The sequence below is a fragment of the Brevibacterium sp. genome, from assembly GCF_022712115.1.
Taxonomy (GTDB): domain Bacteria; phylum Actinomycetota; class Actinomycetes; order Actinomycetales; family Brevibacteriaceae; genus Brevibacterium; species Brevibacterium salitolerans.
In genome coordinates this window covers 1-85,945 of record NZ_JALAHB010000219.1, presented here as the reverse complement: position 1 = coordinate 85,945, position 85,945 = coordinate 1, and the positions used below count along the sequence as shown (strand labels likewise).

Below are 85,945 nucleotides of genomic sequence, written 5' to 3'. Positions count from 1 at the left end.
GGCCCGATAAGACATCGGCCTCGGCCGACACCTCCGGCTACACCGACTCCTCCGCTTCGTCCGCCGGCTCCGGAGACGCGATCTCGTCGACCACGGAGCCCGCGCCCTTGTCCGCTGCCTGGAGCACGAACGGCACCGATTCGCTCTCCTGATCGCCCAGTTTGACCACCACTTCGTAGTCGCCGGCGGAGAAGTCGTCGCCCACCTGGCGGCAGGAGTCGTCCACCGGGATCCGGTTCCAGGTGAACGTGGTCTTCTTCGACTCCCCGGCGGTGAAGACGATCCGGCTCTCCGCGTCGTCGTCCTCGCTGCGGCAGTACTCGGACGACCAGACGGTGTCCCCGTCGTGCCGGACGACGAACTCCTGCTGGGAGGTGCCCACGTCGATGAGGCAGTCCGCGTCGTGACCGTTCGTGACCTCGATGGTGAACTGCGGCTTCTCCCCCTTGGGGAACTCCTCCGCGTTCACCGCGGCCTTCACTCCCACCTCTCCGGCCGGGCAGTTGCCGGAGGCCGCGTCCCCCTCGGGCCCCGGAGCCGTGGGCTCTGCCACCGCCTCCACGGGCGCGGGCTGCGAGGCCTGCTCGCGCACCTTCCCGATGGCCTTGACCATGAGGGTCACGCCCAGCACCAGCAGCGCCACGACGATGAGGGCGAGGACGAACACGGTGATCCGCCGCCTGCGGTACATCGCACGGCGGGCGGCGTCCCGGGAGGCGGCGGTAGAGTACTGCTGGCTCTGCGGCCGCGCGGCAGGACGACCTGTGCGCCCGCCTGCGGCTCCGGTGGTGGGCCGTGTCCCCGGACCGCGTCTGTCACTGCTCATCGGCATGAGCCTACGCGGCACCGTACGAGAAGGACCACATGACACACCGCTCCACGCACCAGCAGCCTGCGGTCTCCCCCGTGACCGACGTGCCGTCCGCTCTTCCGCCGGTCGACGCGCAGGTGCTCGCGGAGACGCAGCGTGCCGTCGTCGGCTGGTACCGCGCGCATGCCCGGGACCTCCCCTGGCGTGAGAGCGCGGCGACTGCATGGTCGATCCTCGTGTGCGAGGTCATGAGCCAGCAGACGCCGGTGGTGCGGGTACTGCCCCGCTGGGAGGCGTGGATGGCGCGCTGGCCGAGGCCCTCCGACCTCGCCGCCGCCCCGGCCTCGGAGGTGCTCCTGGCCTGGGACAGCCTCGGGTATCCGCGGCGCGCACTGCGGCTCCAGGAGACCGCACGCGCCATCGCCGAGCTGCACGGGGACTCAGTGCCGGACTCCGAGGCCGCCCTGCGCGCGCTCCCCGGAGTGGGCGACTACACGGCCGCCGCCGTGACGAGCTTCGCGCATGGTCAGCGCACCGCGGTGCTGGACGTCAACGTGCGGCGCGTGCTGGCACGCAGCCTCGCGGGGCTCGAGCACCGCCCCTCCTCCGTCTCCCGGAGGGAGAGGGCCTGGGCCGAGGCGCTCGTCCCCGCCGAGGACCACGTGGAGTGGAACGCCGGGCTCATGGAGCTGGGCGCGCTCGTGTGCACCTCGCGTTCGCCGTCCTGCGAGCAGTGCCCGCTCGCCCAGCACTGCGTGTGGCTCGCCGCCGGGAGGCCCGCCCACCCCACGGCGGCCCGGCGCACCCAGGCGTGGGCGGGCACGGACAGGCAGCTGCGCGGCGCGATCATGCGCTGTCTGCGCGAGGCGAGCGCCGCGGAGCAGGAGGGCGTGCCCGTGCGGCTGCTCACCGCTCCGCTCACGGAACTCACCGATGACGAGGCCGAGGCCCTGGCCGCGCTGCCCGCACCGGTGCACTCCGCCGTCATGGCGGTGCGGAACCTGGACGCCGGGGGCGAGCGGACCGCGCGGCTCGTCGCGGACCTGCTGAGCGACGGCCTCGCCCAGCGGACGGACGCAGCACTCCACCTGCCGCACTGAGACCGGGCCGGACCGCGCACCCGCCTGTGGCCTCGGCGGCGGTTCCGCCCGCGGCTCAGCACGGCGGGAACCCCACTAGGATGGGGCGTCGACGTACACGAGGAGCACGGAGGACGATGTGGGAGCTCTGGCCGTTGGAGTGGCAGGCGGATCCGGCAGCGGGAAGACGACGCTGACGCGGGCGCTGCTGGAGGAGTTCGGCAACCGGTCCACCGTCCTCTTCCAGGACAACTACTACAAGCGCAACGACCACCTCGCCTTCGAGGAGCGCACGCAGCTCAACTACGACGCACCGGAGGCCTTCGACATCGACCTCATGGTCGACCAGGTCCGGCAGCTCAAGTCCGGGGTGCCCATCGAGTGCCCCGTCTACGACTTCACGGAGCACAACCGCTCCGCGGAGACGCTCACGGTGGAGCCCGCGCCGGTGATCCTCGTGGAGGGCATCCTGCTGTTCGCGGAGCCGCGGCTGTGCGAACTGCTCGACATCCGTCTGTTCGTGGACACGGATGCGGATGTGCGCATCCTCCGCCGGATCCGGCGGGACGTGGTGGAGCGCGGGCGGTCGCTGGAGTCCGTGGAGGAGCAGTACCTCTCCACCGTCAAGCCCATGCACGAGCTCTACGTGGAGCCGTCCAAGCGCAGGGCCGATCTCATCGTCCCGGAGGGCGGCCACAACACCGTCGCGCTGGACATGATCGTCCACCGCATCCGCCGGGAGTTCTGAGAGGCCCCCGGCTCCGCGGCGCCGGAGCATCGCCGCACCGGTGCCCGGCCGCCCGCGGTGTCCAGCCGCACGGCCGGACGCCTCAGGCCGGCCGGTGGGCGAGTGCCCCCGCCCTGAAGGCCTCCTCCGCCAGAGGACGGAAGTCGACGTCCTCCGGGTCGTACCACCGGTCGAGTTCGGAGAGCTCTCCGCCGTCCTCGTAGCCCAGCTCCGCCGCGCGCTCCATCCAGCGGGCGCCGCTCTCGACGAGGCCGTCCCGGACACTCGCGTCCACGACGCCGTCCGCCACCAGCTGCTCCGCGATCTCGCGCTGGGTGCTGAGGATCACCTCGGCGGCATCGGCGTCCATCTCGCGGAACTCACCGCCGGCCGCGCGCACGTCCGCCACCGCGTCCACGCTGGAGCCCACGACAGCGGCCGTGACCCCGTGCGTCCAGTCGATGCCCGCGGCGTCGAAGAGGATCTGGCGGTAGGCCAGCGGCAGCGCCTCGAAGCTCGATCCCGCCACGTGGCCGGCCGTCACAGCCCCGGTGAACCGCTCGTCTCCCAGCGTCGAGACCTGCGGCGCCGCCTCCAGGAGCCCCGTGGAGCCCGCCACCATCCCCTGGACGAAGATGCAGTCGACGGTGCTGCGCTGCAGCGCCTCGAACGCCTCCCCGTACTCCATCGAGACCGGGCTCGCCCCCAGATTCTGGGCGATGGGGGTCTGCACCGATCCGCCGATCCGGATCTGCCGCCCCTGCCAGTCGTCCAGTGCGGTGCCCTCGTCGCCACAGGCCGTCCAGTAGTTGCCGGACGTCACCATGGGGTTGAGCGGCACCAGCCCCTTGGAGGTGTACTCCTCGAGCAGCTCCGGATCGTTCCAGGCCGCTTCGCTCATCTGCGCCTGCATGGCGGCCTCCCCTGCGAGCGGGCTGCCGGAGACGTACTGGCTCAGCTTGTTGTACGCGTCGATCCGCGGGTATTCGGCGACGAAGTAGACCGGCACGGTGTATGCGAGGTCGAGGCGCCCGTCGGCCAGCGCATCGTCCACCTCCGGATATGCGGCGATGGACTGTCCCCACGCCACGTCGAAGCCGATCTTGCCGCCGGACCGCTCCTCGACGGCGTCCATGAACGACTGCTCCGCCACGGCGGCCGCGGCGTCCGGGGATGCGGCATAGGGCTGGATCGTCAGGGTGACGGGATCCAGGTCCGCCACGGCTGCGTCCACCTCCTCCTGCGCGGCGCCGAACTCGAAGCCGCCGGAGCCTCCGCCTCCGCCATCGCCCTTCCCCACCGCTCCGCCGCACGCGGAGAGCACCATGAGCAGCGGAGCCGCACACACGAGTGCTCTCCTGAACGTCGACACCATCGTCGGCCTTCTCCTTCACAGGTTCGGAACATCCGTTCCCGCGGCAGGCGCGGGCTCGCTCGTCTCTGAGCGGGGCCGCGTCCGGCCGCCGGACCGGCACGGGATCCGTCCGCGCCGTGGCCGTCCGTCTTCGCAGCCCGGAAGACGGCGAGCCTTCAGAGCTGCGGAGTCATGACCTGTCGAACGACCGATCAGCACTGGCCGGTTGTCTCGATCATAGAAGCATCGGGAGACGTGTCAAGGACCGGACGGACGATCTCCGCCGAGGCGCACGCGCCTCACTCCGCCGCGAGTCCGGCCCCGGCCCACGGCACCGCGTAACGCAGCAGCACGCCGCCGGAGTCCAGTGTCTGGCACTCCAGCTGTGTGAGCGGACGCAGCCCTCCGGCGGGCCGGAACAGAGGCGTCCCCTCGCCCAGGAGCACCGGGGCGATGCCCACGAGAAGCTCGTCCACCAGTCCTGCGGCGAGCAGAGAGTCCGTGAGGTCGGCACTGCCGAAGACGTAGATCGGCCTGTCCAGCTCCGCCTTGCGCCGCCGGAGTTCGCCGACGATGTCCGCGGTCACCTCGGTGTTCTCCCACGCGGCGGAGGTGAGCGTGTGCGAGGCGACGAGCTTGGGGGCGGCGTTCATGTAGGCGGCGATCTCCGGGTCGTCCTCGTCCGAGGACCAGTGCGCGGCCATGCCCTCGTACGTCACGCGGCCGAAGACCAGCAGGCCCAGGCTCTCACCGAATCCCAGGCTCAGCTGCCGCAGGTCCTCACCCCAGATGTGCTCGTGGAAGCTCAGGTCCCACTTCTCGGGGCCCTCGAACCGCCCGTCGAGCGACATGACGTTCCAGACGACGAGCTCTCCCATGGCTGGCCCCTTCCGGCCTCGTGCGGCGCTGCCGTCTCAGAGTATGCCCACGGGTTCCGGGGCACAACGGTTCCGGCGCGCGCATCATGACCGGCATCCGCACGCGGCGGTGCCTGGGAACGATGCCGACGACTCGGCCGGAACGATCGCGCCGCGCCGCCCCGGCTAGCGGCGCTCGAGTCCCGGAAGCCGCTCCGCCGCCTCACGCGGATCCTTCGTCAGCACCCGCACCGGCTCACGCGCGGCCCAGCTCGCCCGGGCGAGGGCCTCGCACCCGGCGGCCTGGGCGGCCTGGGCGATCCGTCCCACCACCTCGCGGGGATCGCGGTTCACCCCTGCGACCCAGACCCACCGCTGGTCCACCGTCAGCGGCGGAAGGTCCTGCAGCCTGGCGAATGTCCCTCGGTGACGGCGCGCCTCAGCGGCGCTCGGCCCCACGAGGTACACAGCCCTGTCCGTCCACCACGACGGCCGCACACTGGATCCGGTCAGAGGCAGGCCGAGGTGGCGCGCCGCCCACCTGCCTGCGCGCAACGGTGCCACCCCGCCGGGAGTCATCTGGTCAAAGCGGATCACGTACGGGCGCAAGCCCAGTGCGGTGGCGCCCAGGATCAGCCCGCGCTCGCAGACCACCAGCGTCTCGCTGCCCATCAGAATCAGCGGCAGCCCTGCCATCACTGCGTAGGCGGCGAACAGGGTCACGATCATGACCGGGCTCTCAGGCGGGTTGATGAGGCTCAGCGCGCACACGATCAGGAAGGCCAGCCCGAACGAGACCAGCGTCCGCGGACCCGGAGGATCCCGGTAGACAGCCAGTGCCTCGCCGAGTTCGTCGCGGTGCCGACGGACGGCGCCTCGTACGCTCACAACCGTGCTCCCTCGTCCGCAATCAGCTCAGTCCGTCAGAGCCTGCGGAGCATGCGGGTGTTGCCGAGCGTGTTGGGCTTCACCCGGGAGAGGTCGAGGAATTCCGCCGTGCCCTCGTCGCGGGAGCGCAGGATCTCCCCGTACGCCTCCTGCGACACCGGCGTGCCCTCGATGATCTCGAAGCCCAGGGCCGAGAAGAAGTCCGTCTCGAAGGTGAGGCAGAAGACCTGCCGCACGCCCTGTGCCCGTGCATCCGCGAGCACCTGCTCGACGAGGACCCGGCCCACGCCTCGGCCCCGGTATGCCGGGTCCGTCGCGATGGTGCGGGCCTCCGCCGTGTCCTCCCAGATGACGTGGCAGGCGGCGCAGCCCACGAGTGCCTCCCCGCCCTCGGCCTGCGGGTCCACCACCAGCCAGAACTCGTGGATGGCCTCGTAGTAGTCCACCCGTTCCTTCGCCACGAGGATCCTCTGCTCCACCATGGGCTGCAGCAGCTTCACGAGCGCAGGCACGTCCGTGGCGCGGGCGCGGCGCAGCACGAGACCGTGCGGGAGCTCGTGCGAACGGTACTGAGCGCTGATGAGATCGTCTGCGAAAGGCATTCCCCCATTCTCCCAGACGTCAGCCCTGACTGTTTCGCCTCCCGTCTGCGGATTCGCCGCACAGCACCGCGGAATCTGGCGAATCCGCAGACGGGAACGAAAGTCGAGGCCGCTCTCGTCTGCCGGCCCCCGCACACACGACGAAGCGCCGCCCGCGAGGAGAACCTCGCCGGCGGCGCTTGCGTGCTCAGCCGGGCGCTACCTCACTCAGAGTCCGCGGACTCGGCGACGGCCGCGTGGGCCTCCGCCCCGCCGGGGCCGGCGTCCGGGAGGCTCGCGGAGGAGTTCGCCGCACCGGCCTCGGGGAACGCCCCGGTGCCGGATCCGGTGTCCTCCGCAGCCGCGTCCAGGCGCTCGAGGATCCGCGGATCCTCCTCGCCCCGGAAGGTGAAGGTCTTGTCCAGGCCCTCTCCCTCGACGTCCACGAAGACGCGCTCTCCGGAGTGCAGCTCGTCGAAGAGGATGCGCTCGGAGAGCTGGTCCTCGATCTCCTGCTGGATCGTCCGGCGCAGCGGACGCGCGCCCAGCACCGGATCGTAGCCGCGATCCGCGAGCAGCTCCTTGGCCGCCTGCGTGAGCTCGATGCTCATGCCCTGGTCCGCGAGGCGCTTGTCCAGACGCGTGATGAAGAGATCGACGATCTCGAGGATCTCCTTCTTCTTCAGCTGCGGGAACACGATGGTGTCGTCCACGCGGTTGAGGAACTCCGGGCGGAAGTGCTGCTTGAGCTCCTCGTTCACCCGCTGCTTCATCCGCGTGTAGTCCGTCGTGGGATCGCCCTCGACCTGGAAGCCGATCTGCTGGCCCTGGGAGATGTTCCGGGTGCCCAGGTTCGTGGTCATGATGATGATGGTGTTCTTGAAGTCCACCTCACGACCCTGCGAATCCGTCAGACGGCCGTCCTCGAGGATCTGCAGCAGCGAGTTGAAGATGTCCGAGTGGGCCTTCTCCACCTCGTCGAACAGCACCACGGAGAACGGCTTGCGGCGGACCTTCTCCGTCAGCTGGCCGCCCTCCTCGTAGCCCACGTATCCGGGGGGCGAACCGAAGAGGCGGGAGACCGTGTGCTTCTCCGCGTACTCGGACATGTCCAGGCTGATGAGCGAGTTCTCGTCACCGAACAGGAACTCTGCGAGCGCCTTCGCCAGCTCCGTCTTGCCCACGCCAGTGGGACCGGCGAAGATGAACGAGCCCGAGGGGCGCTTGGGGTCCTTGAGGCCCGCACGGGTGCGGCGCATCGCCTTGGAGACGGACTTGATCGCGTCATCCTGGCCGATGATCCGCTTGTGCAGCTCGTCCTCCATGCGGAGCAGACGGGCGGACTCCTCCTCCGTGAGCTTGAAGACCGGGATGCCCGTGGCGTCGCCGAGAACCTCCGCGATCAGCTCCTCGTCCACGACGGCCGCACCGCGGTCGCCGGACTTCCAGCGGGCCTCCTTCTCCTCCTTCTGCTTGTTCAGCGCCATCTCCGCGTCGCGCTCGGACTGCGCGAGGTTGAAGTCCTGCGCGTCGATCGCGGCCTCCTTGCGGCGGCGCGCGGCGACGATCTGCTCGTCGAGCTCCTTGAGCTCCGGCGGGGCGGACATGCGGCGGATGCGCAGCTTCGCACCCGCTTCGTCGATGAGGTCGATCGCCTTGTCCGGGAGGAAGCGGTCATTCACGTAGCGGTCGGAGAGGTTGACCGCGGCTGCGAGGGCACCGTCCGTGATCGTCACCTTGTGGTGCGACTCGTACTTGTCCCGCAGCCCCTTCATCACGAGGATCGCGTCCGCGAGCGTGGGCTCCGGCACCTGGATGGGCTGGAAGCGACGCTCCAGCGCGGCGTCCTTCTCGATGTTCTTGCGGTACTCGTCCAGCGTGGTCGCACCGATCGTCTGGAGCTCGCCGCGCGCCAGCATGGGCTTGAGAATGCTCGCCGCATCGATCGCGCCCTCTGCTGCACCCGCTCCCACCAGCGTGTGGATCTCGTCGATGAAGAGGATGATGTCGCCCCGGGTGCGGATCTCCTTGAGCACCTTCTTCAGGCGCTCCTCGAAGTCGCCGCGGTACCGGGAGCCGGCCACCAGCGAACCGAGGTCCAGCGTGTAGAGCTGCTTGTCCTGCAGCGTCTCCGGCACATCGCCGTTGACGATGGCCTGTGCCAGCCCCTCGACGACGCTCGTCTTGCCCACACCGGGCTCGCCGATGAGGACGGGGTTGTTCTTGGTGCGGCGTGAGAGGATCTGCATGACGCGCTGCATCTGCAGCTCACGGCCCACCACGGGGTCCAGCTTGCCCTCACGGGCGGCAGCGGTGAGGTTGCGGCCGAACTGGTCGAGGACGAGCGAGCCGGACGGCGTGCCCTCCTCACGGGCGCCGGTGGAGGCCGGCTCCTTGCCCTGGTAGCCGGAGAGCAGCTTGATGACCTCCTGGCGCACGCGCGCCAGATCCGCTCCGAGCTTCACGAGCACCTGCGCCGCGACTCCCTCGCCCTCGCGGATGAGACCGAGAAGGATGTGCTCCGTGCCGATGTAGCTGTGGCCGAGCTGCAGCGCCTCGCGCAGGCTGAGCTCGAGGACCTTCTTGGCGCGCGGGGTGAACGGGATGTGACCCGAGGGGGCCTGCTGGCCCTCGCCGATGATCTCCGTCACCTGGGCGCGCACCTGCTCCAGGGAGATGCCCATGCCCTCGAGCGCCTTGGCCGCGACTCCCTCGCCCTCGTGGATGAGGCCGAGCAGGATGTGCTCCGTGCCGATGTAGTTGTGCTTGAGGAGCTTGGCCTCCTCCTGTGCGAGCACGACGACGCGCCGGGCTCTGTCGGTGAACCTTTCGAACATGTGGCCCTCCTCGTGGTCTGATTCCTAGCACTGTAACCAGGCGCCGGCGGCATGTATTGCGCTGTTCGCCGTGGGCCGAAACGTGTTCGCCACGAGCGAATTCACGCACGGAACGCATCGCGCCCCGGAGGATTCCCTCCGGGGCACGGGCAGGCCGCTCCGCTCAGCGCGCGGCCATGGGACGCTGCTGCGGCTCCGCTCAGGCGTGAGCCTGGTGATAGGAGTCGATCACGCTCTGCGCGATGCGGCCGCGCTCGGAGACCTCGATGCCGTTCTCCTTGGCCCACTCGCGGATCTTCGCGTTGAGGTTGCCGGAGCCCGCTGCCGCACCGCTGCTGCGCCGGGCGCGCGCCGGGCGGGAGGAGGCGGCGACGCGACGGCCCTTGGCGATGTAGGGGGCCAGCACCCCGCGGAGCTTCTCCGCGTTCTCGGAGGAGAGCTCGATCTCGTACGTTCCCTGGTCGATTCCGAAGCGGACGGTCTCGGCCGCCTCGGAGCCGTCGATGTCGTCAGTCAGGACGACCTTCATCTCGCGTGCCATCTGCTGCACCCTCCTGTTCGCTGTGGCCTCCGGAACCGGCGGGCGCATTCTGCAGCTGCCCCTCGACGGCTTCCTCGTGAGCACCGTCCCGGTCGATCTGCTGGTAGTACTTCTCCATCTCCTCACGTTCAGTCGAATCCGAACGGAGAATGCCTCGCATCACATACCAGAACAGAAGTCCGACACCGATGGAGGGCAATAGAACCTTGATGTACTCCACTATCACACTACCTTGTCGTCGAAGGGAAGAGCAATCGAATGACCTTCCGGAAGACCATTCGAGTGATCATTCGGATCACACGGGCTTCACAAGCGGGAAAAGTATGGTCTCGCGGATGCCCAGTCCGGTGAGAGCCATGAGAAGACGATCGATGCCCATTCCCATTCCGCCTGCGGGGGGCATGCCGTATTCCATTGCCGTGAGGAAATCCTCGTCCACACCCATCGCCTCGTCGTCGCCGCGGGCGGCGTCACGGGCCTGCGCCTCGAAGCGCTCACGCTGGACCACGGGATCGTTGAGCTCGGAGTATCCCGTGGCGAGCTCGAAGCCGCGGACGTAGAGGTCCCACTTCTCGACCACCCCGGGCACGGAGCGGTGGCTCTTGGTGAGCGGCGAGGTGTCGACCGGGAAGTCGGTGACGAAGGTGGGCTCGTAGAGGTCGTCCGCGAAGAAGTGCTCCCACATCTCCTCGACGTACTTGCCGTGGCCGGCGAAGACGCCGCCCAGATCGATGCCGTGCTCCTCTGCGAGTGCGGCGAGCTCCTCGACGGAGGTCTCCGGCGTGATCTCCGCACCCAGGCGCTCGGACAGGGAGGAGTACATAGGAATGACGCGCCATTCGCCGCCGAGATCGTACTCCGTCCCGTCCGCCAAAGTCACCACGTGCGAACCGAATGCGTCCATCGCGGCATTCTGCACGAGAGTACGCGTCAGCTCCGCGATGGAATGGCAGTCGCCGTACGCCTCATAGGCCTCGAGCATTGCGAATTCCGGCGAGTGCGTGGAATCCGCGCCCTCATTCCGGAAGTTCCGATTGATCTCGAAGACATTGTCGAGGCCGCCCACCAGCGCCCGCTTGAGGAAGAGCTCCGGGGCGATGCGGAGATAGAGATCGATGTCATAGGCATTGATGTGCGTGACGAATGGCCGCGCAGAGGCTCCCCCGTGCATCGTCTGGAGCATGGGAGTCTCGATCTCCGTGTAGCCGCGCGCATCGAAGGTGCGGCGCAGCGACTTCATGACCTCCGCGCGCACGCGCACGTTCTCCCGCGCCTGCTCACGCGTGATGAGGTCGATGTACCGCTGGCGCATGCGCGTCTCGTCGGTGAGCTCGGTGTGGAGCGTGGGCAGCGGGCGCAGCGCCTTGGCGGCCAGCCGCCACTCGTCGGCCATGACGGAGAGCTCTCCGCGCTTGGACATGATCACGCGTCCGTGCAGGAACAGGTGGTCGCCCAGATCCACGTCGCGCTTGTAGGCGTCGAGGCTCTCCTCACCCACCTCCGCGAGCGAGAGCATGCCCTGGAGCCGCGTGCCGTCGCCGGCCTGGAGGGTGACGAAGCAGAGCTTGCCGGTGTTGCGCTGGAAGACCACACGACCGGCGACGCCCACCACGTCCTCGGTCTCCGCACCCGGCTCCAGGTCCGGATGCGCGCTGCGGACCTGCGCGAGGGTGTGGGTCCGGGGGACTGCCACCGGATACGGCTCACGGCCCTCCGCGAGGAGAGCCGCCCGCTTCTCCTTGCGGATCCGCAGCTGCTCAGGATCGTCGTGGGTCTCAGGTGTGGGAACGTTCTCCGGCATGGGGCCAAGGCTACCGCGCGGACTCCTCCGCACGGTAAACGGCGAGGGGGCACGCAGCCGCGCGGGCTCTCAGTCCCGGGGCCCGCCCTCGCCCAGCACGTCCATGAGCGCGGCCGCACGCGGCTCGTCCACGGTGCCGTTGGCCAGTGCCCGAGCGGTGGTCGCCCTGCCCATCGCCGCGTAGGAGTCCCTCACCTCCGCAGAATCCGCGCTCACGGCGTACTCCGCGAGGGCCTCCATGTGGGCGCGCACCGTGCCGACGTCGCCGCGGCTCACGGGGCCGGTGAGCGCCTGCGGCCCGGACTGCAGGATGTTGGAGGCGCTCGCGTGCACCAGGGAGCTCAGCACGCGGGCCGGGTCCTCGACCCCCACCTCCCGCAGGACGTCCATCGCCTGGGCGACGATCACCGCCGTGTGATTGGCCGCGTGGGCGATCGCGGCGTGGTAGAGGGCGCGGTCCGCCTCCTTGAGCACCACCGGCTCTGCGCCGATCTCCACGACGAGCGCCTGCCCGATGGGCAGCACGTGCCGGGGCGCCGTCACACCGATCGTCGCCTCCCGCAGCCGCGGCAGATCCATGCTCGTCCCGGTGAACGCCAGTGAGGGGTGGAGCGCCAGCGGGATCGCGCCCGCCGCGGCGGCGGGAGCGAGCACGTCGAGTCCGTGCCGTCCGGCACAGTGCATGACGATCTGCCCCGCGCTGAAGCGGCCCAGCGCGGCGAGGCCCTCCACCAGCGGGGCGATCTCGTCGTCCGGGACGGTGAGCAGGATCAGCTCGGACCGGCCCACGAGGGTCTCCACGTCCAGGATCGGCGCACCGGGCAGCAGGGCGTCCGCGCGCTCCCGGCTCGCCTCCGAGCCTGCGCTCACCCCCACGATCTGGTGACCGGCCTCGCGCAGGGCGGCACCCATGACGGCGCCCACCCTGCCCACGCCCACGATCCCCACGCCCAGGCGGGTGCCGTCCTCGTGATTCATCGCTTCCGTCCTTCCAGTTCCGTGTCCAGCTCCTCACGCGCGAGCCGCGTCCGCTGGGCGTGCTCCTCGAACAGCCGGGCGGCGTCCGCGGCTTCCAGGTGGAACAGCTGGGGTGTGATGGGCCCGGGAGAGATGTGGAGCTGGATGCTCGAGAGCCCCAGTCCCCGCTGCAGCGGGCCCTGGTGCAGGCGCATGGACTGCACCCGGGCGTGAGGGACGAACTCCAGCGTCCGCGTCAGTCGCCCGGAGCGGATGAGCGCGAAGGTCCCGGTGAGCGCATGGGCGTTCCGCCTCCAGGTGAACGGGTCCAGCCAGCGGGAGGCCCGCGGCCGTCCGCAGAACTGCGACTCGGCGCCGCCAGGCGCCTCCCCCGCCATCGGCCCCTGCATCCCCGCGAGCACGAGCTCCCGTGCATCCGTACCCGGCGCGGTGCGGGGGTCCGGCATCGCCAGTCCGAGCATGAGCATGACGTCGTCCACGCCTCCCACCGGCAGGAGCACGGACTGCGCCTGGTCGTCGGATCTGCCCTCCGAGGCCAGGGTGAAGGTCGCCCGCCACCAGCCGGGGATCCGCCACAGCACGGGCTGGGTGAGCTTGACGGCCTGGATCCGGTCCAGCGGGATGATCCTGTTGGTCGTCGAGGCCAGCCCGTGGCTCACACGCAGGCCGTCCTGCGTGACGGCCACGGAGAAGTTCGCGAGCGAGGCCTCGCTGCGGAAGACGCTCGCGATCGCGATCACGGCGGGGATGAGACCGCCCAGCGTGGGCCCGCCCGCCTCCGGGCCCACGAACACGAAGAGGAGAATGACGAGCACGGCGAGGAGGACGATGCCCAGCACGCTCATCAGCATCACCGTCGACAGCGCCGCCGAGGCCATGAGCCGGTGGAAGGGCACCCGCACCAGGCGGCCCTCCGCCTCCGCCTGCGGCTGCAGCCGGTAGGGCGCGAGCAGCTCCGCAAGAGTGGCGCTGAGGTCCTCGGCCACCCCTGTGGCCTCGTGCTGCAGACCGTGCTGCAGGTCCTGCAGCCTCCGGCGGCTCACGAGGCGCTGGCCGAGCGGTGCGTCCGCCGCAGCAGCGGCGCGCGCGTCGTCGCCCGGGGTCTGCGCATCCTCGTGCCCCGGTCCCGCGCTCCCGGGGGCGACCGGACCCGTGCCCGGCTGTTCGCCCTCCGTGCCGTCCGCGGCGCCGGGGGCTGCCCCCGCACCGGCTCCGGCCTCGGCAGATCTTCCGGCCCGGGACGAGGCTCCCGGCTGCGAGGTGCCCTGAGGACCGGCGCGCAGTCCGCGGAGATGGGAGAGGATCTCCTCCCGCAGCTCCTCCGCCCGGCTCCGCTTGAGGTAGGAGATCGTCACGTCCGAGTCCGCGCCGCCGGCCACGTCGAAGACCAGCGACGCGAGCCCCAGCAGGCGAGGGAGGAAGGGGAGCGAGATGTCCACGGACTGCACCCGGTCGTGCGAGGCCGACTTCTCCTTCTTGGACAGCACTCCCGTGCGCAGGTGCACTCCGGCGGCGTCGATGCGATACCGCATGGCCCTCCAGCTGAGCCAGAGGCCCAGGCCGATGACCGCCAGGACGAGGAGGAGCACACCGAGGCCGGCGAGCACATAGCCCGGGTGCTCGCGGAAGAACGGGCCGAGCAGGCCGATGCCCTCGAAGAAGCCGGTGTCCTCGGACTCCCCTCCGACGGCGTCCACCACGAGCGACTGGGCGATGTCCTGCAGATTCTGCAGGACGATGTAGAACGCCACACCGAAAGCCGCCACGATGCCGGCTCCGCCCTTGAGGACCGGCGTGAGCGGATGGACGTGCTTCCACTCCCCCTCGCTCTGCGGGGGCCCGGCCGCGGCGCTCACAGCCCCGCCAGCTTCGATGCGCCGCGTTCGGCGAGGGAGTCGCGGAGCGCCTCCGCCTCCGCCCGCGGCAGGCCCGGGAGCGAGGCATCGGTCGAGGCCGAGGCCGTGTGCAGCTCCAGGGAGGCGAGACCGGCGGCGCGCAGGAGCGGTCCGGCGCTCACCTCCACGTACTGGAGACGGCCGTAGGGCACCACCGTCGTCTGACGGAAGAGGATGCCGCGCTGGATGAGGAGGTCGCCGGGCCGCTGCAGGTATCCGATCGCCTTCACCTGGCGCACGGTGACGACGGCCTCGATGACGAAGCCGATCACGAACGCCGCGGCCAGCGCGAAGCCGAGCCAGGTGAGCCACGTCAGAGAGGCGATGATCCCGGCCACTCCGGCCCCTGCCGTGACGAGCACGCAGATCCCCGAGCCGATCGCGGACCCGAGCAGCTTCACCTTCACGTACGCGGGGCTCACCGGGTTCAGCGCACCCGTACCGGCGGGCGTCCGGGGCCGCGATGCCGGCTGCTGTGGTGCCGCCAGCTGCTGTGGTGCCGCGGGCTGCGCGGGTGCCGCGTGCGGCGGCTGCGGTGCGGCGTGCTGCGGCTGCACACCTCCTGCGTGCTGCGCGGCGCTGAACTGCGGTGACTGTCCCAGCGGCGGCTGTGGTGAGCCGTGCTGCGGCTGCGGTGCGCCGTGCGGCGGCGGGTCCTGCTGCTGTGACGGATTCTGCGGTGCGCCGTGCGGCACCGCGCCCTGGTGCGGTCCCTGCTGCGGGAAGGGCTGCGGGGTGCTCATGCCGGAACCTCCGGTGGGTCTGTGTGCGGTCGGTCGTCGGGGCCGCCGGAGCGCGGGCCGCCCGGCGGGAGGGAGCAGAAGGACTCCACGATGAGCCCTGTCATCATGAGGAGGGCCGCCGCGCCCACCGCGGCGAGCATCCCCAGCCCCTCCCCGGCGCGCACCCCGGAGGCCGAGGCGAGGAGATAGACGGAAGCGCCAGCGTACCAACCCGTGAGGACGGCCCCCGCGAGAGCGGCCGCCTTGGCCAGCATCGCCACACGTGCGGCCTTGACGGGATCGATCTCCGTCTCCCGGTCCCCGTCGCGCCACTGCTTGATGGGCCACCCCAGCAGGAGGAGGACCAGCGAGAGCGCGACCATCCCCACGATCGCCGGCCACGGCACCTGCGGCAGCGCAGCTCCGGAGCGCTCCAGGAGGATGTGGACCCCGAGGTCCGCGACGAGGCCCACCGCACCCCAGAGGGCCAGTTGGCTCACGCGCGTGCGGTTCATGTCTCCGCCTGCTCCGTGAACGGCCGGGCGGACGCGAGCACGCTCTCCCCCGTGCGCCGGATCCCTGCCGCGTCCGGAGCCGCGGCGCATGCCTCTGCCACCGTGCGCACGCCGGCCGGCGTCTCCACGACGGCGTCCGGCTGCAGCTCCGCCCACGGTGCCAGCACGAAGGCACGCTCCCCGGCCAGCGGATGCGGCAGGACGAGGACCTCGTCCCGCCAGGTGACCGGTTCCTCCGCGGCACCAGAGGCGGGGAGCGTCCGCGCACTGATGAGATCGAGGTCGAGGGTGCGCGGGCCCCAGCGGATCTCCCGCGTCCGGCCGGCGGCCGCTTCGATGCCCTGGCACACGGAGAGCAGCTCGCGCGGGGGCAGCGCAGTGCGCACGACCACGGCGGCGTTGTGGAAGTCGGGCTGCTCCACTCCGCCCACCGGTGCCGTCACATAGACGGAGGAGCCGGCCCGCAGGTCGATGCGCGGGTGGAGGGAGAGCGCGTGCGCGGCATCCTGCAGTGCGGCGCAGGCATCCCCCAGATTCGCACCCAGGGCCACGACCGCCTCGTAGACGTGCCCGGACGTGCCGCTCGCACTGCGCGCCGGACCGCCGTCCGGGGCAGGCCCGGCCGGTGCCACGCCCTCCGCGGTCGTCTCGCGGGAGCCCGAGGCCGCAGCTCCCGCGCGCATCCCCCGCCGCCGGTGCAGAGACACGGACACATCCGCGAACTCGTGGGCGATGGGCGCCTGCGGCTTGTGGACGGTGACCCGGGCCTCGGGCGCGAATTCGAGGCACCTGTCCACCAGCGCCCCGGCCAGCGCCTCGATGAGGTCGTAGGGCTCCCCCGTGACGATCTCCACGAGGGCGTCGGCCAAGGCACCGTAGTCCGCCGTGTCCGCCAGGTCGTCGCTCGCCGCCGGCGCGGAGAGATCGCCGTGGAGCTCCACGTCCACACGGAAGTCCTGGCCCTCGCGCTTCTCGAACTCGAACACGCCGTGACGGCCGCGGGCGGTCAGGCCCGTGAGGGTGATGACATCGTCGCTCATCGCGCCTCGTCCCCCGGCTGTGCTCCCGGACCCCGCTCTGCCGCAGAACCGCGCGGCGCGGGTCCGGGCTCCGCCTCCGGCACCGTACCCGCCTCCGAGCCGGCCAGGCGTGTGCCGGCTTCCCGCACCCGTGCGCTCGCGGCCGTGCGGGCGTACGCGAGCTGCGCCTGGTGCACGGCGTCCGCGGCGATCCGCGAGGAGCGCGGCTCGTGGACGCGCACCGCCCACGCACCGGCCTGCGCGGCGAGCACCGTGAGCGCGGCGGTGGCCGAGTCCCTGTCCTCCAGCGCAGCCGTCTCGGACGGGTCCGGCGCGACCAGCGCGGACAGGAAGCGCTTGCGGGAGGCGGCGACGAGCAGCGGCATGCCCATGCCTGCGAACACGTCCAGTCTGCTCACCAGGTCCCAGTTGTGCCGGGCGTTCTTGGAGAACCCGAGTCCCGGGTCCAGCACGATCTGCTCACGCGACACGCCCTGGGCCAGCGCCGCGCGCACGCGGTCCTCGAGCTCTCCCGCGACCTCGGCGACGGTGTCCGCGTAGTGCGGCTTCACAGAGGTGTCCCCCAGATGCCCCCGCCAGTGCATGAGGATGATCGGGACCCCGGCCTCGGCCGCGAGCGCGAGCATACCCGGCTCGCTCTGCCCCGCGGAGACGTCGTTGACGATCGCGGCCCCGGCATCCAGCGCTGCCCGCGCCACCGTCTCACGCATCGTGTCGACGCTGATGACGGCGCCGTCGCGGGCGAGTTCGCGGACCACCGGCACCACGCGGCCCAGCTCCTCCTCCTCGGAGACGCGCGCGGCCCCCGGGCGCGTGGACTCGCCGCCCACGTCGATGATGTCAGCGCCCCCGGCCAGCAGGGAGAAGCCGTGGTCCACGGCGTCGGCGTGGTTGTACCAGCGTCCGCCGTCGGAGAACGAATCCGGAGTGACGTTGAGGACGCCCATGATCTGCGTGCGCTCCCCCGGTGCGGGAGCGGCGACGGCTGCCTGCGGCTGGGGCACGGAACTCACCTCCGGAGGATGAGGCTCATCGCCTCGGAACGGGACGCGGCGTCGCGCAGCTGTCCGCGCACCGCGGACGTGATGGTCGAGGAGCCGGGCTTCTTCACCCCGCGCATCGACATGCAGAGGTGCTCCGCCTCCACCACCACGATCACACCGCGCGGGTCCAGGTGCTCCACCAGCGCGTCCGCGATCTGCGTGGTGAGGCGCTCCTGCACCTGCGGGCGCCGCGCGAACACCTCCACGAGACGCGCGAGCTTGGACAGGCCGGTGACCTTGCCCTCCGGACCGGGGATGTAGCCGATGTGGGCCGCGCCGTGGAAGGGCACCAGGTGGTGCTCGCACGTGGAGTACATGGCGATGTCGCGGACCAGGACCATCTCGTCGAAGCCGATGTCGAACTGCGTCCCGAGGACCTCGCCCGCGTCCTGGGCCAGTCCGGAGAAGGCCTCCTCGTAGGCGCGCGCCACCCGCGCGGGGGTGTCCTGGAGGCCGTCCCGGTCCGGGTCCTCGCCCACCGCGGCGAGGATCTCCCGGACGGCGGCCTCGATGCGTGCGTGGTCGACGCTCATGCGCGCGGGCCCTCCTGCTCGTCGTCACGGCCGTCACCGGGGTGCCGGTCGTCCTGGGTCGGCTCCTCGTCCGCATCCTGCGGCTGCTCACCGAAGGTCCGTGTGCTCCCGGTGCCCGCGGTGCCCAGGATCCTGGACCGCCAGTCGTCGTCCGGGGACTCCGCCCCGGAGTCCGGGGCCGTCCCCGGAGCGTCCGCGCCCTGCGCGGGTGCGCCGGCCTCCGCGCCCGGAGCCTGCCCGGGTGCCGCTGCGGTCTCCGCGCCCGGGGTCTGCTCAGCGGCAGTGGAGCGTTCGGCGACCCCGGCGGCTCCCCCGGCCTCGGCCTCGTCGCCGTTGTGCGCACGCGGCGCGGGCGGGTCGATGGGACCGCGCGAGGAGACGGGACGGTCGCCGTGCGCCAGCCACACGTCGCGCGGCGCGCGCTTGACGACGGGGGCGAAGATCGCGGAGAGCTCCGCCTGGTCCAGTGTCTCCTTCTCGAGGAGCTCGTAGGCCAGGGCGTCCAGCACGTCCCTGTTGGCGTTGAGCGCGTTGTAAGCGTCCTCGTGCGCGGCGTCGATGAGCAGGCGGATCTCCTCGTCGATGCTGAAGCGGGTGGCGTCCGCGGCACCGTCTCCCCCGCCCCCGGCACCGCGTCCGGCGAACGGCTCCGAGGTGTCGCCGCCGATCTTCACCATGCCGATCCGGCCGCTCATGCCGTACTGGGTGACCATCTTGCGCGCGATGTCCGTGGCCTTCTCGATGTCGTTGGCCGCGCCCGTGGTGGGATCGTGGAACACGAGCTCCTCCGCCACGCGGCCGCCCATCGCATAGGCCATCTGGTCCAGCAGCTCATTGCGGGTGGTCGAGTACTTGTCCTCACTCGGCAGCACCATGGTGTAGCCGAGCGCGCGCCCGCGCGGCAGGATCGTCACCTTGGTGACGGGATCCGTCTGGTTCATCGCCGCCGCGACGAGGGCGTGGCCGCCCTCGTGATAGGCGGTGACGAGGCGCTCCTTGTCGTTCATGAGGCGCGTGCGCTTCTGCGGTCCCGCGATGACGCGGTCGATCGCCTCGTCCACGATCGCGTTGTCGATGATCGACTTGCCGGCGCGCGCGGTCAGCAGCGCCGCCTCGTTGAGGACGTTGGCGAGATCCGCGCCGGAGAAGCCGGGGGTGCGCTTCGCCACCTGGGCGAGGTCGACCTCGGGGGCCAGGGGCTTGCCCTCGGCATGGACCTCGAGGATGTGCTTGCGGCCCTTCATGTCCGGGGCCTCGACCTGGATCTGCCGATCGAACCGGCCGGGGCGCAGCAGCGCCGGGTCCAGTACGTCCGGGCGGTTGGTCGCGGCGATGAGGATGACGTTGGTGGACGAGTCGAAGCCGTCCATCTCCACGAGCATCTGGTTGAGGGTCTGCTCGCGCTCATCGTGTCCGCCGCCCATGCCGGCGCCGCGCTGCCGGCCCACCGCGTCGATCTCGTCGATGAAGATGATGCAGGGTGAGTTGTCCTTGGCCTGCTTGAAGAGGTCGCGCACGCGGGAGGCGCCCACGCCCACGTACATCTCCACGAAGTCCGAACCGGAGATCGAGTAGAACGGCACTCCGGCCTCGCCGGCGACCGCACGGGCCAGCAGGGTCTTGCCGGTGCCCGGAGGGCCGTACAGGAGCACTCCCTTGGGGATCTTGGCCCCCACCGCCTGGAACTTGTCCGGCTCCGCGAGGAACTCCTTGATCTCCTCGAGCTCCTCCAGCGCCTCGTCCACGCCGGCGACGTCCTTGAAGGTGACGTCCGGATTCTCCTTGTTCACCAGCTTGGCGCGGGACTTGCCCACATTCATGATGCCGCCGCCACCGGCGCTCATGCGGGAGAGGAGGAACCAGAGGACGCCGAAGATGAGCAGGAAGGGGATGAGGTTGATGAGCAGCGAGGTGAACCACGACTGCTGCGGCACGTCGTCCGTGTAGCCCAGCTCCGGCGCGGCCGAGTCGACGGCCTCGACGATCTGCTCACCGCGCTGCTCGACGTAGAAGAACTGGACGCGCTTGCCGTAGTCCTTCTTCTCGAACTCGTAGTCCTCGGTGAGGATGAGGTCCACACGCTGGTCGCGGTCGACGATCTTCGCCTGCTCGACCTTGCCGTCCTCCAGGAGCTGGAGGCCCTGTTCCGTGTCGATGCGCTGGAAGCCGCCGCCACTGGTGAACATGAAGCCGACCGCGATGATCAGCAGCGCAAGCAGCACCCAGGAGAAGGGCCCCCGTGAGGCCTTCTTCAGGTCGGGCTTGCGGTCAGCGGTTTCAGCCATGTGTCCTCTCTGGGGCATGAGGGTGTGGGAAGCCCGGCAAGCCTAGCCGGTGCAGATGTGGGACGGCTGCGCGCGCTCAGCTGTAGACGTGCGGGGCGAGCGTGGCGACGAAGGGGACGTTCCGGTATCGCTCCGCGAAGTCCAGTCCGTAGCCGATCACGAACTCGTTGGGCACGTCGAAGCCGACGTACTTCACGTCGATCTCCACCTTCGCAGCCTCGGGCTTGCGGAGCATGGTGCAGATCTCCACCGAGGCCGCGCCGCGGGACTTGAGGTTGGCCAGCAGCCAGGAGAGCGTGAGGCCGGAGTCGATGATGTCCTCGACGATGAGGACGTGCTGGTCCTTGAGGTCCGTGTCCAGGTCCTTGAGGATGCGCACCACCCCGGAGGACTTGGTGCCGGAGCCGTAGGAGGACACCGCCATCCAGTCCATGCGCACCGGCAGGTGCAGAGCGCGGGCGAGGTCCGCCATCACCATGACCGCGCCCTTGAGCACGCCCACAAGGAGGACGTCCTTACCCCGGTAGTCACGGTCGATGTCCGCGGCCATCTCCGCCAGGCGGTGCTTGATCTGCGCCTCCGTCGCGTGGATGGTCGTGATGTCGTCGCCAAGGTCCTTCTCGTCCACCTGTTACTCCTCATGCGAAGCTGCACACACGTCTCACCTTCGCCAGCCGTCTCAGCGCGTGGCTCGTGCCCGTGTCTGCGTGTATCTGCTCAGATCCTCCCCAACTCTAGTGGACTCCAGACTGGTGGTCTCAGGCCGTGAGGCCCAGATACAGCATGACGCCGAGGAATACCGCACCGGAGGCAAACAGTGTGACGGTCGTGTACCCGAGGATGTCACGGATCTTCAAACCTGCGATCGCCAGGACAGGGATTGCCCAGAAGGGCTGGATCATGTTTGTCCAGGCATCGCCGTAGGCAATCGCCATCACTGGAATCGCAGGGTCAACCCCGAGCTGTCCGGCAGCGTCAAGCAGAACAGGCCCCTGGACTGCGAACTGCCCGCCGCCGGAAGGCACGAAAACGTTCACGATTCCCGCGCTGAGCACCGCAAGCAGTCCGAAGGTTGCCGGCGAGGCTACGGAGACTATCGCATCAGAGAGGATCTGGATGAGCCCAGTTCCGGACATGATGCCCATGATCCCTGCATAGAGCGGGAACTGCAGCAGGATCTCCCCCACGTTCGCCGCCGCATTCCGTACCAGCCGGGACAGCTCGAAGGGCCCTTTGACGAGCAGCAGCAGCAGTGCCAGGAACGTCCAGTTAACCATGTTGATGTCCATCGCCCCACCACGCACGAAGTACACGATGATGAACACGATCACCAGCACGCCGAGCACGGTAGTGAGGATTCGGCTGGCATCGATCCGATCAGCCGGGGTGAGCACCTCGTCGGCTTCCTCGGCAGCGTCCTCACCGGTGTCCGGCATCTGTGCAATCAGATCCTTCTCCCGCGGTGCCACGAGCACGATCGCGAGCGTCACCGCGGCTGCCACGAGCACCACTGCGACGAGGTTCCATCCCGCATAGGTGGTCTCACTCAGCGGGATCGTGCCACCGAACCCGGCAGCCACCGGGTTGTTCGGATCAGTCATGGACAGCGGTGCAGAGCCGGAGTAGCCCATGTGCCACAACACATTGGCGGAGAATCCCGCTGCGACGAGCATGGGGAAATGCAGACGGAGCCCGTTACGGCGCCCATACTTGGCTACCTGTACAGCCAGTAGTGCGCCGACGACGAGGCCCAGCCCCCAGGAGAACAGGTTCGCAACCGCGGCCACACCGAAGACCAGCAGATAGGCCGCCATCGGGGTCTTGGGCAGGCTCGAGACCCACTTGAAGAACCGGGCTGCTGGTCGAGTGTGGGCCAGAGCATGGCCCAGCAGCAGCACCAGTGCGATCTGGGTGATGAAGGCGAGCAGACCGGACAGACCCTGCCCCCACGCGGTGATGATGTCTGGCGGCAGCACCTCGCCGCTCACAACCGCCGCGATAGTCGTATCGCGATCAGCAAACGAGATCAAGGGGGTTCCGGTCAGTACCCATGCAAGCACCATCACCACGAGAGTCAGGACGATCGCGAAGGTCAGCGCCGAGGGAATGATCCGCTCGATGACGGTGTTCAGCGGGCGCATGGCCCGTGAGAGCACCGTGCCCGTGGGTTGGTCCGTGGACGTTGCCTGTGTCATTCTCCGACTCTCCTGCTTTCCGGGGCAACCGGGCAGCCACCGCCCGTGGAGGTCGCCACTGCTCCCACCTGGGGTGCCCGTCACTCTTCATATCCTGTTCCCGTAGTTTACGTATAACGAGCCATGAGTATGACGAGTGCCATGTCTGAGCAGGCGATGATGAATGTACACGTAGACCGTGGCTGCTGGCTCGGAGACCGTGAGTGTGCCCCGAATGCCCAGGCCTCCGGAAGAGGGAATAATGTTCTCCTGCATCGCCACCACCCCGCATACCATCCGAGGAACCCTGTGAGCCACTCCGCGCACTCCACACATCTCCCGGCTGATCCAGCAGCTGAGCCGCACCCGCGCGTAGCTCCGCGACGATGGGCGCTGCTCCCCCTGGACGTGCTCCGCGGCTTCCTCATCGGCATCACCGAACTGGTGCCCGGGGTGTCCGGCTCGACCATCGCCATGATCGTGCGCGTCTACACCCCGCTCATCGCCTCGGCCAACCATGTGGTGCGTGCGGCGAAGGCCCTCGCACGAGGCCGCGGCGGGGTGTTCCGCGAAGAACTGGGGAAGGCCGACTGGCGGCTGGCGATCCCGCTGGTCCTGGGCATGGGTGCTGCTGTGCTGCTGCTCGCGGGTCCCATCCACGACCTCGTGGAGGCGCATCCGCTCAGCGCACTGGGTCTGTTCTTCGGCATCGTCCTGCTGGGAATCGGCGCCCCGCTGCAGCTGGTGAGCTGGAAGGGAAGGCTGCGCGCCATCCACGTGGTGCTCTTCCTCGCCGGCGCCGCGGCGGCCTTCTTCCTCACCGGACTCGCCACCGACGGCGATCAGGAGGACCCGTCCTACGTGGTCGTCTTCCTCGCCGCCGCCGTGGCCATCTGCGCGCTCGTGGTGCCGGGCGTCTCCGGCTCGTTCCTGCTCCTGGCGATGGGCCTCTACGCTCCCACCCTGCAGGCGGTGAGCGAGAGGGACCTCGCGTACATCGGCGTGTTCGGCCTGGGCGCGGTGGTGGGCCTCGCCAGCGTGGTTCAGCTCCTCATGGCCGCACTGGAGAAGGCCCCGCACATCGCGGTGGCCGTCATGGCCGGACTCATGGCCGGATCGCTGCGCGCCCTGTGGCCGTGGCAACCGGGCGGCGGGCCGTACACCGGCGGTGAGATCTCCGGGCCCGTGATCTTCATGGCGGTGGGGGCGCTCTTCGTGGTCCTCACCCTCTTCGTGTCCCACCGCATCACACGCGCGTCGCAGCTGAGCCGCTGAGCCCGCGCCGGCTCCTCGGTTCACACCCGCTTCTCGCCTGGACACCCGCGAATCTCGTGTGAGTTGCGGGCTTCCGGGAGGAGAAGCGGGAGTCATCCACGGGGCGGAACCGCTGCGGCCTCCACGACAAGCCGCCCGCCACGCACCACCGCCGCGAGCGCACCCGGGACGGAGATCCTTCGCCGAGGCCCGCCGCTGGCCCCCACGAGCGCGTCCACCCGGCGCACGTGCTCGGCGGTGAGCTCCTGCGCGCTCGCCCCCGCGTCCAGCAGCCACAGGCGCAGCACCCGGCTCCGCACGGCGGCGGGCAGCTCCGCCAGCGCGGGGACGGGAAGACCCGGGGCGCCCGGTTCCCGGAGCCGTTCGTACGCCTCGGCCGCCTGCGCGTCGAGGCAGTCGGCGTCATCGCGCAGCAGCCGGGCAGTGCGCGCGAGGTTGGGCCGCAGGCCCTGCCCCAGTTCGTCCTCGAACCTCCGGAGCAGCTGCCGGGCGCGCACGCGGGCGAAGCCGGGGTCCTCGTTCATCGGGTCGTCCCAGAACGGCAACCTCTGTGCGGCACAGCTGGCACGCGTCTGTGCACGGGTGATGCCCAGCAGCGGCCGCAGGATCCGCACCGCACCGGCTGAGGTGGCGAGATCCGCGGCCGCGGCCATCCCCGCCAGCGACCGCGGTCCCGATCCCCGCATCAGCCCCAACAGCACGGTCTCCGCCTGGTCGTCCTCCGTGTGTGCGGTGAGGACGAGCGGAAGGCCGTCCGCGCGCAGGCAGCCGTGCGCGCGTGCGATGCGGGCGAGCGCCGCGTACCGTCCGCGACGCGCCCGTGCTTCGACACCCCCGGTTCCGCCGTGCAGCTCGCCGCCGTCGGCTGCAGTGCCTGCCGCTTCGACGCCTCCTGTTCCAGGGCCGCGCCTGTCAGCAGTGCCGCCCACCTCGGTGCCTCCCGCCGCAGAGCCTCCCACCGCAGGTCCTTCCGCCACGGGGTCTGCGGCCGCTCCGCGGTCTGCATCACCCTCGTCGATCCGCACGCTCACTGCGGGCAGGCCCATCTCCTCGAGGATTCCCACCGTCGCACGTGCGACCGCTGCGGAGCCCTCCTGCAGGCCGTGGTCCACCGTGCAGGCGAGGAAGGCCGCCTCTCCCCTGCGGTGGAGGAAGGCCGCCGCCGAGGCCAGCGCGAGCGAATCGGCCCCGCCGGAGACCCCGAGCAGCAGGGGGGCCGGACTCCCCTCGGCAGTCCGCGCGCGCACAGCGCCCCGCCTCTCCTCCGCGGCACTCCGTCCACCGTGCGGACCGGGGCCTCGTCCCAGCTCGCGCAGCGCTTCTCTCAGGGCGGTGCGGATCGCCGCCGAGGCCGCATCCAGCCGGGGCCGAGGGCCGGTCCCCTGGGCCGCGGCGGCCTCGCTGCCCTCGGACCGCCCGTGCATCCCCGCCGCACCGCCCGCGCCCGGTGCCTCCGTCATTCCCCGTGCACCCGCCGGATCCAGAGGCGCGGTGATGCGAGCTCCGCGCCCGTGGGCAGGTTCTGCGGGGAGTCGAAGGCAGCGGCGAGCCCGGCATGTCCCACCCTCCGGACGACGCCGCGGACGAACGTCGCGCCCTCCCGGTACTGCCGCAGCTTCGAGTCGGCGCCCACGAGGCGGCCGAGCACACCGGCCAGCCCGATCCCCGCATCGCGGCGGGCCTCGAAGCGGCGCCGGATCGTCGGCAGCGAGGGGAGGACCGCGGTGCCCACCGCGTCCATGACGACGTCCGCGTGGCCCTCGAGCAGACTCATCACCGAGACCACCTCGTCGAGCGCCGCCCTCTGCGCCGGCCCGGTGAGAAGGTCCATGAGCTCCGCCTCCCCGCGCACCACGGACGGCAGGCGCCTGAGGATCGGGAGCAGACCCCCGGAGCCGGCCTCGGCCGCCTCCGCATCGAGCAGATCCGCGGCCCGCTGCTGCAGATGACCGCGCAGCCACGGTGCCGCCGCGAACTGCATGCGGTGGGTCGATTCGTGCAGGGCCACCCAGAGCCGGAAGTCGCGCGGAGGCACGCGGAGCGAGACCTCCGTCTGCGCCACGGTGGGCGCGACGAGAAGCAGGCGTCCGGCCTCGGGACCGCCCCCGTGCGCAGCGGCTGCCCCGGCAGAGGCGCGCGCGGGCTCACCCGCGTCTCCCCCGAAGGGATCGAACTGCCCCAGCACCCGCGTGGACAGCACCGCGAGCACACCTCCCAGCTCCAGGCTCGAGGCCACCCGTGCACCGGCGAGAGCCTCCCGCACGCGTGGGCTCACCACGGGGTCCAGCATCGCGTCCATCGACTGCGCCGTCGCCTTGGCCCAGGTCGAGCGGTCCACCACGAGCACCTGGTCCGCGGCCGCCCGGGCACGCGCGGCGTCCGCACGGCCCTGTTCGAGGCGCATGACGTCGAGGACGAGGTCCACGGAGGTCTCGGCGGCGGTGCGGAGCTGTACCACCACCTCGGCGATCGCGTCCGGCGACAGCGCCGGACCGGCCGGGGCCAGCTCCGCCGCCGTACGCGCGAGCAGCCGGATGTCCACGAAGCCGCTCATGGGCACCCGCACCCGGCGACGCTCGCCAGCGCCGCGTCGAAGCTCTGCCGGGCGGCACCGGCCGTGCCCTGGTCCATCTCGTCGGCCATGAGCGAGAAGACGAGGAGCCGGCCGTCGGCCGTGAGCACGGTGCCCGCGAGGGAGGAGACGGTGGAGAGCGTGCCAGTCTTCGCGACGACCACTCCCGCACCGGCCCGGGAGGAGTCGTCCCGGAAGCGTTCGGCCAGGGTGCCGGACCACCCGCCCACGGGCATGGCCGGCACCAGGAGGGAGAGGTCGCCGTCGGAGGTGGCGGCCTCCTCGATGATCGCGGTGAGATCGTGCGCGGAGATGCGGTTGGCGTAGTCGAGGCCCGAGGTGTCCGCGAGGCTGATGGACCCTGTGGGGATGCCCTGCGCGCCGAGCGCCTCGATGACGGCCTGCGGCGCGGACTCCGCGGTCGCCTCACGGCCCAGCGCCACCGCCACCTCCCGGCCCAGCACCTCCGCCACGACGTTGTCGCTGTGGCCGAGCATGAAGTCCACGACGGCGGAGACCGGCGCGGAGTCGACGCTGCCCAGCTCCTCCGCACCGTCCGGAGCGGCCGAGGGCTCCGCGGTCTCCACCGTGAGCCCGGCGTCCTCGCCGGCCACTCGGAGCGCCTCCGCGAAGGTGGCGAGCGCGACCGCCGGAGCGTCCTCCTGGCGCGGCGAGTAGCGCTGGCCCGGGGATTCGAAGGCGGACTCCTGCATGAGCGGTGCGATGGGGGTGATGAATCCGCTGCCCACGTCAGCGCGCTCCCAGCCGTCGTGCCACCCGTCGCCCGAGTAGCGGGACAGGTCCGCGGCCACCGTCACCGCGGTGATCCCCCGCTCTGCGAGGGAGGCGGCCGTCTCCTGTGCCAGCGTGGCCAGGCCGGCGTGCCCCATGACCGCGTCCGAGTCGGACTCACCGGCGCCCAGGAGCACATCGCCTCCGCCCACGAGGTGGATGCCGACGGGTGCCTCCGCACCGCCGGCGGCGGTGCCCGCAGCACTGCCAGCATCGCCGGAGGGCGAGAGGACCGCGCGGGTCGTGAAGTGCGCGTTGGCGCCGATCGACCCCAGCGCGGCGGCTCCCGTCAGCACCTTCGTCACCGAGGCGGGGGTGTGGGCCGTGTCGGCGTCCCTGTCGGCGAGCACCTCGCCGGTGAGCATGTCGCGCACGTCATAGCTGTACCGTCCGGTGATCTCCGCATCCTCGAAGGCCGCGGCGAGACGTTCGTCCAGCCGCTGCGGGATGGGGGCGGACTCCGCCAGCGGTGATGCGACGGAGACCTCCGAGGCAGAGGGCTGCGGGTGGGGAAGCGACTGCACCTCGATCTGCGGTTCCGTGGTGAGCACTCCGGGCACGTAGTCATAGGCGTCCAGTGCCGCATAGCCGGCGAGCACCGCTGCCAGCACCGCCGCGCCCCACCTCAGACGCTTCCGCCGGGAACCGGCAGGGGCTGTCGGCACGGGGGCTCCCTCGCGGTCTCCCTCATCGGAGGAGGCGGCGGCAGCGGGCGCCGCGGCAGCGGATTCGGCGTCCGCACCGGCAGCGCCGGCCTCTGCACCGGCGGGTTCGACGTCCGCACCGGCGGATTCGGCGTCTGCGCTGGCAGTGTCGGCGTCCGCGACCACCCTATCGGGCTCACTCTCACCCTCGGGCTCAGGCGCTGTTTCAGGCGCGGGTGAGCCTTCGGAGGATGACGCTGCCGCCGGTTCCCTGCCGGCCTCGGACTCGGGCTCGGGTGCCGGCTCGGGCTCGGGTGCCGGCTCGGGCTCGAACTCGGGTGCTGACTCGGGCTCGGAAGCCAGCTCAGACTCCGGCTCCAGGTCAGGCTCAGATTCCGGGTCAGGCGCAGGCTCCAGGTCAGGCTCAGGTTCCGACTCAGAGGCAGTCTCAGTGGCGGCCTCAGGGGTGACCTCGGACTCGGATGAGCCCTCAGCGGCAGCCTCCTCGTTCGTCTCAAGGCCAGGGGCGGGCACGGGCACCGCATCGGACTCGTGGAGCGCCGTGTCCTCCTCGTCCGTCTCACTGCCGGCCGCAGACGCGGCTTCATCCTCAGCCTCGGGCTCTGTCTCAGTCTCGGGCTCACGCTCCGGCTCGGCTTCGCGTTCGGCCTGCGGCTCAGGCTCGGACGCGACTTCCAGCACGGCCGCCGGCTCAGGTGACTGATCCGGCTCTGTCTCAGCGGCCTGCTCGGACAGCGTTCCGGCCACGGGTTCGCCCTCCGGATCGGGGGCGGGATCAGGAGCGGATTCCTCCTCCGGCCCCGTGTCGGGCGCAGGGACAGCGGCGTCATGCGCCCGCACCTCGGCTTCCGAGAGGTCCGGCTCGGACGCAGTCGCATCGCTCGACTCGGACGCGGCCGTGTCGTCCCGTTCGGATCCTGTCGCATCGGACGCGGCCTCGTCGGTGCCGACTGCTTCGAGGTCTGCCACGGCGCCGGTCACGGCCTCAGACCGGCCCTCCGGAGACTCCGGAACCTCCTCGGGATCGGTGGGAGAGCCCTGGGAGCCGGGCTCAGCGAGGTCCGCCTCCGCCTCGGGGATGTCCCCCGCCTCCGCCTCGGGGATGCCCTCCGCCTCGGCCTCGGGGGCGGCCTCTCCCACGGCCTCGGAAGCGCCCTCCCTCGCAGGATTCCGCCCGGAAACGTCCTCGTGGCCCTTCGCAGGGACGTCCTCGTCGCCCACCTCGTCATGGTCCTCCCCCGGGCCGCCCGCCTCGGGATTCCCTTCGTCCTCCTGACGATCCTGCCCCGTCACCTGCGGAGCCTCCTCGCCTTCGGAGACAGCCATGCTCTGGGCCGAGAGGCCGGAATCGTCCGGCTCATCCTGCGCAGCGTCCTCGGGGCCGCCGTCCTCCAGGGGTTCAGCGCGCTCCCCCGCGTCAGCCGCACCCCCCGAGGAGTCCTCGTGCGCCCGCGTACCGCTCGCCACTTCCTCCTCCGGGGAGTTGTCCGGATCCTCGCCTGTGGCCTCCGACACTCGGCCTCCCTCACAACGGTCTGCGGTGTCCCCACCCTGCTCTCGTCATTATGCTAGGGGAGGCTCGTAACACCATGCCCCGCGCGGCGACTCGCGCGTGCGCACCCAGCATCCCAAGGAGAATCCATGGAACTTCTCGCCACGATCGAGATCCCGGCAGGCTCGCGGAACAAGTACGAGGTCGACCACGAGACCGGCCGCGTGAAGCTCGACCGGTACCTCTTCACCTCGATGCAGTACCCCACGGACTACGGCTTCTTCGAGGACACCCTGGGCGAGGACGGCGATCCGCTGGACGTGCTCGTGCTCCTCCACGAGTCCGTGTTCCCCGGCTGCCTCGTGGACGCCCGCCCCATCGGCGTCTTCAAGATGGAGGACGAGGCCGGCGGTGACGACAAGATCCTCGCGGTGCTGGGCGGCGACTCGCGCTTCGACCACATCCAGGACGTCAGCGATGTGGAGCAGCACCTGCTCGACTCCATCGAGCACTTCTTCACCCGCTACAAGGACCTGGAGAAGGGCAAGTTCGTCAAGGGCTCCGAGTGGGCCGGCCGTGAGGACGCCGAGCGGATCGTCACGGAGTCGATCGAGCGCTTCAAGGCCGAGGGCCACTGAGCGGGCGGCACCTCCGCAGCAGACACAACTGCGCCTCCGTTTCGCACCGCTGCAGCGGTGTGGAGCGGAGGCGCAGTGCATTGACACGAAGGTCAAGGTGCCCTGCGGAGCGCGCCCCGCATTCCGCGGTTGCGCACGCGGTGCCGCGCTCCGGAGGCCGACCGTCGCACCGCTCCGTCACGCCCCCGCACTTCACACTTAGGCTCGCCTCACTGCCCCGTCGCCGCCGAATGTGACACTCTGCACATATGCATCTCGACCACGTCTCCTTCGCAAGCGAACCCGACGGACTCGCGGCCACCGCCGGCAGGCTCGCAGACGCCCTCGGCATCGAGCCCTACGACGGTGGTGTCCACCCGCGGTTCGGCACCCGCAACCTGATCTTTCCGCTGGCGCAGGGGCACTACCTCGAGGTGGTCGAGCCCCTGGAGCATCCCGCCACGCTGTCCACCCCCTTCGGCCAGGCCGTCCGCGCGCGCACGGAGCTGGGCGGCGGTTGGATGGGCTGGGTGATCCGCGTGGACGACCTCGCCGCCGTGGAGGAGCGCCTGGGCCGCAAGGCCGTGGACGGCAACCGCACCCCCGCCGGGGAAGAGGAGGTCGTCTGGAAGCAGATCGGCGTCAAGGGCCTCATCGCGGATCCGCAGCTGCCGTACTTCATCCACTGGCTCTCCCCGCACAGCCAGCACCCCTCCCAGCTGGGACCGGACAACGACGTCTCCATCGCTGAGATCACGATCGCAGGCGACCGCGACCGCGTGCGCGACTGGCTCGGCACGGACGAGAAGAAGCCGATCCCGGAGATCAGCATCGACTGGACGGCGCCGCACGGGGCTCCCGGCCTCATGTCGGTCACGTTCCACACAGCCAAGGGTCTCGTCACACTCTGATGGAGCCGGACACCGCGGCGCAGGCCGCGGACCGGCCCGCTCCCCTCACCGAGAACCCGAGCGCACCCGGGCACGGCGCGACTCCCCCATCGGACACGGGGGAGGCTGTGCTGCGCATCTCCGCCGCAGCCTTCCCGCCCGGCGTTCCGCACCCGTCCACGGCCGAGGCCTCCCCACCCTCAGGGCTCACACGCGCCCGTGCTCTCCCTCGTCGCTCCGTGCTCGTCGCGGCGGCACTGGGCCTCGGGCTCACCGCCGGCGGCACACTCGCCACCCGGAAGCTGCTGCCCACCGCACCGGACACGCTCGCGGAGCGGCCGCTCCACTCCCTCACGGTCGCCTTCACCTCCGCCGACGCCCGCGGACCGGTCTCCGCCCCGGACCAGGTCATCCCCGGCACCAGGGTGCAGGCACACGCGGAGAACGCGCACCTGCTGGTGCGCCGGGAGGAGGACTGGCTGGACTCCCTCGCACCGTGGACGCGCACGAGTCCCCATGCCGATCTCATCCGCAACGCCTATCTGGATCTCTTCGTCCTCACCGAGGGGCTGCCCGCAACAGCGGCCGGATGGACGAGCGCGTGGCGCCACATCTGGCCGCGCGACACCGCCCATGCCGCGGCCGCATTCGCCGCGGCCGGTGATCTGCCCCGCGCGGACGCGCTGCTGGAGCACCTGGCGGCGGCCCCCCGCACGGAGGCGGGCTGGTTCGAGGCCCGGTACGACATCCGCGGCGGCGGCGCACCGGACGACCGCAGCCCGCAGTTCGACGGCCTCGGCTGGGCGGCCTGGGCGCTCGGCTGGATACACGAGAACGCGGTCCTCGACGTCACCGAGCGCGCCTCCTTCGTCCGGCGCCATGCCGCCTTCGCCTCCTCACTGGCGACGTCCATGCTCGCCGCGCTGAACCCGCGCAGCGGAGGCCCGCCCGTCTCCTCGGACTACTGGGAGGTCTTCGAGTGGCGGGTGACGCTGGGGGTCGCGGCGCCCACGCTCGCCGGGCTCCAGCGCCTCCAGCCCGTGCTCGCCGCGGCCGACGACCCTCTCGCCCGGAAGTGCGCCGTCGCCGAGGCCGCGCTCACCGAGTACATCCGGGAGCGGTTCGCGGAGCACGGCTTCCCGCGCCACGCCCACGGCCGCCATGCCGACTCCGCCGTGGGCTTCATGCTGCCGCCCTACCTCGCCTCCTGGCCCGATCCGGAGAATGCGCGCCGCGCGCTCGCGGAGACGGAGGCCCGCCTGCTCCAGCCGGCCGGCGGCATCACCCCGGGCGAGCGCTGGGCGGACGACGGGGTCTCCTGGACGCCCGAGACCGCGGTGTTCGCCCTGGCGAACGCCACCTCGGCGGAGGCCGCGCACCGGGCGCGCGCCGCCCGACAGCTCGAATGGCTGGCCGCGCACCGCACGCCTGCGGGCAGCTTCCCGGAGAAGGTGCTGGCCTCCGGGGAGCCCTCTGCCGTGGCCCCGCTGGCCTGGACCGCGGCATGCGCAGCGCTCGCGGCCCATGCGCTCACACGCGCCGGTGACTCGCGCACCGGTGACGGGATGCGCGCCCGCTCGCAGCGATGACGGGGTGGAGGCACCGGCGTAGTCTCTGACGCATGGCAGGTCAGGCCCAGGATCCCGCAGCGGACGGCATCCGCCCCGCTCCCCGCGGCATGGCGCCGGGTGTGAGCTCGATGGTGGGCTATCGCTCCCCCGCCGCCCCGTCCGCGGTCCATCGCGGCCTGCCGTCCTCACGGCTCACGTTCATCGTCTCCCTCGACCAGGGGGTCGAAGCGGGGGCGACCGAGACCGAGGCCCGCTCCGCCCGCCCCAATCCGCTCCTCCTCGCGGGCCTGCACACCACCGCCAGCCACGTGCGCCGCGAGCGGGCACAGTGCGGCATCCAGCTCGCGGTCCATCCGCTGGCCGCACGGACCCTCTTCGGGGTGCCGGCGGCCGCTCTGCCCGTGAGCGGGTACGACGGCGCCGAGGTGCTGGGGCGCTGGGCGGTGGAGCTGCAGGAGCAGCTGGCCGAGGCCTGGGACAGCGGCGGCGGGAGCGGGACCGCCCGTGACCGGACAGCGGAGGCTGACCCGGCAGGCAGCAGGGCGTGCGGGAGCGGACCGGTCGGACCGGCAGGCCGCACTGAGCCTTCCCCGTGGGCGGACCTGTTCGCGCGCACTGCGCAGGCGCTCCTCGCGAGCCGCACCGCGCACGCGGATTCCGCACCGGCGGTGCGGCCCGAGCTGTGCCGGGCCTGGCACCTGCTCGAACGCAGCGGCGGACGCGCGTCCGTGCGCGAGCTGGCCTCGGACACCGGGCTGAGCACGCGACGGCTGGGCACGCTGTTCGTGCAGGAGGTGGGCCTCTCCCCCAAACGCGTCGCCGGTCTCATCCGCTTCGAAAGGGCCACCCGGCTCATCGCCCGGCAGGTGGCGGAGACCGGCAGGACCGATCTCGCGGCAGCCGCCGCGCAGGCCGGCTTCAGCGACCAGTCCCATCTCAGCCGGGAGTTCCTCCGCCACAGCGGGCTGTCCCCTCGGGCCTGGGCGGCGGAGGAGTTCCGAAACATTCAAGACGGCGGACACGGCGCGGCGGCAGACTGACGGAGCAGATGCACCGGTGGGCCCGCAGCGGCCGCCGGGACGACGAACCGAGGAGGACGACGACCATGCAGGCGACAGACCGCACGAGCCCCGGGCTCTTCCACACTCTGCAGGCGGTGGACGCAGGAGCGCTCATCGACTTCTGCACGGAGGCCTTCGGCTTCGTGCTCACCGCGCGGTACGAGGACGACGGCCGCGTGGCGCACGCGGAGCTGCGCTGGCCGGAAGCACCCGGCGGAGTCATGCTCGGCACCTACGCGCCCGGGCGCGAGTACTCCCAGACGCCCGGCACTGCCGGGGCGTACCTGGTGACGGCGGATGCGGACGCGCTCTGCGCACGCGCCCTCGCACGCGGAGCGGAGATCGTCGTTCCGCTGCGGGACACCGACTACGGCAGCAGGGAGTTCACGGTCCGCGACCCGGAGGGGAACCTCTGGTCGTTCGGCACCTACCCCGGAGCGCCGCTGGAGGAGTGAACGCCCCTGCCTCACAGCAGCTCGACACCCGCCTCTCGTCCCTGGCACCCGGAAGTCTGCGAAGACTACTGGGCGTCCAGGACGAGAAGCGGGTGTCATCCCCGCGCCGGACGGTTGCGGTGAGGCCGGCGCCCGGCGAGCTAGATGAGCGCGGTGGACAGGAACGGCACGAACGTCACGATCGCCAGCGCCAGCAGCAGCACCAGGGCCGAGGGTATCGCGGCCTTGGCCACCTGCAGCACGCTCATCCCGCTCATCCCGGAGGCCACGAACAGGTTGAGGCCGAGCGGCGGGGTGATCATGCCGATCTCCAGGTTCATCACCACGATGATGCCGAAGTGGATCGGATCGATCCCCAGCTCCAGGGCGATCGGCAGCAGGATGGGCGCCAGGATCAGGATCGCCGAGGACGTCTCCATCACACAGCCCACGAACAGCAGCAGGACATTCACGAGGACGAGGAACTGCCAGGGCTCCAGACCCCACTCGCCGATCGCCTCCGAGATGGAGCCGGGGATCCTCTCGCTGGCCAGCACGAAGGTGAAGAGGATGCCGTTGGCGATGATGAACATGACCATCGCGGAGGTCCTCGCCGACTTCAGCAGCACGTCCCACAGCGCGCCGAGCTTGAGCTCCCGATAGATCAGCAGGGAGACGACGAGGGAGTATGCGACGGCGACGGCGCTGGCCTCGGTCGGGGTGAAGAAGCCGCTGTAGATGCCGCCGAGCACGATGACCGGGAGCAGCAGCGCCAGGATCGCATCGCGGAAGAACCGCAGGCGTTCGCGCGGCGAGGCCTTGAATTCCTTGCCTGCCCTGCCGTACCCGCGCTTCCAGGCGACGAACACGACCATGACGATGAGCATGAGGCCCGCCATCAGTCCCGGGAGCACACCGGCGACGAACAGGTTCCCGATGTTCTGCTCCGTGGCGATGCCGTAGACGATGAGCGGGATCGACGGCGGGATGAGGATGCCCAGGGAGCCCGAGGTCGCGATCAGTCCGGTGGAGAACTCCTTCGGGTAGCCGTTGGCGATCATCGCCGGGATGAGGATCGCGCCCACGGCGACGACCGTGGCCGGCGAGGAGCCGGAGACGGCGGCGAAGAACATGCACGCGAGGACGGCGGTGATCGCCAGCCCTCCGCGCAGGTGCCCCACGAGAGAGGCGCCGAAGTCGGTGAGGCGCTTCGAGATGCCGCCGCGGGACATGATGTTGGCGGCCAGCACGAAGAACGGGATCGCCATGAGCGGGAAGGAGTTGAGGGCGTTGAACAGCCGCTCCGAGACCTGCGACATGGGGATCAGCGTGAAGTAGTAGAAGTACATGAGGCTCGTGAGCCCTAGGGCGATGGCGATGGGCGCCGAGCTCAGCAGCGTCAGGAGCAGGACGACGAGGAGGACGAGGGTCGCTTCAGCCATTGCGCTTCTCCCTTCCCTCGGACTCCGCGTCTCCGACGGCATCGTCGGTGCGCCCCTCTGTGCCGGCCCTCAGCCCGCCCACCGTGACGTCCCCGCTGGCGATCGCCCGCTGGCCGGCCTCCACGAGATCGGCGTCGAGACCGGCTGCGGCGGCCTCCTCGGCCAGCACGTCCCTGTCGAGACGCTCCGCCGGAGTGATGATCGCCCGGACCGCCATCTCCACGGCGCGGATGAGGAACAGGGTCATCCCCACCGCGATCGACAGTTCGACGACCCACAGCGGGAGCTTGAGCGCCGGGGTGAGGGTGGTGCGGGAGAAGGGCTCGCCGATCAGCTCCCAGGAGACCCATACGACGAAGAAGGCATAGACCACGGTGCACAGCGCCCCGAGGAGGAGGATGGCCTTCTTGGCCGGACCGTGCAGCAGCACCGCGAGGATGTCGACGTTGACGTGCTCGTTGTGGCGCAGCACCACGACCGCGCCGAAGAAGGTGGAGAAGATGATCGCGTAGATCGTCGCCTCCTCGGCCCAGAAGATGACGCCGGCACCCAGGTTCCGCATGATCACGGAGACGATCTGCAGACCGCAGGCGAAGGCCAGGGCGCCGGCGGCCACGATGTTCTCGATCCATGACAGGCCGCTGTCCAGGGACTTGAGGATCCTCATGACTCCCCCTGCCTCTCCAGGAGCTCGTCGATGATCTCGGGACCGATCACGTCGCGGTACTTCTCGTACTCGCTCGGGACGACCACGTCCTTGAATGCCTCCCGCTCCTCCTCGGTGGGGATCACGATCTCGGTCGTGCCGGCCTCCTCGATGACCCCCTTGGACTCCTCGTTGACCTTCTGGGACTCCTCCCGGTTGTACGCGGAGGAATCGGCGGCGACCTCTTCGAGGACCCGCTGGAGATCGGCGGGCATGGATTCGTACCAGTCGCTGTTGATGACCAGGATGTAGCCGATGTAGCCGTGGTCCAGCTCGGTGATGTACTTCTGCACCGTGTGCATGTTCTGGGACTGGATGTTGGAGTAGGTGTTCTCCCCGCCGTCCAGCAGGCCCTGCTGGAGGCCGTTGTAGACCTCGGCGAAGGCCAGCGGAGTGGGGATGCCGCCCCAGGCCTCGATCTGCGTGCGCAGCACGTCGGAGGGCTGGATGCGGTACTTCTTGCCCCGCATGTCCGCCGGCGCCAGCGTCCTGTTGTTCGAATGGATCTGCTTCATCCCGGAGTCCCACAGACCCAGCACCTTCATGCCGTTGGCCTCGAGATCCTCGTTGGCGTAGATCGCCTTGCCCACCTCGGTCTCCGGGCTGGCGACCTCAGGGATGTCCGCGGCGGTGTCGAAGAGGAAGGGCAGGTCCAGGACCTGCAGGCTGGGCGCCACCGTCGTGAACTTCGCGCTGGCGGGGGCGAGCATCTGCACGGCGCCGGACTGGATGGCCTGCATCTCGTCCTTGTCCCCGTAGAGCTCCGAGTTCGGATAGAGCTCCACCGTGATCCGCCCGCCCGACCTCTCCTCGAGCTCCTTCTTGAAGAACTCGGCGGCTCTGCCCTTGGGCGTCTCCGCGGTGGTGACGTGGGAGAACTTGAGCGTGTAGTTCTCCGCCTCCCCGCTGCGGGCCGGATTGCAGCCGGAGAGCACGAGCAGGACGGCAGCCGCGGCGCAGACCGCACGGAGCGGCCTGCGGCGGGACGACCGGGCTCTTCGCCCCGGAAGAGAGGGGTTCTTCCGCATCGACGACGGACTGGACATCGTTGTCTCCAGGGGTGAAAGGGGTTTCGCGATCGGCTCACCGCTGAGCACGACCGGCAAGGACGACTGTGCCCTCGCCTGCGCCACTATACACAGAGGAAGGGCATATGAGACATGACTCTTCAGATCATGTATGAAAACGACCCAGACGTGCGACGCTCTCACTCGAAGTCACAGACGACCCCCCGGTGGAGACGCCCCTGCGTCCGGTGACGGCCCGGTGGGCCGGCGGGGCCTCAGTCCGCGTCCAGCTCGAACGGATCGGCCACGGCCTCGCCCGCGGCAGCCTCCGCCAGCCGCAGGAAGCCGTTGCGTATGTGGATGCCCAGCAGCTCGCCGGCCCTGTCCGGATCGGCCTCATGCACCGCCGCGACGATCCCCTCGTGCTCGCCGTGGGCCTCGTCGAAGCGCGCCCCGCTGTCCAGCGCAAGGTCCCACGGGAACGCACGCCAGAGATCCTCGATGCGATTGCGCAGGCCCGGCAGCCCGCAGCGGTCGTAGAAGAAGAAGTGGAACTGCTCGTTGAAGGAGTTGCGCGCCGCGGAGTCCCCCGCCGCAGATGCCTCGTCCAGCTCCTCCAGCAGACGCCGCGCCGCACGCAGCTCATGCCGCGATATCCGCGTCGCGGCACGTCTGATCGCAAAGGTCTCCGTGAGCCGGCGGGTGACGTAGAGGGACTTCAGGTTGTCCATGTCCACTCCGGCCACGCGGACGCCGCGATGCGCCTCGGAGGTCACGAGCCCCTCGGCCTCCAGCAGTCGCAGGGCCTCCCTCACAGGCGTGATGGAGGAGGAGAACCATCCGGCGACCTCGTCCTGGCGCAGCCGCGAGCCGCGCTCCAGCTCCCCGGCCAGGATCCGCCGGCGCAGGCCGGAGGCCACGACGTCCCGCTTGGTCTCCACCGGCTTCATCGTCCTGCCCCCGTCGTCCTGCGCGCGCCCGGCTCACCCGCGGGGCAGCTGGGAGGCCACGCTGGAGAACCGCATCCGCCGACATCATATACAAGCGACCGCGAAGAACCCCGCAGTCCTCTGATACGGGCATCGTCGGACGCCCCGCGAGGAGGTGCGATCTTGAATCATGCATCATTTCTGAGACAATGCCTGTGAATGCTCATCGGGAATCCCCACCCAGCAGACACGGAGGCCCAGTGCTCTCGTCCCACACACCACCGCCCGAAGACGCGCCCGTCCCGGAGTCCACGACAGGCTCGCGCGACGCCCACTCTGCGCGCTCGGACGCCCACCCCGCACGGGCGGATGCGCACACCCCGGACGAGGCGCTCCCGCTGTCCGGCATCACGGTCGTGAGCCTCGAGCAGGCGGTGGCGGCGCCGTTCGCCACCCGTCAGCTCGCCGATCTGGGAGCACGGGTGATCAAGGTCGAGCGACCGGGGACGGGCGACTTCGCACGGGGCTACGACACGACGGTGAGAGGTCAGTCCAGCCATTTCGTCTGGATCAACCGCAACAAGGAGAGCCTCACCCTCGATCTCAAGCACCCGGATGCCGCCGCCGTGATGGACGCCCTGCTGGCGGAGGCGGACGTCTTCGTGCAGAACCTCGCGCCGGGCGCCGCCGAACGGCTGGGGCTGGGCGCGGAACGGCTGCGGCACAGGAACCCGCGCCTCATCCACGTCTCCGTCTCCGGGTACGGCGCCGAGGGCCCGTACCGCGACGCCAAGGCCTACGACGCCCTCGTGCAGTCCGAGGCGGGTCTGGTCTCCGTGACCGGCACGGAGGAGTTCCCGGCCAAGACCGGCATCTCCACCGCAGACATCTCCGCCGGCATGTACGCCTACTCCGGGATCCTCACGGCCCTCTTCCGCCGTGAGCGCACGGGCAGCGGCGCCACCCTGGACGTCAACCTCTTCGACTCGCTCGCCGAATGGATGGGGTATCCGCTGTACTACACCCGCTACGGTGGCACGCGGCCCACACGGGCGGGCACCTCCCACGCCGCCATCGCCCCGTACGGCACCTTCACCTGCGGGGACGGCAGGCAGGTCGTGCTGGCGATCCAGAACGAACGGGAGTGGCAGCGCTTCTGCGCGACAGTGCTGGAGGACCCGCAGCTGGCGACGGACCCCCGTTTCGACCGTGCCGCGCATCGCTACGCCCACCGCCCGGAGCTGGAGTCCCTCATCGAAGCGGCCTTCGCGGAGATGGACGTCGCGGAGTGCGAGCGGCGTCTGGGTACGGCGCAGGTGGCCCACGCCCGCCAGCGGGACATGACCGAGGTCGCGGAACATCCGCAGCTCGTCGCTCGCGGCCGCTGGCAGGAGGTAGGCACTCCCGAGGGACCGATCGAGATGCTCCTGCCGCCGGTGGGGATGGACGGCGTCGACTACCGGATGGATCCGGTCCCCGCGGTCGGGCAGCACACGGAGGGCCTGCTGGCGGAGCTGGGCGTCCCGGCCCCGGCCGTCGAGAGGCTCCGTGCGGACGGGGCGGTGTGAGGAGATGACACAGCCTGTGAAGGACACCGCGCACCATGCCGAGCTGCTGCCCGTGGGGCGCAGCACCCGGCCCATGCGCCACCTCGGCAGCGAGGGGGTGCAGGTGCGGCGGACGGAGATCGCCGGACGGGAGCGCACCTTCCTGGAGATCGAGCCGCAGGTGCTCAGCGAGCTCGCGAAGCGCGCGTTCACCGAGGTCTCGCACTTCCTGCGTCCCGACCACCTGGCCTCCCTGCGCAGCATCCTCGACGATCCCGAGGCGAGCGCGAACGATCGCTTCGTCGCCCTGGACCTGCTGAAGAACGCATGCGTGTCCGCGGGAGAGGTGCTGCCGATGTGCCAGGACACCGGGACCGCGATCATCACGGCCAAGCGCGGCGTCGATGTGCTCACGGACGGGGAGGATGCGCGTCATCTTGCTACGGGCGTCGAGGCGGCCTACCGGGAGCTGAATCTGCGCTATTCGCAGCTCGCGCCGCTGGGGGTGTTCGAGGAGGTCAACACCGGCACCAACCTCCCCGCGCAGATCGACATCGCGCTCGACTCCGAGGACGGCTACGAGATCCTGTTCATGGCGAAGGGCGGCGGCAGCGCGAACAAGTCCTTCCTGTACCAGGAGACGAAGGCGATCCTCGACGAGCAGCGGATGCTCGACTTCCTGGCGGAGAAGATCGCGACCCTGGGCACGGCGGCCTGTCCGCCCTACCATCTGGCGGTCGTCATCGGCGGCACCACAGCGGAGCACGCCCTCAAGACGGCCAAGCTGGCCAGTGCGCACCACCTCGACGGGCTGCCGGAGACCGGCGATGCGGAGACCGGCCACGGGATCCGGGATCCCCGGTTCGAGGAGAAGGTCCTGGAGCTCACCCGCCATCTGGGCTTCGGCGCCCAGTTCGGGGGCAAGTACTTCTGCCACGACGTCCGCGTGATCCGCCTGCCGCGGCACAACGGATCGCTGCCCGTGGCCCTGGCGGTGAGCTGCTCCGCCGACCGCCAGATCGTCGCGCGGATCGATCGTGAGGGCGTCTTCCTGGAGGAGCTCGAGCACGATCCGGCCCGCTTCCTGCCCGCCGCGGGCCGGGCGGAGGAGATCGAGTCAGGTCAGGTCACCGCGATCGACCTCGACCTCCCCATGGAGGAGATCCGCGCGCGTCTGAGCGCATGCGCCGTCGGCGACCGGCTGTCCCTCACCGGCACGATGATCGTCGCCCGGGACATCGCCCATGCCCGGCTGCGGGAGCGGCTGGAGGCCGGTGAGGAGCTGCCCGCCTACTTCCGCGACCACCCCGTCTACTACGCCGGACCGGCGAAGACCCCCGAGGGCATGCCCAGCGGGTCGTTCGGCCCCACCACCGCCGCGCGGATGGACACCTACGTCCGGGACTTCCAGGCCGCCGGAGGTTCCCTGGTCATGCTCGCCAAGGGCAACAGATCGGCGGCCGTGACGCAGGCGTGCCGCGAGTTCGGAGGCTTCTACCTGGGCTCCGTGGGAGGCCCGGCCGCACGGCTGGCCGCGGACTGCATCACCGAGGTCTCCGTCCTCGACATGGAGGATCTGGGGATGGAGGCGGTGTGGAGGATCCGGGTGGAGGACTTCCCCGCCTTCGTGGTCGTGGACGACAAGGGCAACGACTTCTTCGCGCAGGCGCGCGACACCGGCCTGCAGCTGGGCCGGACCCGAACGGTGCGAGACGGCACACGCGTGTGACGGCTCCTTGAGTTCAGCCCCATGACACCCGCTTCTCGTCCTGGGCACCCGGCAGTTTCCGGGCGTCCAGGACGAGAAGCGGGTGTCGTCCGTCGAGGGCCTACCCCGCGTCCACCATGTGCAGGACTCCCGGGGCGAGGAAGCCCACGGCGTCGAGCAGAAGGTGTGCCCAGACGAAGGGCATGATCGTGTCGCCCCGCCGGCGCTCCCAGCGCAGCGCGCACCAGCCGAAGACCAGGCCCATCGCCACGTTGCCCACGAACGGCCCCGCGCCCTGGTACAGGTGGTAGCTGCCGCGGAACACCGCGAGCACCACGATCACCGTCCACGGGGAGAGCCCCAGCATGTGCAGCCGGATGCGGAAGTAGCCCATGAGGAGGACCTCCTCCAGCAGGCTGTTCTTCACGGCGGCGAACAGCAGCACCGGCACGGTCCACCAGTGCGCGCCCAGGTTGTCCGTCTGGATCTGCGCCGTCATCCCCAGCGCCCGGCCGGCCGCGTACACACCCAGCGTGCCCGCGCCCATCAGCACGAACAGCAGCACCCCGCGCCCGAGGTCCCGGCCCGGAGCCCGGGTCACCCCCAGCCGCGCGAGCACTCCGGGAGGCGAGTGGGCCTCGGCGGCCTCCGCCCCTCTTCCCGGCTCCTGCTCAGCGCACTGCGCACCCGGGAGCTGCATCTGCGCGCCGGCCCCCGGAGGTTCCGGAAGCGGTGAGGCACACGGCGCGGCGCGCAGGCCGCGCAGCAGCAGGCGGTCGCGCCCCAGCAGCACGAGCACGAGGGCGACGGGGACGAGCGCGAATCCGTTGCCCAGCAGCTGGTAGACGAGGTCGAACCAGGGGCGCTCCGAGGCGGAGGTGTTGAGCTTCGCCTCCTGTTCCGCCAGCGGGGCGCGGGAGAGCATGTCGATGAGCCGGACCACGGCGTAGACCGCGGACTCCCCCAGCGACAGGCCGGCGACCACGAGGGATTCCGCGATCACCTGCCGCCGGCTCAGCGGCAGGCGCCGCTCCGGCAGCGGATCCACCGGCTCAGGCGTCACGGCCTCAGTGCTTCCCCGGCTCGGCGTCGCCGGAGTCACCCTCCGCCTCGGGATCCTCGCCGACGTGGCCGGACTCGCTCTCTGCCGGTGCGTCGTCCGCGAGCAGCGCCTCGTCGCTGAAGGTGCGCTCCACCCGAGCGGGTCGTGCCGGAGCCTCTTCATCCGCGTCCGGACCGCCTGCTTCGAGCGAGGACCGTGCTGTGGCCCCGGCGGCCCCGGCGGACTCGGCACCCGCCTCGGGGACGGCTTCGGCACCGGAGTCCGCCAGCCGGACCTCACCGGTGTCCGATCCGGCTCCCGCAGGATCCGGACCGGCCGGTGAGTCCGCCGCGTCCGGCCGCGCCGGCTCAGCGCCCGCCGAGGGCGCCCCGGGCGCAGTCGAGCTCTCAGCACCCGCAGCAGCACCAGCCCCCGCACCAGCCGCAGCAGCACCTGCCATCGCAGGTTCCGGCCGCCATGCGGCCGCCTGGTCCCGCGTGAAGTCCTTGATCTCACGCTTCTCCGCACGGCGCTCCTTGGCACCCTCCACCAGCTGGTAGAGCACGGGCACGAGGATGAGCGTGAGGATCGTCGAGGAGATGAGTCCGCCGATCACCACGATCGCCAGCGGCTGCGAGATGAACACGCTGCCGCCGGTGACGCCCAGCGCCATGGGCGTGAGGGCGAAGATCGTCGCCGCCGCGGTCATGATGATGGGCCGGTAGCGCAGGCGGGCGCCCTGGACGATCGCCGTGCGCAGATCCGCCCCGTGCCCGCGGAACTGGTTGATGAGGTCGATGAGGACGATCGCGTTCGTCACCACCACGCCGATCAGCATGAGCAGGCCGATGAGCGCCGTCATGCCCAGCGGGGTGTCCGTGAGCAGCAGCAGGCCCACCGAGCCGGTCGCGGCGAACGGGATGGACACCAGCAGGATGAACGGCTGGATGAGCGACTTGAAGGTCGCGACCATGATGACGAACACCAGCAGGATCGCCGCGAGCATCGCGATGCCCATCTGCATGAAGGCCTCGTCCTGCTCCGCCGTGGCGCCGCCGATCTCCGCCTGCACGCCGTCCGGCAGGTCCGCCGAGTCGATCGCCTGCTGCACCGCCGTGCTCACCGCGCCCAGGTCGTCGCCGGCCGGGGTGGCGCTCACGGTGACGGCGCGCAGGCCGTCCACGCGGGTGATCGTCGGAGCCGTCGTGACCTCCTCGACGTCCGCGACCTCGTCCAGCTCCACAGTGGTGGGCTGCTGGACGGACCCGCTGGGCACCTGCGGGGCGGGCGCCGCGCCTTCGCCGCCCTCACCGGCACCGCCGTCGCCGAGGCCGCCGGGACCGGGCGCGGGTGACTCCGGGGCCGGGGCCTCGGGTGCGGGCGCCTCGACCGTCTCGACGCCGGGCAGCTCGAGGCTGCGCAGATCGTCGAGATCCTCGACGGTGCCGTCGTAGAGGAGCACGCTGTGGTCCACGTCGTCGATGATCACCTGGCCCAGCTGCTGACCGCGCATCGCTCGCGAGACGACCTGGCCGATCCCGGCCTCCGTGAGCTGGTACTCCGCAGCGGCCTCGTGGTCGATCCGGACCTCCACCACCGGCTGCACGGCGGAGATGTCGTCGGCGACCGTCTGGATCTCGTCCAGCTCCCGCAGATCCGCGCCCAGGGAGTCCGCGGACTCCTCGAGCAGGCCGGTGTCGTTGGAGGTGAGCTTGACGTCCACCGTGGAGCCGCCGGGCATGGTGCCCGCGCTGAGCACCTCGATCTCGCCGGACGTGTCCAGGGCGTCGACCTCGTCCTGCAGCTGCGCCGCGAACGAGGGGATGTCCACGTCCTCTTCGAGGTTGACGACGTACGTGCCGCTGAGCCCGCCGGAGGCACCCATGCTCATCATGTCCCCGCCGCCGGAGATGGAGACGAGGCTGGAGGTGACGCCGGGCTGGTCCGCGAGCAGGTCCTCGACCTCGCGGGCCTCGTCCGAGGCCTCCTCGAGGTCCGCCTCCGGGCCGAACTCCTGGGTCATCTGGACGACGGCCTCGCCCGTGTCGCCGAACAGCTCGGTCTTCAGCAGCGGCGTCATCGCCATCGTGCCCACGAACACCACGAGTGCGGCGGCGAGGACGATGACGGGATGCCGGGTGGTCCAGCCGACCACCGGCACATAGGTCTTCTGCAGGCGGGTGACCGGGCTGCGCATGGCGTCGAGCTCGTCGATCCGTGCGGCCGCCTCGGGCTCCGCCGGCTCTGCGTGCTGACCCACGACCGGCAGCTCCGAGGTGGCGCGGCGGCCGGAGGGGTGCGCGGCGTCGACGGGGCGCCTGCGCGCGGCCTTCCGCTCCGCCTTCCACTCGCGCAGGAGACCGGAGCGCTCGGTCTTCCACCGGCGCTTCTGCTCCGCGGAGAGCTTGGCGAGCTTGCCCCTCCGGGAGAGGAACCAGTAGGCGAGCACGGGCACGATCGTGAGCGCCACGAACAGGGAGGCCAGGAGTGCGAGCGAGGCGGTGAGCGCGAACGGACGGAACAGCTCGCCGGCCTGCCCGCCCACGAAGGCGATGGGCAGGAACACGGCCACGGTGGTGAGGGTGGAGGCCGTGATGGCGCCGGCGACCTCCGCGACCGCGGCGCGGATGTTCTCCAGCTTGTCCCCGCCCAGGGAGTGCCTGCGGCGGATCGCCTCGATGACGACGATCGAATCGTCCACCACCCGGCCCACGCTGATGGTGAGTGCGCCCAGGGTGAGCATGTTGAGGGTGTACCCGCTCATCCACAGGCCGATCATGGTGATGAGCAGGGAGACCGGGATGGAGATCGCCGTGATGATCGTGGCACGGACGCTGAGGAGGAAGACGAGGATGACGAGCACCGCGAACGCCAGGCCGAGCAGGCCCTCCACCAGCAGGTCCTCGATTGACTGCTCCACGAACGGAGCCTGGTCGAAGACGGTGGTGAACTGCACGTCGGAGCCCAGGGAGGTGGCGATCTCGTCGAGCTTCTCGTTCACGCCGTGGGAGATGTCGACGGTGTTGCCGTCCGGCTTCTTCATGATCATGACGCTGAGCGCGTCCTTGCCGTCCGCGCGGGAGACGGAGGTGGCCGCCTCCTCCGTGAGCTCCACGTCCGCGACGTCACTCACCTTCACCGGGCCGTCCGCGCCGGTGAGGATGAGGTCGCGGATCTGGTCGACGGACTCCAGCCGGCTGCCCACCTGCACAGGCGCGGAGCCCTCCGAGGTGCGCAGCTGGCCGGGTGCCGAGGGGATGCCGTTGGCCTGGAGCAGACCGGAGAGCGCGTCGATGCTCACGCCCTCGTCCTCGAGGTCGTCCTCACGCGCGGTGATGGAGACCTGCATGGGCTGATCACCGGTGACGTCCACGCTCCGGACGCCGTCCACGTCCTGCAGCTCCGGCACGCCCACGTCGCGCATGTCCGCGGCGAGGGCGGAGACGTCCTCGCCACCGGTGACGGTGAGCATCATGACCGGGAAGTCCGCGAGGCCGCCGGCGAGCACCTGGGGCTCCACCCCGTCCGGCAGCGAGCCCTCCACCTGGGAGACGGCGCGCTGGAGGGAGCGGACCACGTCATCGGAGTTGGTGCCGTACTCCGTCTCGACGACGAGCTGTGCGGACCCCGCCGCCGAGGTCGACTGAACGGACTCGACCTCCGCCACTCCCGTGAGTGCAGACTCGAGGGGCTCCGTCACCTCGCTCTCCACGGCCTCGGGCGTGGCGCCCTCGTACTGCGCGGAGATGAAGGCCTGCGGCAGCTCGAACTCCGGGAACAGCTCCTGCTTGAGGCTGGACGTCCCGATGACGCCGAACACTGCGGCGCACACGGTCACCAGGGCGATGAGGGCACGGTTCTTCAGACTGAGTCCGGTGAGGGAATGCACACGGCTCCTTGAGCACAGGGGCGGACGGCGGCCAAGAGCATTCTACGCGGCGTAGCACACGCGGCTGGCGTGTGCGGCGGAGCTACCGCTCCGGGCGGCCGCGGAGGGCGCTCACCAGGGCCAGCACGCCGAGGCCGGCCACCGCGGCAGCGCTCCACACCGCCAGCCCCGTCAGGGTGGGAGGGCTTTCGAAGAGGCGCACGCCCATGAGCATGAAGAGGAAGATCTCTCCCAGGAACGCCAGCACCGGCAGCCCCGCCAGGATCACGCCCCAGAATGCCCCAGCCACGATCGCCCGCGGCGTCACGGTGAGCATCATGAGGATCGTGACGGCGAACCATGCGGTCGCCGCAAGGACGAAGACGAGAACCACGAGGATGCTCGCGAAGTTGGAGCTCAGCTCTGCGGCATTGGTCCCGGGCACGGCGCGGGCACCGAGGATGAGCGGCCACGTCATCATCAGTGCGGTGTGGATCAGAGAGGCCGCAACCGTCCCGAGCAGCATGAGCGACGCCAGGCCTCGGCTCCGGAAGCCGAGGTCGGGACGGTCCGTGTCGAGGACGAGGAACCCGAACATGAGCGCGGGGAACACAGCGCAGATCCCGGCCCAGACCGGACCGCCTTCGACCGGTTCATGGCTGTTGTCCCGCAGGAGCCCCAGCCGCGCGAGTCCGAGGAGCACGGTTGCGACGAGTGCACCCACCAGCGCCAGGAGCAGCAGCCGCCGCAGGTCGCGCCCCCAGCTGGGCACCGGGTCCTGTCCCCGCGGCTTCGTCTGCTTCCGCCCCGGCACGTCCGGGGATGACCGGGGCAGCACTCGCTCCGGCCGCGGCGGTGGGATGCGGTGCGGCCGCGGCGGTGGCACTCTCTCCGGCTTCGGCGGTGGAGTGCGGTCCGCGCCGGGCGGCGGGAACGGTGCCGCGCCGGGCGGTGGGAATGGCGCCGCTCCGTGGGGCGGGTGCTGCGCCGCGCCGGGCGGGTGTCGTTTCCCGCTCCCTGGCGGGAGCTGCGCTCCGTTCCCCGGAGGAGGCTGGCCCGGAGGCGGATACGGCATAGGTCTGCGCGGCCCCGCTGCCTGCCCTCCCGGCAGATCCGGCTGCGTAGGCTGCGGTCGGTTCGCCCCATTCATGGAACCCATCCTGCCGCACCCGCTCGTTCGGCAGGCGAACGCTGCGTATCAGACCCGCGACATGCCGTACGCGCTGCGGGGCGACCCCGTCTCGGCCCGGGAGAGATCAGCCGCACATCGCGGAGTCTGCAGAGCTGGAGTCGAGTGAGGGCTGAGCGCTTCCGTCCGCGCTCCGCTCATCGTCGTCTGTCTCGCCGCCGGCTCCTGCGCCGTCCCCCAGGCCCAGCACGTCGTCCACGTCCGTGCCGAGGACCACGACCACCCCGTCCTGCAGGCCCTCCACGGGAGCCAGGCCGAGGTCGAGTCGTTCCACCAGGGCCTCGGCGGTCTCCCGTGCACGCCGCGAGCCGTCGAAGCGGACGGTGGTCTGCCTCGCGAACCGGGCGGCGGTGGAGGTGCCGGAAACCGCGAACCCCTTCTCCTCCAGTACCTGTGCGAGGTCTCCCGCTCTGCCGTCGAGGGTCGAGGCGTTCTCAACCGCGACCGGCGACTGCGGCGGCGCCGGAAGGTGCTCCTCCGCATCGGTCTCCTTCAGACCGGCATCGCTGTCCGGCTCGGGCTCGGAACCGTCTATCGGCACGTCTTCCCCGATCCGCGCGAACACCTCCGCGGCTCCGCTCCCGGCCACCACCCTGTTGGGATCGTTCTCCTCTGCCTCCCATGGCATGACGGAGAAGGTGATCTGCTCGTTCTCCACACCTGCCGCAGTCCGTGCCAGAGCGGCGAGCGCCGTCAGGGAGTCGAGCTCAGGATCGACCGTGATCGACGAGGTGACCGCGTCGAGGAATCCGTAGAGACGATCCGGTCGAGTGAGCACATCGGTGCTCTTCGCACGCTGCACGATCGCAGACATCACCTGCTGCTGGTGCCCCATGCGCGCGATGTCGCTGCCGTCCCCCACCGCGTGGCGGGTGCGCGCCAGGGCCAGTGCGTCCTCTCCGCTGACGACTTGTTCTCCCGCGGGCAGGTCCAGGTTCGCCCTGGGGTCTTCGAGCGGCTCCGGCAGACACACCGGCAGGCCGTCCATCGCATCAACCATCGACTGGAAGCCCTCGAAGTTCATCTCGATGAAGTGATCGATGTGCACTCCGGAGAGGGCTTCGATCGCGGCGACCGAACAGCTGGGACCGAAGTTCAGCGCGGCATTCACCACCCCGTAGTGCGCCTCGGAGGCACCGGCTCCGGTGTCCGGGCAGGCAGGAAGCTCCATCATCGTGTCGCGGGGGATCTGCACAGCATCGATCCGCCTCTCGTTCGCGGACAGATGAGCCAGCACCATCGCGTCACTGCGCGCACCGGCCGCGTCCCCGTATGAGTCACCGTCCAGATCGCGGGTGTCGGAACCGAGGATCAGGAGGTTGGTGCCCTGTTCGTCGCCGAATGCGATCCCCGTGCCTTCCTCCCGGATGGGTGCCGAGGAGAGGTTGGACTGCAGCTTCCCCGCTGCGACGATTCCCACCGTCGCCGTCATGACCACGGCGAGGGCCGCCCCACCCACTGCGACACGCCTGCGCCTGTACTTCGCCTCGAGCCTGCGACGGCGGTAACGGGGACGGGGATCGAGGACCGGCGGGTACTGCGTGAACGCACCCGAAGCGGGAGCACCCTGGTCCTCAGCGCTCTGGGTGGAAGAGCCCGGCACGACCGAGGCCGTCTTCGGCTCACCGACTGCGGGATGGTCCATCTCTCCTCCTCGACACGAAGTGCGGCATCGCGGCGGCGGCCGCTGGGGGCCCGCGTCGCCCGCTGGGGCCGGCGGCGGCCGCTGCCCACACTGTTGCCCTGATGCAGAATCGTCAACCCTATCGCACCGTCGGACAGCACCGCACACCCGCATGTGCGGTGGGCAGGAGGTGCACGTTCATGAGCCGGGCAGGAACGCCGCCCCGCACCGCCTGCTGATCCGCCCGTTTGTACGTGGGCGGGAGAGCCCATCACCGGGCCCTGCTGGACATGTCACCCCGCGAAGTCACCGTCCCACCCACATATGCGTGGGCGGCTGAGTCACTTCCCGGACCCTAAGCGGGGCGGGTGCCCAGCGTCTCGCGGGCGCACAGCCAGCCGAGGGCGGCCAGCAGCGCCACGGCACCGGTGACGGTGAACGCCAGTCCGTAGCCCAAGGCGTCGACGAGCATGCCGGAGACGATGGGCCCCGCGATCGCGCCCAGGTCCTGCGCCATCTGGAACCGGGAGAGCACGGTGCCGCCCTTGCGGTCCGGCCCGATGATGTCCCCCAGAGCAGCCTGCTGCGCCGGATTGATGAGACCGCCGCCCAGTCCCGCCAGCAGGCTGAGCACGAAGAACACCCAGATGGAGTCGACGAGGCCCACGGCCATCGTCGCCGCACCCAGCACGCCCAGTCCCACGATGAGGAACGGCCGCCGGCCCCACGTGTCCGTGAACCGCCCGGCCATCGAGACGGAGACCGCCATGCCCACGGAGAACACCGTGAGCGCCACGCCGGAGACCGCCGGTTCCGCGCCCAGCACCGCGACGACGAACAGCGGGTACATCGCGATCCGCGCACCCATCGCCGCCCAGCCCACTGCGAGCCCGGAACCCAAAGCCGCCTTGTAGGCGGAGTCCTGCCAGGCGTCGCGGAAGCGCATCCGTTCCCGCTCCGCCGGGGCCGCGGCCGCCTCACCGGAGCCGACCTCGGCCCCGGTGCCTTCCGGGCCGGGCCGGTTCCCCGTGACGGGCTGGGAGTCCAGCTGCGGCTGGCGCTCCAGCCGGACCCACACCACGAGCGCGGCGACGACGAGGCCCGCGGCGTAGATGATGAAGGGCAGGCGCATGCCCAGGCCCGCGAGCAGACCGCCCGCTACGGGCCCCAGGATGTTGCCGAACACGAAGCTGGAGGCGTAGAGGCCGCTCGCCCGGCCGCGCGCGTGAGGTGGGGCGAGGCGGACGATGAGCGCCATCGCGGAGACGGTGAACATGGTGGAGCCGATGCCGCCCAGGCCGCGGAACAGCAGCAGCTGCCAGTAGTCCTGCGCGGCGGCGACCGCGCCGGTCGAAGCCGCGACGATGAGCAGGCCGGTGACGTAGACGCGGCGCTCCCCCAGGCGGTCGACCAGCCGGCCGCCGGCCGGGGCGAACACGAGGCGGAAGAACGCGAAGGAGCTCACGACGACGCTCGCCGCCGTCACTCCCAGATCGAAGCTGGCGGCGAACTGCGGGAGGATCGGCGCGATGAGACCGTAGCCCAGCGCCACGATGAAGGCGGCGGAGACGAGGACCCAGATGTCCGCGGGGATGGGTGTGCGAGCAGTGCGCTCCGGCTCGTCGCTGCCGGCCCGCCCGCTCACTCCACCCACTCGTGGAAGTACGCGCGGGCGTGTGCGAGCTTGGGCTCGATGATGAAGTGGCAGTACCCGTTGTAGGGGTTCTGGGTGTAGAAATCCTGGTGGACGGCCTCGGCCTCCCAGAAGGTGCCGAGCGGCTCCAGGGTGGTGACGACCGGCGCGTCCAGCTGCGCCTGCACCTGGTCGAGCGCCTGCCGGAAGCGCTCCCGCTCCGCCTCGTCGCGGTAGAACATGGCCGAACGGTACTGGGTGCCCACGTCATTGCCCTGCCGGTTGAGGCTGGTGGGGTCATGCCCGGTGAAGAAGAGGCCGAGGATCACGGATTCCGGCACCACGGCCTCGTCGAAGGTCACCTGCAGCGCCTCGGCGTGACCGGTGGTGCCCGTGCACACCTGCTCGTAGGTGGGGTGGTCAACATGGCCGCCGGTGTATCCGCTGATCACGCTGCTCACACCGCGAGTGCGCTGATAGACGGCGTCGAGGCACCAGAAGCACCCTGCGCCCAGGGTCAGAGTCGTCATACCCGTCCTGACATGCACCGGTGCTGTTTTATTCCGCCGCTCCCGGTGAGACGGAGCACGGTGCTGCGCGGAACTCAGGGCGCAGCTGCTCAGAACACCGTCGTGGCCGGGATCTCGAAGCCCAGAGCGGCTGCGGCCTCGCGCACGTCCGCCCGGCCCCACCACTGGGCCACCGCCTCGTCCGAGGCGAGCGAGCGCATCTGCGCGGAGTCCAGGTAGAGGATGCCGTCCAGGTGATCGGACTCGTGCGCGACGATGCGCGCCGGCCAGCCGGTGAGTTCCTCCTCCGCCGCGGTGCCGTCGAGCGCCTGCGAGGTGAGCGCCACGCTCCGCGGCCGGTCCACCACGGCCTGGTAGCCGGGGACGGAGAGGCAGCCCTCGTAGAAGGAGGCGGTCTCACCGGTCGTCGCCGCGTACCGCGGGTTGAGCACCGTCCGCGGTGCGAACGGCACCCGTTCGCGCTGCCGGAGGCGGGCGGCGGCCTCAGGGTCCGAGGCGGCCAGCTCGTCCGCGTCCGGTGCCGGGTCCTGCGCCACGAACATGCGCAGCGGCACCCCCACCTGCGGAGCCGCGAGGCCCACTCCCGGTGCCGCGGCCATGGTGGCGTGCATGGCCGCGGCGAACTCGCGCAGCTCCGCGTCCTCGAGCTGACCGTCCACCGGCTCGCAGACCGTGCGCAGCACCGGGTCGCCGGCCTTCACGATGGGCAGCAGACCGTCACCGTCCCGCGCCAGGTCGAGGAGCCCGAGGACGGTGTCGCGGATGCAGGGCGAGGACAGCGCGCTCACCCCTGAGCCGCAGCGGCCCGCGCCTGGATGTTGCGCGCGTGCGCCAGCAGCGGCGCGTCGATCATGGAGCCCTCGTAGCTGAAGGCGCCCTTGGCCCCCTCCGCCGCGGCGAGCACTCCGGCGGCCCACGCCGCCTGCTCCTGCGTGGGCGCGTAGGCCTGCCGCACCACCGGAACGTGCTTGGGGTGGATGGAGACCTTGCCGTCGAACCCGCTCTCCACGGCGTCCGTCGCCTCGGCCAGGAGGCCGTCGAGATCGTCGATCGCGGCCCAGATGGAGTCCAGCGCCCACTTGCCGTGCGTCTTCGCCGCGAGCAGGGTCGTGGAGCGGACGTGCCGGGCGACCTCCCGGTACGTGCCGTCGGCCTTGCGGGAGGAGCCGCCGCCCAGGGAGGCGATGAGGTCCTCGGAGCCCCACATGAGGCCGCGGACGTTGGGGACGGAGGCGATCTCCGCGGCATTCACCGCGCCCGCAGGCGTCTCGATGAGGGCGATGACGCCGTAGTCCGCCAGCGGCGCCGCACTCTGCGCGCTCTCCGCCTTGGGCAGCATCACCATCGTGAAGGGCAGGGAGGCGAGGAGCTCGAGGTCGGCCGCGAAGTGCGGGGTGTCCGCCCCATTCACCCGCACCACCGTGCGGGCCGGGTCCAGGGTGCCGGCGGCCTCGGCGACGGCCTTCCGCGCGGCGTCCTTGTCGCCCTCGGCCACCGCGTCCTCGAGGTCCAGGATCACGATGTCGGAGCGGTCCGCGGCCTTGGCGAAGCGGTCCGGGCGGTCGCCGGGGACGAACAGCCATGCCGGACGGAGGGAGAAGGTCGAGGTCATGAGACAGCCTTTCTGCAGTTGAGATCCCTCACAATCCTAGAGCCGCGCCCTCTTCCCCGCCTCGGCGAGGTTCGCCTTATCTGAGCGGCGTCCGTGGGCACGACTACAGTGAGAGCATCGCGGCGGCCGCCGATCTGCAGGCGGTCCGAAGAAGGAGGACGCCCATGCGGATCGCACTGTTCGCCACCTGCATCGTGGATGCGATGTACCCGGAAGTCGCCAAGGACACCGTCACCGTGCTGGAGAGACTGGGACACGAGGTGGTCTTCCCGGAGCGACAGGCGTGCTGCGGCCAGATGCACATCAACTCCGGCGACTTCTCCGGCGCCTACCCCGTGGTGGCCGGCCATGTGCGGGCCTTCGAGGAGGAGCCCGGCTGGGACGTGGCCGTCGCCCCCTCCGGCTCCTGCGTCGCCTCGCTGGGGCACCAGCAGCCGATGATCGCCCGCCGCGCCGGTGACGAGGACCTCGCCTCCCGCGCCGAGGACATCGCCGGCCGCACCTACGAGCTCTCCCAGCTCCTCACGGACGTCCTCGGGGTGACGGACGCGGCCGCACAGCTGGGCTCCTACTTCCCCCACCCCGTCACGTACCACCCGTCCTGTCACGGCATGCGCCTGCTGGGCCTCGGCGACCGGCAGCGGAGTCTGCTGAGCACCGTCGAGGGCATCGACCTCCGCGAGCTCCCGCAGGCGGACCAGTGCTGCGGGTTCGGCGGCACGTTCTCCATGAAGAACCACCAGGTCTCGTCCGCCATGCTGGAGGACAAGGCCGCCCACATCGTGAGCACCGGTGCGAGCCTGTGCTCCGGCGGGGACGCGAGCTGCCTCATGCACATCGGCGGCGGCCTCTCCCGGACCGGTGCCAAGAACCCGCGCGGAGGGGACGTGGGCACCGTCCACCTCGCCCGCATCCTCGCATCCACCCGGGAGAGACCGCTGCTGCCGCCCCGGTCCGAACCCGTTCTCTCCGGAGGGAGCCTGCGATGACCACGTTCCTCGGCATGCCGGCGCTGGGCACGCCCAGCCGCCACATCGACCACGCACGCGTGCCCGCCTCGATCCCCGGGGCCCAGGGCAACGTCTTCGAGTTCGAGGACTTCCCGGACTACGCGGAGCGGGAGCTCGGCAACGACCAGCTCCGCCGCAATCTGGGCCACGCCACCTCCACCATCCGCACCAAGCGCGCCAACGTGGTGGGCGAGCTGCCGGACTGGGAGGAGCTGCGCAGCGCGGGCTCCGCCGTGAAGCAGACCGTCATGGCGCACCTGCCGGAGCTGCTGGACCAGTTCGCGGAGGCGTTCGAGGCCGCCGGCGGGCACGTCCACTGGGCGCGTGACGCGGCGGAGGCCAACAACATCGTGGAGGGTCTCATCGAGGCCAACGCCCCCATCCTGGACAACGGCCGGCGCGAGGTCGTGAAGGTCAAGTCGATGGCCACACAGGAGATCGGCCTCAACGAGTACCTGGAGCCCCGCGGCATCGACGCCTTCGAGACGGACCTCGCGGAACTCATCGTCCAGCTGGGCCACGACAAGCCCAGCCACATCCTGGTGCCCGCAATCCACAAGAACCGCACGGAGATCCGCGACATCTTCCTCGCCGAGATGCCGGAGGTGGACCCCGCCCTCACGGATGAGCCGGCCAAGCTCGCCGAGGCCGCCCGCACGCACCTGCGCCACAAGTTCCTCACCACCAAGGTGGCGATCTCCGGCGCGAACTTCGGCATCGCCTCGAACGGCACGCTGGGCGTGGTGGAGTCCGAGGGCAACGGCCGCATGTGCCTCACGCTGCCGGAGACGCTCATCACCGTCATGGGCATCGAGAAGCTGCTGCCCGCCCCGGAGGACCTCGAGGTGTTCCTGCAGCTCCTCCCCCGCTCCTCCACCGGTGAGCGCATGAACCCGTACACGAGCTTCTGGACCGGCGTCACCCCCGGCGACGGCCCCCAGAACGTCCACGTGGTGCTGCTGGACAACGGCCGCTCCCGTGCGCTGGCGGACGAGTACGGCCGGTCCGCACTGCACTGCATCCGCTGCTCCGCCTGCATGAACGTGTGCCCCGTCTACGAACGCACGGGCGGGCACGCGTACGGCTCCACCTACCCCGGCCCCATCGGGGCGATCCTCTCGCCGCTGCTCACCGGCGTGCAGGCGGAGGAGAACGACTCGCTGCCGTACGCCTCCAGCCTGTGCGGGGCCTGCTATTCCGCCTGCCCCGTGAAGATCGACATCCCCTCGATCCTCGTGCACCTGCGCGGGGAGGACCACGAGGCGAAGGAGCAGGCCGCCGCCGAGGCCGGCCCCGTGCAGCGGGCCAAGGATCTCGCCGGCCCCGCGGGTCAGCTGAACGCGGGCCTGAAGGCGGCCTCCTGGGCGATGGCCGACGGCCGCCGCATCGCGCTCGCGGAGCGTGCGCTGCCGCTGGCCTCCCTGCTCGGCGCCCGCTCCGGCAGGATCCGGCGCATGCCCGGCGTGGTGGGCACGTGGACCTCCAGCCGCGACGTGCCGCGCCTGCCGGACCAGTCGTTCCGCACCTGGTGGCGGAAGAACCGGGGAACGGCCTCGGGCGCGGGGCACGACCGCGATACGGCTGCGAAGGAAGGTGACCGCTGATGGCGAGTGCACGAGAAGAGATCATGACCCGCCTGCACGAGGCGCTGGGCCGTGAGGACGGGGTGACCACCCGCCCGGGCATCGTGCCGTCCACGGGGAAGCCCGTGGACCTGAGCGCCGAGGTGCCGCGGGACTACCTGCGCACCGGCTCGCTCGACCACGAGGCCGTCATCGCCCAGCTGGTCGACCGGCTCGTCGACTACAGGGCCGGCGTGGTCGAGGCGCAGCCCGCGGAGGTGCCGGGCGTCGTGGCGGAGAAGCTCGCACACGCACGCTCCGTCGTGGTGCCGCCGGCGCTGGAGAGCGGCGTGCTCGCGGGACTGGAGCGGCCCGTGCTCGCAGAGCTCGACGATTCTGTGGCGGTGACGCGGGAGGACGCGGACACCGTGCTCAGCGTCGACGAACTGGACCGGACGAGTGCCGTGGTCACCTCCTCGCGCGTGTCCTGCGCACAGACGGGTACCATCTTCCTCGACGGAGCGTCCGACTGCGGCCGCCGCGCCATCTCCCTGGTCCCGGACCACCACGTGTGCCTGGTGCCGGAGTCCTCCATCGTGGAGATCATCCCGGAGGCGGTGGCCCGCATCGACTCCACCCGCACGATCACCATGATCTCCGGGCCGTCAGCCACCAGTGACATCGAGCTCGAGCGCGTCGAAGGCGTGCACGGCCCCCGCACGCTCGATGTCGTCATCGTCCGCGGGGTGTGAGAACCCATTGACTGACTCCACCGGCCTCACCCGGAAGCGGGCGGCTGCTCCCCACGGGGCAGCCGCCGCTCTGCGTTTCCTCGTCCCCTCCCTGCTGGGGCTCGTCATCTTCGTGATGCCGGTGCCCGACGGCGAGGGGGGCGCGACCATCCCGGTGGCGTTCCTGGCCTCGGCCCTCGAGGCAGCTCTCGCCTCCGTCATCCATCCCCTCGTCGTCCTGCTCATGGGGATCTCCGCAGCGGGCTCCCTGCTCGCACTGCTGGTGCGCCCGGCCTGGATGCGCACCGGCGTGCCCAAGCTCCTGTTCGCCGTGACCCCGGTGTGGTGCGCCGTGCGCGTGGTGGGATTCCTCCTCGGCCTGGCCACACTGCTGCAGCTGGGACCGGAGGGGCTGTGGGGTGAGGACACCGGACTCCTCATCCTCGACCTCTGCGTCCTCATGTTCACGGTGTTCCTGTTCGCGGGCTTCCTGCTGCCGCTGCTGCTGGACTTCGGTCTGCTGGAGTTCGCCGGTGCGCTCATGAACAGGGTCATGCGCCCGGTCTTCACGGTGCCCGGCCGCTCCTCCGTGGATGCGCTCGCCTCCTGGTTCGGCGATGCGACGATCGGCGTCCTCATGACGAACCAGCAGTACGAGAAGGGCTTCTACACCAAGCGCGAGTCAGCGGTGCTGGGCACCACCTTCAACGTCGTCTCCCTCACGTTCACCGTGGTGATCATCGGGCTCCTGGGACTGCAGCACATGACCCTGCCGTTCTACGGGACCATCGTGGTGGCCGGCCTCATCGCCGCCGTCGTCATGCCGCGCATCCCGCCGCTGTCCCTGATCCCGGACGAGTACATCGACGGGACCCGGCCGCGCGAGGCACAGGCCGCTCCGGCCGGTCCCGGGACTGCGGGTGGAGATGGAGACGGCTCCGCGCTGCGCCGTGCCTGGGCGAGCGCGCTGACGAAGGCCTCGGAGATGCGCACCGGCTTCCTGCTGCGCCGCGGAGCCTCCAACGTCCTCGAGATGTGGGTGGGGATCGTCCCCGTCATCATGGCCGTGGGCACCGTCGCCGTGCTCATCGCGGAGCACACGCCGCTGTTCGCCTGGCTGGGCACGCCCTTCGTGCCGCTCCTCGAGCTCATGCAGGTGCCGGAGGCGAAGGCCGCCTCGGAGACCGTCCTCGTGGGCTTCGCGGACATGCTGCTGCCCACCGTCATCGGAGCGAACATCGCCTCGGAGATGACGCGGTTCATCATCGGCGCCCTCTCCATCACGCAGCTGATCTTCATGTCCGAGGTGGGCGGACTGCTGCTCGCGTCGAAGATCCCGGTGAAGTTCCACCACCTGGTGCTGATCTTCCTCATCCGCACGCTGCTGACCCTGCCGATCATCGTCGCGGCGGCGCATCTGTTCTACTGAGCGCGGCGGAGCTGCACAGCTACACGCGAGGGCCCGGGAAGTTGCTTTGCCACCCACATACAGGTGGGTGGCAAAGCAACTTCCCGGGCCCTCCGCTGCGCCCTCAGCCCTTGGCGTGATCCTGCGTGAACACCATGGTCTTGCGAACGGCCTTGGCGACGATGTCGCCGTGCTGGTTGCGGCCGATGTGCTCGAGGCTGATGATCCCCTCGCCCGGACGGGAGCGCGAGAGGCGCTTGTCGAGGATCTTCGTCTCCGCGTAGAGCGTGTCCCCGTGGAACATGGGCTTGGGGAAGGAGACCTCGGAGAAGCCCAGATTGCCCACGATGGTGCCCTGCGTGAGCTGCTGGACGGAGAGGCCCACCAGCGTGGCCAGCGTGAACATGGAGTTCACCAGCCGCTGGCCGAAGGGCTCCGTGGAGGCGAAGTGCGCGTCCAGGTGCAGCGCCTGCGCATTCATCGAGATGGCGGTGAACCACGTGTTGTCGGCCTCGGTCATGGTCCGGCCGGGAGCGTGCCGGTAGACGGCCCCCACCTGGAACTCCTCGAACCAGAGGCCGCGCTGGTCGATGACCGGGGCCTCGGCCGCGGGGTCCGCCTGGCCCGAGGCCGGCCCCTGCCCCGCTGCCGCCTGCTGCCCTGCAGCCGCCTCCGGTGCTGTCTGCCCTGACTTCTCGTCGCTCACCTGCGAGCTCCTTCTCGATACGGGATCCCGTGACCTCTGCCACGGCCGGTCGGCTCCCAGGCTAGCGCCTCGGGCGCCGGCGGCAGGGCGGCGCCTGCGAGAGGCATGCGCGCACCAGCCGGGTGAGCCCTCACTGCAGGGCGGATGTCAGGCGCATCGCGGAGTCCAGCCAGCGCCGGCCCCAGGACCGCTGCGCCCATTCCTCCGGGGTGAGCTCGCGGCTGATGTCCCGGTACTCGTCCATGATCTCGTGGAGGCGCTCCGTGATGTCGCCGCCGTAGGCCAGCAGGCTCACCTCGTAGTTGAGGCCGAACGAGCGCATGTCCATGTTGGAGGACCCCATCACCGAGCACAGCCCGTCGACCGTGAAGCACTTGGTGTGCAGCACGGCGGGCGCCGGGTACAGGTAGATGCGCACGCCGGCCTCCAGCAGCGCCTCGTAGTAGGAGCTCTGCGCATGGTCGACCATGAACTGATCCGCCTGCTCGCTCACGTACAGGTCCACGCCCACTCCACGGTGTGCGGCGGTGACGATGGCGGCGAGCATGGACTCGTCCGGCACGAAGTAGGGACTGACGATGCGCAGCCGCTTGCGCGCCAGGTACACGAGGGAGACGAAGAGCCGGAGGCTCGGTTCGGTGCGGAATCCCGGGCCCGAGGGGACCACCTGGACCGCGTTGACCTCCGAGTCCTTGCGCACCTTCTCGCGGTGACGGCCCTGGACGAGGCGCTCACCGATGGCGCTCTCCCGCTCCGCCATGCGGTCGCCGAACTCGTAGGCGCGGATGGTGAGGTCCTCACCGGTCTCCGAGAACCAGTCGGTGGCGAAGACCGCCTCCAGCGAGGCGACGATGGGACCGGTGAGTTCCACCATGATGTCGTTCCAGCGGCGACCGGACCGCGCGTTGGAGGCCTTGCCGTAGGCGGAGTCGATCATGTTCTGGGAGCCCATGAAGGCCCGGGTTCCGTCGATGACGACGAGCTTGCGGTGGTTGCGCAGGTCCACACGCCGCATCCGGCCCTGCAGCGGCAGGAACGGGAGCATGAGGCTCCACTGGATCCCCGCCGCGTCCAGCCGCCGCTTGAGGCTGCGGAATCCCGCGTACTTGCGGGAGCCGATGTGGTCGAAGAGGACCCGGACGGTGACGCCCCGCGCCGAGGCCCGCTCCAGGGCGGAGAGGAAGACCTCCGTCGTGGGATCTGCGGTCATGATGTAGATGCAGACGTCCACGTACTCCTGCGCCTCATCGACGGCCTCGGCCATCCGGCGGATGTTCGCCTCGTAGTCGTGGCGGATGCCGTGGTCCGTGCCGGTGACCATGGGCAGGGAGGTGAGGTTGCGGCTGAGCGTGACGAGGCTGCCGAGGTCGCGAGGCACGTCGATGGCCTCCGGCCAGTCCGGGATGCCCGCCGTGCCCTGTACCAGGCGCTTGTTCGCCTCCTGCTGGATCCGGCTCCGCCGGCCCGTGATGTAGGGGCTCCCGAGGAACAGGAAGAGCGGGATGCCCACGATGGGGAGGAAGAGGATGAGCAGCAGCCAGGCGCTCGAGGAGGACGGCCGCCTGTTCTCCGGCACCACGCCCACAGCCACGATCTTGATCGCGTAGTCGAGGATGATCAGGATCGTCGACCAGAGGGGCGGCAGACCCCAGGTCGTCACGTCGAATGCGCTCATGTCCACAGCCCAAGACTACGTGGGAGATCCGTGTGGCCTCGGCGTGCGTCCCGACCCGGCCTCCGGCCCAGTGGGCAGACAGCGGCCTCCGGCTCGGCCCGCGGTCAGCGCCGGCACTCGGATCGAGCATCCACTGTCACACCTACTCGAACGACTTCTTTAGAGTAGACGTGACAGCTGGAACGGAAGAACGCCGCGGAGCACGGTCTTCGCCCTTCTGACCAGGCATTTCGCCTCACTCACGGCCCCGCTGGCGCTACTGTAAAAATGTTAGAGTACGTGAGAGCAGCAGGGCAGGAGGAGGGCACGCCATGACGATCGGTGAAGTGACTGATGCCGCCGGCCTGCCTGAGGACGAAACCCTGCACGCTCTCCTCGCTCTGCCGGAGAGCCAATGGCATGACAGGAAGTCGGCCCGCATCCAGCCCAGGAAGCTGGCCGAGACCCTTGTCGCGATGGGCAATGCGGAAGGCGGGACCGTCGTCGTGGGCCTGAGCAGCGGCCGCGCTGAACATGTGGACGATGCACGGGCCAATGCCTTGAGGCAGGCCGCCGTCGACTTCACGCAGCCACCCGTGCGGATCCGCACGGAGGAGACGTGGGCCCTTGCAGACGGCGAGCGCCGCAGACTCCTCCTCATCCGCGTCCTCCCCGGCGAGTCCCTCCATGAGATGACGAACGGCGACTGCTTCCTGCGGATAGGCGATGAGACCCGACTGCTGAGTCACGCACAACGGCAGGAACTCTTCTACGACCGGAGCGACAGCTCCTATGACAGCGGCACACTGAGGCACATCTCCTTCAGCGAACTCGACACCACCGCGATCGAGCAGTTCAGATCCGCCCTGGGTGCCGAGTCGGAGGCTGTCCACCTGCTCAGGTCCCGCGGCCTGCTCGACCGTCAGGGTGCGCCCACCATCGCAGCCGCGCTTCTGTTCCACCCGCACCCGCAGATCGCACTCCCCCACGCACAGGTCCGCATCCTCCGCTACCTGTCCGATGAGAGAGGGAGCGGCACCTCCCTGAGTCTGGCCGAGGACGGCGACACACGCATCGAGGGCCCTCTGCCCTCACTCATCGACCGCGCCGCGCAGACGATCGATGCCCAGATCCCCCGTCGTCGCGCACTGGGACCGAGCGGCAAGTTCGAAGCAGTGCCGACAGTCCCCCGCGATGCGTGGCTGGAGGCCCTCGTGAACGCCGTCGTCCACCGGTCCTACAGCATGGCCGGGGATCACATCCGGGTGGAGATCTTCCCCACCCGGATCGAGGTCACCAGCCCGGGACGCTTCCCGGGAATCGTCGATGTCGACAACCCGCACTCCATCACCCGGTACGCGAGGAACCCGCTCATCGCCCGTGTCTGTGCGGACCTGCGCATCGGCCAGGAGCTCGGAGAGGGCATCCGGCGCATGGTCGACGTCATGGAGCGCTCCGGCCTCGAGGCCCCCGTGTTCCGGCAGAGCGCCTCACACGTGATCGTCACGCTCTCTGCGCACTCCCTCCTGGATCGCGCAACCGTCGAGCGACTCCCCAAGGGTGCGATTGCCACGCTCGCCGTCCTGCAACACGCCGGCAGACCGCTGGGCACGGGCGAGATCGTGGAGATGCTGGATGTGGCCCGGCCCACCGCGCTGCGACGCCTCAGAGCGCTCGAAGCAGAGGGGATGATCGTCAGGGACGCGCAGTCGCCGCAGGATCCACGCGCTACGTGGCGGCTGGCCTGAGGGCAAAGAGGCGACACCCCCGGCCTCCGGCCCGCCCTGCGGTCAGCACGGGCACTCGAATCCAGCATCTACTGTCACACCTACTCGAACGACTTCTTTAGAGTAGACGTGACAGCTGGAACGGAAGAACGCCGCGGAGCACGGTCTTCGCCCTTCTGACCAGGCATTTCACCTCACTCACGGCCCCTCTGGCGCTACTGTAAAAATGTTAGAGTACGTGAGAGCAGCGCCTCCCCGTCCCCGTAGGCAGCCAGCGGCCTTCATCCCGGCCCGCGGTCAGCGCCAGCGGGCGAAGCCGCCCTCCGAGGCGATCACCTGTCCCGTGATCCAGCGCGCCTCGTCCGTGAGCAGCCAGGTGAGGAGCCGCGCGGGGTCATCCGGTTCTCCCCACCGCCCCGCTGGGAACTGCGCCTTCGTCAGCTCCCGCATCTCCTGAGTCACGTAGCCGGTGTCCACGGGCCCCGGGTTCACGGTGTTCACCCTGATCCCCGCGTCGCTGAGCTGATCCGCAAGCGTCACGGTGAGTCCGGCCAGCGCGGCCTTCGCCGCCGCGTAGGCGACCTCCCCCGGCATGGGGCCCTCACCCTGGCCGGAGGTGAGGAAGACGATCGCGGCCTCGGCGTCACTCGGACTCAGCGAGGGCTCGAGACCCGCTCTCCCCGCCGTGCCCGCAGGCGCACAGCCACCTGCCGCCTCCCACAGCCGCGCGAACTCCTGTGCCAGCATGATCGAAGCGCGCGCGTTCACGGCCCAGTGACGGTCCAGCATGGCAGTGGTGAGCTCCCCCAGCGCACCGTCGGAACCGGAGAGTGCCTGGTTGCAGACGAGCCCGTCGAGTCCGCCCAGTGCCGCCGAGGCCGCCTGCACCAGCCGCTCCGGCTCCCCTTCCCGGGAGAGGTCCGCATGCGCGTGCGCCACCACCGCGCCTTCCCGCGCATGGGCGCGGACCCCTTCGATCACCGCCTCAATGCTGTCCTCGCCCCACGGCTGCTGCGCGTCATGGGGTGCGAAGTGGTGGCAGAAGACGCTCGCACCGTACGCCGCCGCACGGCAGGCCGTGGCGTAACCGATCCCCGCACGGCGGCTCACCCCGGTGATGAGCACCGCGCGGCCGCGCAGCGGAAGCGGATCCCGGGCGAGCGGACTCACACTCACAGACACATCACTGACCTCCCAGCCCTAAGGACTCCGAACGACGAGTTCACGAAGCCGCTCTGCGATTGCAGGGACTCCGGAGAGCGCCCCCTCAGCGATATCCATCACCAGCTGATAGCGAGCATCATCGGGCCCTCCGATGATGATCCCATTCAGCCCAAGGAAAAGTGCGGTCGCCACGAAGCCGGTCCGCTTGTTGCCGTCGACAAGCGCGGGATTGTTGACGACCGAGTCAAGGAGCGCCGCCGCCTTCGTCGGCAGATCGGGGTAGACGTCTTCCCCGAACACAGAAGCACGCGGCCGAGCGAGCGAAGATTCGAGAAGGCCCCAGTCACGGACCTCCGGAGCGTGGCCCAGGGCCGCAGCCGAGGCGGCGAGAAGATCATCCAGGTCAAGGTAGTCGTACTCGTCCGTCATGAATCACGAAGACGCTCGAGGACTTCCCGGTTCTCCTCGACGATGCGTGCGAGCAGCTCAGAGCGGCCGCGCGCCCGCTTCTGGGTGTACTCGTCGACAGCGCGCAGAGCAGCCGCCTGCATCGAAATGCCTTCACGTTCTGCCGCCATCCTGAGCGACTCCGTCTGCTGCGCGGACAGCCTCAGTGTCATCGCCATAGCACAGATGATACCGCTTGATACCACTGAACTCCATGACACTGAGGCCGCCGCTGCCTTCCCACCGACTATTCCTGGTGACTCACGCTGCACGTGTGCGCGGTGAGCGAGGCGCTGCCGACTCACGCAGGGCAGCGCATCCAGAGTCCTTTCACTCGGCGCCGAGTGCTCACAGCCCCAGTTCGCGGGCGATGAGCATGAGCTGCACCTCGGAGGTGCCCTCCCCGATCTCCAGGATCTTCGAATCGCGGTAGTGCCGGGCCACGAGGTATTCGTTCATGAATCCGTAGCCCCCGTGCACCTGCGTGGCATCCCGTGCGTTGTCCATCGCGGCGTCGGAGGCGATGAGCTTGGCGATCGAGGCCTCCTTCTTGAACGGCTCGCCCGCGACCATCTTGGACGCGGCCGCATAGTAGGCCGCACGGGCAGCGGCCACCCGCGCCTCCATCCGCGCGATCTTGAAGCTCACACCCTGGTAGTCGCCGATCGGCTTGCCGAACGCCTTCCGTTCCTTCGCGTACTTCACGCTGGCGTCCACACAGCCCTGCGCTGCGCCCACGGAGAGCGCGGCGATCGCCACACGGCCCTCATCGAGGATCCGCAGGAAGTTCGCGTAGCCGCGCCCGCGCTCGCCCAGCAGATTGGCCTCGGGCACCCTCACGCCGTCGAAGGTGAGGGGATGCGTGTCCGAGGAGTTCCAGCCCAGCTTGTCGTAGGCGGGCTCCGGAGTGAACCCGGGGGTGCCGTTGGGGACGATGATCGTGGAGATCTCCGGCTTCTGCGTGCCGTCGCGCCCCGTGCGGGTGCCCGTGACGGCCGTGGCGGTGACGAACCGGGTGATGTCCGTGCCCGAGTTCGTGATGAACGCCTTGGCCCCGTCGATCACCCACTCCCCGTCCTCCAGCCGCGCCCGGGTCTTCGTGCCCCCGGCATCGGAGCCGGCCTCGGGCTCCGTGAGGCCGAATGCGGCGAGGCCTCGGCCGTCGATGACGGTGGGCAGCAGCTCCCGCTTCTGCTCCTCCGTGCCGAAGAGGTGGATGGGCATCGCGCCGAGCGAGACCCCTGCCTCCAGTGTGATCGCCAGGGACTGGTTCTCCCGGGCGATCTCCTCCAAGGCCAGGCACAGGGCGAAGTAGTCGCCGCCCATCCCGCCGTACTCCTCCGGGAACGGCAGTCCGAAGAGCCCCATGTCCCCCATCTTCGCCACGAGTTCGTAGGGGAACTCGTGCCTGGCGTCGAGCTCCGCGCTCACCGGCGCGACCTCTTCGTCCGTGAATGCCGCCACCGTCCGGCGCAGCGATTCGTACTCCTCCGGCAGCATGCCGGGAACGAATGCCGTAGTCATGTCACTCTCCTTCCGTCTCGTTCGTGCCGGCCGCGCCGGCGGTCTGTCCTGCCGCGGTCGCCTCAGCCGCGGTCTGCTCGGCCGTGGTCTGCTCGCCGGCGCCCTGCGAACTGTCCTGCGGGACGACAACTGCGAGCACCTCGTCGAGTGCCACCTGGGCGCCCTGCACCGTCCTCACCTCGACCGTTCCCGCGGCGGGCGCGGTGAGCACGTGCTCCATCTTCATCGCCTCCACCACGAGCACCGGGTCGCCGGCGGCCACCTGTGCGCCGTCGGCCACCCGGATCTCGATGACGGCACCGGGCATGGGCGCCAGCACCTCCGCACCTCCGGCCGCCGCACCGATCGCGGCGTCCGCGAGCGGCCGGGTGAGCTGAAAGATCCCCCGCGCTGTCCGCACCCAGAGCGTGCGCCCGTCCGCGGATGCCCACACCCGTCCGTGATGCTGCTCGCCGTCCAGCGTGAGTACGTACCCCGTTCCGGCCGATCCGCCGGCACTGCTCCCAGCAGCACCTCCGCCGCCGGTGCCTCCCTCAGCCCCGCCGCCGAGGCGCACGAGGGGCGGGTGCAGGAACTCGGCTTCGTGCCGCTCACCGCGGTGCACGAACGGCACGACGGTGCGCGCCGGAGCGAGGCTCCTCCAACCGGAGCCCTGCTGCCATGCAGAGGCTCCGGCGGCACCCACCACATGCGCAGCGGCGAACTGGAGCGCCGGCGGATCGAGGGTCTCGTCCAGCTCGTCCTCGGTCATCCGGTCGATGAGGCCGGTGTCGAGCTCGCCCGCCGCCACCTCGGGCAGGCCCATGAGCGTCTGCAGGAAGCCGATGTTCGTGACGATCCCCGGCACGGCGGAGGCCGCGAGTGCGCGCCGCATGCGGGCGACGGCCTCGGCCCGGTCTGCGCCGGTGACGATGAGCTTGGCGATCATGGGGTCGTAGTCGCTCACGATCCGCTGACCCGGTTCCAGTCCGGCGTCCACCCGCACCCCGGTCCTGTCCACGCCGAGGCTGTGGGCCCCGCGCTGGCCCGCTGTGACGGGCAGCCCGGTGCCGGGTCCGCCGGTGCTGGGCGGGAACGCCACGTCCAGGGCGACTCCGCCGGTGGGCAGGAAGCCGCGGGCGGGGTCCTCGGCGTAGATGCGCGCCTCGATGGAGTGCCCCGTCAGCCGGATGTCCTCCTGCACGAGGCTCAGGCGCTCGCCGGCCCCCACGCGCAGCTGCTGCTCCACGAGGTCCACGCCTGTGACCTGCTCCGTGACGGGGTGCTCCACCTGGAGGCGCGTGTTCATCTCCATGAAGAAGAACTCGTCCGGCCGGTCCGCGGAGCCGATGATCTCCACGGTGCCCGCACCGCGGTAGTCGACGGCCTTGGCCGTGTCCACGGCGGCCTGGCCGATGGCTTCGCGCGTGCCCGCGTCCAGCAGCGCGCTGGGCGCCTCCTCGATGACCTTCTGGTGGCGGCGCTGCAGGGAGCACTCGCGCTCCCCCAGGTGCACCACGGTGCCGTGTGAGTCCGCGAGCACCTGGACCTCGATGTGCCGGGGCCGCAGCACCAGTCGCTCAAGGAAGAGGGTGTCGTCGCCGAAGCTCGAGGCGGCCTCGCGACGGGCCGAGGCCAGCGCGGCCGGCAGCTCGGAGGCCTCGTGCACCTCGCGCATCCCCTTGCCGCCGCCTCCCGCGGAGGGCTTCACGAGGACGGGGAAGCCCACCTCCTCCGCGCGGGCGATGAGCTGCTCGTCCGTGAGCCCGGCCTCGGCGACGCCCGGCACCAGCGGCACTCCGCGCGCGGCGACGGCCTGCTTGGCGGAGATCTTGTCGCCCATCGTCTCGATGGCCGCCGCAGTGGGCCCGAGGAAGACGATGCCCTCCTCCTCGAGCCGGCGGGCGAAGGCCGCGTTCTCGGAGAGGAAGCCGTAGCCGGGGTGCACGGCCTGGGCACCGGTGGCGCGGACGGCCTCGACCACACGGTCGATGTCGAGGTAGGACTGCGCCGCCGAGGCCGGGCCGAGGCGGTGGGCGAGGTCCGCCGCGCGCGTGTGGGCGGCATCGGCGTCCGCGTCCGAGTAGACGGCCACCGTCTCGATGCCGAGCCGGCGGCAGGTGCGGATGACGCGGAGGGCGATCTCTCCGCGGTTGGCGATGAGGATTCTGGAGAACATTGCGGGTTCCTGCCGGTCCGAGTGGGCGGGTGTCTGCATGCCTGTCATGGCGCTCACATCCTGAAGACGCCGTAGCCGGGCGCTCCGTAGGGCCGCTTCAGCGGCGTGTGGCGTGCGGCCTCGAGCGCGAGCGCGAGGACCTGGCGGGTGTCCGCGGGGTCGATGATGCCGTCGTCCCAGAGGCGGGCCGTCGAGTAGTAGGGGTTGCCCTGCGCCTCGTACTGCTGCCGGACGGGGTCCTTGAAGCGCTCCTCGTCCTCTGCGGACCACTCCTCACCGCGGCCCTCCAGCTGATCGCGCTTGACGGTGGCGAGGACGGAAGCCGCCTGCTCACCGCCCATCACGGAGATCCGGGCATTGGGCCACATCCACAGGAAGCGCGGGGAGTAGGCACGGCCGCACATCGAGTAGTTGCCCGCACCGAAGCTGCCGCCGATCACCACGGTGAACTTGGGCACGCGGGCGGTGGCGACGGCATTGACCATCTTGGCGCCGTGCTTGGCGATGCCGCCGGCCTCGTAGTCGCGGCCCACCATGAAGCCGGAGATGTTCTGGAGGAACACCAGCGGCGTGGAGCGCTGGTCGCAGAGCTCGATGAAGTGCGCGCCCTTCATCGCGGATTCGCCGAACAGGATGCCGTTGTTCGCGACGATGCCCACGGGGTGCCCGTCGATCCGCGCGAAGCCGGTGACGAGGCTCGTGCCGTACTCGGCCTTGAACTCGTGGAACTCACTGGCGTCGACGATTCGGGCGATGACCTCGCGCACGTCGTAGGGCACACGGGAGTCCACCGGCACCACGGCGGTGAGCTCGTCCGGGCTGTGGGCGGGCTCGCGCGGTTCGGCGCGCTCCCACGCCGGCGGCAGCTGGGGGCCGAAGGTCGAGGCGATGTCGCGGAGGATCTCCAGCGCGTGATCGTCGTTCGCGGCGAGGTGATCGGTGACGCCCGAGGTGCGGGAGTGGAGCGCTCCCCCGCCCAGCTCCTCCGCAGTCACCTCTTCACCCGTGGCGGCCTTCACCAGCGGCGGTCCGCCCAGGAAGATCGTGCCCTGCTCATTGACGATGACGGACTCGTCCGCCATGGCGGGCACGTAGGCGCCGCCGGCGGTGCAGGAGCCCAGCACCGCGGCGAGCTGCGGGATACCTGCGGCGGACAGCGTGGCCTGGTTGTAGAAGATGCGGCCGAAGTGCTCGCGGTCCGGGAACACCTCGTCCTGGTTGGGCAGATTGGCTCCGCCGGAGTCCACGAGGTAGATGCAGGGCAGGTGGTTGTCCGCTGCGATCTCCTGCGCGCGCAGGTGCTTCTTCACCGTCACGGGGTAGTAGGTGCCGCCCTTGACGGTGGCGTCGTTGGCGACGATGACGCAGAGCCGGCCGGAGACCAGCCCCATGCCGGTGATGATGCCGGCACCGGGCGAGGCGTCGTCGTACATGCCATTGGCGGCGAGCGGCGAGAACTCGAGGAACGGACTGCCCGGATCCAGCAGACGCTCCACACGGTCGCGCGGCAGCAGCTTGCCGCGGCTCAGATGGCGCTGCCGGGACGATTCGGAGCCGCCTCTCGCCGTGGCCGCGATGCGCTCGCGGAGCTCCGCGAGCAGCTCGGCATGAGCCTGGGAGTGGGGTGAGGTGTGCGGATCGACCGGCGAGCCGATGGTGCGCATGCGTTCTCCTCGAGGGCCGCGATGCCCGTAGACGGATTGCCTGTGAACGTCGCCTGTCGCCTGCGGACAGGTTCAGTTAACATTGATTAACTGAGACTATCGTAGCGGCTCGGTCGCCGGGGTGACAAGGCCCACAGGAGGAACCCGGGAGGGGCGGAGGATGACGGCTGCAGAGGAAGAGGAAGGCGCGCGGAGCGCCGCGAGCGGACGCGAGGCGGCGAAGGCCGAGCGCCGCGAGCAGCTGCTCGACGCCGCCAAGCGGCTCTTCGCGAGGTACGGGTTCCGGGCGGTGCGGCTGGGCGACATCGGCAAGGGGGCGGGTGTGTCCGGGCCCGCGGTCTACCGCCACTTCGCCTCGAAGGAGGCAGTGCTCGAGGAGCTGCTCGTGGGCATCTCCGAGTACCTCCATGCGGGAGGGCTCCGGATCATCGCCGAGGCGGAGGGCGCAGCGTCAGGTACGCCCGCGCGCCTCATCGACTTCCACGTGGACTTCGCCATGCGTGAGCCGGAGCTCATCCGCATCCAGGACCGTGACCTCGACTCCCTGCCCGAGGCCGCCCGCCGGCAGGTGCGCAGGCTGCAGCGGCAGTACGTGAATGCCTGGATCGAGGCGGTCCGGGCCGCACGCCCGGAGCTCAGCGAGGACGAGGCCGCCGTGCGCGTGCACTCCGTCTTCGGGATGGTGAACTCCACACCCCACCTGAGCCGCAGCCTTCCCACGGAGACCGTGGCACGCGAGCTCCGCCGCTCCGCCCGCGCAGCGCTGGGCGCGTGAGGCCCGCAGAACCGCACCGGAGGCTCCGGCAAATCGGCAACAGAGACCCCGCGAATCGGCAACAGGAGCCTTGGAGAACTGTTCGTTCACCGCGCCTGACACGCAGAGATCACGGCATCGAGGCTCGCGTCCACTCCGTCCGCGTCGAGGACCGTCACACTGCGCACCACCGCGGCTCCCTCCGTGGAGACAGCCGGGGCCTCCGGCATCACATGGCCGTTGAGTCCGCCCAACAGTGCACCCACGCTGCCGGCTTCGTGCAACGCCGGCTCCTCCCCTATGCCGCCCCAGGTGCCGGCATCTCCACGCTCCTCGCGCACGAACTCAGCGAGTGCACACGCGTAGACGACTCGTCCTTCCGCGGAGGTGTGCTCCTCCGGAGGGCGCTCGGGCACCTCCTGGTCACACGCGGCGTTCATACGCCCCAGTGCGTCCTCCAGCGCCCCGGCATTCATCTGCGACACCCCGCCCACCAGGTCCTTCCCGGCAGCGGAGATCCCGCCGTGACCGGGGATATCGAACGCGGCGATGCCGCCCGCCAGACTGCCCGCCGCCGCCAGCTCGACGGCAGCCGGCTCTGCGCTCTCGCCGATCATCTCCGGCGCCTCCCAGTCGTCAGGGCTCTGCAGGCCTGCCGCGGCCCTGGCCGCGAGCGCGCAGGCATATGCCACCTGTCCTTCAGCGCTGACATCTGGTCCGCCTCCACCTGCACAGCCGCTCACTCCCGCCAGGGCCAGGAGGACAGCAGAGGCCGCGGCACGGCGCCGCATCGTCGTCAGCTTCATCGCAAGCCTCTCGATCGGGTGATCCGAGAATAGCCAAGCAGCTCCGCTTCCCGCCAGAGTTCGCACCCCTGAGCGGCGTCCAGGAGCGACGGCCACGGTGCACGCTCGCGCGGCGAGCCGCGCAGCTCCAGCGGTCCGCCGGGCACGAACATCCGGAACCCTCGGCGCGGGGATTCCACCGCGGCCAGGGCGGTGGAGGCGGCCTCGGCGGGCGTGTTGCCCAGCCGCTCCGCAAGGCGGATCAGACGCTGCGGGAGGCGCGCACGTACGCGCGGAGCGATGGCAGTGCCGAGCACCATGCCCGGGTGGCAGGCCCGGACCCGGACACCCCACCCGCCGGCCGCGCTCCGGCGCGACAGCTCTGCCGCGAAGACGCCCAGGGCCTGCTTGGACGTCCGGTACGCGGCGAACGGGCGGTACGCGTGCGCTGACTGCAGGTCGGCGAGGTCGATGCGCCCCCTCGCCGTCGCGGCGCTGCACTGCACGACGACCTGTCCCCGGCTCTGCCGCAGGAGCGGGACCAGTGCAGTCGTGAGAGCGAAGTGGCCGAGGAAGCTGGTCTGGAGGGTGCGCTCGATCCCGTCCTCGGTGAGCCGGCGGGGCCCTTCGCCCATCGGCACGATCCCGGCGTTGAGCACGAGCGCGTCGAGGGGTGCGTCCGCGCCGAGAAGCTCGACCGCAAGCGTGCGCACCGAGGCCAGGCTCTCCAGATCGAGGTCCATGAGCGTCACTCCGGGCTGCTGCCCGGAGACCCCAGAGACGTCCGAGCGCCGTGCCCGGGACTGCTCGAGGGCCGCGGGAGGCAGAGAACCCAGGAGGTCCGCACGCACGCGCAGTCCCTTCGCACGATCGCGCACCGGCATGAGCACATGAGCGCCGAGGGCCACCAGCCCGCGGACGATCTCGCGCCCCACACCGTCGCTGCCGCCCGTCACCAGGACGGTGCGGCCGCGTATGCGCGAACCGGCACCGGTGCGCCCGCCCACGTCGCGGCGCTCAGTCCTGGGGCTCGCGCTTCCTCAGACGCGGATCCCGGCGATAGGGCACCAGCAGAACGCTGGAGAGGGCGGCGGAGAGGACCGCGGAGCTGGTCCGCCCCAGCTGCGAGGTCATCGCCTCGAACTGCCCCAGGCCCCGCTTACCCATGACGAGGAGGTCCGCCGTCGCCGAGGCCTGGATCAGCAGCGCGGCCGGCTCACCGGGCAGGAACTCGACCTCCGCCTCGAGCCCGGGGAACTCCTCGCGCAGCCAGGCCAGGTCCCCCTGCGCCTTCCGCTCCGCGAGCGTGCGCTCGGAGAGCGCGTCGATGCCCACCAGCAGTCGCAGCGGCAGGCCGTTGCGGACGGCGAACGAGGCCGCGTCGAGCGCGGCGACGCCTGCGTACTCGGAGGTGTCCAGTCCCACCACGACCCCACCGCCCGGCGCAGGGTGCACAGGGTGGGCCGCCGGATCGTCGAACTCGCGGCCGGCTCCCGCCGTGTGGACGAGCACCGCGCTGAGCGCGTGGCCGGGCAGTCCGAAGCTCACGGTGCCGATCCGGCGGCTGTTGACCTGGCCCGCGCCGTGGTGGCCCAGGACCAGGAGCCCGGCGTCGTAGGCGCGATCGCTCAGCACCTCACCGGCGTCGCCCACCACCACCTCCGTGCGGATCTCCGTGCCCGAGGCCCCCTCCGGGTGGGCGGCGTCGAGCTCACTCAGGCGGGAGGACAGGGAGGTGAGCAGCTCCTCGCCCGCCTGCCGGAGCTCCGTCTCGTCGTCGATCTCCAGATGCGCGGGGGTGATCACGTGCACCAGCCTCAGTGCGTGCCCGGTCCCCCGGAGTTCCTTCAGCGCCCAGGCCGCGGCCTCGTCGCTCTGCATGGATCCGTCGATGCCGACGAACACGTCTCCGGTCAGCTCCACAGCGCCTCCTCAGCGGGTCCGGCCTCATGGCCTCTCACCGTCGATCGTAGTGAAGTCGGCGCGGAATTGCCCGCGAGGTCAGTCGGCGATCTCCACGAATGGCTCGAAGCAGGCGTAGTAGGCATCCTGCATCGCACGGAAGGTCTCACGCAGGAACCCTGGGGTCTCCCAGTACTCGTGGAGCCCGCGGTAGTAGAAGGCCTTCTGCGCGTCCAGCACGATGAACGGCATGATGCCGTTCTGCAGGCACTGCTGGAACATGAGCATCCTGCCCACACGGCCATTGCCGTCCTGGAACGGATGGATGGCCTCGAACGCGTGGTGGAAATCGACGATGTCCTCGAACGACATCTGCTCCGGGGTCCGCGTGAGGAGGTCTTCGATCGCCTCCGAAACCTCAGCCGGAGGGGTCGTGCTGCCGCCGCCCACCACGTTCGCCTGACGCTTCCAGTCCCCCACGGCGAAGGCAGGTCTGCGCGCGTCAGCGGTTCCCCGCTTGAAGATCCGGTGGTAGTCCTTCATGGTCGCTGCGGTGATCGGCTCAGCCATCCTGTCGAGCATCTCGTCGAACAGCTCGAAGCTGTTGACGGTCTCCACCACGTCATCCACAGAGACGTTGTCCCCTGCGACGGTGCGCGTCTCGTAGATGTATCTCGTCTGCTCGGCATCCAGCGCACTGCCCTCGATGCGATTGGTGTTGAAAGCCATCTGCACCTGATTCAGGTGGTACAGCCCACCCTTCATCTGCGTCCGGCGCTGCTCGATCAGGGTCCGCGCGAACTGCGCCGCATCGATGGCGTACTCGTCAGGCATCGTGGTGACAGCTCCCCGAAACGTCCATTCACGTTCGGCCTCCCAGTGCCTGCACAGACACCGGCTCCCCTCATCGGGAGGGTGCGCGCTCGTGGGAACGCGAAAGCCCTCCACAGGATGGATCATCTGGTGGAGGGCCGTTGCCGAGCCGCCTGTGGGAATCGAACCCACGACCTTCTCATTACGAGTGAGACGCTCTGCCGACTGAGCTAAGGCGGCAACGCGGACTAGCCTATAGCCAGCGAACCTCGGAGGTCAAAGCAGAGGGCAACGGTCCGCACGTGATGCTGCACACGTCTCGCCCATCGCCGTCACACCGCTCGCAGAGACCCTGCCGCCGCACCTCTCAGCGAGTCCGTGAAGCGGTCGAGCGCGGGCAGCGGAGTGGCCCAGCGGTGCCAGTGCAGCGGCACGTCCACCGGCCCCTCGCCCGGGATCCGCATGATGTCCCCGGTGTCGTCCATCCGCGCCAGCTGCAGCTCCGGCAGGCAGCCCCATCCGAGCCCGGCGCGCACCGCCGCTGCGAATCCCTCCATCGAACCCACCACGTGCAGGGGTGCTCCGGCACCTGCGTCCTGCCGGCGCAGCACCTGATGCTGCAGGTCGTCGTCCCCGTCGAACACGAGCACGGGGCAGGTCGCGAGGCCGCCGTGCCGTTCCCACAGCTCCGCGGAGACGCACGGCCAGTACCGGAGGATGCCCAGCGGCACCGCGGTGCAGCCGGTCTGGGCCTGTGTGCGCGTGCTCAGTGCGCCCATCACCTCGCCGCGGGCCAGCGCCTCGTGCGCCACATCCTGATCCGCCACCCGCAGGCGCAGCACCACGTCCTCCCACCGTCCGGCGTCCGCAAGGACCGGTTCCAGCCAGGTCCCCAGCGCATCCGCACCCACTGCGACCGCGAGTGCGGACCGGGCCGGGGCCTCGGCCGCGGTGATCTCCCCGGCCAGTGCGACGATCTGGCGCGCGTGTCCGAGAATCCTCTCCCCCGCGTCCGTCACCCGCGGAGGCGAGGAGCGGGTGAGGAGCACGCTGCCCAGCGACCGCTCCAGACCGCGCACGCGCTGGGAGACCGCCGAGGTCGTCACACCCAGCGCTGTCGCGGCGGAGTCGAAGGCGCCCTCGTCCACGACGGCGACGAGTGCGGCCAGCTGCGCGAGGCTCGGTTCCATGAAGCCCACCTTAACCGGATACAGGTCATGTCAGTGGACTGCATGCGAGCTCCGGCCCTACCGTCTCACCCATGCAGCCTGATTCCCTCCTCCTCGCGCTCACCGGCTTCCTCACCGGCCTCGGTCTCATCGTCGCGATCGGCGCACAGAACGCCTTCGTCCTGCGGCAGGGCGTCCGCCGCGAGCACGTGGGGGTGGTGGTCGCGGTCTGCTCCCTCGTGGACATCGTGCTCATCTCCCTGGGCACGGCGGGGATCGGCACGGTTCTCGAACACGCGCCGTGGCTGATCACGGCACTGCGCTGGGGCGGCGTCGCCTATCTGCTGTGGTTTGCGGCAGGCAGCGTGCGTTCCGCGTTCTCCGGCTCCGCGCTCGAGGCCGCGGAGCCTCAGGACACGAGTGCTCCGGGTGCCACATCTGCTTCCGGCGGTGCCGCGGCGTCGCCGGCCGTCTCCGGCTCCGCCGCGGCCACCGCTGCCGGCAACACCTCCACAGCCGTGCGCGGTGCCCCCACCGCCCTCCGCGTGGGCCTGATGACGGCTTCGCTCTCGCTGCTCAACCCCCACGTCTACCTCGACACCGTCGTCATGCTGGGCTCCGTCGCCAACCAGCAGACCTCTCCGTGGGTGTTCGCCGGCGGCGCGATCGTCGCCTCGCTCGTCTGGTTCAGCGCTCTGGGCTGGGGTGCGCACCGGCTCGCTCCAGCTCTGCGCAGCCCACGGGCATGGAAGGCCATCGACCTGGGCGTCGCGGCCGTCATGGTGATGATCGCGGCCAAACTCGCCTTCGCGTTCTAGGTGCGCACCCGGACCTGCGCTCCGCACCCGCCCGGGAACTCCGCCTCATCGTGGGCGCGCGCCCGGTCCGCTTCCGCACCTCCGGGCCGGTGACCCGTCCCGGATCACGTAGTCTCTTCCGAGTGGGTCACGCAGGCCCCGCAACGCGTCCGGACGGCAGCGCACCACCGCGCAGGAGGGAAGAGGAGTGAGGAACACGTGATCAGGTTCTCCCAGGAGAGTCTTGCGACGTTCCTCGCGCAGCTCCGCCGCCTCATCGAGTGCGAGTCGCCGTCCTCGGATCCCCGTGCCCTCGCAGCCAGCGCCGCGCTCATCGCGGAGGTGGGCGAGGAGATCACCGGCATCCGTCCTCGCGTCCGCACCCTCGAGGGCTACCCGCACATCCTGTTCGACGTGGGCACCGGCCCCCGCCGCATCCTGCTCATCGGGCACCACGACACGGTCTGGCCGCGCGGCACACTCGCACGCATGCCCTTCTCCGTGGAGGACGGGATCATCCGCGGCCCCGGTGCCGACGACATGAAGGGCGGCGTCCTCATCGCCCTCCACGCCGTCGCCGCGCTCCTCGCCACCGCGGGCGAGGATCTGCTGGACGGGGTCACCGTGCTCATCACCGGCGACGAGGAGCTGGGCTCCCTCACCTCGCGGACGCTCATCGAGGAGCTCTCCGCCGGGGCCGAGGCCGTGCTCGTGTTCGAGTCCGGCGGGGGTTCCGGGGAGGTCAAGATCGCGCGCAAGGGCGTGGCGATCTACGAACTCGAGGCGCTCGGCCGCGCCGCCCACGCCGGCGTCGAGCCGGAGAAGGGCGTGAACGCGACCGTGGAGCTCGCCCATCAGGTGCTCGCCGCATCCGCTCTGGGCGACGCCGAACGCGGAACCACGGTGGTCCCGGCCGTCATGCACTCCGGCACCACCACCAACACGGTGCCGGCACGCGGCACGCTCGCCATCGACTCCCGGGCGGAGACCACCGCGGAGCAGGAACGCGTGGACACCGCACTGCGGGCGCTGCGGGCGATGGACCCGCGAGCGGAGCTGGTGCTCCACGGCGGGATCAACCGTCCCCCGCTCGAGGAGGCCGCCGCAGCGGGGCTCTACGCACGCGCGCGGGAGGTCGCCGCAGCGCTGGGGCACCCGGAGCTGCGGCGCATCCGCGTGGGCGGAGGCTCGGACGCGAACTTCGCCGCCGGCGTGGGCGCTCCCACCCTCGACGGCCTCGGCACGGTGGGCGGAGGCTCACACGCGGACGACGAGCACGCCCTGGTCGAATGGATACCCAGGAGGGTGGAGCTGGTCGCCGGGCTCATCGCCTCGCTGCTGGAACGTCCCCTGGAGCCCATGAGAGCACCGGCCCCCGCCGACCGCACGGCACCGGCCCGCGCGGTCTGAGGCGGGGCGCCCTCAGCCGGGTCCCGCACTGCGGTCAGGGTGCCGCTCAGACGATCCAGGGGTTGGAGAGTCCGATGAAGGCCGCCTCGACCACGAGCGCCGGAGCCATGTTGGTGGCGAGCCGCTCCCGCGCCTTCCGGAGCACGTCGATCCTCATGAGGGTGGTCGTCTCGTCACTCTCCGCGGCGAGGCGGGCGATGCGCTCCGTCTCCTCGACATTGATGAACTCCGTCCGCGAGCCCAGCTGGTGGGCCAGCACATCCCGGTAGAGCGAGAGCAGCTCGATGAAGATCGAATCGAGTTCGTCGTTGCGCGCCCGCACGCTCCGCCGCTTCTGTTCGTCCTCGAGCCGCTTGATCTGTGAACGGGCACTGGGCGGGATCTTCCCACCGGCGTCCACGCCCAGAGTCCGCAGGAGGGAATCGCGCTCCTCCGCGTTGCGGCTCTCCGTCCGCGCCGCCGCGCGCTCCTTGGCCACATCGACGATCCGCGCCGCGATGCGCACAGTGGATCCCACCGAGGTGAGATGTGCGGGGATGCCGAGCGTGAACTCACGCTCCGTGCGCGCATCCGGATGGAGAGCGAGCCGCTTGGCCCGGCCGATGTGGCTCTGGGAGGCATGGGCAGCCCACCGCGCCGTCTGCGGATCCACCCCGTCGCGGCGGACGAGCAGCTGTGCGACCGCATCCGCGCTCGGCACGCGGAGGGAGACGCTGCGGCACCGGGACCGGATGGTCGTGAGCACGTCCTGCTGACTGGGCGCGCAGAGGATCCACACGGTGGCCGGCGGCGGCTCCTCGATCGCCTTCAGCAGGACGTTCGAGGTCCTCTCGGACATCCTGTCCGCGTCCTCGATGATGACCACGCGCCAGGGCGCGTTCACGGGAGACTGATGCGCGGTGGCGACCAGCTCGCGGACCTCGTCGATCGTGATGACCGACTTCTGCGTGCTCAGGACCGTCATGGACTCGTGGGTGCCGCGCAGAGCGCGTTCCGCGGCCGGGCTCCGGCTCTCGCCGTGGTCCGGAGTGAGCAGCGCCGCCGCGAAGGCACGGGCGGCGTTGGACCGGCCGGAACCGGGCGGGCCGGTGAGGAGCCAGGCATGCGTCATCGAACCGCTGCCGGGCACCGCCGCACGGCGCAGCTGTGCGATCGCCCGGTCCTGCCCCACGAGTTCGCTCCACACACCCGTCTCCGCGGGTGTGCCCGCCTCCCCGGTGCCCGCTGGTGCCGAACCTCCCGCGACCGTCCCCTGAGCCGCCGTCACGGCTGCCGCCCGTCCCGCTGGGAACGGAGGCGCTCGCGCGCCTGCCGCTCGATCTCCGCCTGCACGCGCAGGCGTTCCCGGCTGGTCTGCCGGGGTGCGGCAGGCTTGGGCTCCGCCGCCGTGTCCGCCTCCGGTGCCGTCGGTCCGGCGGGAGGTGCTGCAACGCGGTGGACGAGCGTGGGGGCCTCGTCCGCGTCCCGGAGCGGCTGCGCTGCGGCACGGCCGCCGTCGCCCTGGTGCGGACTTCCGGCGGAGGGCTGTGCCGAACGCACCGCCGGGGAGACCACGGTGGGCGCTTCGTCCGAGTACGTGCCCGCGGTGCCGTCCTCCGCAGGAGCAGGGCGTGCCGCGGGGGCGCCGTCGAGCACGGCGGTCACCGCCTCCAGCAGACGTGCGGCGACGTCGTCCACCGAGCCGCCGGCGTCGATGACGCGATAGCGCTCCGGCTCCTGCGCCGCGTACTCGAGGAAGGAGCGACGCACCGTCTCCCGGAACGCGGCGTCCTCCCGGTCGAGGTGGTTCTGCTCCCCCCGGGCGCTGAGCCGCCCCGCGAGGGAGGCGGGATCTGCATCCAGGACGAGCGTGAGGTCCGGGACCAGGCCCTCCGTCGCCCACCGGGACAGGGCGGCGATCTCCTCGTCCCCGAGCGCACGGCCGGCGGCCTGGTAGGCCCGGGAGGAGTCGATGTAGCGGTCGGTGATGACCACCCCGCCGCGCTCCACGATGGGACGGACGAGGGTCGCCACGTGATGTGCGCGATCCGCGGCGAAGACGAGGGCCTCCGCACGCGGGCTGACGCCGTCGCCGTCGAGGACCACGGAGCGCAGCCGGCCGCCCGGCTCCGTGCCTCCCGGCTCCCTGGTGGTGACGACCTCCGTGATGCCGCGCTCCCGCAGGGCTTCGGCGAGCAGGTGGATCTGCGTGCTCTTGCCGGTGCCGTCCCCGCCTTCCAGCGCGATGAACAGACCGCGTCCCGCCCCTCCCGCGCCGCCGGCGGAGGCGGCCGAGGCGGTCGGGACGGTGAGTGCCGAACTCAGGTCCCCGGCTGCGGGGGGCGAGGCCGGGCCTGCGTCGTCCCCCGTGGATCCGAGGAGCGCCTCGGAAGAGCCGGGGGCAGCCGCATCGGTGGAACGCAGGGTGTCCTCCGTCGCCTCGGAAGCGGTGCGGTCCTCCGTCCGCACCGCCGGGATGCGGAAGGCATGGACGACGTCCACGCCGATCCCGTGGATGCCGTGCGGTCCGAAGGCGAAGAGAGCAGCGATGCCCGCGATCAGCGCGACGACGCCCACCACCTCGTAGGCAAACTCCGTGGAGGTGAGGTTCCAGCTCGCCGCATCGCTGAGCGGGATCTCCGCGCTCACGCCGGCGAGGGTGAGCAGCAGACCGGCGAGCATGCCCAGTCCGGCGCCCACACGCCTGGAGAAGGCGTAGTCCTGTGCCCGCACGCCCAGGCCCACCAGGAATGCCACGGCACCGGAGAGGACGGCCTTGCCGGACAGCTCCGTGAGAGCTCCTGCGCCGATGGTGAGGACGCCGGCGGCGATGAGCGCGAAGGAGGTGAGCCGGGGACGGGACATGCCTGGGGCGAAGGGGGGGCCCGTCTCGAAGCCCACCGCCCAGCCGAGGAGCACGGCGCAGACGATGAGCGCCGTGCCCGCCTGGCCGAAGCCCAGCTCCGCGACGGCAGGCTGGGCGAGGATGCCCACTGCGCCCAGGACGAAGTAGAGGAAGTGGCAGGCCCAGGCGTTCTTCACCGGCACCGCCTCACGCACGGACATCCGGGGAGCGGAAGGGAACGCTCCGGTCTGCGGCGCCTCACCCGGCTGGGGAGCCCTGCCGGTGAGCAGCAGCAGCACGCCCACGAGGACGACGAGGCATCCGAGCACCGCCATCCACCGCAGGACCGTGTGCCCGGCGCCCACCCCGCCCAGGAGCTGCGCCCCATAGGTGACCACGAGGAGGAGGACCACCGGGATGCCCGCGCTGCGCCACGGCTTGCGGTGCGGATTGCTGAGGACGCCCAGCACCATGACGACGGCGACTCCCGCGACTGCCGCCGTGAGGATGCTCAGCCACGCGGTGAGCACGAAGAGGAGGACGAAGGAGAGCACCGCGGCGACCAGCGCCGCGCCGGCGGCTATGCGCAGAGAGAGGCTCCCGCCCCAGCGCCGCACCGGCAGGAAGACCCCCGCTGCGGCCACGATGCCCACGAGGGCGTAGGCGATGACGGCCGTGCGCAGCGCGAAGTCACCGCCGGCGGCGGCCTCACGGATGCCGGTGAGCATGGACGGGTCCGCCCTGCCGGTCAGACCGAACGCTCCCGCCAGGCTGAATGCCAGGCCCGCGAGGGCGAGCATGGCGAGCCACGCACCGGCCTCCACGACGACCGGGGCCACGGCTGCGGGCGGCTGGGCGCCCAGCGCGGGGGCGGGGTTGGCAGATCCTTGTTCGCTCACATCTGCAAGGGTACTAGGGGGTACAGACACGGCGCGGTGCCGATGCGCGCACCGGCTACCCTGAAGTGGTGAAACTCCCGCTCACCCTGCTGCGCCACGGGCCCGGAGACGCGCTCACGGACCTGGCCACGGCCCGCGCGCTGCTGGACTCCGTGAAGTCCGGCGCCCGCGGACCGCTCCTCCGCATCTACCGGCCGGCGCCCACCGCCGCCTTCGGTGCGCGCGACAGGTTCCTCGAGGGGTTCCCGGACGCCGTCGCCGCAGCGCGCGCACACGGATTCACTCCCGCACTGCGGACCCTGGGCGGGAGGATCGCCGCCTACCATCCGGGGAGCCTGGTCATCGACCACATCGAACCCACCGGCGAGTTCCTCACGCAGACGCAGGACCGGTTCGTGCGGTTCGGGGAGATGTACGCGCAGGCCCTCCGGACGATCGGGATCGATGCGCGGATGGGTGAGATCCCCGGAGAGTACTGTCCCGGTGAGCACAGCGTGAACGTGGGCGGCCGGATCAAGGCGATCGGGACGGCACAGCGGGTGGTCAGCGGGGCGTGGCTGTTCTCCTCCTCGGTGATCGTCGAGGACCCGGCACCCATCCGCAGCGTGCTCACCGCCGTGCAGGACGCCCTGGGTGTGGGCTGGGATCCGCGCACAGGAGGGGCGATCAGCGAGCGGCACCCCGGGGTCACCGCCGAGGCCGTCGAGGAGGCGGTGCTGGCCGCCTACGCCCGGGAGTACGACCTGGTGGAGGGCGCGCTCACGTCAGCGGACGCGGAGGCCGCCGCCGCATACGTGCCCAAGCACCGCCTCTGAGCGCAGCGGAGCCGCTGCGGCCGGCCTCGGGGCAGACAGCCACCTGCGGAGCCCCCTGCCTGCGGCACGCTGCACGGAGCGAGGCGCCGCTCCCGGAGGTCCGCTGCCCGGACCGCGGCACGCTGCCCGGACCGCGGTGCTCCACCACGGACGACGGGTCCGGAGAGTCCTCCCGGACTCTCCGGACCCGTGCCTGCTCACGTCCTCGCCGCGGATCAGGGCGTCGTGGGACCTGTGCTCTTCTTCGCGGCGGACGTGGACTCGGCCGGCTCGGACTTCGCCGCAGAGGCCGCGGTCTTCTTCGCGGCTGTCGTCCGCGTCGTCGTCTTCTTCGCCGCCGTCGTCGTCTTGGAGGCAGTGGTCTTGGACGCCGCCGTGGACTTCTTCGCCGCAGAGGCCGTGGACTTCGAGGCGGTCGACTTCGCAGTCGTCTTCTTGGCGGCCGTCGTCTTGGACGCCGCCGTGGACTTCTTCGCTGCGCTCGTCTTCGACGCCGTCGTCTTCCGCGTCGTCGTCTTCTTCTTGGCCGGCGCCTTGGCGCGCTTCTCCGCCAGCAGCTCGTACGCCCGCAGCGGGGTGATCTCCTCCACGGAGTCGTCCTTGCGCAGGGTGGCGTTGGTGGTCCCGTCCGTGACGTACGGACCGAACCGGCCGTCCTTCACCACCACCGGCTTCTTGGACTCCGGGTCCTCGCCCAGCTCCTTGAGCGGTGCGGCAGCCGTCTGTCCCCTGCGCTGCTTGGGCTTGGAGTAGATCTCCAGCGCCTCCTCGAGGGTGATCGAGAAGATCTGCTCCTCCCGCTCCAGCGAGCGCGAGTCCGTGCCCTTCTTGAGATACGGGCCGTAGCGGCCGTTCTGCGCGGTGATGGGTGTGCCCTCCGCGTCCTCGCCCACCGTGCGGGGCAGGGTGAGCAGCCGGAGCGCCTGTTCGAGGGTGACCGTGGTGGGCTCCATCGACTTGAACAGCGAGGCCGTGCGCGGCTTGGGCTTCTTCTGCCCGCGCTTGGGCTTCTCCTCCGGCTCCGGCAGCACCTCCGTCACGTAGGGGCCGAACCGTCCCGACTTCACCACGATGGTGTGACCGGTCTCCGGGTCCGTGCCCAGCTCGCGGTCGCCGGTGCCCTGCGTGGCGATGAGTTCGCGAGCCTTGGCCTCCGTGAGCTCGTCCGGTGCGAGGTCGTCCGGGACGGACACACGGCCGGGCTCGTCCTCCGGTGCACCGCCGGTGACGGACGGAGCGACCTCGAGGTACGGACCGTAGCGGCCCACGCGCAGCACGATGCCGTCCGCGATGGGAACGGTGTTGATCTCGCGGGCGTCGATGTCGCCCAGGTCGTCGACGATGCTCTTGAGACCCGGGGTCGCGGCCGCGGCCTCGCCCGTGCTCTCTCCGCTCGGGCCGAAGTAGAAGTCGTGCAGCCACTTGGTGCGGTCCTCGCGGCCGCCGGCGATCTCGTCCAGGTCCGCTTCCAGACCGGCGGTGAACTGGTAGTCCACGAGCCCGGCGAAGTGCTCCTCGAGCAGCCGGATGACGGAGAACGCCAGCCAGCTGGGCACCAGGGCGCTACCGCGGTTGGTCACGTAGCCGCGGTCCTGGATCGTGGAGATCGTCGCCGCGTACGTCGACGGCCTGCCGATCCCCAGCTCCTCGAGCCGCTTGACCAGGCTGGCCTCCGTGTAGCGCGGGGGCGGTGCCGTGGTGTGGCCGTCCGCCTCGACGCGCTCGACGGCGATCGCCTCACCCTCCTCCACGTTGGGCAGGCGGGATTCGCCGTCCTTGCCCTCCGCGTAGCGCTCCACGTCGCGCCCCTCCTCGTAGGCGGCGAGGAATCCGCGGAAGGTGATGACGGTGCCCGAGGCCGTGAAGCCCGCCGCCGCAGGCGTCTTCTCCCAGCTGCCCGCCTCCAGCTCACCGGCGGCACCGCTGAGGTCCGCGGCGATCTTCATCGTGGCGGTGCGGCCCTTGGCATCGGCCATCTGGCTGGCGACGGTGCGCTTCCAGATGAGCTCGTACAGACGGAACTCGTCCGCACGGAGCGCACCGGAGACCTGCGCGGGCGTGCGGAAGTGGTCACCGGCGGGACGGATCGCCTCGTGCGCTTCCTGAGCGGCCTTCTGCTTGGAGCCGTAGGCGCGCGGGGAGCCGGGCACGTACTCCGGGCCGTAGAGCTCACCGATCTGCCGGCGGGCGGCGGCCACCGCCTGGCCGGAGAGCTGCGTGGAATCCGTACGCATGTAGGTGATGTAGCCGTTCTCGTACAGGGACTGCGCCACGCGCATCGCCTGCCGGGAGGACATGCGCAGCTTGCGGCCGGCCTCCTGCTGCAGGGTCGAGGTGGTGAACGGCGCGGCGGGCCGGCGCGTGTACGGCTTGGTCTCCAGCGAGGAGACGGTGAGCGCTTCCTTCGCGGACCCGCTCAGAGCCGCCGCCAGCGACTCCGCCCGGGCCTGGTCCAGCACCTGCACCTGGGCGGACTTCTTCAGCCTGCCGTGGTCGTCGAAATCGCGGCCCGTGGCCACGCGGGTGCCGTCCACGCTCTCCAGCCGGGCCTTGAACGGTGCGGAGCCGGCGGCACCGGTGCCCGCACCCGCCGCGAGCTCCGTGTCCAGGTCCCAGTAGTCCGCGGAGACGAAGGCCATGCGCTCGCGTTCGCGCTCCACCACGAGCCGGGTGGCGACGGACTGCACGCGGCCCGCGGACAGGCCCGCGCGGACCTTGCGCCACAGCACGGGCGAGACCTCGTAGCCGTAGAGGCGGTCGAGGAGCCTGCGGGTCTCCTGCGCATCGACGAGGTCGTCGTCGATCTCACGGGTGTTCTCCAGGGCGCGCTCGATGGCCTCCGGGGTGATCTCGTGGAACACCATCCGCTTGACGGGCACCTTGGGCTTGAGCACCTCGCGGAGGTGCCAGGCGATCGCCTCGCCCTCCCGGTCCTCATCCGTTGCGAGGTAGAGCTCGTCCGCGTCCTTGAGGAGCTTCTTGAGCTCCGTGACCTTCTTCTTCTTGTCCGGGGCGACCACGTAGTAGGGGTCGAAGCCGTTGTCCACGTCCACCGCGAACTTGCCGTAGGGCCCCTTCTTCATGTCCGCGGGCAGCTCCGAGGGCTGGGGCAGGTCGCGGATGTGCCCCACCGAGGCTTCGACGTCATAGCCGTCGCCCAGATACCCCACGATGGTGCGGGCCTTGGTGGGCGACTCGACGATGACGAGGCGGCGTGGGGTGGTTCCGGAGGCTGCCATAGGTTCCTTTCCCTGTGGAACTGCGGTGCGCGCACGGGCCTGGAACAGGCCGCACCCGCCTGCCGAGTCCGGTGGAGGAGCGGTGTCCGGATGCGGGGCGAGCGCCTGGACCCTGCGGTTCGCCGCGGTCTCCGCAGCTCCCCGCCCCCGGCGCATCCGCGCTGGTGCTGGCGTGCTCCCGCACCCGAACGGTGGGATTTGTGCACACAGTAGCACTGGCCCCGGACACTGCTGAGCGCCCCCGTGCCGGGCTCAGGCCGGTGCCGGTGTGAGCACCCCCTCCGGCGCGAGGGCGCGCACCTGGCCCACGAGCTGGCCGGTGAGGGCCTGTGGATCCGCGCCGAGGAGCTGCGCGAGCGCGGCCGCGGTCTGCCCGAGTGTGAGCGAACCGTCGCACACTCCCAGGAAGCCGGCGAGCGCCGGATCGGCCTGGAAGGTCCGAGCCAGCCCCGCACCCTGCTCGATCGTGAGCATGGTGGGGTCCTCCGCACCGGGCCGCAGGTGCCGGTGCTCCGTGACGTCGCCTGCGAGCACGAACGCGGTGTCCGCCAGCTCCGCGTCATCGGCCTCCGCCAGCCACTCGAGGAGGCCCAGCCGCACGTCGAGGAAGGAGGCGAGGCCCGCGGGGTTGGACCCGGGGCCGGTGTCGATGCGGCTGAAGCTGCGCACGGGAACGGGAGCCGTCGCCGAGGCCGGCTCCGCGTGGGCCTGCCCCGACGCGCCCGGTGCGGGGACGTCCGGTGCGAGAGCGTCCGGTGCCACGGCGTCCGGTGCAGGGACGCTGCTGGGGGCTGCGGCCGCCTCGGCGTCCGCGGCCAGTCTGTGCAGGCGCACCCAGCCGAAGCCCACCCGCTCCACTCCGCGCACCTCGAAGTCGTCCAGCCAGGCCTCCGTGTCCGCCTGCCAGCGCGCTCCCGCACGCGGGACGCCGCCGTCCCGGATCCAGGTGCGGGCGTACTCGGCCGGGCTCATGCGCTGCCGTTCGATCACCATCGCCGAGGTGGAGGCCGCCGTGTGGGAGTCCCCGGTGGTGCCCGGATGCGGTGCGTCCGCCTGCGCGGCGAGCCATTCGTGCGGCTGCCGGCGTCCCTCGCCGTACTCCCAGTTGCCGAGGAAGGCCGCGTGCCCGTCCGGGTTGAGGTGTGCCGGAGCGCCCTCGAGGATCTCGTGCATGATCGCGTCGCCGGTGCGGCCGCCGTCGCGGTACTCGAAGACGCCCGAGGCCTCGTCGGCCTCCGCGTTTCCGGCTTCCGTGGTTCCGGCCTCCGTGCTCACGGCGTCTGTGCTCGCGGTCTCTGCGTTCCCGGAGCTCGTGCTCTCGGTGTCCGCACTTCCGGAGCTCGTGCTCCCGGTGCGCGTCCGCGGGGTGATGACGAACGGCGGATTCGAGACGAGGAGGTCCACGGTCTCCGGCAGCGGCGCGTAGAGGGAGCCGTGGCGCAGTTCCACGGATTCCTCGACTCCGGCCAGCTGTGCGGTGAGGGCGGCGCAGGCGAGCGCACGGCGGGAGACGTCTGTGGCGATGACGCGTGAGGCGTGGCGGGCCAGGAGCACCGCCTGGATGCCGCAGCCCGTGCCGATGTCCGCGGCCAGCCCCACCGGATGGCGCGGCGTGATCTCCGCGAGCGTCCGGCCGGCTCCCCCGTGGCCCAGCACGTAGTCCCCGTCCAGGGGCCCCTCCGTCGTGAGGGTGCCGTGGTCGCTGACGAGCAGGAGGGTGTCGTCGCCCGGGCGGAGATGACGCGGCACCCCCACCGGCAGTGCGTGGCAGGTGAGCGCGAGGACGGAGCGGAGACGGGCCTCGGCGGGTGGCACCGGCGAGGCGGGCGGGGCGTTCTCGGCTGACGAGGCGGACGCGGCCGACGCGGTGGGCGGGGCCGCCACCTCCTCGAACAGGCCCGCCTCCGTGAGACCGG

Annotated in this window: 70 protein-coding genes and 1 tRNA gene; 19 read left to right on the top strand and 52 right to left on the bottom strand. The window is 70.7% G+C overall.

What is annotated here, in order from left to right; all coding sequences use genetic code 11:
• Window positions 1–37: 37 nt before the first annotated feature.
• Window positions 38–826: a hypothetical protein gene (locus tag Q0A33_RS13150; RefSeq protein ID WP_291797560.1), complete on the bottom strand. Its 789-nt coding sequence runs from the start codon at window positions 824–826 to the stop codon at window positions 38–40.
• Between the two features lie 38 nt (window positions 827–864).
• On the opposite strand from Q0A33_RS13150, the gene Q0A33_RS13145 reads away from it, so the two are divergent.
• Together Q0A33_RS13145 and udk are read left to right on the top strand one after the other, a co-directional pair.
• Window positions 865–1,911, top strand: coding sequence for an A/G-specific adenine glycosylase (locus tag Q0A33_RS13145; protein ID WP_291797557.1), 1,047 nt, complete (start codon window positions 865–867; stop codon window positions 1,909–1,911).
• Between the two features lie 118 nt (window positions 1,912–2,029).
• A complete protein-coding gene (gene udk / locus Q0A33_RS13140; RefSeq protein WP_291797555.1) occupies window positions 2,030–2,638 on the top strand; it encodes a uridine kinase in 609 nt (202 codons plus the stop codon).
• Window positions 2,639–2,720: 82 nt separating this feature from the next.
• On the opposite strand, the gene Q0A33_RS13135 is transcribed toward udk, so the two are convergent.
• The 18 genes from Q0A33_RS13135 to Q0A33_RS13050 form a co-directional block, all read right to left on the bottom strand.
• Window positions 2,721–3,992: a C4-dicarboxylate ABC transporter substrate-binding protein gene (locus Q0A33_RS13135; protein WP_291797552.1), complete on the bottom strand. Its 1,272-nt coding sequence runs from the start codon at window positions 3,990–3,992 to the stop codon at window positions 2,721–2,723.
• Window positions 3,993–4,270: 278 nt separating this feature from the next.
• On the bottom strand, window positions 4,271–4,849 hold the full coding sequence (locus Q0A33_RS13130; protein ID WP_291797550.1) for a dihydrofolate reductase family protein: 579 nt from the start codon (window positions 4,847–4,849) through the stop codon (window positions 4,271–4,273).
• 165 nt (window positions 4,850–5,014) lie between these two features.
• Window positions 5,015–5,716: a hypothetical protein gene (locus Q0A33_RS13125; RefSeq protein ID WP_291797548.1), complete on the bottom strand. Its 702-nt coding sequence runs from the start codon at window positions 5,714–5,716 to the stop codon at window positions 5,015–5,017.
• A 35-nt stretch (window positions 5,717–5,751) separates the two neighbouring features.
• Window positions 5,752–6,318, bottom strand: coding sequence for an amino-acid N-acetyltransferase (locus tag Q0A33_RS13120; protein WP_291797545.1), 567 nt, complete (start codon window positions 6,316–6,318; stop codon window positions 5,752–5,754).
• Window positions 6,319–6,521: 203 nt separating this feature from the next.
• Window positions 6,522–9,134, bottom strand: coding sequence for an ATP-dependent Clp protease ATP-binding subunit (locus Q0A33_RS13115; RefSeq protein ID WP_291797542.1), 2,613 nt, complete (start codon window positions 9,132–9,134; stop codon window positions 6,522–6,524).
• A 199-nt stretch (window positions 9,135–9,333) separates the two neighbouring features.
• Entirely contained in the window at window positions 9,334–9,675 is a 342-nt protein-coding gene (locus Q0A33_RS13110; protein ID WP_291797538.1) for an Lsr2 family protein, read from the bottom strand.
• Window positions 9,644–9,895, bottom strand: a complete 252-nt coding sequence (locus tag Q0A33_RS13105; RefSeq protein WP_291797535.1) for a hypothetical protein — start codon at window positions 9,893–9,895, stop codon at window positions 9,644–9,646. Before Q0A33_RS13105 ends, Q0A33_RS13110 begins: the two co-directional genes overlap by 32 nt.
• 75 nt (window positions 9,896–9,970) lie before the next feature.
• On the bottom strand, window positions 9,971–11,476 hold the full coding sequence (lysS, locus tag Q0A33_RS13100) for a lysine--tRNA ligase (protein ID WP_291797533.1): 1,506 nt from the start codon (window positions 11,474–11,476) through the stop codon (window positions 9,971–9,973).
• Between the two features lie 69 nt (window positions 11,477–11,545).
• Complete coding sequence (locus tag Q0A33_RS13095) at window positions 11,546–12,454, bottom strand: DUF2520 domain-containing protein (protein WP_291797531.1); 909 nt, start codon at window positions 12,452–12,454, stop codon at window positions 11,546–11,548.
• Entirely contained in the window at window positions 12,451–14,310 is a 1,860-nt protein-coding gene (locus Q0A33_RS13090; RefSeq protein WP_291797529.1) for a PH domain-containing protein, read from the bottom strand. The genes Q0A33_RS13095 and Q0A33_RS13090 overlap by 4 nt, the downstream gene beginning before the upstream one ends.
• A complete protein-coding gene (locus Q0A33_RS16620) occupies window positions 14,307–15,092 on the bottom strand; it encodes a PH domain-containing protein (protein ID WP_363316605.1) in 786 nt (261 codons plus the stop codon). The genes Q0A33_RS13090 and Q0A33_RS16620 overlap by 4 nt, the downstream gene beginning before the upstream one ends.
• The gene (locus tag Q0A33_RS13080; RefSeq protein WP_291797526.1) at window positions 15,089–15,586 is read right to left on the bottom strand and encodes a DUF3180 family protein; all 498 of its coding nucleotides are present in this window, start codon (window positions 15,584–15,586) and stop codon (window positions 15,089–15,091) included. The genes Q0A33_RS16620 and Q0A33_RS13080 overlap by 4 nt, the downstream gene beginning before the upstream one ends.
• Complete coding sequence (folK, locus tag Q0A33_RS13075) at window positions 15,583–16,626, bottom strand: 2-amino-4-hydroxy-6-hydroxymethyldihydropteridine diphosphokinase (protein WP_291797523.1); 1,044 nt, start codon at window positions 16,624–16,626, stop codon at window positions 15,583–15,585. The genes Q0A33_RS13080 and folK overlap by 4 nt, the downstream gene beginning before the upstream one ends.
• A complete protein-coding gene (gene folP, locus Q0A33_RS13070; protein WP_291797521.1) occupies window positions 16,623–17,639 on the bottom strand; it encodes a dihydropteroate synthase in 1,017 nt (338 codons plus the stop codon). The genes folK and folP overlap by 4 nt, the downstream gene beginning before the upstream one ends.
• Window positions 17,636–18,202 carry a GTP cyclohydrolase I FolE gene (folE, locus tag Q0A33_RS13065; RefSeq protein ID WP_291797518.1) on the bottom strand — a complete coding sequence of 189 codons (567 nt, stop codon included), beginning with the start codon at window positions 18,200–18,202 and terminating at the stop codon, window positions 17,636–17,638. The genes folP and folE overlap by 4 nt, the downstream gene beginning before the upstream one ends.
• Complete coding sequence (gene ftsH / locus Q0A33_RS13060) at window positions 18,199–20,487, bottom strand: ATP-dependent zinc metalloprotease FtsH (RefSeq protein WP_291797515.1); 2,289 nt, start codon at window positions 20,485–20,487, stop codon at window positions 18,199–18,201. Before ftsH ends, folE begins: the two co-directional genes overlap by 4 nt.
• A 76-nt stretch (window positions 20,488–20,563) precedes the next feature.
• Window positions 20,564–21,115 carry a hypoxanthine phosphoribosyltransferase gene (gene hpt, locus Q0A33_RS13055; protein WP_291797511.1) on the bottom strand — a complete coding sequence of 184 codons (552 nt, stop codon included), beginning with the start codon at window positions 21,113–21,115 and terminating at the stop codon, window positions 20,564–20,566.
• A gap of 130 nt (window positions 21,116–21,245) precedes the next feature.
• Window positions 21,246–22,682, bottom strand: a complete 1,437-nt coding sequence (locus tag Q0A33_RS13050) for a TIGR00366 family protein (protein ID WP_291797508.1) — start codon at window positions 22,680–22,682, stop codon at window positions 21,246–21,248.
• Between the two features lie 288 nt (window positions 22,683–22,970).
• On the opposite strand from Q0A33_RS13050, the gene Q0A33_RS13045 reads away from it, so the two are divergent.
• Window positions 22,971–23,936, top strand: coding sequence for a DUF368 domain-containing protein (locus Q0A33_RS13045; protein ID WP_291797505.1), 966 nt, complete (start codon window positions 22,971–22,973; stop codon window positions 23,934–23,936).
• A gap of 92 nt (window positions 23,937–24,028) precedes the next feature.
• Here the strand turns inward: Q0A33_RS13045 and Q0A33_RS13040 are convergent, their stop codons facing one another.
• The 3 genes from Q0A33_RS13040 to dacB are packed head-to-tail and all read right to left on the bottom strand — an operon-like array spanning window position 24,029 to window position 29,480.
• Window positions 24,029–25,396 (bottom strand): ATP-binding protein, encoded by a 1,368-nt coding sequence (locus Q0A33_RS13040; protein ID WP_291797502.1) that lies wholly within the window; start codon window positions 25,394–25,396, stop codon window positions 24,029–24,031.
• Complete coding sequence (locus Q0A33_RS13035; protein WP_291797499.1) at window positions 25,393–26,490, bottom strand: zinc-dependent metalloprotease; 1,098 nt, start codon at window positions 26,488–26,490, stop codon at window positions 25,393–25,395. The genes Q0A33_RS13040 and Q0A33_RS13035 overlap by 4 nt, the downstream gene beginning before the upstream one ends.
• A complete protein-coding gene (gene dacB / locus Q0A33_RS13030; RefSeq protein WP_291797497.1) occupies window positions 26,487–29,480 on the bottom strand; it encodes a D-alanyl-D-alanine carboxypeptidase/D-alanyl-D-alanine-endopeptidase in 2,994 nt (997 codons plus the stop codon). Before dacB ends, Q0A33_RS13035 begins: the two co-directional genes overlap by 4 nt.
• 126 nt (window positions 29,481–29,606) lie before the next feature.
• Here dacB and Q0A33_RS13025 point away from each other — a divergent pair, with 126 nt between their 5' ends.
• From Q0A33_RS13025 to Q0A33_RS13005, 5 genes are all read left to right on the top strand, one after another.
• Window positions 29,607–30,095 (top strand): inorganic diphosphatase, encoded by a 489-nt coding sequence (locus Q0A33_RS13025; RefSeq protein ID WP_291797494.1) that lies wholly within the window; start codon window positions 29,607–29,609, stop codon window positions 30,093–30,095.
• Between the two features lie 248 nt (window positions 30,096–30,343).
• Window positions 30,344–30,985 (top strand): VOC family protein, encoded by a 642-nt coding sequence (locus tag Q0A33_RS13020; protein WP_291797491.1) that lies wholly within the window; start codon window positions 30,344–30,346, stop codon window positions 30,983–30,985.
• Window positions 30,985–32,553 (top strand): hypothetical protein, encoded by a 1,569-nt coding sequence (locus tag Q0A33_RS13015; RefSeq protein WP_291797489.1) that lies wholly within the window; start codon window positions 30,985–30,987, stop codon window positions 32,551–32,553. The genes Q0A33_RS13020 and Q0A33_RS13015 overlap by 1 nt, the downstream gene beginning before the upstream one ends.
• 32 nt (window positions 32,554–32,585) lie before the next feature.
• Window positions 32,586–33,575: a helix-turn-helix domain-containing protein gene (locus tag Q0A33_RS13010; RefSeq protein ID WP_291797486.1), complete on the top strand. Its 990-nt coding sequence runs from the start codon at window positions 32,586–32,588 to the stop codon at window positions 33,573–33,575.
• 65 nt (window positions 33,576–33,640) lie between these two features.
• Entirely contained in the window at window positions 33,641–34,051 is a 411-nt protein-coding gene (locus Q0A33_RS13005) for a VOC family protein (RefSeq protein WP_291797483.1), read from the top strand.
• A gap of 140 nt (window positions 34,052–34,191) precedes the next feature.
• On the opposite strand, the gene Q0A33_RS13000 is transcribed toward Q0A33_RS13005, so the two are convergent.
• The 4 genes from Q0A33_RS13000 to Q0A33_RS12985 all read right to left on the bottom strand — a co-directional run bounded on the left by Q0A33_RS13000 (window position 34,192) and on the right by Q0A33_RS12985 (window position 38,126).
• Window positions 34,192–35,472 carry a TRAP transporter large permease subunit gene (locus Q0A33_RS13000; RefSeq protein ID WP_291797479.1) on the bottom strand — a complete coding sequence of 427 codons (1,281 nt, stop codon included), beginning with the start codon at window positions 35,470–35,472 and terminating at the stop codon, window positions 34,192–34,194.
• On the bottom strand, window positions 35,465–36,139 hold the full coding sequence (locus Q0A33_RS12995; RefSeq protein ID WP_291797476.1) for a TRAP transporter small permease: 675 nt from the start codon (window positions 36,137–36,139) through the stop codon (window positions 35,465–35,467). Before Q0A33_RS12995 ends, Q0A33_RS13000 begins: the two co-directional genes overlap by 8 nt.
• Window positions 36,136–37,224: a DctP family TRAP transporter solute-binding subunit gene (locus Q0A33_RS12990; RefSeq protein ID WP_291797473.1), complete on the bottom strand. Its 1,089-nt coding sequence runs from the start codon at window positions 37,222–37,224 to the stop codon at window positions 36,136–36,138. Before Q0A33_RS12990 ends, Q0A33_RS12995 begins: the two co-directional genes overlap by 4 nt.
• Before the next feature lie 236 nt (window positions 37,225–37,460).
• A complete protein-coding gene (locus tag Q0A33_RS12985; protein ID WP_291797471.1) occupies window positions 37,461–38,126 on the bottom strand; it encodes a GntR family transcriptional regulator in 666 nt (221 codons plus the stop codon).
• 248 nt (window positions 38,127–38,374) lie between these two features.
• On the opposite strand from Q0A33_RS12985, the gene Q0A33_RS12980 reads away from it, so the two are divergent.
• Window positions 38,375–39,682 (top strand): CaiB/BaiF CoA-transferase family protein, encoded by a 1,308-nt coding sequence (locus Q0A33_RS12980; protein ID WP_291797468.1) that lies wholly within the window; start codon window positions 38,375–38,377, stop codon window positions 39,680–39,682.
• Between the two features lie 4 nt (window positions 39,683–39,686).
• Window positions 39,687–41,390 (top strand): FumA C-terminus/TtdB family hydratase beta subunit, encoded by a 1,704-nt coding sequence (locus Q0A33_RS12975; protein ID WP_291797465.1) that lies wholly within the window; start codon window positions 39,687–39,689, stop codon window positions 41,388–41,390.
• 100 nt (window positions 41,391–41,490) lie between these two features.
• On the opposite strand, the gene Q0A33_RS12970 is transcribed toward Q0A33_RS12975, so the two are convergent.
• The 8 genes from Q0A33_RS12970 to Q0A33_RS12935 all read right to left on the bottom strand — a co-directional run bounded on the left by Q0A33_RS12970 (window position 41,491) and on the right by Q0A33_RS12935 (window position 52,867).
• Window positions 41,491–42,408 carry a CPBP family intramembrane glutamic endopeptidase gene (locus Q0A33_RS12970; RefSeq protein ID WP_291797570.1) on the bottom strand — a complete coding sequence of 306 codons (918 nt, stop codon included), beginning with the start codon at window positions 42,406–42,408 and terminating at the stop codon, window positions 41,491–41,493.
• Window positions 42,409–42,436: 28 nt separating this feature from the next.
• On the bottom strand, window positions 42,437–46,300 hold the full coding sequence (locus Q0A33_RS12965) for an efflux RND transporter permease subunit (protein WP_291797462.1): 3,864 nt from the start codon (window positions 46,298–46,300) through the stop codon (window positions 42,437–42,439).
• An 82-nt stretch (window positions 46,301–46,382) separates the two neighbouring features.
• Window positions 46,383–47,051, bottom strand: a complete 669-nt coding sequence (locus Q0A33_RS12960) for a hypothetical protein (RefSeq protein ID WP_291797459.1) — start codon at window positions 47,049–47,051, stop codon at window positions 46,383–46,385.
• Between the two features lie 484 nt (window positions 47,052–47,535).
• Window positions 47,536–49,113, bottom strand: coding sequence for an LCP family protein (locus Q0A33_RS12955; protein WP_291797456.1), 1,578 nt, complete (start codon window positions 49,111–49,113; stop codon window positions 47,536–47,538).
• Between the two features lie 334 nt (window positions 49,114–49,447).
• Window positions 49,448–50,746, bottom strand: coding sequence for an MFS transporter (locus Q0A33_RS12950; protein WP_291797451.1), 1,299 nt, complete (start codon window positions 50,744–50,746; stop codon window positions 49,448–49,450).
• The gene (msrA, locus tag Q0A33_RS12945; protein WP_291797448.1) at window positions 50,734–51,255 is read right to left on the bottom strand and encodes a peptide-methionine (S)-S-oxide reductase MsrA; all 522 of its coding nucleotides are present in this window, start codon (window positions 51,253–51,255) and stop codon (window positions 50,734–50,736) included. Before msrA ends, Q0A33_RS12950 begins: the two co-directional genes overlap by 13 nt.
• Window positions 51,256–51,344: 89 nt before the next feature.
• Complete coding sequence (locus Q0A33_RS12940; protein WP_291797445.1) at window positions 51,345–52,043, bottom strand: peptide deformylase; 699 nt, start codon at window positions 52,041–52,043, stop codon at window positions 51,345–51,347.
• Complete coding sequence (locus tag Q0A33_RS12935; protein ID WP_291797442.1) at window positions 52,040–52,867, bottom strand: CoA ester lyase; 828 nt, start codon at window positions 52,865–52,867, stop codon at window positions 52,040–52,042. The genes Q0A33_RS12940 and Q0A33_RS12935 overlap by 4 nt, the downstream gene beginning before the upstream one ends.
• Window positions 52,868–53,031: 164 nt before the next feature.
• Here Q0A33_RS12935 and Q0A33_RS12930 point away from each other — a divergent pair, with 164 nt between their 5' ends.
• From Q0A33_RS12930 to Q0A33_RS12915, 4 genes are read left to right on the top strand one after another with little or no spacing between them, the layout of a single operon-like run.
• Window positions 53,032–53,856 (top strand): (Fe-S)-binding protein, encoded by an 825-nt coding sequence (locus Q0A33_RS12930; protein ID WP_291797439.1) that lies wholly within the window; start codon window positions 53,032–53,034, stop codon window positions 53,854–53,856.
• Entirely contained in the window at window positions 53,853–55,481 is a 1,629-nt protein-coding gene (locus tag Q0A33_RS12925; protein ID WP_291797436.1) for a lactate utilization protein B, read from the top strand. The genes Q0A33_RS12930 and Q0A33_RS12925 overlap by 4 nt, the downstream gene beginning before the upstream one ends.
• Window positions 55,482–55,504: 23 nt before the next feature.
• Window positions 55,505–56,191, top strand: a complete 687-nt coding sequence (locus tag Q0A33_RS12920) for an LUD domain-containing protein (protein ID WP_291797433.1) — start codon at window positions 55,505–55,507, stop codon at window positions 56,189–56,191.
• Window positions 56,192–56,198: 7 nt separating this feature from the next.
• On the top strand, window positions 56,199–57,599 hold the full coding sequence (locus Q0A33_RS12915) for a YjiH family protein (protein ID WP_291797426.1): 1,401 nt from the start codon (window positions 56,199–56,201) through the stop codon (window positions 57,597–57,599).
• A 103-nt stretch (window positions 57,600–57,702) separates the two neighbouring features.
• On the opposite strand, the gene Q0A33_RS12910 is transcribed toward Q0A33_RS12915, so the two are convergent.
• Together Q0A33_RS12910 and Q0A33_RS12905 are read right to left on the bottom strand one after the other, a co-directional pair.
• Window positions 57,703–58,170: a MaoC family dehydratase gene (locus Q0A33_RS12910; protein ID WP_291797569.1), complete on the bottom strand. Its 468-nt coding sequence runs from the start codon at window positions 58,168–58,170 to the stop codon at window positions 57,703–57,705.
• Between the two features lie 244 nt (window positions 58,171–58,414).
• Complete coding sequence (locus tag Q0A33_RS12905) at window positions 58,415–59,959, bottom strand: phospholipase D-like domain-containing protein (RefSeq protein WP_291797423.1); 1,545 nt, start codon at window positions 59,957–59,959, stop codon at window positions 58,415–58,417.
• Between the two features lie 311 nt (window positions 59,960–60,270).
• Here Q0A33_RS12905 and Q0A33_RS12900 point away from each other — a divergent pair, with 311 nt between their 5' ends.
• Window positions 60,271–61,686, top strand: coding sequence for an ATP-binding protein (locus Q0A33_RS12900; RefSeq protein ID WP_291797420.1), 1,416 nt, complete (start codon window positions 60,271–60,273; stop codon window positions 61,684–61,686).
• A gap of 276 nt (window positions 61,687–61,962) precedes the next feature.
• Here Q0A33_RS12900 and Q0A33_RS12895 read toward each other — a convergent pair whose 3' ends face one another.
• The 6 genes from Q0A33_RS12895 to Q0A33_RS12870 all read right to left on the bottom strand — a co-directional run bounded on the left by Q0A33_RS12895 (window position 61,963) and on the right by Q0A33_RS12870 (window position 68,622).
• Entirely contained in the window at window positions 61,963–62,835 is an 873-nt protein-coding gene (locus tag Q0A33_RS12895) for an SDR family oxidoreductase (RefSeq protein ID WP_291797417.1), read from the bottom strand.
• 30 nt (window positions 62,836–62,865) lie between these two features.
• Window positions 62,866–63,258 (bottom strand): Fic family protein, encoded by a 393-nt coding sequence (locus Q0A33_RS12890; protein ID WP_291797414.1) that lies wholly within the window; start codon window positions 63,256–63,258, stop codon window positions 62,866–62,868.
• The gene (locus tag Q0A33_RS12885; protein ID WP_291797411.1) at window positions 63,255–63,455 is read right to left on the bottom strand and encodes a hypothetical protein; all 201 of its coding nucleotides are present in this window, start codon (window positions 63,453–63,455) and stop codon (window positions 63,255–63,257) included. The genes Q0A33_RS12890 and Q0A33_RS12885 overlap by 4 nt, the downstream gene beginning before the upstream one ends.
• Window positions 63,456–63,624: 169 nt before the next feature.
• Complete coding sequence (locus Q0A33_RS12880) at window positions 63,625–64,800, bottom strand: acyl-CoA dehydrogenase family protein (protein WP_291797409.1); 1,176 nt, start codon at window positions 64,798–64,800, stop codon at window positions 63,625–63,627.
• 1 nt (window position 64,801) lies between these two features.
• On the bottom strand, window positions 64,802–66,958 hold the full coding sequence (locus Q0A33_RS12875) for a biotin carboxylase N-terminal domain-containing protein (RefSeq protein WP_291797406.1): 2,157 nt from the start codon (window positions 66,956–66,958) through the stop codon (window positions 64,802–64,804).
• A gap of 53 nt (window positions 66,959–67,011) precedes the next feature.
• Window positions 67,012–68,622 carry a carboxyl transferase domain-containing protein gene (locus tag Q0A33_RS12870; RefSeq protein ID WP_291797403.1) on the bottom strand — a complete coding sequence of 537 codons (1,611 nt, stop codon included), beginning with the start codon at window positions 68,620–68,622 and terminating at the stop codon, window positions 67,012–67,014.
• A 160-nt stretch (window positions 68,623–68,782) separates the two neighbouring features.
• On the opposite strand from Q0A33_RS12870, the gene Q0A33_RS12865 reads away from it, so the two are divergent.
• Complete coding sequence (locus Q0A33_RS12865) at window positions 68,783–69,397, top strand: TetR/AcrR family transcriptional regulator (protein WP_291797400.1); 615 nt, start codon at window positions 68,783–68,785, stop codon at window positions 69,395–69,397.
• A gap of 86 nt (window positions 69,398–69,483) precedes the next feature.
• On the opposite strand, the gene Q0A33_RS12860 is transcribed toward Q0A33_RS12865, so the two are convergent.
• The 6 genes from Q0A33_RS12860 to Q0A33_RS12835 all read right to left on the bottom strand — a co-directional run bounded on the left by Q0A33_RS12860 (window position 69,484) and on the right by Q0A33_RS12835 (window position 74,066).
• Entirely contained in the window at window positions 69,484–70,182 is a 699-nt protein-coding gene (locus Q0A33_RS12860) for a hypothetical protein (protein ID WP_291797397.1), read from the bottom strand.
• Window positions 70,179–71,168, bottom strand: coding sequence for an SDR family NAD(P)-dependent oxidoreductase (locus Q0A33_RS12855; protein ID WP_291797393.1), 990 nt, complete (start codon window positions 71,166–71,168; stop codon window positions 70,179–70,181). The genes Q0A33_RS12860 and Q0A33_RS12855 overlap by 4 nt, the downstream gene beginning before the upstream one ends.
• Before the next feature lie 10 nt (window positions 71,169–71,178).
• Window positions 71,179–72,084, bottom strand: a complete 906-nt coding sequence (locus tag Q0A33_RS12850; protein ID WP_291797390.1) for a universal stress protein — start codon at window positions 72,082–72,084, stop codon at window positions 71,179–71,181.
• A gap of 78 nt (window positions 72,085–72,162) precedes the next feature.
• Window positions 72,163–72,897, bottom strand: a complete 735-nt coding sequence (locus Q0A33_RS12845; protein WP_291797387.1) for a Fic family protein — start codon at window positions 72,895–72,897, stop codon at window positions 72,163–72,165.
• 146 nt (window positions 72,898–73,043) lie between these two features.
• Window positions 73,044–73,116: transfer RNA gene (locus Q0A33_RS12840), tRNA-Thr, on the bottom strand.
• Between the two features lie 92 nt (window positions 73,117–73,208).
• Window positions 73,209–74,066: an ArgP/LysG family DNA-binding transcriptional regulator gene (locus Q0A33_RS12835; RefSeq protein WP_291797384.1), complete on the bottom strand. Its 858-nt coding sequence runs from the start codon at window positions 74,064–74,066 to the stop codon at window positions 73,209–73,211.
• A gap of 71 nt (window positions 74,067–74,137) precedes the next feature.
• Here Q0A33_RS12835 and Q0A33_RS12830 point away from each other — a divergent pair, with 71 nt between their 5' ends.
• A complete protein-coding gene (locus Q0A33_RS12830) occupies window positions 74,138–74,863 on the top strand; it encodes a LysE/ArgO family amino acid transporter (protein WP_291797381.1) in 726 nt (241 codons plus the stop codon).
• 198 nt (window positions 74,864–75,061) lie between these two features.
• Entirely contained in the window at window positions 75,062–76,252 is a 1,191-nt protein-coding gene (locus Q0A33_RS12825; protein WP_363316603.1) for a M20/M25/M40 family metallo-hydrolase, read from the top strand.
• 46 nt (window positions 76,253–76,298) lie between these two features.
• Here Q0A33_RS12825 and Q0A33_RS12820 read toward each other — a convergent pair whose 3' ends face one another.
• Entirely contained in the window at window positions 76,299–77,438 is a 1,140-nt protein-coding gene (locus Q0A33_RS12820) for a DNA polymerase III subunit delta' (RefSeq protein WP_291797563.1), read from the bottom strand.
• A 77-nt stretch (window positions 77,439–77,515) separates the two neighbouring features.
• Window positions 77,516–79,975 (bottom strand): dTMP kinase, encoded by a 2,460-nt coding sequence (gene tmk, locus Q0A33_RS12815; RefSeq protein WP_291797378.1) that lies wholly within the window; start codon window positions 79,973–79,975, stop codon window positions 77,516–77,518.
• A 68-nt stretch (window positions 79,976–80,043) separates the two neighbouring features.
• Here tmk and Q0A33_RS12810 point away from each other — a divergent pair, with 68 nt between their 5' ends.
• Window positions 80,044–80,790, top strand: a complete 747-nt coding sequence (locus tag Q0A33_RS12810) for a lipoate--protein ligase family protein (protein ID WP_291797375.1) — start codon at window positions 80,044–80,046, stop codon at window positions 80,788–80,790.
• Window positions 80,791–81,005: 215 nt separating this feature from the next.
• Here Q0A33_RS12810 and topA read toward each other — a convergent pair whose 3' ends face one another.
• Both topA and Q0A33_RS12800 read right to left on the bottom strand, forming a co-directional pair.
• Window positions 81,006–84,029 carry a type I DNA topoisomerase gene (topA, locus tag Q0A33_RS12805; RefSeq protein ID WP_291797373.1) on the bottom strand — a complete coding sequence of 1,008 codons (3,024 nt, stop codon included), beginning with the start codon at window positions 84,027–84,029 and terminating at the stop codon, window positions 81,006–81,008.
• A 252-nt stretch (window positions 84,030–84,281) separates the two neighbouring features.
• Window positions 84,282–85,945 (bottom strand): class I SAM-dependent methyltransferase (locus tag Q0A33_RS12800; RefSeq protein ID WP_291797371.1); only part of this gene is annotated, 1,664 nt, incomplete at its 5' end.

What these genes read in the sequence shown, in the direction of transcription:
- Q0A33_RS13150 (WP_291797560.1), bottom strand. Translation starts at nt 826, where the DNA reads ATGAGCAGTGACAGACGCGGTCCGGGGACACGGCCCACCACCGGAGCC.
- Q0A33_RS13145 (WP_291797557.1), top strand. Translation starts at nt 865, where the DNA reads ATGACACACCGCTCCACGCACCAGCAGCCTGCGGTCTCCCCCGTGACC.
- Q0A33_RS13135 (WP_291797552.1), bottom strand. Translation starts at nt 3,992, where the DNA reads ATGGTGTCGACGTTCAGGAGAGCACTCGTGTGTGCGGCTCCGCTGCTC.
- Q0A33_RS13130 (WP_291797550.1), bottom strand. Translation starts at nt 4,849, where the DNA reads ATGGGAGAGCTCGTCGTCTGGAACGTCATGTCGCTCGACGGGCGGTTC.
- Q0A33_RS13120 (WP_291797545.1), bottom strand. Translation starts at nt 6,318, where the DNA reads ATGCCTTTCGCAGACGATCTCATCAGCGCTCAGTACCGTTCGCACGAG.
- Q0A33_RS13115 (WP_291797542.1), bottom strand. Translation starts at nt 9,134, where the DNA reads ATGTTCGAAAGGTTCACCGACAGAGCCCGGCGCGTCGTCGTGCTCGCA.
- Q0A33_RS13110 (WP_291797538.1), bottom strand. Translation starts at nt 9,675, where the DNA reads ATGGCACGCGAGATGAAGGTCGTCCTGACTGACGACATCGACGGCTCC.
- lysS (WP_291797533.1), bottom strand. Translation starts at nt 11,476, where the DNA reads ATGCCGGAGAACGTTCCCACACCTGAGACCCACGACGATCCTGAGCAG.
- Q0A33_RS13095 (WP_291797531.1), bottom strand. Translation starts at nt 12,454, where the DNA reads ATGAATCACGAGGACGGCACCCGCCTGGGCGTGGGGATCGTGGGCGTG.
- Q0A33_RS16620 (WP_363316605.1), bottom strand. Translation starts at nt 15,092, where the DNA reads ATGAGCACCCCGCAGCCCTTCCCGCAGCAGGGACCGCACCAGGGCGCG.
- Q0A33_RS13080 (WP_291797526.1), bottom strand. Translation starts at nt 15,586, where the DNA reads ATGAACCGCACGCGCGTGAGCCAACTGGCCCTCTGGGGTGCGGTGGGC.
- folK (WP_291797523.1), bottom strand. Translation starts at nt 16,626, where the DNA reads ATGAGCGACGATGTCATCACCCTCACGGGCCTGACCGCCCGCGGCCGT.
- folE (WP_291797518.1), bottom strand. Translation starts at nt 18,202, where the DNA reads ATGAGCGTCGACCACGCACGCATCGAGGCCGCCGTCCGGGAGATCCTC.
- ftsH (WP_291797515.1), bottom strand. Translation starts at nt 20,487, where the DNA reads ATGGCTGAAACCGCTGACCGCAAGCCCGACCTGAAGAAGGCCTCACGG.
- Q0A33_RS13050 (WP_291797508.1), bottom strand. Translation starts at nt 22,682, where the DNA reads ATGACACAGGCAACGTCCACGGACCAACCCACGGGCACGGTGCTCTCA.
- Q0A33_RS13040 (WP_291797502.1), bottom strand. Translation starts at nt 25,396, where the DNA reads ATGACGGAGGCACCGGGCGCGGGCGGTGCGGCGGGGATGCACGGGCGG.
- Q0A33_RS13035 (WP_291797499.1), bottom strand. Translation starts at nt 26,490, where the DNA reads ATGAGCGGCTTCGTGGACATCCGGCTGCTCGCGCGTACGGCGGCGGAG.
- Q0A33_RS13025 (WP_291797494.1), top strand. Translation starts at nt 29,607, where the DNA reads ATGGAACTTCTCGCCACGATCGAGATCCCGGCAGGCTCGCGGAACAAG.
- Q0A33_RS13020 (WP_291797491.1), top strand. Translation starts at nt 30,344, where the DNA reads ATGCATCTCGACCACGTCTCCTTCGCAAGCGAACCCGACGGACTCGCG.
- Q0A33_RS13015 (WP_291797489.1), top strand. Translation starts at nt 30,985, where the DNA reads ATGGAGCCGGACACCGCGGCGCAGGCCGCGGACCGGCCCGCTCCCCTC.
- Q0A33_RS13010 (WP_291797486.1), top strand. Translation starts at nt 32,586, where the DNA reads ATGGCAGGTCAGGCCCAGGATCCCGCAGCGGACGGCATCCGCCCCGCT.
- Q0A33_RS13005 (WP_291797483.1), top strand. Translation starts at nt 33,641, where the DNA reads ATGCAGGCGACAGACCGCACGAGCCCCGGGCTCTTCCACACTCTGCAG.
- Q0A33_RS13000 (WP_291797479.1), bottom strand. Translation starts at nt 35,472, where the DNA reads ATGGCTGAAGCGACCCTCGTCCTCCTCGTCGTCCTGCTCCTGACGCTG.
- Q0A33_RS12995 (WP_291797476.1), bottom strand. Translation starts at nt 36,139, where the DNA reads ATGAGGATCCTCAAGTCCCTGGACAGCGGCCTGTCATGGATCGAGAAC.
- Q0A33_RS12990 (WP_291797473.1), bottom strand. Translation starts at nt 37,224, where the DNA reads ATGTCCAGTCCGTCGTCGATGCGGAAGAACCCCTCTCTTCCGGGGCGA.
- Q0A33_RS12975 (WP_291797465.1), top strand. Translation starts at nt 39,687, where the DNA reads ATGACACAGCCTGTGAAGGACACCGCGCACCATGCCGAGCTGCTGCCC.
- Q0A33_RS12955 (WP_291797456.1), bottom strand. Translation starts at nt 49,113, where the DNA reads ATGGACCATCCCGCAGTCGGTGAGCCGAAGACGGCCTCGGTCGTGCCG.
- msrA (WP_291797448.1), bottom strand. Translation starts at nt 51,255, where the DNA reads ATGACGACTCTGACCCTGGGCGCAGGGTGCTTCTGGTGCCTCGACGCC.
- Q0A33_RS12935 (WP_291797442.1), bottom strand. Translation starts at nt 52,867, where the DNA reads ATGACCTCGACCTTCTCCCTCCGTCCGGCATGGCTGTTCGTCCCCGGC.
- Q0A33_RS12930 (WP_291797439.1), top strand. Translation starts at nt 53,032, where the DNA reads ATGCGGATCGCACTGTTCGCCACCTGCATCGTGGATGCGATGTACCCG.
- Q0A33_RS12925 (WP_291797436.1), top strand. Translation starts at nt 53,853, where the DNA reads ATGACCACGTTCCTCGGCATGCCGGCGCTGGGCACGCCCAGCCGCCAC.
- Q0A33_RS12920 (WP_291797433.1), top strand. Translation starts at nt 55,505, where the DNA reads ATGACCCGCCTGCACGAGGCGCTGGGCCGTGAGGACGGGGTGACCACC.
- Q0A33_RS12905 (WP_291797423.1), bottom strand. Translation starts at nt 59,959, where the DNA reads ATGAGCGCATTCGACGTGACGACCTGGGGTCTGCCGCCCCTCTGGTCG.
- Q0A33_RS12900 (WP_291797420.1), top strand. Translation starts at nt 60,271, where the DNA reads ATGACGATCGGTGAAGTGACTGATGCCGCCGGCCTGCCTGAGGACGAA.
- Q0A33_RS12890 (WP_291797414.1), bottom strand. Translation starts at nt 63,258, where the DNA reads ATGACGGACGAGTACGACTACCTTGACCTGGATGATCTTCTCGCCGCC.
- Q0A33_RS12885 (WP_291797411.1), bottom strand. Translation starts at nt 63,455, where the DNA reads ATGGCGATGACACTGAGGCTGTCCGCGCAGCAGACGGAGTCGCTCAGG.
- Q0A33_RS12880 (WP_291797409.1), bottom strand. Translation starts at nt 64,800, where the DNA reads ATGACTACGGCATTCGTTCCCGGCATGCTGCCGGAGGAGTACGAATCG.
- Q0A33_RS12875 (WP_291797406.1), bottom strand. Translation starts at nt 66,958, where the DNA reads ATGTTCTCCAGAATCCTCATCGCCAACCGCGGAGAGATCGCCCTCCGC.
- Q0A33_RS12870 (WP_291797403.1), bottom strand. Translation starts at nt 68,622, where the DNA reads ATGCGCACCATCGGCTCGCCGGTCGATCCGCACACCTCACCCCACTCC.
- Q0A33_RS12865 (WP_291797400.1), top strand. Translation starts at nt 68,783, where the DNA reads ATGACGGCTGCAGAGGAAGAGGAAGGCGCGCGGAGCGCCGCGAGCGGA.
- Q0A33_RS12860 (WP_291797397.1), bottom strand. Translation starts at nt 70,182, where the DNA reads ATGAAGCTGACGACGATGCGGCGCCGTGCCGCGGCCTCTGCTGTCCTC.
- Q0A33_RS12845 (WP_291797387.1), bottom strand. Translation starts at nt 72,897, where the DNA reads ATGCCTGACGAGTACGCCATCGATGCGGCGCAGTTCGCGCGGACCCTG.
- Q0A33_RS12835 (WP_291797384.1), bottom strand. Translation starts at nt 74,066, where the DNA reads ATGGAACCGAGCCTCGCGCAGCTGGCCGCACTCGTCGCCGTCGTGGAC.
- Q0A33_RS12830 (WP_291797381.1), top strand. Translation starts at nt 74,138, where the DNA reads ATGCAGCCTGATTCCCTCCTCCTCGCGCTCACCGGCTTCCTCACCGGC.
- topA (WP_291797373.1), bottom strand. Translation starts at nt 84,029, where the DNA reads ATGGCAGCCTCCGGAACCACCCCACGCCGCCTCGTCATCGTCGAGTCG.